Below are 93,540 nucleotides of genomic sequence, written 5' to 3'. Positions count from 1 at the left end.
CTCATCTTCGCTTCCTTTGATAGAGCTACGATGAGCCGAAAATCCTCTCTTCTCAATTAAACCAATTCTGTCTCAAGGGCGCTGATGTCGGACAATTCAGCTTGTTTACGACGTGCTCGCCAATCGTGCGCAGAACGAGCATATTGCCCCGGTCATCAATAAGCTCAAGAGCAAACAGCGGGACATCCGGCGGGTATTCGATCCCGCCGTCCAGGGGTCGCTCTTCCAATCGAATATCGTCGTCATCAATTTGAACGACGTGAATTTGGAAATGAAGAAGACGATTCCTCTGCTTGTGTGTCGGCGCATCTACCAGGAACATAAGACCTCTTTTCAGGGAAAGACGCTCAACATCGTCATCGATGAAGCTCATAACATCCTTTCCACGGAGTCGTCGCGCGAGACCGAGAGCTGGAAAGACTACCGTCTTGAAACTTTTGAAGAGATCATCAAGGAAGGCCGAAAATTCGGCGTCTTCGTAACGATAGCCAGTCAGCGACCAAACGATATCTCTCCGACGATAACTTCACAGGCGCACAACTATTTCATTCATCGGCTGATAAATCAGAAAGACCTTCAATCGATCGCAAGCGCTGTGTCCTACATCGACGAATTGACCGAAGAGTCGATACCAACGTTGCCGACCGGCACCTGCATCTTCAGTGGAATGGCGGGCCAAATGCCGCTCAAGCTCGCGATAAAGCCGCTAGAGAGCCACCTCCAGCCAAAGAGCACGACTCTGCGTTTCTCGTCCGTCATTGAGGCTGGAAACTGAACGCAACTAAAGCCTCTGGTGTTCCAAAATCCTGGGGCGGTTCAACAATAGTCCGTAACTCTAATCCATTCTGGACGAAATCCGCAGTGGCAGCTCAGTGAACCTAAGGAGACGTATTTATTAGGCTGCATCTTCTCCAGAAGCATAGGCGAAAATTCTGAACTCATCGCCTGCGCATCCCAGTTGTTCAGGAGCGATGAGGAACGCCGCATACTGCTATGTGCGATATGCCCAAATCAAATGCCGCGAGTGGACCCAATCGCCCCGCGCAGGGACAAACCAAGCTGGCGAAATCACTGAGCGACGTTGTCGCCCGCAAATTATATCGAAAAAATGGCGACCCCTGCAGGATTCGAACCTGCGACCACATGCTTAGAAGGCAAGTGCTCTATCCAACTGAGCTAAGGGGCCGTAAGGCCTGGCCGCACCTAGCGTGCGGCGGGCAACACATGCCTGAAACCGCCATCAAACTCAATGGCCGGCGTTCAATAAGTGGTGGGCTTCAGTGAGTCCAGGGCTGGATGCGGTTGAAGCGGAAATTGTCAGAATAGGACACCGTCTGCCGGATGGGGTCTTTCGGCGCAATGACACGATAGTCGATGCCTTCGCGCTTGGCGTAATCCTCGGCCTGTTCCTGCGTGTCGAAGGTCAGCTTGAGCTGCTGGCGCGTGTCGGCAGACGAGGTATAGCCCATGATCGGATCGATCTTGCGCGGCGTTTCCTGGTCGAACTCCAAAACCCAGAGATGGGTCTTGGCCTTGCCGGATTGCATGGCGGTCTTCGCGGGACGATAAATCTTGGCAGGCATTGCTGCAGCGCCTCCGAATAAAGCGGGAGCGACCCGCCTTTGTGCTTCACTTATCTTGCCTCAACCCTTGCAGGTCGAGTGCATCTCGGATTTGCTTAGCTGCGAATCCCTTGGTTTTCAAGCAAAAAGGCAGCCGAAAATCGCCGGAGTTCGGCTGAAGGAACAGGCTTCAGACGAATGGTGAAACAGGGAGCCCGATACTCGCAAGATACCGGCATCAGGCAGCATTAAGACGAGAGAATCGCATCATTCTCGGACACTCGGCCCGCAAGGCCGCGGTTGGAGCGGCCTGGTAAACCGTGATTGAGTTGTCACGCCTGGTGTCACGCGACAGCCCGCCTCCATTCCTATAAGCAACATTCCGCGTTTGCAGTAGGATCTATGGGAGCGATATGATGTCGACTTCGGTGCTGATTGTTTTGACGGCGTCTTCCGCTTTGGCGACGCTTGGCCTCATAGCCTTGCAGTTCCTCCACTGATTCTCGAAGACGATGCCAGCCCCGGCATGAGTTTGCCCAACGCCTTTGATGTTTTCCGGAACGCCCCTACACGCTTCGCTTTGAACTGGACCAAGAGAACCAGCAGCTTCTAAGATGGGAGCGATGCGTTCCAGCGGGCACGGCATCGAATAGCCCTCCTGACGCCGTCGCCTGACGTCGCTACGCCCCACCATCGCCGGAGTTCGTTTGTGATCCAGATTTCGCCTGTCAGCGTGTCCCTTGCGGAAGCCCTTATCGATGATCCCTTCTACCGCGCCGTCACGGTCGAATCGGGCGCGGACGAAGGGAAAAGACAAGCAGTTCTCGCACGCTATTTCGATCTGGCGATCATCGAAGCGCAAGGGATAGGCGAAGTGCACTATGCCGACGCCGACGGTGCCGCCATATGGCATACCAATGAAGCGAGCGCCAACGATTCCGCACGATATATTGCCGCCCGCAAGCATGCGTTGGCGGAGTTGCTGGGAAGAGCAGGATTCGATGCCTATCTGCAGATTTCCGAATCCATGGCGACCGAAGTCCCTCCTCATCTTGCCAATGCCTGGTATCTATCGATCCTCGGCGTGCGGCCGGCGGCACGCGGACGGAGACTGGCGCAACGCCTGATCGAATTGACTGTGAACCGGGCGGACCGACAGGGGGCGACCTGCTTTTTGGAGACCTTCAATCCGCTCAGCCTGTCCTTCTATCGACGACTCGGCTTCCACGAAGAGATCCGTTGCCTTGAAAAGGTGACGGGGCGAGATTACTGGATACTCGCAAGGCTGCCGCTTTCGCCGGCTGACAACGATTGACGGATGCAAGCCGCGACCGCGAAAGTCGCCGAACAGTCCACAGCGCGCAATCGCCATTGCTGCCGTTCGAAAGACTGAAATTTCGGGATGATTTCAATTGATGGTCGGAGTGGAGAGATTCGAACTCCCGACCCTCTGGTCCCAAACCAGATGCGCTACCAGACTGCGCTACACTCCGTACCGTCGGCACGATCGCCAAAACGCGATCTCCACCTCAGTTCCGCACCGCCAACACACGACCCTGCGGAACGAGTGGGGAGATACACGGTTCATCTCCCCGCTGCAACAGATAAAATCTTGTCGGGCGGATCTTCCCCGAGGAAAATCTAGTTGCCGAGCTTTGCCTTGATGGTGGCGCTCGTCACCTTGTCGCCAACGGCAAGGCCGAGTTTCTTGACCACTCCGCCGTTCAGCTCGATGACATAGGCGACCGGCCCGTCGGAGCTGATGATCGTCTCGGAATAGGGCACGGCGTTTTCCTGGATGTGGGTAACGACACCCTTCTGATCCAGAAAGAGCATGTCGAGCGACAGCTTGGTGTTCTTCATCCACATCATGACGGGCCGCGGCGTGCCGAAATCAAACAGCATGCCGTGATCGGCCGGCATCTTGTCGCGATACATCAGGCCGTATTCGAGCTGCGGCGCCGTCAGCGCCAGTTCCACGGTGAATTTATGAAGCTTGCCGTCGGGCGATGCGATCGAAAGCGGTTCCGAATCGAAGGTCATCGACTGCTGCTCTGCCGCCTGCGCCGCGAAGAAAGAGGGAGCGATCGCCCCAACGAGAAAAAGCGCCAAGATGGCGCTTTTCAAAACTTTGAGAAACATGTCTCTCTTCATGTCAGTGCGGCCGCGTGACCGGGCTCGGTGCGTCCGGATGGATTTCCGCCGCCATGAGGCCTTTCTCGCCTGGCCCGAAGCGGACAAGAACCACCTGCCCCGGCCGCAGTTCGGCCAGACCGAAGCGACGCAGCGTTTCCATATGCACGAAGATGTCCTCGGTGCCCTCGCCACGCGTCAGGAAGCCGAAGCCCTTGGTGCGGTTGAACCACTTCACCAGCGCGCGCTCCAGACCGCTCGTCGCCGTCACCTGCACATGCGTGCGCACCGGCGGCATCTGCGAGGGGTGCACTGCGGTCGATTGATCCATGGAGAGGATCTTGAAAGCCTGATAGCCACGCTCCCGGCGCTGGATCAGCGCGACGATGCGGGTTCCTTCGAGAATCGTCTGATAGCCGTCTCGGCGCAGGCACGTCACATGCAGCAACACATCCTGCATGCCGTTGTCAGGCACGATGAAACCGAACCCTTTAGCGACATCGAACCACTTGACGACGCCTGAGATTTCGATGAGCTCGACGGTATCGCCGGACATCTCCTCGAAGTCTTCAACTCCCTTCGATGAAATTCTGTCACCCATCCTAGCCAGCCCTCGATTACGCGTCACACTGTTACGGTTAACTGATTCCCTGATAGCAAGATTAACATCTTGGTAACGGAAAAGCGCAAGTCCTAGTTTTCGTTTATTCCCACCCTAAGATTATTGCTCCAAGACTTGCGCGAAGCTGGTGCTTCGATCGAAGATCCGCCCGGCTCAACATTAAGAGAGGAAATAGAATGCGTTATCTCCATACGATGGTTCGCGTCACCGATCTCGACGCCTCGTTGCATTTTTATAGCACCCTATTCGGGCTTGTCGAAACCCGCCGCTACGAAAACGAGAAAGGTCGTTATACGCTCGTTTTCCTTGCAGCCGCCGAGGATGCCGAATCATCCCGCAGCAATGGCGCCCCCAGCCTCGAACTGACCTACAACTGGGACCCCGAAGAATATAGCGGAGGACGCAGCTTCGGCCACCTCGCCTATGAGGTCGACGACATCTACGCGACCTGCCAGAAGTTGATGGACAACGGTATCACCATCAATCGCCCGCCGCGCGACGGCCACATGGCATTCGTGCGCTCTCCGGACGGCATTTCCATCGAGATCCTGCAGAAGGGCGCCAATCTCGCCTCTGCCGAGCCATGGGCTTCCATGTCCAATACCGGCTCCTGGTAAGCGCAAGGCGCAAGCTTTCGCGAGGCTTACGGCACGCGCGGAGCCATCCGTTTCGCGCTTGCCGCCCATGCCCATCCTCCGGCATGCTTGGACGACTCGAAGCATCATGCATCGGATATCGCGCGGCCATCGTTCCCAGTCGGCGCGTGCGGTATCGTCGTCCCTCGCAGGAGGCCGTTCCGATGCAGACCTTTTTGCAGGGAACGTCCTATGTGCGATCAAAAGATTTTATACGGCAGGAACACGCTCGCAAGCACAATCGCCGTCCTCGCCTCATTTGTGATGATTACGGGCTGTGCAACCACAGCAAAAAAGCCGCCCGAGGTATCGCAAGCCGCGCCTGCTGTGCCGATGACCGCAGCCGAACAACTCGCGGCAGACATGAACAGCAAGGCCGACGCCCGTCGGCGCAAGGGCGATGTCGCCTATCGCGACCCGATGGTGCACAGCGTCAACGGCACGCGCCAGCAGATCGTTGCCCAGCAGAACCAGGCATTCTATCAGGCCCCTGGGCCCGTGGCTCCCACGGATGGGCAAACAGGTATTGCCGGCCTCGTCACACAGCCGACCGCCGTCAATGCGAACAGAAGCAGCATCTTTTCCGCACCGCCGCCCATCGCCGTCAATCCGGATGGGACGCTCGCCAGCGCCCAGCCTGACGGCGGCCAGACCATCACGCCGATGATGCGCAGCGTCTACAGCACGCCGCCGGCTGCGATGCAGGCAGCCGCTCCACAAACGACGGCGGCGCCCGTGCCGAGTGTACGCACGTCTGCCGAGATGCTGCCGCCACCCGTCATCCGTCATGCGACCTCGCCCGCAGCGGCTTCGCCGCAGCCGATCGCGCAGGTAACGGCGTCGGGTGTCGCGGCAACGCCGAATCCGAACGTCCACGAATTAAACGGTAGACAGGCGGCCGCCTTGGCGCAGTTCATCGCGTCGAAAAACCAGCCGCAGAACGGCAAGCTGATGGTGCAGCCGGTGCCGGGCGCAAACGGCGAGTAAAAAGCCCGCGTTTCCAGGGATTCTTCAATGTCGCCGGCAAGAGCCTGTTAAGGCTCACTTATTCGGGGCCGGCGGCGGTTTCACTCATCTGTCATTTTTTCCACAAAAAAGCAAAATTGCCGCTTGCAGGAATGAAATCACCCCGCTATAAGCGCGCCACACAACAGCTGCACGCGCCCTTCGTCTATCGGTTAGGACGACAGATTTTCATTCTGTAAAGAGGGGTTCGACTCCCCTAGGGCGTGCCACTGTTGTTCTTCTCTCCAATCAATTCGATTAGGCTACCGCTTGCGGACGCAATAGGTTATTCCTATCTACGCTTCGCAGTATGCGCCCTTCGTCTATCGGTTAGGACGACAGATTCTCATTCTGTAAAGAGGGGTTCGACTCCCCTAGGGCGTGCCAACCGCGTGGCTCAACGTTTTCCACAAGCACCTCGAAAAATCTTCGCCTAGTTATGGATTTTTCTCGATTTTCCGCTTGCGGGAACAAAAGGTGCTGACTATAAGGGCGCCACAGCACGCGCCCTTCGTCTATCGGTTAGGACGACAGATTTTCATTCTGTAAAGAGGGGTTCGACTCCCCTAGGGCGTGCCACTGTCTTTCCCCTTGAAACTATTGATTTGTTTCGCAAAGCGGCATTTCGCTGATGCGGTATCGGCTGTGATTTACTTCACGGAGCTTTGGCGGCGTCCGTAACGCGAAGCTGCACGCGGCGGCTTCCCTGCCAGTGATCCGCGCCGAGCGTGCCGGCGACATGGATCTGCGCGCCGCGGGAGGACATCAGCAGTTCGCCGAGCGGCGTCTCCGCTGCGCGGAAGGCAATACCGTCAACCCGGCCGCCGTCCATCGACTCCAGTGTAATCTTGATATGCGACTGGCCGACGAGGCGGGAATCGCGCAGCCTGTGGCTCGGAAGCGCGAAGACGGGCTGCGGATGGCCTGAGCCATAGGGACCGGCCGTCTCGAGCCTGTCGATCAGCTCCACGGTCGCGCCGCTAGCGCCGAGCGCGCCGTCGATCTTCAGGGTTTCGTTGGCGACGAGCCCGGCCACCTGCTTCTCCGCCTTCTCGGTAAAGAAGGCACGAAGCTTGCCAAGATTGCTTCGCTCCACCGTCAGGCCGGCCGCCATGGCGTGGCCGCCACCCTTGACCAGCAGACCGGCGTCGACAGCCGCGCGAACCATGCGGCCCATGTCGAAGCCATTGATGGAGCGACCGGAGCCGGTGCCCTTTCCCGTCGGATCGAAGGCAATGGCGAAGGCCGGCCGGCGGAACTTGTCCTTGAGGCGCGAGGCGATCAGGCCGACGATTCCCGGATGCCAATTCTCGCGTGCCGTGATGATAACGGAGGCGCCGTCGCCATTGCCATATTCCGCCAGCGCCTCGCCTTCGGCCTCATGCAGCATGGCGGCCTCCATGGCCTGGCGTTCACGATTGAGCTCGTCGAGCTTTGCGGCGATCGTATCCGCTTCGCCGGTATCCTCCAGCGTCAGGAGGCGCGCGCCAAGCGCGGCATCGCCGATACGACCGCCGGCGTTGATGCGCGGACCGATGAGGAAGCCGAAATGATAGGGCGTGACGGGGCCAGCGAGCCCCGCCTTGCGAAAGAGAGCTGCGAGCCCGAGATTGCCCTGATGACGTGCAGCAATCAGTCCCTTGACGACATAGGCGCGGTTGAGACCCTTCAGCGGTACGACATCGCAAACGGTCGCCAGTGCGACGATATCGAGCCAGGCGAGCAGGTCGATCGATCGCACACGAGAATCGCCCGCCTCGCGCAACAGCCGCAGGGCCGCGACCAGAACCATGAAGACGACGCCGGCGGCACAGAGATGCCCCTGCCCCGACAGATCGTCCTCGCGGTTCGGATTGACCAGCGCATGGCATGGCGGCAGTTCGTGCGCCACCTGATGGTGATCGATGACGACAACGTCGATGCCCCGCGCCTTCGCCACCTCTAGCGATTCGAAGCTGGTGGAGCCGCAATCGACCGTCACGATCAGCGTCGCGCCGTTATCGATGAGCTGACCGATGGCAGTGGGATTGGGGCCGTAGCCTTCGAAGATGCGATCAGGAATATAGATGCTGGCGGTAACGCCGAAATGCGTGAGGAAGCGATAGAGCAGCGCCGACGAGGCGGCGCCGTCGACATCGTAGTCGCCGAAGATCGCGACGGTCTCGCCCTTCTTGATCGCATGCAGGAGACGCCTTGCCGCCTTCTCGCAATCGGTCAGCAGATGCGGGTCCGGCATGAGGCCGCGAATGGTCGGATCGAGAAAGGCCATCGCTTCGTCTTGTCCGACGCCGCGTCCAGCAAGCACGCGGGCGATCAGCTCCGGCAGGCCATGCGTCTGCGCAATGGCGAGCGCCCTGTTCTGTCCGGCCTGATCGAGCCGGGATACCCAGCGATTGCCTGATACCGAGCGCTCGACATTGAGAAACGCCCGCTGAACTGGATCGACCGGTTGCTCCACCATCTCTCCCGGAATTTGAGGGCGGCGTCCTTGCGAGACGCGCCGCCGCTGTCAGCCTATTCTTTCGGCCGCTCGATACGGATGACCTGCGGTTCGCCGACGAGATAGCCTTCGTTCTTGATTGTCGCAACCGCCTTGCGCACAGAATCCTCCGTCGTCGCATGGGTGACGAGGACGATCGTCTGATGATCGGAGGGTGCGAGATGCTGCTTCGAGCGCTGCACGATCGATTCGAGCGAAATATGGTTTTCCGCCATGCGGGTGGCGACGCTTGCAAAGACGCCGGTGCGATCAAGCACGGTCAGGCGGATGAAATAGCCGCCTTCATGGCTCTGCATCTGCGCCTTGCGATAGGGTTCCAGCGCCTTGGCCGGATGGCCGAGCACCGGCACGCGCTGCTCGCCCGGACGGCTCTTGGCGATATCGGCGATGTCGCCGAGCACGGACGATGCGGTCGCATTGCCGCCGGCGCCGGGGCCGACCATCAGCAGTTCGCCGAGAATATCGGATTCGATCGCCACGGCATTGGTGACGCCATCGACCTGGGCGATGACCGAATCGAGCGGCACCATCGTCGGATGCACGCGCTGCTCGATGCCGCTTTCGGTGCGCTGGGCGACGCCGAGCAGCTTGATGCGGTAGCCGAGATCGGCAGCGGCACGGATATCCTCGATCGAGACGTTGGTGATGCCTTCGAGATAGATGTCGTCGGCCGCGATGCGGTTGCCGAAGGCGAGCGTCGTCAGGATGGCGAGCTTGTGAGCGGTATCATTGCCTTCGATGTCGAAGGCCGGATCGGCTTCGGCATAGCCGAGACGCTGTGCTTCCTTGAGGCAATCGGCAAAGGACAGGCCTTCCTTCTCCATCCGGGTCAGGATGTAGTTGCAGGTGCCGTTCATGATGCCGTAGATGCGGGAAATCGTATTGCCGGTCAGGGATTCGCGCAGGGCCTTGATGACCGGAATGCCACCGGCGACGGCCGCTTCGAAATTGAGCAGGGCGCCCTTTTCTTCCGCGATCTGCGCCAGCTCCACGCCATGATAGGCAAGCAGCGCCTTGTTGGCGGTGACGACATGCAGGCCGCGGGCAAGAGCCGCGCGCACGGCAGCATTGGCAGCGCCTTCGGAGCCGCCGATCAGCTCGACGAAAACGTCGATATCGGCTTTCTGCGCCAGATCGACCGGGCCGCCGAACCATTCGATGCCTGTCAGGTCGATGCCGCGATCCCGCGTGCGATCGCGCGCGGTGACGGCAACGATCTTGACGGGACGACCGCAGGTAACGGCAAGCTCGTTAGCGCGGCTCTGGATAATGCGGACGAGCGAGGCACCAACTGTGCCCAAGCCCGCAATGCCGATTTTGAGGGCATCTGCCATGGAAATTTCCTGATCAGTATGGGGAACGGCAGCCACCGAAGCGGCTGCCGCGCGATATTACGAACGATGAGCGTTCAGCGAAATGACATTGTGCATCGTCTCATCCGCCGTCGACAGGAAGCGCTTCAGATTGCGCGCCGCCTGGCGGATACGGTGCTCGTTTTCAACGAGCGCGATGCGGACGTAATCGTCGCCTTGCTCGCCGAAGCCAATGCCCGGAGCCACCGCGATATCGGCCTTTTCGACCAGGAGCTTGGAAAACTCCAGCGAGCCGAGATGACGGAACTTCTCCGGGATCTTCGCCCAGGCAAACATGGTCGCGGCCGGCGGCGGCACGTCGAAGCCGGCCTTGCCGAAGCTATCGACCAGAACGTCGCGGCGACGCTTATAGATGCTGCGGACCTCGGCAATGTCGGAACCGTCACCGTTGAGGGCGTGGGTCGCCGCCACCTGGATCGGCGTAAACGCGCCGTAATCGAGATAGGACTTCACGCGCGTCAGCGCCGCGATCAGCCGCTCGTTACCGACGGCGAAGCCCATGCGCCAGCCGGGCATGGAGAAGGTCTTCGACATCGAGGTGAACTCGACCGTCACGTCGATAGCGCCCGGAACTTCCAGAACGGACGGCGGCGGCGCGTCATCGAAGTAGATTTCCGAATAGGCGAGATCCGACAGCACGATGATGTCGTGCTTCTTCGCGAAGGCGACGACTTCCTTGTAGAAATCGAGGGTAGCGACATAGGCCGTCGGGTTCGACGGGTAGTTCAATATCAAGGCCAGCGGCTTCGGGATCGAGTGGCGTACGGCCCGCTCCAGCGGCGGGAAGAAGCTGTCATCCGGCTCGACCGGGATCGAGCGGATCACGCCGCCGGCCATCAGGAAGCCGAAAGCATGGATCGGATAGGTCGGGTTCGGGCAGAGGATGACGTCGCCCGGCGCGGTGATTGCCTGCGCCATGTTGGCGAAGCCTTCCTTCGAGCCGAGGGTGGCGACCACCTGCGTATCCGGATTGAGCTTCACGCCGAAGCGGCGGGCGTAATAGGCGGCTTGCGCGCGGCGAAGGCCGGGAATGCCCTTCGAAGAGGAATAACGATGCGTGCGCGGGTCTTGAACCACCTCGCACAGCTTGTCGACAATCGCCTTGGGGGTCGGAAGATCTGGATTGCCCATGCCGAGGTCGATAATGTCCGCCCCGCCCGCTCGCGCGCTCGCTTTCAAACGATTGACCTGTTCGAAAACGTAGGGCGGCAAACGCCGGACTTTATGAAACTCTTCCATTTCTTTCCCCATGGGACAGCGGCCCTCAAAACCGCGCTGAAGTTCGTTGATCTATCGGCCAGCCGCAATACGAACTTGGAAATCGCGGCGCCGCAATATGCTGATGCGAAAGATAAGGTGAATCTTGGGCGGTTATGCACGCAAAGTGCAATTCGCGGTCAGAAACATCCAATTTCGGCCCATCCGAACGCTTTGCGTCCAAATTGCCTGAAACGCAAGGCTAATTCTGCGTCTGGGCCGGTTGGGTGCTGCCCTCTTTCTGAATTTCCTGCAGCGTATCCTGACCATGTTCGGCGGCAAGCTTGCGCATCTCGGCGACGCGCTTTTGGTACTCGGCCTCGGATATAGTACCGGCCTTGCGCTGCGATCCGAGTGCCGTCAGCTGCTTGACCATGTCGCCCGCCTGCTGATCGTTGATCTGCACATTGGCAGCGGTCGGCGGTGAATTGAAGGAAGGATAGCCGTCCTTGTAGTGCTGCTGTGTGCTGGTCTCTTCGACCTGCGTGCCCCTGGCGGGCTTGACGATGACAGCCTGAGGCGGCTGCTTGCGCTTGGCGAAGGCCGCCTTTTCCTCGGGCGTCGAGCAACTTGCAAGCGTCAATGCGAGAATCCCGCACATTGCACCACAAAGTACGGAATACCGGTTCAGTCTTGCCACCATGCCGCTGCCCATAATTGTCTTCCTGCTCAATTCCTTGCTGTGGGTTGCGACTGTTAAATTTGTCGCAGCAGCAAAGCAAGAGCAGGGTTGCGTTTCATTCGACTTGTATTCCTTTTCCCGCAAGATGTACAAATGGAAAACAAGACACAAGCTGCCGCCGGGAGGATGATGCGTGACCGACAGCAAGCGGGATAATAACGAAGGTAATGGCGGCTTTCCCGGCTTTGATCCAAAGTCAGTCGAGCCTTACATCGTCAGGGACCCCGAGGCGATGGCCGTCAACTTTGCTCGCGCGCTGGAAAACCTCGGCAAAGCGGCCTCCGCCTGGCTCGCGCCCCGTGAGCGCGGCGAGAAGGTCGATACGGTTGCCGATCCCTTCACCGACATGGTCAAGACGCTTTCGAAGGTCGGCGAATACTGGCTTTCCGACCCACGCCGGACCTTGGAGGCGCAGACGCAGCTTCTAGCCGGTTACTTCGGCCTCTGGACGAAAACCATGCAGCGTCTCAGCGGCGATTCGGCCGCAGAGGCCGAGGCCGAGCCGATCAAGGACAGGCGCTTTACCGATGAGGACTGGCAGAAGAACCCCTTCTTCGATTTCCTGAAGCAGACTTATCTTTTGACGTCGAACTGGGCGGAAAAGCTGGTTGGCGAGGCCGAAGGGCTGGACGAGCATACGCGCCACAAGGCGACGTTCTACACCAAGCAGATCACCGCCGCCTTTTCGCCGACCAATTTCGTCGCGACGAACCCGCAGGTCTATCGCGAAACCATCGCGTCCAATGCCGAAAATCTCGTCCGCGGCATGAAGATGCTAGCCGAAGATATCAGCCTTGGTCACGGCGAGCTGCGGCTGCGGCAGACGGATATGACGAAATTCGCCGTCGGCCGCGACATGGCGCTGACCCCAGGCAAGGTGATCGCCCAGAGCGATGTCTGCCAGGTGATCCAGTATGAGCCTGCCACGGACAAGGTGCTGAAGCGGCCGCTGCTGATCTGCCCACCCTGGATCAACAAATTCTATATTCTTGACCTCAACCCGCAGAAATCATTCATCAAATGGTGCGTGGAGCAAGGTCATACCGTCTTCGTCATTTCTTGGGTAAATCCCGATCAGCGCCATGCGGCGAAGGACTGGACCTCCTATGCGCGCGAAGGCATCGACTTCGCGCTGGAGACGATCGAAAAAGCCACGGGAGAACGCGAGGCCAATGCCGTCGGCTATTGTGTCGGCGGTACGCTGCTCGCCGCTACCCTCGCGCTTCACGCCAAGGAAAAGAACAAGCGCATCCGCACGGTGACCTTTCTGACGACGCAGGTCGATTTCACCTTTGCCGGCGACCTCAAGGTTTTCGTGGACGAGGAACAGATCGCAGCGCTGGAAGAGCAGATGAAAGTCCTCGGCTATCTCGAAGGATCGAAGATGGCGACGGCCTTCAACATGCTGCGCGCATCGGAACTGATCTGGCCCTACTTTGTGAACAGCTACTTGAAGGGGCAGGAACCCCTACCCTTCGACCTCCTGTTCTGGAATGCCGATTCCACACGCATGGCAGCGGCCAACCACTCCTTCTATCTGCGCAACTGCTACCTCAACAACGCGCTGAGCCGAGGCGAGATGGTGCTCGACGGCAAGACGCTGTCGCTGAAGGACGTGCGCATCCCAGTCTACAATCTCGCGACTCGCGAGGATCACATCGCGCCGGCCAAGTCCGTCTTCGTCGGTAGCCAGTTTTTCGGCGGTCCTGTGGAATTCGTCGTGACGGGCTCCGGCCACATCGCCGGTGTCGTCAACCCGCCGGACAAGCGCAAATACCAGTTCTGGGCCGGCGGTCCAATGAGTGGCGATTATGAGAAATGGCTGGCCGAAGCGAATGAGACGCCGGGCTCGTGGTGGCCGCATTGGCACGCCTGGATTCTCGCGCAGGACCATCGCATGACAGCAGCGCGCCAGCCCGGCGGCAAGGCCCTCAACGCGCTGGAAGAAGCACCCGGCAGCTTTGTGATGGAACGGGCATAGCGACCACTCGATTATGCAATTTCCTTCGCCTCTTATCCCCGCCCGCCTGATCGCACGTTACAAGCGCTTCCTCTTCGATGCCGAGCTGGAGGACGGGACTTTCATCACCGGCTCCTGCCCGAATACCGGCTCGATGCTTGGCCTGACCACACCTGGCTCTCGTATCTGGCTTTCCGAACATGAGGGCGCGAAGCGAAAATATCGCCATGCATTTGAACTGATCGAAGCCGACGGCACGACGGTCGGCGTCAACACCGGCATGCCGAACCGCATCGCCGCCGAAGCGATCGCGCTGGGACAAGTCTCCGATCTCGGCGACTACACAACGGTCAAGCGCGAGCAGAATTACGGACGCAATTCCCGCATCGACCTGCTCTTGACCGGCCCTTTGCGGACAACCACCTATGTCGAGGTGAAGAACGTCCATTTCATGCGGCAACCGGGCCTTGCGGAATTTCCCGACACGGCGACGGCGCGCGGCGCAAAGCATCTCGAAGAGCTCGGCGACATGGTCGAGGCCGGTTTCCGCGCCGTCATGCTGTTCGTGATCCAGCGCAATGATTGCGACCGCTTCCGCATTTGCGGTGATCTCGATCCGGTCTACGCCAGGGCTTTCGAACGGGCTCTGGCGCGCGGCGTGGAGGTCTATGCGCTGAAATGCAGGGTCTCGCCGACGGAAATCGCGCCTGCCGGGTTGATCCCGATAGACGAACCCGGCATAGCTGCATTAGATACAAGTATAAAGATTTCTGCTGAAGGCTAGTCATGGTGAATTACATCGAAGCGGCAACGGCGCCGGCGAAAAATACGGGCGCTATCCGCATCTACGGAGAGGATGCCTTCGCCGGAATGCGCAAGGCCTGCCAGCTGACCGCCCGCTGCCTCGATGAACTCGCCGCCATCGTCGAGCCCGGCGTGCCGACGGATGTCATCGACCGCTTCGTTTTCGAATTCGGCATGGATCACGGCGCCTATCCGGCGACGCTGAACTATCGCGGCTACATGAAATCCTCCTGCACGTCGATCAACCATGTCGTTTGCCACGGTATTCCCAACGACAAACCGTTGCGTGAAGGCGATATCGTCAATATCGACGTGACCTATGTGCTCGATGGCTGGCACGGCGATTCCAGCCGCATGTACCCGGTCGGCGAGATCAAGCGCTCGGCTGAGCGGCTTTTGGAAGTTACCTACGAATCCCTGATGCGCGGCATTGCCGCCGTGCGCCCTGGCGCGCGGACCGGCGCCATCGGCGAAGCCATCCAGACCTATGCCGAAGGCGAGCGTTGCTCCGTCGTGCGCGACTTCTGCGGCCATGGCGTCGGCAGCCTCTTCCATGACTCGCCGAACATCCTGCATTACGGCCGCGTCAATGATGGTCCCGAGTTGCGCGAGGGCATGATCTTCACCATCGAGCCGATGATCAATCTCGGCAAGCCGCATGTGAAGGTGCTCGGCGACGGCTGGACGGCCGTGACCCGCGACCGCTCGCTCTCGGCGCAGTACGAGCATACGGTCGGCGTCACCGCGACGGGCTGCGAAATCTTCACCCTGTCGCCCGGCGGCCTCGATCGCCCCGGCCTGCCGCCGCTGCAGGGATAATTCATGGCGAAACGTTCCGCTTCTACCAAAGGACATGGCGACATGCCCCTCGATAGAGGCGGGAAGACGGAGGCGTCGGAAGACGCGCCGCTGCTGGACGAGCGGCTATTCTTCGCCACACAGGCCGCCAAGCCTGCCTCGCGGGCCACCAAGTCCGCGCCAACAGCCAAACCCGCGCCAACGAATGTCGAAGCCCATTATCACGGTCATCGCGAGCGGTTGCGCGATCGCTACCGCGACGGCGGCGATGCGGCGCTGGCGGATTATGAAATCCTCGAGCTCCTGCTTTTCCGGCTGATCCCGCGCCGGGACACCAAGCCGATCGCCAAGGCCCTGCTCGCGCGCTTCGGCACGCTCGGCGGCGTTTTCGGCGCGCCGGTCAACCTGCTGACGGAAATCAGCGGCGTCGGAGACGCGGTGGCTCTCGACCTGAAGTTGGTCGCAAGCGTCGCGCAGCGCATGCTGAAGAGCGATCTCACGGGCAAACCGGTGCTTTCTTCCTGGAAAGCGCTGATCGACTATTGTCACGCCGCCATGGCACACGAGGCGCGGGAGCAATTCCGCCTGTTGTTTCTCGACAAGCGCAACGCCCTCATCGCGGACGAGGTGCAAGGGTTCGGCACGATCGATCATACGCCTGTTTACCCGCGTGAAGTGGTCAAGCGCGCGCTCGAACTTTCCGCCTCAGCGGTAATTCTCGTGCACAATCACCCGTCGGGAGATCCGACCCCATCTCGCGCGGATATCGACATGACGAAGACGATCATCGATACCGCCAAGCCCTTGGGCATTACCGTTCACGATCATGTTATCATCGGCAAGAACGGCCATGTCAGCTTCCGCGCGCTGCGCCTGATTTGAAATTGGCGCAGATACGATAATCCGATACATTAAATTCCTATTATATATTATTGATATCACATAATCACTTTCGATCACCAATCCGCCAAGCCATGGCAAAATGGCCTGAAATCGTCATCGCGCACGCCGCCTTGGCTTTCAGCTTGGCGTCAGGATCTTCTGGCAGAAGGATGCCGCATTCCACCCGGCGAGTTCACCGGCGCAGAAGCTGTTGTTTTATTTGGCCTTGCCGCTTGCGAGTTATGGGCCATCCGGAGATCGAATGCCGAAGATGTCGTCAGTGTTTGCTCAACGCCTCCTTCGTGTCGGTCGCGGTGCGCTTGTTGCTGCTGGCGCCTTTCTGGTGGTCGCAGGCGGCTTCTACGCTCACATGCTCTGGACGACGAATTTCCACCCGGTCATTGCCGGCGAGCTTTACCGTTCCTCGCAGCCGTCAGCCACGACGATCGCCGAATTTCAGAAGCAGTACGGCATCAAGACCATTCTCAACCTGCGCGGCGGCAACAGCGGGCACCATTGGTATGACAACGAAGTTGCCGAGGCCAAAGCGCTCAACATCAATCATATCGATTTCCACATGTCTTCGAGCCGCGAGCTGACACAGCAGCAGGCCGCGCAACTCGTCGAGATCATGCGCGATGCGCCGAAGCCGCTTCTCATTCATTGCCAGGCCGGCGCCGACAGAACCGGCCTTGCCTCAGCGCTGTATCTGGCCGCGATTGCCAAGGCGAACGAACAGACCGCGGCAAGCCAGATGTCCATCATCTATGGCCACTTGCCGTTTTCCTTCATGAGCGCCTATGCCATGGACCGGACCTTCCAGAAGCTGGAACCCTGGCTCGGCTTTTCGGCATCCTGAGCGCCAAACTTTCCCGTTAGATAATCTGTAACATTGAGCAGCTACCGGTTGACGGAGCATGTTGCGTTGCGACATTGATTCCCTATTCAGTCATCCGAGGCTTCCCGATGGACCAATTCGATCTCCTAGTCGTGGGTAGCGGCCCTGCTGGCCGCAGAGGCGCTATCCAGGCCGCCAAACTCGGCAAGAGGGTGCTCGTCGTCGAGCAAGGCAAGCGCGTCGGCGGCGTCTCGGTCCACACCGGCACCATTCCTTCCAAGACGCTGCGCGAAACCGCGCTCAATCTCTCCGGCTGGCGCGAGCGTGGCTTTTACGGCCGCGCCTACCGCGTCAAGCAGGAGATCAGCGCCGAGGATCTGCGCCGACGCCTGCTGATCACACTCGACCATGAAGTCGAAGTGCTGGAACACCAGTTTGCACGCAATCGCGTCCAGCATATTCGCGGCAAGGCGAGCTTCGTCGATCCGCAGACCATGCAGGTCGTCAAGGATGATGGCGAAGTCGTCACGGTCACTGCAACCAGCATTCTGCTTGCCGTCGGCACCAAGCCGTTCCGGCCCGACTACATGCCCTTCGACAACAAGACGGTTCTCGACAGCGACGAGCTGCTCGATATCGAGGAATTGCCCCGGTCGATGGTCGTCATCGGCGCCGGCGTCATCGGCATCGAATACGCCACAATCTTCAGCGCGCTCGACACGCAGGTGACGCTGATCGATCCGAAGTCGACGATGCTCGATTTCATCGACAAGGAAATCGTCGAGGATTTCATCTATCAGCTGCGCGACCGCAACATGAAGCTGTTGCTCGGCCAGAAGGCCGAGAAGGTGGAGCGCCTGCCGAATGGCAAGGTGGAACTGACGCTCGACAACGGCCGCCGCATCACCACGGACATGGTTCTTTTTGCCGCCGGCCGGATGGGGGCAACCGATACGCTCAACCTCGCAGCCGCCGGGCTCGAAGCCGACGCCCGCGGCCGCCTGAGCGCCAATCCCGAAACCTTCGCGACCAAGGTTCCGCATATCTTCGCGGCCGGCGACGTCGTCGGCTTTCCAAGCCTTGCCTCCACCTCGATGGAACAGGGTCGCATCGCTGCCCGCGTTGCCGTCGGTGCGATCGCCAAGGAGCCGCCGAAGTATTTCCCCTATGGCATCTACGCCGTGCCGGAGATTTCCACCTGCGGCCTTTCCGAGGAAGAGGTCAAGGAACGCCACATCCCTTACGAATGCGGCATCGCCCGCTTCCGCGAGACATCGCGCGGCCATATCATGGGCCTCGACACGGGTCTCCTGAAGATGATCTTCTCGCTGAAAACGCGCCGCCTGCTCGGCGTCCATATCGTCGGCGAAGGCGCGACCGAGCTCGTCCATATCGGCCAGGCCGTGCTGAACCTGAAGGGCACCGTCGAGTATTTCGTCGAGAACACCTTTAACTATCCGACACTCGCCGAAGCCTACAAGATTGCCGGTCTCGACGCATGGAACCGCATGGGCGACATCAAGTCGGAGCTTTAGGCACGACAAATATTGACCATGCCGGCAGGTCTCACTACTCTGTCGGCATGATGAGCATTCTCAACATCGCTTCGGCCTTCTTCATAAGCCGCTAATCCGGTGGGTCATTCAGCCCAATGAAGACGAGGCCGCCTGTGTGACCGCAAGGTCGCTCGCGGGCCTTTGCCGAAACGATCGTATCCCCAAAATTGAAAGGGCGAGATACGGCGCGACGATTGAGAGAGATTTCATGCAATCCAACGAACACCCGTATTCCCCTGCGCTTTCCGACGCGCAAGTGCACGACTTCATCGAACATGGCTTTGTCCGCATCGACGATGCGTTTCCGCGGGAGCTCGCCGCTGAGGCACGGGCCATCATGTGGCGCGATATCCCCTGCAGCGAGCACGATCCGGCAAGCTGGGCGTATCCGGTCGTCCGGCTGCCAGGCTATGGCGGCGAACCGTTCCGCACCATCGCCAACATGCCCATTTTGCACGCGGCTTTCGATCAACTGGTCGGGCCGGGCCGATGGCTTCCAAGAGATGGGCTTGGCACCTTCCCCGTGCGTTTCCCGCATCCGGACGATCCTGGCGACGCCGGCTGGCATGTCGACGTCAGCTTTCCCGGTGACGACGGCGATCCGAATGAGCAAAGCGACTTCTCCGCCTGGCGGGTGAATGTTACCTCGCGAGGACGGGCGTTGCTCACGCTGTTTCTATTTTCGGACGTCGGCGAGAACGACGCGCCGACGCGCATCCGCGTCGGTTCCCACATGGATATGGCACGCTATCTGGAGCCTGCGGGAGAGCAAGGGCGCTCCCATATGATGCTGGAGACTGTTGCCGATCATCGGCCGCAGGCTATGGCAACGGGAAAAGCGGGAACCGTCTATATCTGCCATCCCTTTCTCATCCATGCTGCTCAAAAGCATTGCGGAACAATACCGCGCTTCATGGCCCAACCGTCGATCGGCCTTGCTGAACCCTATCGATTGGAGCGACCTGACGGCGCCTATAGTCCGGTCGAGATCGCGATCCGCCGCGCGTTGGATAAGGAATAGTCGCGTCCGGCCGATAGGCCCCGGTTCCTCACCTCAGCCCTCTCCCCGCAAGCGGGGAGAAGGAGCTTCCTGCGCTGGCGCAACAAAAAAAGCCCCGCCGCGAACGGCAGGGCTTAATTTCAGTCCGGAAGAAAAGTCGATTATTCGGCGCTGTCTTCAGCAGCCTTCTTCTTCGGTGCGGCCTTCTTCTTCGGAGCAGCGGCTTCTTCGCCTTCGGCGGCAGCTTCCGTTGCTTCGGCCTTGGCAGCCTTCTTCTTCGGAGCAGCCTTCTTTGCAGCCGGCTTGCCTTCTTCTTCCTCGTCGTCGGCGAGCAGCGCTTCCTTGGAAACGGTCTTGTCCGTGACGTCAACTTCGGTCAGCAGGTGGTCGATGACCTTTTCTTCGAAGATCGGAGCGCGCAGGTTGGCGGAAGCGCCGGGCGTGTTGCGGAAGAATTCCAGGATTTCCTTTTCCTGGCCGGGGAACTGCTGGAGCTGCGCGTAGAGCGCGCGCTGCAGCTCGTCTTCGGTCACTTCGACGCCGGCCTTCTCGCCGATTTCGGAGAGAACGAGACCGAGGCGAACGCGACGCTCTGCGAGCTTGCGGTATTCTTCGCGGGCCTTCTCTTCGGTGGTGTCTTCGTCTTCGAAGGTCTTGCCCGATTCGCTGAGATCGGCCTCGATCTGGCGCCAGATGCTGGCGAATTCAGCGTCGACCAGCTTCTGCGGCGTGTCGAACTGGTACATTTCGTCGAGCTGGTCGAGGATCTGACGCTTGACCTTCTGGCGCGTGACCGAGCCGTACTGGCTTTCGATCTGGCCGCGAACGATTTCCTTCAGGCGGTCAGCGGATTCGAGGCCGAGCTTGGAAGCGAGTTCGTCGTTGATTTCGACTTCGCCGGGAGCTGCAACTTCCTTGACCTTGATGTCGAAGGTGGCTTCCTTGCCGGCAAGGTTCTTGGCCGGATAGTCGGCCGGGAAGGTTACGGTGATGACCTTCTCATCGTCAGCCTTGACGCCGACGAGCTGCTCTTCGAAGCCCGGGATGAAACGGTTGGAGCCGAGAACGAGCTGCGAGTCTTCGTCCTTGCCGCCGTCGAAGGCAACGCCGTCGACCTTGCCGAGGTAGTCGATGGTGACGCGGTCGCCGTTGGCAGCCTTGCCCTTCTTAGTTTCGTAGCTGCGAGCGCTTTCGGCGATCTTGAGGATCTGCTCGGTCACTTCGTCTTCGCCGATCTCAGCGACTTCGCGGGTGACCTTGATGCCGCCGACCGGCTTCAGTTCGATTGCCGGGATGACTTCGTAGGACAGCGTGAATTCGAAGTCGGCCTGGGCGGAGAGGATCTTTTCTGCCTCGTCCTGGTCTTCGGTCATGGCGATTTCAGGCTGGGTGGCCGACTTTTCGCCGCGCTCGGTCAGGATTGCCGGCGGCTGGTCGCGAACGATTTCGTTGACGAGATCGGCCATGATCGACTTGCCGTAGACCTTCTTCAGGTGCGAGACCGGAACCTTGCCGGGACGGAAGCCGTTGATGCGGACCTTGTCCTTGACCTCGGCGAGGCGCTCGTTCATGCGCACTTCCATGTCCTTGGCCGGGATGACCACCTTGATTTCGCGCTTCAGCCCTTCAGCGAGCGTTTCGATAACCTGCATTGTCCTACCTTCATTCATGGCGGCCGTGCCCAGACAGCCGTTCGTTACGATGAGCACGACGCCGGAAAATCCCGAGCGTGGCTTGGATGCAATTCTCTTTACACTTTGCAAGAGCGCCGCGCATTCGAATGAACGCGCAAAAGGCAGCCCTATCCCGTCACGAGCCAAAACATCTTGTCCCCTTCCTCATCGAAAGCGGGATGCTTTGGGCAAAATGGCGCGTCCTGCGGCATATCGGAAGACAGGCTTCGTCAGCCTCCCCCCGTCCACAAGACAGTGTTGGTGCGGGTAGAGAGACTTGAACTCCCACGCCTTGCGGCACCAGAACCTAAATCTGGCGTGTCTACCAATTTCACCATACCCGCGTTCCCAAAACCGCATGGCGAATGCCTGCCCATGGGGCCTTCCGGAGCGCGGCGTCTCTATATCACCCGTTTCAAACCACGCAAAGGAAAAATGACGGTTCCGCGACGAGGCTTAAAGCTTATCGGAGTTCGTCGCGCTCATATCGTCAGTAAAGCGGCTCTTCGTAGACGGATTTGCCATCGAGAAGCAGGCTTCTGATATGGGCGACGCCATCGGAAGACACGCGCGCCGCGATGGCGACGCGATTGTCGTTGCGGGCGCTCTCGATATCGTGCCCCTGCCCCTCCGGCACATAATAGCGCTCGATGCCATAGGTGACGCCGACGATCGCCTGGGACGGATCGGTAGCATCGCCATCGAACACATAGTCGACAGGCAGACTCTTGAGCACGACCGTATCGGGTTTCGGCTCAAGCGCTCCGAAGGATGATTCGACGATGCCCCAGTAACCGTCGTCCTGCTTCTTCAGGCGAACGGACAATATTGCGGCACTTTGGCTCATTTTCGGGGGTCCCTTGACCATCGTCGAGAACGGAACCCGCGAAATGTCGTAATTCAAGGTCACGTAGTCGCCGCGCAGAAGATCGCGCGGATCGACCGGTGCCGTCTTCAAGAGAATCTCGACACCGCTGCGCAATCCCCAGGCCCGCTCGCCGACCATATAGCCCAGCACGGCGGTCTGAAGGGCCGCAACGATGAGGGCCGCGATCCAGACCCGGCGGGCATTCCCGCTTGCTACCACGCTCCTGTCAGCCAGATCGGTCATGCCCGCGTCCCCTGCCCGTGTTTGTCTGAAAAGCGCCGTTCCAGCTGGATAACCAGCCAGGCGGCAATCGCCACAAGTACGCCGGCGACGAGGAAGAAGCCCGCCGTCCCGATGATCGAGCCGATCGTCTCGCTGGCGAGGTAGAGAATCTCGCAGGCAAAGACGAAATAGGCGAGATAGCGCACTGCGCCATTGTCACGGCCGCTGAGCGCAATGGCGATCACCGAGCTCGCCAGCGTCGCCGCCGCCACGATGACGAGCGGCAATCTATCTTCGACCCAGACATTATTTTCGAAGGAGCCGTTGCTGATTTCGGCGTGGACCAGAAAGAAGCCGATTGATGCGATGAGGAAGGCGTAGAAGGCCGGCGCGGCGCCGCCTGTGCGTGCAAAGGGCATCAGCGGCGAAGCAGGAATGCTGACGGCAAGAAAAGCCGCCATGCCGAGAGCGGCGAACAGGATCGCCGTATTGAGCCCCTCATGCCGCCCGAACAGCCAAGTCAGCCAGCCGACGAGCATGAGATAGGCCAAATGCCGCGCCGCCGGCGCATCGACATAACGAACGAGGACAATCAGGATCACGGCCATCAGGGGCGGCATCCAGGGCATCAACCCATACCATTCGTCGAAATGCCCCCAGATATAAACGCCGCAAAATGCCCAGGCGAGAAAGCCGGCAAGCCCAACCTGGGCGCTCGAGCGAAACAACGCCGCCACGATGCAGGCCGCGGCGAACCAGACGATCATCATCCTGAGCTCGTCGCCGGACAGATTGTACATCTGGCCGACCAGTGCCATGGCGCCGCCGAAGCTCAGTGTGCCGAGAATCAGCAATCCGGCCGCAACCACGGAACGTCCCTGAGCCAGAAGATATGCGGCCCCTAGATAGAAGGTCCATATCAGCGCCACGAGCCCCAGCAAGCGACCTATCCTCGGAATCGCTTCCCAGTTTGCGGAAATGAAAAGCAATAGGGCAAGACCGAGAAGCACGGCGGCAATGATGGTCAAGACGCGGCCGGCACTGAAACTCGTCTGGCGGCCGTCATACTCGCTCAGAACGGCCTTAGCCGTTGCCGCATCGACCAGACCCTTGTCGGTCCAGATTTTCAGATCCCGCTCCAGCCTACCTCGATACATGCGCGGCTCCCCTCGTCTGCGATTCCATTCACGCCAGATTTAGCACAAATCGGCGCGCAATCGATGCGAGCCGCGCCCCTACTGCCCAACCTTCGGCCCACAGGAATATGCGCCTTGTTAATGCAGGGTTAAGAAATTGAGTGGTATTTTCAGCAGCGGTAAAAAGATACCAATTGAAGATATGCGCACAGCTCATGCCTCCCATGAAAATATTGCGCTGCACAAATTCTAAAAGTCATACTATTAATGGCGCAACAAAGACGATGGTGGCGCATCGAGCCGGTACAAATCGGAACCAGCCTGGGGATGCATATCCCGACACGATATTCGGAGCCGCATACTCCTCCTCCCAATGCGCTCCGATCGATTGACGACACTCCTCCTCCCAAGTCGTCAATCACTATAAATGACGCCCACCGCATCCTCCTCCCGCGGTGGGCGTTATTTTTTGCCCATCTAAATCGTTTTATATCCCTCAGAAGCGCGCCGAGCTCAAAAAATGGCGACGGGCGACAAGATATTTTGGCAGGCCTGCGCGGCGCCCGCCGGAGAGAGCCGGAGCCTGCAATCGACCTCCTTCAAAACAGCAAGGCTGGCGAAAAGGTGGCCGAAAGCCGGCAACCATTGGCAAACGCCCGGAAATGCCGGGCATTCGCTCGAAATCGCCTCAAGTGGCAATCTTCGTTTGGTCGCGGTATGCACACAAAGCAGCCACCATCTTAGGCAAATTGCCCACAAGACTTGCATAGGGTGCATAGGTGACATGAAGCATTCGCTCTTTTAGTTTTCGCGGCGCAGCATATATTTAAATCCATTAGATCGACGACGGAACCAATCCTGGAACTGCTCGATCCACAGATCCTCGAAAGGGACTAAAATGAACCTGACCCGCTCTTTCAACAACTGGCGCAAGTATCGTCAGACCGTTAACGAACTCGGCCGCATGAGCGCTCGTGAACTGCACGACCTCGGCATCGACCGCGCCGACATCCATCGCGTTGCTCGCGAAGCCACCGGCCGCTAATCGCCGGACAGGCTTCGCCTTCAGCGAAAGCCTCTCAACGCCCGTTGCGGACAACCGCGGCGGGCGTTCTTTTTTGTCCAGTTGCTGAGCAAGTGCAACATAAGAAATTTCGCTCCGAGCCATTCCCTATATGCAAAGCATATAAATTTTGAGCATTGGCAGCTTTTTAGGCGCCACATTGCACAAATGCATAGCAGACGCCTTTTCTTTGCACTGCACAATTGGCGCTCTCTCGCCTATATAGAATGCAATCGCTGAGGCGGTAATCACATCGCCCGCACGCAAGCTACCGAGGAAAAGATCATGAACCCGATTCGCATTGCAAAGAACTGGATCAGCTACCGCCGCACTCTGAACGAACTTGGCAACCTCTCCAGCCAGACCCTTTCGGACATCGGCGTCAGCCGTTACGAAATCCGCAACATCGCTGCCCGTTCTTTCCGTTAATAGGAACGAACTGAGCAGACTGCCTCAAGACGGCGCCTTTCGGCGCCGTTTTTGATTCTGACGGCTGAGACGCGGCAAGACAGCAAAACGCGGCCACTTTCACGCGACATGCTTAGCAAAGCATTGGATCGCTGGCCCGCCCGTGATAATGACGCGCGCATGACACAGATCACCTCCCACTCTCCCATTCACGTCATCGGCGGCGGCCTTGCCGGCTCGGAAGCCGCATGGCAGATCGCCAACGCCGGCGTGCCCGTGATCCTGCACGAGATGCGCGGCGTACGCGGTACCGACGCGCACAAGACCGACGATCTTGCCGAACTCGTGTGCTCCAACTCGTTCCGCTCCGACGACGCGATCAGCAATGCCGTCGGCGTCATCCATGCGGAAATGCGCATGGCGGGTTCGCTGATCATGGCCTGCGCGGACAAACACCAGGTGCCGGCCGGGGGCGCGCTCGCCGTCGACCGCGACGGGTTTTCGGCAGCTGTGACGCAGGCCGTCCATGGCCACCCGTTGATCACGGTCGTCCGCGAGGAGATCCAAGGGTTGCCGCCAAAAGAATGGGACCAGGCGATCATTGCGACCGGCCCGTTGACCGCACCTGATCTTGCGAGCGCCATCCAAGCCGAAACGGGCGCTGATGCGCTTGCCTTCTTCGATGCCATCGCGCCGATCGTCTATCGCGAGAGCATCAATATGGATGTCTGCTGGTATCAGTCGCGCTACGACAAGGTCGGCCCCGGCGGCACCGGCAAGGACTATATCAACTGCCCGATGGACGAGGCCCAGTACAATGCCTTCGTCGATGCGCTGATCGCCGGCGATGCTGTCGGCTTCAAGGAATGGGAAGGCACGCCCTATTTCGATGGCTGCTTGCCGATCGAGGTCATGGCCGAGCGCGGGCGCGAGACGCTACGCCACGGACCGATGAAGCCGATGGGCCTCACCAATGCCCACAATCCCACGGTCAAGGCCTATGCCGTCGTGCAGCTGCGCCAGGACAATGCGCTCGGCACGCTCTACAACATGGTCGGCTTCCAGACGAAGCTGAAGTATGGGGCGCAAGCAGAGATCTTCCGCCTCATTCCGGGCCTCGAGAATGCGGAATTCGCCCGCCTCGGCGGCCTGCATCGCAACACCTATATCAGCTCGCCGACCCTGCTCGATCGTTCGCTGGTGCTGAAATCCCGACCGGGCCTGCGTTTTGCCGGTCAGATCACCGGCTGCGAAGGTTACGTCGAAAGCGCCAGCATCGGCCTGCTCGCCGGCCGTTTTGCGGCTGCTGAGCGCAAGGGCGAAGCACCCTTGCTGCCTCCGTCCACCACGGCGCTCGGCTCGCTGCTGAACCACATTACCGGCGGCCACATCGTCTCGGACGAAGAGCCGGGCAAGCGCTCGTTCCAGCCGATGAACATCAATTTCGGGCTTTTCCCGGAGCTGGAGCCGAGCTCGATCATCAAGCCGGAGGGCGTGAAGCGCTTTCGCGGAAAGGACAAGACGATCATGAAGCGCCAGCTCATCGCCAAGCGTGCGCTTGGCGATTGCGCCAAGTGGCTCGGCGTACAGGCGCCCGCACTTGCTGAAAGCGCCTGACTATCGATTTTTGGGATTTCAGGTCGTTGCCGGCGGCGCGTGGTGTTCGAGCCTCGCGTCCTCGCCGGCAACATAATTGCCCAGCAGCCAGAGCGAAACTTCCGCGGCCTCCGCGGGCGTCTTGAACTCGAACGTGCCGTTATGATGCGGCACATCCAGGAAATCGACCGTCAAGCCGCGACCGGTTGCCGAGATCTTGGCACGCGCCCGGCCCGGCTCGATCAGATGGACGCTGAAGTGATTGCGCACATTGCGCATGAAACCGGCCTTGTCGTCATGCAAACGCACGAAGACCGCCTGTCCATCGGCTGTGGTCTGTAGCTGCCGGATCGCCTCGGCCGGAAAGGCGCGGCCGAATTCCAGAATGGCAAGGCCGGTATCGTGCAGGCCGTCTTCCTTGTTCTGCGATGCCATGCGCGTCGCGAAATAGGCAAAGAAGACGACGATTGCAAACAGTATGCACCAGACGACAATACCCACGGCAAATCCCCCTGAAATGCAAATCAAGTGCCCGCCCATCTCCATAGACGCGGAGACTTGTGCGAGCTTGGTGTATTTTAGAGCTTCTTTGTGATCGACGCTATCGCCATCCGCAGCTGACGACGCCATTGCGGCAATGCAAGCGATTGATCGAAGATGCCCGCGCCGAGCTTCTGTGCTTTCTTCAAGACGGGCTCGGCCAGAGTTGCCGGCAGAAAAGCCGGAAAGACAGCTTGGGGTATGGCACCTGCCGCCCGCGCCTTGGCGAGATGCTCGCGGCCGAGGCCGGCAAAGGCTTCGATCGCGGCCGAAATACGTGGCTTGTCTTCTCCGGCAAGGAAACTGTCGCGATCGAGCCCTGTGGCCGACAGGATTTCAAGCGGAAGGTAGAGCTGACCGCGATGGCGATTGAGCGGCATCAACAGGAGCAAGCCGGCAATCGCCTGCGCGACGCCGGCATGACCGGCGGCATCGGCGGAGTGCTTCGCCTCATCGGCGGACAAGACGAGGCTTGCAAGCTGGATGAGGGCAGATGCGGTCTCGCCGGCATAGCCCTCCACGCTGCTGCGGCTCTCCATGGGGTCGTCGTAGAGATCGAAGATGCGTGCATCGGCCATGTCGATCAGCGTCTGACGGGGCAGCCGGTATTCTTCGATTGCGGCGAGCAGCTCCGAAGCCAGCGGATTGGCTTCGCTCGATCCATGAGATTGCCCCTCAAGAAGATCGCGCCAGTATTGCATGCGCACTTCGCCGGGTAGCGGCTCATGCACGAGATCGCGCACGCGGGCCAGCTCGGCATTGAAGGCATAGAGCGCGGCAAGCGCGGGACGCTTCTCCTCCGGTGCCAGCAGGCAGGCGAGGTAACGGTCGCGATCGGTGTCGCGCAGCGTGGCCAGGCAGATCTCCCGATTGCTACGGGGCGCAGCTGTTGTCGTCATGCTCTTGGGTCCAAAGATCAAACGGCGATCAGCGCCGCAGCCACGGCACGCGATTCGGAGAGCATGATGTTGAAGGTGCGCACGGCAGCCCCGGTGCTCATCGGATCGGAGGAAATCTGCTTGGCGCGCAGGGCCGCCTTGAGATCGGCCGGCAGCGGACGCAGCTCGGTGCCCGTACCGACGAGCAGAACTTCTATCTCCGCGGCTTCATCGAGAACCTTCTGGAAGCGATCAGGCGTCAACGCATCGCCTTGCAGCATGTCCCAGCCGTATATGCCCGAAGGCAGGCAGAGCAATGAGCCGCGATGCGACATATCGGCAAAGCGGAAGCCACCGTTGCCGTAAGCGTCGATCGGTGCGCGCCCCGGGAAATGCGCGTTACGGATTTCTATTCCTTTAGCCAATGTCTTACACCGCTGGTTTGCCTGACTGGATATCGCCGGCTGCGGGTCCATTGCTTTCGCCGCCGGTCTGGAACTTGTCCGGACGCAGCTTGAACAGGATCAGCACGGGCGCCGCAATATAAATCGACGAAAAAGTGCCGACAGCGACACCGAAAAGCAGAACGAAGGTGAAAGCACGGATCACCTCGCCGCCGAAAATATAGAGGGCGAGCAGCGCCAGCAGCGTCGTCGCCGATGTCAGGATCGTACGAGATAGTGTCTGATTGATGGAGGCATCGATCAGGATCGGCAGCGGCATCTGCGAATAGCGCTTCAGATTCTCGCGCATGCGGTCATAGACGACAACCGTGTCATTCAGCGAATAGCCGACGATGGTGAGAATCGCGGCAATGCCGGTCATGTTGAATTCCATGCCAGTCAGCACGAAGAGGCCGAGCGTCAGAATGACGTCATGCAGCGTCGCGATGATTGCGCCGGCGGCGAACTGCCATTCGAACCGCAGCCATATATAGACGAGGATTGCCGCCAGCGCCGCCAGGACGGCAAGAGAGGCAGTGGTGGTGATTTCGCCTGATACGGCCGGGCCAACCACTTCGACGCGGGCGAAATTGTAATCCTTGCCCAATTCGTCCTGCACGAGGGAAACGGCCGATTGCTCGGCGTTTTCGCCACCCTCCTGCGCATGGACACGGATCACCGCTCCAAGACGATCGGCCAACCGCTCGACGCGCACGTCGCCTGGGACCGTTGCTTCAAGGCGTGCCTGAATATCCGCAACATCGGCAACGCCCTGCTTGGCGCGGACCTCGATGATCGATCCGCCGGCAAAATCGATGCCGAGATGCATCCCGATCGTCGCAAAGGCAATGAGCGTGATGACGGACAGCGCAGCCGAGACCGTGAACGTGTAGCGGCGGATACCCATGAAGCGGATATTGGCATTGTCGAAAATGCCGCTGCGCACGCCGACCAGCAGGGTGCGCGGCTTGCGGCGGGAAATCCACATATTCACCAGCGACCGCGTGACCAGGCAAGAGGTGAAGAACGTCGAGATGACGCCGACCATCAGGGTGGCGGCAAAGCCGCGCACGGCGCCGCTGCTCGCATAAAAGAGAATGGCGGCAACGATGAGAACAGTCAGATTGGCATCGGCGACTGTTGCTACCGCGCGGTTGAAGCCATGACGCAAGGCGTCGACAAGGAGATGAGTCTTCTTTTCCTCCTCGCGCACGCGCTCGTAGATCAGCACCAGCGCATCAAGACCGATGCCGATGATGAGAACGATGGCGGCGACGCCGGGCAGCGTCAGCGTAATCCCGAGCAGGCCCATCAGCGCTGCCACCATGATCATGTTGATGATGAGCGATATGGTGGCGATGATACCAAGCAGGCGATAGAAGCCGATCATCAGGACGGCGACGAAGACCGCCGCCGCAATGCAGGCGATCAGGCCGTAGCGCGCCGTCTCGCCGCCCAGCCCCGGTTGAATGGTCCGCTCTTCGACCGTCGTCAGCGTCGCGGGAAGCGGGCCGCTCTTCACCATGACGGTCAGATCCTGCGCGCCCTGGGCGGTGAAATCGCCGGGAACGTCGATCTCGCCCGTTGCGATGACCGTCTTCAGAGACGCCGCGGAGATGACCTGATCGTCCAGCACGACGACGACGATCCTGCCAAGATTGCTGGCTGTGGCTTGTGCGAAGCGATGCGTCGCCTCAGGCGTCAGCTTGACGGAAACCGCACCTTCGCCCTTCTGGTTGTCGACGACCGCGACGGCATCGGAAAAATCTATATTCGAAAGCAACGGCTGCCGCTGCACGAGATAGCCAACAGGCGGATCGTCTTCGGAAAACAGCACATCGGACCCGGCCGGCGGATGGCCATCCATGGCATCCTGTACCGACATCGATTGATCGATGAGGCGGAAGCTGAGCTTGGCAGGCTGACCGAGAAGGTTTTTCAGCCGCTGCGCGTCGGCAAGGTCGGGCACCTGCACGACGATACGATCAGATCCCTGCTTGCGGATCAGCGGCTCGCCCACTCCAAGCTGCGCGATACGGGCGCCGATGACCTTGATTGCGCGGGCAATCGCAGACGAAACATGGTCGTTGATGTCGGCATCGGTGATATCGAGCGTCAGCGCGCCGTTGTCGCCCTGAGACAGAACGACTGACGGCTTGTCCTGTCCGGATGTCAGCGGCCGCAACGCCGTCAGGGCGGCCTGGACCTGCGAGGGATCGTTGATGCGAAGCTGGATCTTGCGGCCGGTACCTGTCAGGCCGGAATAGGCGACATTGACGGTGCGCAACCGCGTGGCGATATCGCCGACGATGCTTTCCAGCCGATCCTTTTCGACGTCGCCCCGTTCGATCTTCAGCAGCAGATGCGAGCCGCCGCGAAGGTCGAGACCAAGCTCGATCTTTCGATGCGCCCACCATGCAGGGAGTGATGAAAGCGCGCGCTCACCAAGCAGGTTGGGAGCGGCCAGAAGCACGCTCAAGAGAACGACGAACCAGATTAGGGCGGTCTTCCACCAGGAGACGTGCAGCATCGCTCTCTCGAATTAGGACTTCCTTACTGCGCCCCCACCTTCTACAGGAAATGCAAAGGGCGCAGTAACACCTTGAATTTGTGCACAGTCCTTCAAGAAAGTCGATGCCGAATTTCGAAGATGGGCGGCGACGCCAAGCGCCGCCTTCCGTAAACCGCGTTACGCGGCGTCTGCCTTGACGGGCTCACCCTTGACGCGAACCTCGGAAATGGCGCTGCGGACGACGCGGATACGCACACCTTCTGCGATCTCGACTTCCAGTTCCTTTTCGTCGATGACCTTGGTGACCTTGCCGACGATGCCACTGGTGACGATCTGATCGCCGCGACGAATGTTCTTCAAAATCTCGTCACGCTTCTTCGCCTGCGCGCGCTGCGGACGGATGAGGAGGAAATACCAAACGACCATCAGCGGCACAAACAGGATGATCATTTCAAAGCCGGAACCGCCGAAGGCACTCGCGGCCGAATCTGTTGCGCTCTGCGCATATGCGTTGGTGATAAACATCGAGAACTCCCTTGAACTCCGAGCGGGAACAGGGCCCCGCGTCAGGTGGCCGGAATATAGTTACGCGCTTGGCGAATGCAACAAAAACAGCCGCAAACCGTACCGTTTTCCCGGTCTGTTAGCCTTTCAGCCCCCGAAGGAGCATGATACCCGGCAAGACAGCGCGCGCATTTTACGACTTTCTTGTTCAATATTCAGGAGGAAACGGTGACTGAAGACCAAAACGCCCTGATCCTTGCCGAGGTCCGCCGCCTTGCCGACGCTGTCGAACGTCTTGCCGGCCCGGCCCCGGCCATCAATGATTGGGATGCTGCCGACTGCTTCGTCTGGGCACCTGCCCGGCTCTATCTACAGCCAGTGGCGCGGCCGAACCGCGTGGCGCTGACCCTCATCCGCGGCGTCGATCACGTACGCGACATCCTGCATGAAAATACGCTGCGTTTTGCCGACGGCTTTGCCGCCAATAACGTGCTGCTCTGGGGCGCGCGCGGCATGGGCAAATCCTCGCTCGTCAAGGCGGTGCATGAAGATGTGCGCCGGGCGACCGGCGTGTCGCTGAAGCTGATCGAGGTGCATCGCGAGGATATTTCCTCGCTGCCGGTGTTGCTCGACATCCTGAAATCGGCGCCGCATCGCATCATCATCTTCTGCGACGACCTGTCCTTCGACCACGACGATACCGCCTACAAATCGCTGAAGGCAGCGCTCGATGGCGGTGTCGAGGGCCGGCCGGACAATGTATTGTTCTACGCGACCTCCAACCGACGCCACCTGCTGCCGCGCCACATGATGGAGAACGAGCAATCGACCGCCATCAACCCTTCGGAGGCCGTCGAGGAAAAGGTTTCGCTCTCGGATCGCTTCGGGCTCTGGCTCGGCTTCCACAAGTGCAGCCAGGAAGACTACCTGCAGATGATCGACGCCTATGCCGATTATTTCAAGTTCGAGCTCGAGCGCGCGCAGATGCATCACGAAGCCCTTGAATGGGCAACGACGCGCGGCGCCCGCTCCGGCCGCGTCGCCTGGCAGTATATCCAGGACCTCGCCGGACGGCTGCGCATCAGGCTCGACCGCGACTGATTCTCAAATCGAAGCCATAAACGACAAAAAGCCCGGTGGTAGCCGGGCTTTTTGCAGAGTCCTTGAGACGCACTACCTATTCAAGGAACGTCATTGGGTTGACCGGAGCCGAATTCTTGCGGACTTCGAAGTGCAGCTGCGGCTGGCTGACATTGCCGCTCATGCCCGAAGTCGCCAGCGTCTGGCCGCGCTGGACCTTCTGGCCGCGGCTGACGCTCAGCGCATCAGCGTGGCCGTAGACCGTGACCGTGCCGTCGTCGTGACGGACGAGAACCGTATTGCCGAGTTCCTTTAGGCCGTTGCCGGCGTAGATGACGACGCCGTTTTCAGCAGCCTTGATCGGCGTACCCTCAGGTACGGAGATGTCGATACCGTCGTTGCGGCTGCCATTGACGTTGGCACCGTAGCTGGCGATAACCGCGCCGCGAACCGGCCAGCGGTACTTGCCGATGCCGGTTGCCTCAGGCGCATCGGCCTGCGTGTCCGACTTGGCGGCGTCGTTGATAGACTGGCTTGGCGAAGCGGAGGCAACTTCCTTCGGCTTTGCGGAGGCATCGCTGGCCGCGTCGGCATGGGCGACGACCTTGGGCGCCTTTGCGATCGGCTCGGCGGCAGCCTGCTTGCTTTCAACCGGCAACGCGCCAGGCTTGGCGGAAACCTTCTGCGGCTCGATGGACGCGGTCTTGACCGGATCTGCGGAAGCAATAGCGCCGTGCGGCAATGCGAGCGCCTGGCCGATGCGAATGCTGTCGCCAGCCTGCATATTGTTGGCGCGCTTCAACTCGGCGACGGTAACACCGCTTTCCTTGGCAATTCTCGCGAGAGAGTCACCCGGCTTGACGACATAGGTACCCTTCGGCGTCGGCCCCTTGCCGTTGCCGGCGGCGAGCTTGTTGGGATCGGCAAGGCCAGCCTGGGACTTGCCGCGCATCTGGCTGCCGGAAGGCAATGCAAGCACTTCCTGCTGCGGCGCCTTGGCCGGGCCTGGCATCTTGCCGTCCCGCGAAAGATCGGTCGCCTCGGACGCCATCTTGGCCGGGCTGGAGGCGCCGGCGCCGTTCATCGTCGGGATGATGATCTGCTGACCGGGCTGCGCGCCAGCGCCATTGCGCAGGCCGTTGGCACGCAGGATTTCCTTTTCCGGAACGCCATAGCGACGCGACAGGAGCGCGATGTTCTCACCCTGATGCAGCGTGACGCTCGGAGCATTGACCGTGGTCCAACCGGGAGATAGCTGCTGTGCGGCGGCACTCTTGATCGTACCTGTCGACATCGTATCCGGAGCAAGCGCCGGCGCGGCGCGAGAGCCATTGTTGCGCGATGCGGGGAACGGTTGCGCCATCGCTTCCGATTCGGCCTGCTGCACCCGACGAGGGTTGCCGGCATTGGCAGATGCGCTGGGAGGGGCGAGATCGGTGCGCTGAATTGCGACAGGTGCGGTGGACGCCCGTGCACTGGAATAGGACGGGTTATAGCGGGCCGGCGAGTTCGGGTAGGGTTGCGTTACCGGCGCGCTCTGCTGCGAATAATCCTGCTGACCGTAGCCACCCGCCTGGGCGACATCGGCGCGCGGCACCGGATCGCCGTTCGGGCCATTGAGGCTTCGGCGATTGATCGAGCCGGTTGTTACATTGTCCGTCTTGCTAAACAGCCCGCTGAAGCGGGTCGTGTCAGAACTACAAGCTGTGGCAGTGCTCGCCAGAAGAATGGCCACCAGGACTTTCCCTGCCGATTTGCTGAAGTTTGAAGAAAGACTGAAACCCATGACTCGACCCACTTAAGACGCAACCGATTATGGGTCGATTAAAGCGCGTTAATCTTACCATGCGGTTAAAGCACTGGTGCGGCATGTGTTTTTTTGAGGAATTGCTAACCATAGAAAAATGAAACAGCCTTCGGCCCTGCCGTCGCGGCTGCATCCGCCCGAATTGAGCCTCAAAGATAAGAGGCGAGCATCGGCACGATAGGCTGGTAAGGAACGTCGAAAAGCTCCTCGCGCTCGAAGCGGCTGCCAGTCTTCGTGAGCCGCACCAGGCGGCAAATATCGTCTGAGACTATGAGCGGCGCGATCATCGATCCGCCGGAAACGAGCTGCTCGGCATAGAATCGCGGCATCGTCTGGAATGCGGCAGTCACCAGGATACGGTCGAAGGTGCCCTCGCCCTGCAGCCCGGCGCTGCCATCGGCCTGGCGGATGATGACGTTGCGCAGCCCGAGCGCATCCATGCGCTGCTGCGCCAGTGTCGTCAGTGTCTTGTAACGGTCAACGGTGAGCACGCGCTCGACGATTCGTCCCATGACGGCAGCGGTAAAGCCGCTGCCCGTACCGATTTCAAGAACGCGATGGCCGGGCTTGATCTTCAGACCGTGAAGCATACGAACGACCAGGTCGATACCTTCCATGAAGGCACCGCAATCGATCGGGATTGTCCGGCTGGAATAGGCATCATCGGCAAATTGCGCCGGCACGAAAGGCAGACGCGGCGTCTGCTCGACAGCCGTCATCAGATCGATGTCCAATATGCCTTCAGCCCGCAGCCGCAGAACGACAGCCGCAAAGCCTTCCTTTTCCACCAAACGAGGTGTCAATCCGCTACTCCATACCGAGCGCCCGCGCCACGCGGTCCTGCGCCGAATAATCCGTCAAATCGAGTTTCAAAGGCGTTACCGAAATACGATTTTGTTTCAACGCCTGAATATCAGTCCCCGGACGGAAGATGCCGCTTCGTTCACCGAAGCGCAGCCAATAATAAGGGAAGCCTCGGCCATCGGCCCGCTCCTCGACCTGCACATTGAAGGCAAGATTGCCCTGCGCGGTCACTTCCGCTCCCTCCACTTCGTCGGGACGGCAATTCGGAAAGTTCAGATTGAGGAAGGTGCCATCCGGCAAATCGACATTCATGAGCTTGTTCAGCAAAGCCGGAGCATGGGTCTCGGCCACCTCCCACGGCACGACGCGCGCACCGTTTTCATAGAGATAGGCCTGGCTCAGTGCAAAGGAGCGCACGCCCTGCAGTGTGCCCTCGATGGCCCCGGCGATAGTTCCGGAATAGGTCACGTCGTCAGCGACGTTCGAGCCGGAATTGACGCCGGAGAGAACGAGATCCGGCTTGATATCCAGCACCTTGCGGATCGCCATGATGACGCAATCGGTCGGCGTTCCCCTGAGCGCATAATGCTTGTCGGAGACCTTGCGCATGCGCAAGGGTTCGGAAAGGCTCAGCGAATGGGCTAGGCCACTCTGATCCGTCTCGGGCGCAACGACCCAGACATCGTCCGACAAGCTGTGGGCGATACGCTCCAACGCCGCGAGACCTTCGGCATGAATGCCGTCATCATTGGTCAGAAGAATACGCATCGCCCCACCACCCGATTATGCTGCTTTTTCGATCCTTTTCAGACCACCCATATATGGCAGGAGTGCGTCCGGGACAGTGACCGAACCATCGGCATTGAGATAATTCTCAAGCACCGCGATCAGGCAGCGGCCAACCGCCGTGCCGGAACCGTTCAGCGTATGGACGAACTTCGTATTCTTGTCGTCCTTGCCGCGATAGCGTGCATTCATGCGACGGGCCTGAAAATCACCGCAGACGGAGCAGGACGAGATCTCACGATAGGTATCCTGACCCGGCAGCCAGACTTCGAGGTCATAGGTCTTGCGCGCGCCGAAGCCCATGTCGCCGGTCGACAGCGTCATCACGCGGTAGTGCAGACCAAGGCGCTTCAGCACCTCTTCCGCACAGGCCGTCATGCGCTCGTGCTCGGCAATGGAGCTCTCGGCGTCGGTGATCGACACCAGCTCGCACTTCCAGAACTGGTGCTGGCGCAGCATGCCACGCGTGTCGCGGCCGGCAGAGCCTGCTTCCGAGCGGAAGGATGGCGTCAAGGCCGTGAAGCGCAGAGGAAGCTTTGCTTCCTCCAGAATTTCGCCGGAGACGAGGTTGGTCAAGGTGACCTCGGCCGTCGGGATGAGCCAGCGGCCATCCGTGGTCTTGAACAGATCCTCGGCGAATTTCGGCAGCTGATTGGTGCCGAATAGCGCCTCGTCACGCACCAGCAGCGGCGCACTGACTTCGGTATAGCCATGTTCGCCGGTGTGCAGATCAATCATGAACTGGCCGAGCGCCCGCTCCAGGCGCGCAAGCTGCGCCGTCAGCACCGTGAAGCGCGAGCCGGAAAGCTTGGCAGCACGCTCGAAGTCCATGTAGCCGAGCTCTTCGCCGATATCGAAGTGCTCCTTCGGCTGATGGTTCCAGGTCGGCTTGGCACCCCAGACGTGTTTGACGACATTGTCATGCTCGTCCTTGCCGACGGGCACGTCCTCGAGCGGGATGTTGGGAATACGCGACAGAGCGTCATGAAGCTCGGCCGTCAGCGCACGCTCCTCCTCTTCCGCCGCCGGAAGCAAGACCTTGATGTCCGCCACCTCGCCCTTCAGCTTCTCGGCAAGCTCGCTGTTCTTCTGCGCCATCGCCGCTCCGATCTCCTTGGAGGCGGCGTTTCGGCGGGACTGCATATCCTGGACGGACTGAACGACGGAGCGGCGCTTCTCGTCGAGCGCGATGAGGCTTTGCGACAGAGACTCCATACCGCGCTTTGCAAGCGCTGCATCGAAAGCCTCGGCATTCTCACGAATCCATCTGATATCAAGCATCTTCGTTCCAGGTCGTTTGACATGAGTATAACTCCGACCGAGGTCTCGGTCGGAGGTCGAAACGGCAATAGCTGGGAAACGAGGCTAAGCCTTCCGCGCCTAGACGTCGTCCGCCTTGGTGATCTCGGAAGATCCGCCACTCTCTTCAAGCGTTTGCCGGCTACGCTGGCGTTCCACGAGTCTCGCCGCGTAGATGGAAATCTCGTAGAGAAGGATCGTCGGCAGCGCAAGACCGATCTGGGACATCGGGTCCGGCGGCGTCAGCACAGCGGCGACGATGAAGGCAAAAACGATGGCGAATTTACGCTTTTCCGCGAGCCACGTCGACGTCAGCAGGCCGACACGCGCCAGCAAGGTGGTAATGACGGGCAACTGGAAGACGAGGCCGAAGGAGAAGACCAGCGTCATGATGAGGCTCAGATATTCCGAGACCTTCGGCATCAGCGCGATACCGACCTGACCATCGCCCGGCGCCTGCTGCATCTTCAGGAAGAACCACATCACCATGGGCGTGAAGAAGAAGTAGACGAGTGCTGCGCCCATCAGGAACAAGATGGGAGACGCAATCAGGAACGGAAGGAAAGCATTCCGCTCGTTCTTATAGAGACCCGGCGCCACGAACTTATAGATCTGCGCGGCGATGATCGGGAAGGAAATCACCAGCGCGCCGAACATGGCGACCTTCACCTGGGTGAAGAAGAACTCCTGCGGCGCCGTATAGATCAGCTCGGCCTTCGCAAGGTCGAGATGCGCCCATTCGACGGCCCATTTATAGGGATAGACCAGATAATTGAAGAGATGCTTCGCCACCGCGAAACATCCGATGAAGGCAACGAAGAAAGCCACGATCGACCAGATGAGCCGCGTGCGCAATTCCATGAGATGTTCGATAAGCGGCTGCGGCTTATCGTCGATGTCACCCGTCATGCCTGGTCCTTCTTCTTGGGCGTTTTAGGCGTCGCCTTGCTGGCAGTGGCAGTTGGGCGCTTCCTGGGAGCTGAAGGCGCCTTCTCTACGACGGCAGCGGTTGCGACCTTGCGCGGGGCTCGCTTTGGTTTTTCCGTCACGACCGGCGTCCGGACAACGGCTGCCGCGACATCGTCGGCTTTGGCTGGCGCCTTGGCGCGAGGTTTGCGAACGGCCTTCGGCTTGTCGGCGGCTTCACTCGCGGCGACCACCGGCCTCGGAGCGGGAGCAGCCACCGCTTCGGGAACGGGGGCGACTACCGGCGTCGGACTAACCGATGTGACCGGCGCTGCGGACGTAGCCGCAAGCGCTTCCGGCAGGCCGGACGAGACGCCCGGAACCGGTTCGGACGGCAATGGCGTTGCGGCTGGAGCTGCCTTGTCCGGCGTTGCCGCACGCTGCAGATCTGCCTTTATCTCGTTGCCCATGTCCCGCAGCGGGTTCATGGCTTCCCGCAGCGAATTGACCGGATTGAGCTTCTGCGCGTCGGCGATCGTCTGGCGCACATCGTCCAGGTCGGCTTCACGCATCGCTTCATCGAACTGTGCACGAAATTCGCCTGCGACCTTCCTGGCTCGGGCAGTCATCTTGCCGATCGTCCGCAAAGTCGCCGGCAACTCCTTGGGGCCGATCACCACCAAGGCCACGACAGCGATAATGACGAGCTCGGACCAGCCTATATCGAACATGCAAAGGCTCCTGGGCCAACGGCACGCCTCACGGCACCCGCCTGCCCGACATGATTACTTCGTTTCGTCAGCCTTATGCTCGACCGTACGGGACGTTGTCTGCGTCTGCGTCGACGCCGCCGTATCTTCGTCGTCGTTCATGCCCTTCTTGAAGCTCTTGATGCCCTTGGCGACATCACCCATCAGCTCCGGGATCTTTCCACGGCCGAACAACAACAGCGCGATGGCCAGGACGATCAGCCAGTGCCATATGCTTAGAGAACCCATTGCTTTAACTCCCAATTACAGTGTCTTTTCGATGTAAGACGTTTGCGGGTGTTTTTCAAACACCAAAATGTAGTGCATCCACGCATATCAGGGTGACGAACGCCTATGCAGGCGACCAAACGTCTCCAAGCCGAGAGGATGATTATTATATTCGCACCCGCTGATGGCAAAAGAGAGACTTTGCCGGCCGTTTGACGAAAATCTGCGGAAGGGCTGCAGCCCTTCCACAAGCCGGCCAACCGGTCAATCGCCGGAGCTTTCGCCGCTCGGCGGCAGAATGCCAAGCTCTTCCAGATCCATCTGCGTGATCGGATCTTCGTCTTCGGCCAACTCATCGCTCATCAATGGCGAGGGAATGTTGAAATTGGCCGGAATTCGGCCTGACAGCAGCCCTGCCCCCTTCAACTCTTCGAGACCGGGCAGGTCGCGCAATTCTTCGAGACCGAAGTGATCGAGGAAATCGCGTGTCGTGCCAAGCGTCACGGGCCGCCCCGGCGTGCGGCGGCGGCCTCGGAAGCGCACCCAGCCGGACTCCATCAGGACATCGAGCGTGCCCTTGGATGTCTGCACGCCCCTGATATCCTCGATTTCGGCGCGGGTGACCGGCTGATGATAGGCGATGATGGCCAACACCTCCAACGCCGCGCGGGAAAGCTTGCGCACCTCGTTGTCGTCGCGGCGGATCACGAAGGAGAGGTCCGCAGCGGTGCGGAAAGCCCAGGCTCCGTCGACCTGAATGAGATTGACACCACGCATGGCGTAATCTGCCTTCAACTTCTGCATGACCACCGGAATATCGACGCCCCGCGCCACACGTTCGGCAATGAACGCTTCTGAGACCGGCTGGGCCGAGGCAAAGACCAGCGCTTCGGCAATCCGCTCGGCCTCGCTCAGCCAGCGATCCTCGATATCAGGCGCTTCCGCGCCTTGCTCCATATGCTGCTCGTCGTCCGGCTGATTCACGCTGTTCCCGCCCTATTCCGCTGCTTCCAGCGACGAATGCTTCGGCCCGCGTCGCATATAGAGCGGCTGAAACGCGCCGTCCTGGCGAATTTCCAGCTGCCCTTCCCGCACCAGTTCGAGCGAGGCCGCAAATGCGCTGGCGATCGCCGTTACCCGCTCGCTGGCCGTCGTCATGTAGCTCAGTAGATAATGTTCCAGGGCCGTCCAATCGGTGATCTCGCCGATCATACGGTCCAGGATGACGCGCGCATCGGCAAGCGACCAGACACTGCGTTTTTCTATGGTCACCTGGGTCACGGCCTGACGCTGGCGGAGGCTCGCATAGGCTGTAAGAAGATCATAGAGACTGGCATCGAAGGCCGATTGACGGCGATCCGGAATATGCTCCGGCGCCCCTCGCGCGAAGATATCGCGGCCGAGGCGATTGCGATTGATGAGATCGGTGGCAGCATCACGCATGGCCTCCAGGCGCTTGAGCCGGAAGGCGAGCGTTGCCGCCATCTCCTCGCCCGTCGGGCCATCTTCCTTGCTCTGCTGCGGGATCAGCAGCTTGGATTTCAGATAGGCCAGCCACGCGGCCATGACGAGATAATCGGCCGCGAGCTCGATGCGGATGCGCCGGGCGCTATCGATGAACTGAAGATATTGTTCGGCAAGCGCCAGAACGGAAATGCGGGAGAGATCGACCTTCTGAGTGCGCGCGAGATGCAGCAGAAGGTCCAGCGGACCTTCGAAACCGGCGAGATCGACGACAAGCGCCGGCTCATGCGAGCCGCGCTGCGTCTCGCCTTCCTGCCAGAGCTTGTCCATCGGCGTTGCCGCCTGCTGAAGCTTGTCCGTGCTGCCGCTCACCTTGTCACCCGTCCGTTCCTCGAAATCCGGTTTTACGCCACTGCGAACATCGCGTCGAATTCTGCCCGGACAGCCGCTTCATCCGCACCGTCATTCTTGCCGAATGCGGCTTCGACCGCCTTGGTTCTTGCCAGGGACGCTCCTGCCAACGCAGGAACATTGCGAACCACCTGCTGCATCTCGTCCATGACACCGTTGCAATGCAGCACGATATCACATCCGCCCGCAATGATATTTGCCGCACGCTCGCCGATCGTGCCCTTCAGCGCGTTCATCGAAGTATCGTCCGACAGGAGCAGTCCTTTGAAGCCGATATAGCCGCGGATGATCTCCTCGATGACCTTGCGCGATGTCGTCGCCGGGTTCTCCGGATCGATATCGGTGAAGACGAGATGGCAGGTCATCGCCATAAGCTCGTCCTTGAGCGCCACAAACGGGGCGAAATCATGCACTTCCAGCTCGGCACGCGGAACGGAGACAACGGGCAACTCGTGATGCGAATCGGCGAATCCCCGTCCGTGACCGGGCATATGCTTCATAACAGGCAGCATGCCGCCAGCCTTCAGACCTTCCGCCGCGGCGCGTCCCATCTCCGTCACCGTCACCGGGTCGGAGCCATAGGCGCGATTGCCGATGACATTGCTTGATCCCTCCACAGGCACGTCCAGCACCGGCAGGCAATCGACATTGATCCCGAACTTCAGCAAATCGAAGGCATGAAGCCTCGACATCAACCACGCGGCGCGCAAGCCGCGCTCGCGATCCTGCCGATAAATGTCGCCGAGCGCCTGTCCCGAGGGATAATGCTGCAGGATCGGCGGACGGATGCGCTGCACCCTGCCACCTTCCTGATCGATGAACACGGGAGCATTCCGGCCGACGCTGTCGCGCAGGGACGCAACGAGATCGGCAATCTGCGCCGGCTCCGAAATATTGCGTCCGAACAGGATAAAGCCCCACGGCTGCTCCCCCTGATAGAAGGATCGCTCTTCGGGCGTGATGGTGTGGCCGCTGCAGCCAAGGATCATGGATTTCGATTCGGTCATATCCGAATCATAAGGCTTGCGCCGGGAAATGCGAGTGACGTCAAGCGCAGATACACAGGAACAGCGCCGTGCAAACGAAAACGGCGAGCAAATGCCCGCCGTTTTCTAAGCTTCGTACCCGAATTTACTTGGAGATCAGGCAGGTGCCGCCAGCCGCGCGATAGCGCGTGCAGATGGCCGCAGCCTCGTCCTTCGAGCCGGCGACGACGCGGACACGGTAGTAGGTGCCCTTGCCGGCGATATCGGCTTTGCGGATCTCAAGCGGATGATTGCCGATGATGTTGGCGAACTTGACCTTGAGATTAGCCTGCGACTTCTGCGCGTCGGCTTCCGTCGGCAAGGATGCGATCTGTACGCCGTAGGCGCCGCCCGCTGCAGCGGAGGTCGTGGCTGGGGCAGGAGCCGCCGTCGCCGGAGTTGCTGCTGCAACCTGTTTCGGTTGAGCGTCATGCGCCGGAGCAGCCGTATTCGCTCTCGTGGGTTCAGGACGCGGCGTCGGAACCGGGTTCGTCTTGACGACGCGGATCGGCGTGCTTTCGGCACTCGCAGCATCGCCATTGTCAGGCTGGGCGGCCGCTTGCGTATTAGCAGCAGACGGCGTCGGATTGGCCAGGGCAACCTGATTGTTCGTCGGCTTGGCAACGGCGGTCGCCGTATCGGTGGCCGGCTCATCACGCGGCACCAAAGAGCCATCCGGCTTGACGATCATCGTGCGTACCTTACGTGGAGAAACGGACGGTACCTGATCGTCTCCATTGGCGGCGACATTGGTGTTTCCGCCGTTCTGGTTCGGCAGCAGGCGCGGATCTTCGGTTTCACCGACCGGCGTCGACGTGACCTGATCGCCGCCACCATCACTGTCATCCGGCGATACCGCTTCCGGGATCAGCGTCTTCTGCACGACATCGACCGGCTGTTCGTTGGAGGAGACAAGCTCCTTCTGCTTCGGCGCCGCGGTGCTATCGCCAGCGACGCGGTCGTAGACGGCCTTGTCCTGATTCGGAACGACAGTGCCGCCCGGATTTTCCGGAGCGACCTTTACCGGATCGCTATCGGCGGCAATCACGCGCGGCTCTCCGGAGAAGCTGGAGATCGGCGCGCCGTGACGAATCCAACTGTAAGCGCCATAGCCACCCACGCCCAGCACGGCGATGACGGCCGCAGTCGTCACCATGCCACGTACAGAGCGAACCGGGCGACGGCTGCCTGCAGCCGGGTTCAGCGTCATCCGGGCAACGTTTTCGACCGGATTGGATGCTTCGCGATAGCTGCGGCGGAAATCCTCTTCCAGCGCACGCTCGAATTCGTCGAATTCCTCGATCGGCTGCTTTGCAACGGGCGCAGCCGGCTGTGCAGCCGCGTTCTTGGACCAAGACGCAGCGACGGCAGCACCACCAAGCGCAGCGGCGGCGGCAACGGGCTTGGCGGCTGCCGGAGCGGCTTCCTTGGCCGGGCCGCCCAGCAGGCTCGCCATTTCCGAATCGAGATCGAAATCAAATTCGGGCGGAACCGCAACCGGATCTTCCGGCTCGATCACCTGCAGATGCGGAACATGCGAGCCCTCGAAGGTTTCGACGCGCTCTTCCGTCTCGGATATTTCCGTAGGATCGAAAGGCAGGGGCTGATCGGCTTCGAATACCGGAGCCGCCTTGGCGACTGGGGGTGCGACGCTTGCAACGGGTGCAACCGGCGCCGGCGCCGGCGCAGCTCGCATCGGCTGCGGCGCTGCGGCAGCCATCACCGGAGCGGCGGCAGGCGCGACAGGTGTCGCCCGAGAAAGAATAGGCTCTGGAGCCGGAGCCGGCTGCCGTGCAGCAAGAGATTTGTCGGCTTCGGCGAAATCGAGACCGGCAAGTTCCATCTCGATATCGGCCAGGTCGAATTCGAAGTCCTGACCAGCAAAAGGATCTTCGGCGCCGAAGGTAATCGGCTTCGGCTCTTCGCGCTGAACCACGGCCGCCGGAGCGACCGGTTCTTTCTGTTCGTGGAACGAAACGTCGAAATTCCCGAAATCCGGCTCTTCCTTCGCTGCGGGCGCATTGGTTCTGGACGGAACCGGATAGCGGTTCACATCAGCGAGCAGAGAATCGATCTCGGCGGCAAGGGCGGCGGGATCGGCCTTGACGACCTTTGGCGGCTCGGGCGCCCTGAACACAGCCGGGGCCGGCTGAGATGCGACCGGCACCGCCGCCGGTTCCGGAGCGCGGGGCGGCTCGACAGCCTCAAACGCCTCGAAATCAAGCGCACCGTCAAACATTGCTTCTTCGGGAGCAGCCGTCGGCGCTGGCGGGGCAACGATGGGAGCTGCGACAGGTGCAGGCTGTTCACGCGGGGCAACCGGCGTTGCGAGCGTAAAGTTCGCGATCGGCAACCGCATGGTCGCTGCCGCAGATTGCGGTATCTTGGCGACTGGAGCGGCCGACTGCGCAATGGGGGCGGCCTTCGGTGCCGGCTGCAGAACCGGCGCGATCGACATTTCCAGCTCGTCTATCAGATCGCGAGCGCCGATCGTCGGCTTGACCGGAGCCATGGGCTGCGGCGCAGGCTCTTCGAACTTCGGCTCTTCAAATCTGGGCTCTTCGAGCTTCGGCTCAGGCTGAACCGGCTCGGCCGCATGGACCACCGGCTCATGGCTCGGAACAGCCACCTGCTCCGCTGGAGCGGTGATGTCATTTGCCGGACTCATTCGCGGCGTATCGTATCGCTCGAATTCGCGAAGAAGCTCGTCTTCGAGATTGAAGGCCGGCTCATGCCGCTGAGCCGCGGGAGCTGCCTGAGCAGCAGGGCGGGGCTCGAAACCTACGATACGAGCGAGTTCTGCCAACGGATCATCATCCGCAAAGAACTCGTCGTTTCCGCTTGCGCGATACGCCAACTGTTTTTCCGCCATCACCCGTTCCACTCGAAAACGCTTCAACTAATGCCAGCGCAATGTGGGTAAATGGTGACGTTTATCGCATTTCGTCCGGCGCTGCGGTCCCGGTTATACCAAGACCCGACTTCAAAACCGACGCGACAGCGTACACCAACCCAAGTCTGGCTATGCTCAATTCTCGGTTCTTATCGTTAACAAAACGTAATTCCGGTAAATCTTTACCTTTATTCCAGTGTCCATGGAAGGAACTGGCTAGATCGTAAAGATAAAAAGCGATGCGATGCGGCTCTTGAGACTGTGCTGCAGCCTCGATGATTCGCGGGAATTCGGCAACCTTTGCAACCAGCTGCAGCTCGGCCGGATCGGAGATCGCGCCGAGAACAGCCTTCGACAGATCAAGCGAGGCAATATCGAGATCCGGGAAGGCATCCCTCGCCTGGCGGAAGATCGACATGCAGCGGGCATGCGCGTACTGCACGTAGAAGACCGGATTGTCCTTCGACTGTTCGGTGACCTTGGCGAAATCGAAATCCAGAGGCTCGGAATTCTTCCGGTAAAGCATCATGAAGCGCACCGAATCGCGGCCGACTTCATCGACGACTTCGCGTAGCGTGACGAAATCACCCGAGCGCTTCGACATCTTCACCGGCTCGCCATCTCGATACAGCTTGACGAGCTGGCACAACAGCACCGTTAGCTTCGCCGCGCCATCCGAAACGCCGCGGGCGACCGCTTCCAGCCGCTTGACGTAGCCGCCATGATCGGCGCCGAGAATATAGATCATCTCGTTGAAGCCGCGGTCGAACTTGTTCTTGAAGTAAGCAACGTCGGCAGCAAAGTAAGTATAGGAACCATCAGACTTGATCAGCGGACGGTCGATATCGTCGCCGACTTCCGTCGAGCGAAAGAGCGTCTGCTCGCGGTCTTCCCAATCCTCCGGCAACTGTCCCTTCGGCGGCGGCAGCGCGCCCTTGTAGACATAGCCCTTGAAGGTCAGGTCGTTGATCGCGGTGCGGATCAGCGCCGCGCCGTTGGCATGCAGGGTACGTTCCGAGAAGAACACGTCGTGATGGACGTTCAGCGCTTCCAGATCTTCCTTGATCATCGCCATCATCGCGTCGATGGCGCGATCCTTCACGATGGGAAGCCACTGGTCTTCCGGCATGCCGCGCAGCTTGGTGCCGAATTCCTTGGCAAGCGCTTCACCGACCGGAACGAGATAATCGCCGGGATAAAGGCCCGGCGGGATCTCGCCAACCTGCTCGCCGAGCGCTTCGCGATAGCGAATGAAAACCGAGCGAGCCAGCACGTCGATCTGCGAGCCGGCATCGTTGATGTAATATTCCTTGGTGACGTCATAGCCCGAGAAGGCCAGCAGGTTTGCCAGCGCATCGCCGACGACGGCGCCGCGGCAATGGCCGACATGCATCGGCCCGGTCGGGTTGGCCGAGACATATTCGACATTGACCTTCTGCCCCTCGCCGAGCTTCGAACGGCCGAACTTCTCGCCTTCGGAGATCATCGTTGACAGCAGCCGCTGCCAGTAGCCGACCGACAGTCGAATATTGATGAAGCCCGGACCGGCGACCGAAACCTCGGCGACGTCGGCGTCTTCCTTCAATTTAGCGACGATGATTTCGGCAAGCGCGCGCGGATTGGTACCGAGCGGCTTGGACAGAACCATGGCCGCGTTCGTGGCGACATCGCCATGGCTGGCGTCTCGCGGCGGCTCCACGCCAATACGTCCGAAGTCAAGCTCCGATCGCTTTTCTCGCACAATATCAATTTGTTCGAGAGCGTTCTTAATTCTTACTTCGAAGTCGGTGAAAAGGTTCATGATATCGTCCACGCAATAGCTTCGGCGAGCCGTCATCAGCCCGACGCCGCCGCTGCCTACCGCAAATCAGGAGTCTGGTCAAACAGGCGCTTGTGAGCGCTAATGGCGTATGTGTCCGTCATGCCGGCCAGATAATCACCGACATGCCTCGCCTTGGGGGCGATCGCCAGCCCGGCGATATGATCAACCCAGTAGTGGCTCTGCATCTCCCTGGGATTGTTCATATAAGCGTGGAAGAGGTCGGTGACGATCTGCGCCGCGCCTGCGCGGATGCGCATGATGTCGGGATGGCGGTAGATGCGCTTGAACAGCATCTGCTTGATCAGCTTGTCCGCTTCAGCCATCTCGGGAGAGAAGGTCGCGACGATCCGGCCGGCGGCGTGGATGTCGGCGACATTGCCTGGCTTGATCTCGGCAAGGGCCTGCTGCGAAACGGCGATGACGTCCTCTACCATGCGGGTGATCTGCCGACGCATGATCTCGTGGGTGAAGCGGCTCGGCTCCAGATGCGGATAACGCTCCCTCACCTCAGCCATGAGCTGCGCGAGGAAAGGCACTTCCTCCAGCATCTCGAATGTCAGATAGCCGGAGCGCAGACCGTCGTCGATGTCATGCGTGTTGTAGGCGATATCATCCGCAATCGCGGCGACCTGCGCCTCCAGGCTGGCAAAGGAGGCGATCTCGAGATCATGGATCTCGCAATAATCGAGAATCGGCTGCGGTACGGGTCCGCGAATACCCTTGCCATCGGGCGTCATCAGCGGGCCGTTGTGCTTGACGAGACCCTCGAGCATTTCCCAGGTCAGATTGAGCCCATCGAAATCGGCATAACGACGCTCAAGCTTCGTGACGATGCGCAGGGATTGAGCGTTGTGATCGAAGCCACCATAGGGCAACAGCACCTCATGCAGCGCATCCTCGCCCGTATGGCCGAAGGGCGTGTGCCCGAAATCGTGTACCAGCGCCACGCCCTCGGCCAGATCCTCATCCAGCTTGAGGGCACGCGCCAGGGCGCGAGCGATCTGCGCCACCTCGATCGTATGCGTCAGCCGGGTGCGATAGTGATCACCGTCCTGGGCGATGAAGACCTGCGTCTTGTGCTTCAACCGACGGAAGGCGGTCGCATGGACGATCCGGTCACGATCGCGCTGGAACTCGGAGCGCGTCGGGCTCGACCCCTCCTCATAGAGCCTTCCACGCGATTCCCAGGGATTTGTTGCATAGACTGCCTTTTCCCCATATCCGAAACCCAATGCATGCGTATCAATCGTCATCATCAATCCATTCCGGCATTTGGCTCCCGCGCCGCCATCGGCGCGACAGTCGTTTCCCTGCAATCGGCTCCTGACCCTGCCCGGTGATCCAGGCCGTAGCCTGTTCTTCGTACATGTCAGCCCATTGACGCCGCTTTGCGGCCTTCATACCTATAGACAAGAAAACAGCAAAATGGCGCGTGGCTCAACCACGAAACCATAGCTGTCGCCGGCCTGACTTTCATGATAAAGGCTACGGATATCAGCCGTTTGAAAGTTCGACGGCCTATTGGTTCTCTCCGGATCTTGACCCCGGCAGGAGGAAGACATGACTGAGACAAGTGTTACCCTATCGGACGCCGCAGCCAAGCGAATCGCTGCCATCGTCGGCGCGGAAGCCGGAAAGCGCGCTTTGCGCGTCGCTGTCGAAGGCGGCGGCTGTTCGGGTTTTTCCTATAAATTCGATCTCGTCGAAGGTCCCGAGGACGATGATATCGTTGTCGAGAAGAACAACGCGACCGTCCTGATCGACCAGTTGTCGCTGGTCTACATGGCGGGCTCCGAAATCGATTTCGTTGACAATCTGCTTGGACAGTCCTTTCAGATCAAGAATCCGAATGCGGTCGCAAGTTGCGGCTGCGGCACGAGTTTTGCCATCTGATCCCTCGCGCCTTTTTCCACAGTTTGATGACCGGCCGGGAGCCTTTGCTCCGGGCCGGTTTCCATATGGCCTGTAGTCAAGCTCATCGGCTGCGGATACAACAGGGCGAAGCAAAGGAATGAGCCGCCCATGAAAATCGCGACCTGGAACATCAACGGCGTCAAAGCGCGTATCGAGAACCTCTGCCAGTGGCTGAAGGACTCGAACCCGGACATCGTCTGCCTGCAGGAGATCAAGACGGTCGACGAAGGCTTTCCGCGACTGGAGATCGAAGCACTCGGCTATCACGTCGAAACGCACGGGCAAAAGGGCTTCAACGGTGTTGCGATTCTCTCGAAGACCAAGCCGGATGAAGTGACACGCGGCCTGCCCGGCGACGATAGCGATGAGCAGGCCCGTTTCATCGAAGCGGTGTTTTCTGTCGAAGGGCACGGCGCACTGCGTGTCTGCTGCCTCTATCTGCCGAACGGCAATCCGATCGATACGGAAAAATATCCCTATAAGCTCGCCTGGATGGAGCGGCTGCGCAAATTCGCCAGGGATCGCCTGGTTCTGGAGGAACCTCTGGTGCTCGCCGGCGACTACAATGTCATCCCGGAACCGCATGACTGCTTCGACCCGAAGGTCTGGGAGAACGATGCTCTCTTCCTGCCGCAGACGCGCCAGGCGTTCCGTCAGCTCGAACATCTCGGCTTTACGGATGCCGTGCGAGCGACGACGGACGCCGTCAAACTTTACTCATTCTGGGATTATCAGGCCGGCGCCTGGCCGAAAAACAATGGCATCCGCATCGATCATCTGATGCTGTCGCCGGAAGCGGCCGATAAACTCACCGCGACGGCGATCGAGAAACATGTGCGCGCCTGGGAAAAACCTTCCGACCACGTGCCCGTTATCGCCCACTTCGATTTCGGGGGCTAAAGTGCGCCGCGATCTCTAAGATTCGCTGCTTGCGCTTTAAGCTTTTGATTTTGCGTATGTCGTTGTCGCAAAGCCGCTGCGCACTTTTTAGCGACATGCTTTAGGCCGATCGGCTGCATGCGCATGGCCTGCCCTGAGCGAGCATGGCGCGGTTAGAGCCGGCAATCAGTCGGAGCCGGCGACATCGAGTTGATGGGCCATGGAGACCGCGACGCGGCGGTCGTTCTCGTTGGCGAGCGAGAAAGCCTGCTCCTGCATGTCTTCCATCCAGCTACAGTCCTTCGGCTTGCACTTGTCGAGTGCAGCCGTCATGAACGCCAGGCCACGGATGGATTGACCTTCCTGGAACAGGAGATTGCCGAAAACGGCCATGGCGCCCGGATGGCCGCTCTTGCGCGCCTGATTCAGCCATTTCTTCGCCTGCTGGACATTGATGGCGCCGCCCTCGCCGGACAGCATCATCTGGGCCAGCTGGAACTGCGCCTCGGGAACGCCAAAGGTCGATGCAACCTGGAAATAGAGCTGGCGGGCCTGATTGAGGTCGATCTTGACCGGACTATTGGGAATGCCGGTCTTGTAGTAGCTCGCAAGCGCCAGCAGCGCGTTGATGAAGAAGCCCGTATCTTCCGAACCGGGCTCCACGCCCTGCTGTGCTATCTCGCTATAGATCTTGAAAGCTTCGAAATCGTTTTGCGTGACGCCGTCGCCGTCCGCATACATGTTGGCCAGAGCCCAACGAGAGCCTGTGTGACCCTTCTCCGCGGCGTAGCGATAGGCTTCGACCGCTTCTTCCTTCTGACCGTTCTTGTAGGCCTTGAAGCCGAACTTGAAGAGATCGAACGGACCTGATTCCTTGGTGACGCCGGCATTGATATCGAATGCCCGGGCTTGACCTGCCAGCACCACCGCAGTGGCGAGGGACAGGCTGAGCATCATGACTCTCGCTGATATGAACTCGGACTTAAACATAACAGTCGATTTCTTTCGCTCCATTCGGATCTGCCACGGCGTTTTCGCAAACGCCGCCAGCTTCACGAATGTTTTCCCTGATGGCGCACGAGACTGGACCGCCCTTCGAGTGGACGGTTCCTGCGGCATCCAACCGACGCTGTTTGCCACAATTGCGAGCATAGCTTGCAATTATGTCCAAACCAGCATTTGTGCGGCCGTTATCGCATCCCATCATCGAAGGAGCGCCCTCATTCGCCTTCCGATGACGGAGATCAAAGATCGGCCGGCTGACGACTTCCCTTGACAGACAACGACTTTTCCCACGCACCGGAAGCATCACGGCTCCGATCCCGAATTGTTGCTTATGCCAAAGTGGAAGTTCACCCATCGACCGCTTACGCACTTTCTACGAGGCTTGCCCCTGTGCCCACGTAATCGCTGCTCCCCATTTGTGGCGGGAAATGGACAAATTGTAATCTGATCACGGGCCTGCAATACGTTGAAATAGAGTGTTGCTAATTCGTCACAAAGATTTTACCGGCATTGAAATTTTCTTAACCATGAATCAGGCAAGAAGGTAGGTTTTTTCACCTCATTCTCCCCGATCAGGCAAAGAAACGTCGCGAGCGACAGACGCGCCCGCGACGTTAAAAACAAGGTGAAGGAATAGTTGATAAACCCCTTCAACTCAACGACTTATCGTCAGAAGCTGACTTTCACCGATGTCTGAAGAGCGGCAACCAAGTCGTTGCCGAAGCTGTAGCTCACATCGTTGCCGTAGACGGCACCGCCGCGCGTGATCGATCCGGATTTGCCTGATGTCATGAGACCGAGAGCGCCGCCGAAATTGAACTGGACGTGCTCGGTTGCCTTGTAGGCAACGCCCGCGCCGAGGCTCCATGTGTCGGAATTCATGCCATAGCCGTCGCTCGTGCCGCGATCCCAGGTCAGGCTGACGGCGCCGCTCCATTTGTCATTGAACTTGTGTCCGACACCGCCGGTAATGGTCCAGCCGTCCTTGTACAGCAAGTCGAGCGAGGTCAGCTCAGTCGGTCCGTTCGCCTTGCAGGAGATGCTGCGCGTCGAGGTCGGGCAGAAGGCGATGCTCTGCAGAAGGCTCCAATTCGTCCACTTGACCGAACCGAAAGCGAGCCAATCAGGCGCGATGCCGGTCTGCACCTTCCATTCGAGCGAATCGGGCGCATCGGCCGAACCGAAGACGGACGTGACCTTGCCGGCAAAGCCCGGAAGGACCGGCGGTGGCACCTCGGTCAGGTCGACAGTCCCCTTAAGGTTGTCATATTTGACCCGGCTATTGTAGACGAGGCTCGTGCGTAAGGCATATTCCGGAATTTCATAGGCGATGCCTGCGCGCCAGCCCCAGCCATGACCGTCGATATCAAGCGAGCCCATGCCGTTGTAGACAGCGGAAATCGGAGCCGGAGTATCGAAGACGAGGCGTGACTTGTAACCGCTGACTTCCTGATAGAAGCCGCCGCCGATCAGGCGCAGCTGACCCGGGCCCATGTCGAACTTGTAAGAGCAAGTGGCCGAATAGTTATTCGTGCTCAACTTGACCTTGGTCTCGTCGTTCGCGCCGGCCCAATTCACGCCTTCGTTCAAATGCGCGCCGAAGGGCTGCGAATAGTCGGCCATGCAATCGATGTCATCCCCTATGCCGACCTTGAAGGCGGCATAGGGGATGGCGTAATTCACGGACGCATCGGTTGATTGGCTGCGATTATTGAGATTGCCATTGAGTGGATTGGTGTCCTTGGCGTTCTTCAACTTGCGGTCTGGCATGACATAGGTGACGCCTGACTCGAAAACATACCGACCCTTGTCGAAAAGCAGATCGATGTCATAGCCGCCGCGATCAAGACCGCCCGCAAAGGCGGCACTCGCGAAAGATGAGCTGATGACGAGTGTGACTGCGCCCCTCAGCGCAACAGAAAATGCCATTGTTTCTCCCCCACAGGTGCATTCATTTATTCGATTGTTGCGATGATCGCGTGAATTAGCAATGTGGCGCACGACGGCGCCAGCGGCGCCAGAGAGCATTTGATTTACGTAAGAAAACGAACTCCGCCTCCGAAAATCTATCGGAGTAGGTAATTTTTTCTTATCGAATACCATTTTCGCCCCAGCATAGATTTTCATTCTTCATAGCAACAATTCTGTTACAATATGACAACAGTTTCGCTTTTCGAATATGTCTCACAAGTTTAGGTGTAATCTGTTTCACCTGTGCGAAACTGGCGACGGATCTGGGCGCTAGATCCAGTCAATCCCGGTAGAATCGAGGCAACAAGCAAAAGGGCACGCGACGAGTGCCGCGTGCCCTTTCTGATATCTGATTTTCCCTTTGCCAAAGCGCATCGCGATTTCTCGGCATCGCGTCTTGCGCTTTTCGTCTCTACCCTCGGCCACTTTGGTGTCGCAAACGGCTGAATGGCACCTGCGCGGCACGCTTCAGCCGGCTTCGCTGACCCTGTCCAACGCGACCTTGAGGCTTGTCTGCTGCCCCTCGAGTTCGCCGAGGCGCTCGCGCTCGGCGGCGACCACGTCGGGATTCGCATTGGCAACGAACTTCTCGTTCGAAAGCTTGCCATTGATGCGCGCCATTTCCTGTTCGTTCTTGGCGATCGCCTTTTCAAGACGCGCTTTCTCGGCGGACAGATCGATAAGGCTGCCGAGCGGCAGGCAGACGGTCGCCTCGCCGACGACGATCTGAGCAGCACCCTTCGGCGCGGTATCGGCAAGCGAGATCGCTTCGACACGCGCCAGCCGCTTGATGGCGGCATCGTGGCGGAACAGGCGCTCACGCGTCAAGCTGTTGGCATCGACGACGACAAGCGGAGCGGTCGCTGCCGGCGGCACGTTCATTTCCGAGCGGACCGAGCGGATGCCGGAAACGAGGTCGATCAACCAGTTGATCTCATCGGCCGCGACATTGTCGGCGTAGGACGGAGCCGGCCAATCCGCATGGCAGATCAGGCCGTCGCGTTCCTTGCCCTCGCCCGCCGTATGCGCCCAGAGCTCTTCCGTCATGAACGGCATGAACGGATGCAGCAGCTTGTAGGTCTCTTCAAGGACGTAGGCGGCGCAGGCTTGTGACTCGGCCTTTGCATTCTCGTCTTCGCCGCTGAAGATCGGCTTCAGGAGCTCGAGATACCAGTCGCAGAACTGGTTCCAGATGAAGCGATAGAGCGCGCTTGCCGCATCGTTGAAGCGGAAGCTTTCCAGCGCCTCGGTGACGTCACGCTCGGCACGCGCCAGCTCCGTCAGAATCCAGCGGTTGACGGTAAGCTCGGCCGCTTCCGGCACGAAATGCGGATCGCTCTTGGCGCCGTTCATCTCGGCAAAGCGCGTGGCGTTCCAGAGCTTGGTGCCGAAATTGCGGTAGCCGGCGATGCGCGCCGGATCGAGCTTCACGTCGCGGCCCTGCGCGGCCATGATTGCCAGCGTGAAACGCAGCGAATCGGCGCCGTACTGGTCGATCAGTTCGAGCGGGTCGATGACGTTGCCCTTGGACTTCGACATCTTCTGCCCGTTCTTGTCGCGCACCAGGGCGTGGACATAGACGGTGTTGAACGGCTCGACCGACTCGCCATTCTCGTCCTTCATGAAGTGAAGGCTCATCATCATCATGCGGGCGACCCAGAAGAAGATGATGTCGAAACCGGTGACGAGCACATTGGTCGGATAGTAGCGCGCCAGTTCCGGCGTCTCGTCCGGCCAGCCGAGCGTCGAGAACGGCCAGAGCGCCGACGAGAACCAGGTGTCGAGCACGTCTTCGTCGCGCGTCAGGATTTCGCCCGGCTTGAAGTTTTCCAGCAGGTCCTCGACATAGGCCTTCATCGGGCCTTCGTGCGAAAGATAATGCTGGATCGCGGCCTGCAGCGCCTCCTCCTCGGTCTTTTCGACGAAGACCTGACCATCCGGCCCGTACCAGGCAGGGATCTGATGACCCCACCAGAGCTGGCGGGAAACGCACCACGGCTGAATGTTTTCCATCCAGTCGTAATAGGTCTTGTCCCAGCTCTTCGGAACGAGCTTGGTGCGGCCTTCGCGAACCGAGGCGATCGCCGGCTCGGCGAGCGTCTTGGCGTCGACATACCACTGTTCCGTCAGGCGCGGCTCGATCGGCACGCCGCCACGGTCGCCATGCGGAACCATGTGCTTGTGCGGCTCGATCTTGTCGAGCAGGCCGGCTTCCTCGAAAATGCGGACGATGATCTTGCGGGCTTCGAAGCGGTCCTTGCCTTCCAGCTCGTCCCAGGCTCCATGCAGGGCTGCAGGATTGTCGAGACCTTCGAGGAAATCCTCGTTGTCCTTGATGGTGATGGTCGCTTCCGGCGTCAGGACGTTGACGACACGCAGGCCGCGGCGCTTGCCGACGTCGAAGTCGTTGAAATCATGCGCCGGCGTCATCTTGACCGCGCCCGTTCCAGCCGTCGGGTCCGGATACTCGTCGGCAACGATCGGAATGCGGCGGCCGACGATCGGCAGGATGAGATGCTTGCCGACGAGCGGCTTGTAACGCTCATCTTCCGGGTTAACGGCAACGCCGGTATCACCGAGCATGGTTTCCGGACGGGTGGTGGCAACGACGAGATAGTCGCGCGTTTCCCATTCCGTCGGCTTGCCTTCTTCGTCGAAGGCAAGCGGATGCTGATAGGTGACACCCGGCTCCAGCGGGTAGCGCAGATACCAGAGATTGCCGTTGACCTCGTGCTGCTCGACCTCGATGTCCGAAATCGCCGTCAGCATCTTCGGGTCCCAGTTGACCAGCCGCTTGTCGCGATAGATCAGGCCTTCCTTGTAGAGCGTGACGAAGACTTCGAGAACGGCCTTCGACAGGCCCTCGTCCATGGTGAAGCGCTCGCGCGACCAGTCGCAGGAGGCACCGAGGCGCTTGAGCTGGTTGAAAATCAGCCCGCCCGACTCGTCCTTCCATTCCCAGACCTTCTCGATGAAGGCTTCGCGGCCCATCTTGTGACGGTCCGGCTGCTGGCGCTCGGCGAGACGACGCTCGACGACCATCTGCGTGGCGATACCGGCATGGTCCATGCCCGGCTGCCAGAGAACGTCCTTGCCGCGCATGCGCTCGAACCGCACCATGATGTCCTGCAGCGTGTTGTTCAGCGCATGGCCCATGTGCAGCGAACCGGTCACGTTCGGCGGCGGGATGACGATGGTGAAGGTTTCGGCGCCCGGCTTGGCGTTCACACCGGCGCGAAAAGCGTCGGCCTCATCCCATTTCTGGGCGATCTTCGGTTCGACGGTGGCGGAATCATATGTTTTGTCGAGCATTTTTGGACCGGAACTAGAGGATAGGGTGATGCGAGTTGTAAATAAGGATGGCTGTGGGCAAGTCAATAAAAAAGCCGCCCCGAAGCCCGGAGCGGCGGATCGGCTACCCGAAGCTCAGGCTCTCAGCGACGCGGGCCGCGTGCCACTCGTTCGATCTCTTCGCGCACAAGACGCTCGACCAGCGTCGGCAAGTTGTCGTCGAGCCACTCCTGCAGCATCGGCCGCAGCATCTCCTGTGCCAGCTCATCGAGAGAGCGGCGCGGGCCGCCGTCGACGATGGCTGCAAGTTCTTCAAACGAGCGAGAAACTTGCGCTCCGGCGGCCTCCGACATCAGCGGCGATACCGATACGGCCTGAGTCTGCGACACAGCAGCTTCCATTTCCGTGGCAACGGCCGGCGGTTCCGGCGCCTGGAAAATCGGGGCTTCGACCGGCGCCACCGGCTGCGGCACCTGAGCGGCCGCCATCGGCCTCAACTCTTCCATTTCAGGCTCGATCCGGACCTCGGCGACGGCCTGCATGACGGGCGAGACGGCTGGCGCCGGGATATCGGCAACGGCGTGTCGCAGCGGAACATCGGCAACCGGCTCGACATGAGCCTCCGCGACATGAACTTCGGCAAGGCGCGCAGCCATGGCCGGAGGCAGTTCGCGCGGTTGCGGCGGCTCACGTCCGGCGTTCAGCAAGGCGGCGGTATTGCGTTCGGAAGCGGCACGCACACGCGCGGCGACATCGGCCAGCGACAGGCCGCGACCTTCCGGCTCGGCAACCGGCATCTGCGAATTTGCCGCGACGAAACGTGGGTCCTGTTCGGCAGCGCGTGCCCGATCGGCAGCAGCGAACTCTTCATCCACGGTCAATTGAATGTCGTCGGCACGCATATCGACGCCAGCGAAATGCGTTGCGGGAGTTGGCTTGGCGCCTACCGGTTCGTTGCTTTCGATAATCCTGCGGATCGACGCCAGGATCTCTTCCATGGACGGTTCACGCACTACATTTGGCTGAGCCATATTCATCCCCGTTTTCCCATATTCAACGACCGGAAACGCGCAAGGGCGGCACCCGAATCAGGGCCACCCTAGATGACTGTCCTCGGGAAAAAAATCACCTGAAAAGCACTAAACCCGGTGATGCACAGTTTTGTTACGATCACAACGAATCGCTCTGCGCAGCCCGATTCTGCCACAGGCCGCGACAATAAAAAACAGGCGCTCCAAGGCGCCTGTCGCAAGCTCGATCGTTGGACCGTTCAGGACATCAAAAGACGAATTCCTTGGCCTTGGCAAAGCCCGGAAGCGGCTTGATCGACGCGTTGAAGAAGACATTTTCCGAAAAGGCGCCACGTTCACGCATGAAAACAGTCGCGCGGGCAGCGTGGCCATAGCCGATGACCGTGATCAGGCGTCCGTCTTCGCCGAGCTGGTCCAGCAGGCCCTGCGGCAGCTGCTCGATCGAGCCGTTGAGGAAAATCACGTCATAGGGCGCGTTTGCCGCATGACCTTTTTCAAGATCTCCGCCAACGACGGTCACGTTATCGTAGCCAAGCGCAGCAAGATTGGCCTTCGCCCGAGCAGCAAGCTCCTCATTGGATTCAAGTGCAACGACCTTGCCGGCGATAAGCGATAGAACGGCAGATACGTAACCAGTGCCGCAACCGACATCGAGAACCTTGTCATCCTTGGTGATCGCGCCGAGCTGCAGCAGCTTTGCCAGCGGCGAAGCTTCCATGAGGAAGCGCCCGTGAGCAACCTCGATATCGCAATCGACATAGGCCAGGAGCTTCGACTTCTCCGGCACGAAATTTTCGCGCGGTACGGCGAAAAACGCATTCAACACGGAATGGGAGGTGACATCCGTCGTCCGGATCTGGTTCTCGACCATCTTCACGCGCGCTGCTTCGAAATCCATCTTATCCTCTTGCGCCCTTCGTGCCCGAACGGGCCCGCTCTACTTTCTGTTACGGGTGTCTTAATCGCCTGACGCCGCGCTTTCAAGGCATTGCGGCAACAGCCACCGAGATTCATGCCCAGGCGTCGCCGACGAACAACAATCGGCATCGTCAAATGCGGACTGGAGCCCTTCATATCCCGCATCCGCAATACCAGGCAAATCCTCTGCGCCCCACATCGGGGCATCCGTTAGTAAAATGTTAACCTCGCAAGACCACGCTTCAAGGCATTGGACCCGCCTGGATGTGGTGACCGATCAACCTTCCGGCCCGAAGCCATTCGGGCTAACATTAAATTTAGATAGAAGGTGGCTGGGATGCCTGTTTCTCTCGTTCTTTTCGTCGTAACGTCGCTGCCTCTGGTGGTCTTTCTGGCCGCCAGCCTTTCCTCGATGATGTAGGTTTCCCGCATGAGGCTTTGGCTCTTCGTCGCAGCGCTTCTCCTTCTCTTACCCCAGGTCGCGTTGAGCGAGGAAACGTCAAGCGAGGATGAGCCGAAAGAGACAGCCCTGATCATCGGACACGTCGTCACAGGCAAGCAGCTCGACGAATGGTGTGAAGAGGACCGGACGCTCGCCTCCGTCTATATTCAGGGCATTCTCGACGAAGCTCAGCGGACGAAGAACCTGACGATCCGAGCCACCAAGCAGACGCCGAAAAACTCGTCGCGTTATGAGCGCTATCTGCAGCAGTTCGTCGGCGCTTTCTGTCTGCCGCCCGATCTCAGCAATACAAGGGCGACCACGATCGCCTGCAAATGGATGGCGGAGCATTCCTGGCAGCTGGAGCGGCCCGCCAGCTCGCTGATCGCGCGCGCCTACAAGTTCGCCTTTCCCTGCCTCGAAGAATAGGCCTCCTTCCAGCCATTTCGGCGGTCGAACCGATCCGGGGCAATCAGAGCCCTCTAGAATCATTCGCACAAGCGCGTTTCGCGCCGGGCCATGGCAGAATAGCGCGCCGCCGCCCAGTCCTTGTCTCTTATATTCGGATCACGTCGCGGCAGACTTTGTTGACGGCTCCTATGTTCCATATGGTAACACCCCTGGGAGAATTTCTCAATTTTCTCAACCTGCGATATGATCTACATGCATAGGCGATCGATATTCTCGTAATTCGATCGGCCCTAACATCGGTTCCCTCCTCCCACTCCGCCTCGCCACCCCCGAGGCGGAGTTTTTCCGCGTAGCGGACGGACCAGCCGGACCTTCATTCGCCGATTTAGCAGGGCGAATCCGTAACAAAAACAAATTGTTCAAGGAAAGATCCCAGCGAGCGGAAGGACGGAATGCTCGACGCGCAGGTGCGACATCGCATTCCCATTGACAATTACTAAGCATACCTTATGATTAGGCTGCTGAATTTGATTGACCTCTAGTCCAGCAAAAGGCGGCCCAGTTTTTTCCCTAGACTGGACCGCTTTTGCTTTTATGGACCGCCGAATTCGACGAGGCACCGTCGATCGCTAGCTTCATCATAAGCCGCCGCGACCATCCTCAAACCTCAAACAAGAAATCGTCGCGCCCGATCGTTGCATCGGATGCATCGACCGTTGCCTTCGCGCTATCGCGAAGATGACGGGGCCCTTATCGCCCTCGATCGATAGGTCGGATCAGCCAAAGCATGGCCGCGGTTATTGAGACGGAAAGCTAAAGGGAGAAGAACTGCCGCACCTGGAAAATCCTGCAGCGAAATCAGATGGTTATCAAGAGCTTGGGGAAAGATGGAGGCCTCGCCCGGAATCGAACCGGCGTGCAAGGATTTGCAGGCTTTACCCTGCTATTGTTTTTACAACGAAATTTGGCAACGTGTCGCGCCCGTGTTACATCCGGTTGAGCAAGATGTTCGCCGCATGTCCGGCCACTATGGCCGGGATTAGCGTGTACGAGAGAGTTGTCGCAGAGATTGCCGTGCCTTGGGCGGGCTGGGTTATACGAGATACGATTATCCTGTCTTGTATAGGCGCTCGCTGTGCCGCTTCCAAGAGGTCCAATATACAATCATGTCGTTCTGTTGATGCCAAAAGCAATTTAGCGTGGCATATTATTCTTCTGATTCAAAATTACCAGGATCAGTGTGAGTGAAACTTGGGATGGAACATAACCCTTTGGGGAAGGGATAATTAATGGGAACCGATAACTACGAAGCGCTTGTTGCACGCGAACAGGCCATATACAACGGTGAACGGCCATCGGCCTCAATACCTTCAATTTTTACGTATTGGGCGTCGAGATACCTTTCCCCCAGACTCATAGCAATGTTCGGCACTCCTATAATTGAGCAAGTGTTTGCGAACGAGATTATACGCATCTCGAAAGCTGAGGGATTCAAGGAAATTAGAATTGTCAGTTTGGGGAGCGGGGAATGCAGCCTAGAAATTGACGTTACTGAGCGCCTGAGGACTGCCGGCGTCAAATGTAGAATGATATGCACTGACATTTCCCCTGCCATGCTGGAGCAGGGGAGAAAGCAAGTAAAACAGGCTCAGTTGCTGGAATGTTTCGAGTTTGTCAAATGTGATGTGAATCGCAACATTCCGCTTTCCGGACATCACTTTATTCTCGCAAACCACTGCCTCCATCATTTTGTTGAGCTGGAAGCCATTTTCGCTTGGATGAAAAAATCTCTCCATCCGAGAGGAGCTTTGATCACCTCCGATATGATCGGACGCAATGGTCACATGCGTTGGCCTGAAGCAGAAAAATATGTCCGAAGAATCTGGGATACGCTGCCTTCGGAGAAGAAATTCGACTGCATAAACCGAGTTCGGAACGATCAGTTCGTGAATTTTAATTGTGCCAACGGCACTTTTGAGGGGATTCGAGCACAGGATATAATGCCTATTTTGATCAACACGCTTTTCTTTGAGCGCTTCGTTGGATACGGCAACCTGCCCGACATTTTTGTTGATCGAATGTATGGCCCAAACTTCTCGCCTGATGATAGCAAGGACCTGGCGCTTATTGATTTGCTTGAGGATCTGAATACGGACCTGATAAAAGCAGGCGTCATCAAGCCAACCATCATGTTTGCCACGCTCCGACCGCATGAGGTCGCATGTGAATTTGACCTTATTAGCCCGGATAGAGCCGTCAGATTACCGTCGTTGGTGTAGGCCCTGCTGACAAAGTCGGGGAGTCAGATTTTAGTAGCTACTACCCAAGAGCAACTTGAATTTGGCTTGGCTAATAACCATCGCCTGCCGAAGCTCGGGCATAATCGATTTTGCCCGAGCACCGCTACGAGCATCCCGTTTGCGCGGTTTGGGGCTCGCTCGGCTATCAGTCGATCAAGGGACAGAATAGCTTTCGGTGCTGGGATCACTTTCCGGACGAGAAACAGCTGGCTGCGCGCAACGCGGAGCGATTGTGCCGCGAGGGCATGCCACTAAGCTAAATCTTGAGCCAATGCCGAACGATCCATGAGGCCGTATCGCTTGCCCGGGTGATGACGGCGCCAACCGATACTCCCAAGAGCAACAGCAGACCACCTGCACCAGCACCAAGGATCCTGATGCGCCGCCACTCGGGTAAAGCTGGTTCAACCTTGTCATGGTTCTGCTGACTTGCCACTGAACTTTCATCCAACGGCGATTAGAGCCTCGGCGGTTTCGAATGCGCCAATTGGCGCGGTGGTAGCAACCGGCGGAAACACGAAGCTTTCATCTTGCACAGCGTTGGAGCCGGTTGCGGCGATGATCCCGGCATAGCTTACCGGGGTCTGATAACCGAGCGATGAGTGCGGCCGGAAATGATTATAATCCTCTGCCCATTCAGCGATGGCGCTTCGGGCATGATCGGGGCCGAAGAACAGGCTTTCGTTGAGCAGTTCGTCACGCATTCGTCCGTTGAAGCTCTCGACATAGCCGTTTTGCGTGGGCTTTCCCGGCGCGATGTAACGCCACTCGACCTTGTGATCCTTCGACCAGGCAAGGATGGCATTCGAGGTGAGTTCCGTGCCGTTATCGGAGACAATCATTCCGGGCTTGCCGCGTCGTTCGATCAGCGTCGTCAGCTCCCGTGTGACACGGCGGCCGGAGATTGAGGTGTCCGGGATTGCTGCCAGGCATTCACGCGTCACATCATCGACGATGTTGAGCACGTAAAACCTCCTTCCGCAGGCGAACTGGTCGTGGACGAAATCCAGCGACCACCGGGCATTGGCCTTCGCTTCGACCAGGATCGGCGCACTCATGCCGACGGCATGCCGTCTGGCTTTCCGCTTCCGAACGGAAGTCCTTCCTCCCGATAGAGCCGGTAGATGCGATTGACCCCGGACGGTTCTCCATCTTACCGGAGCAAGATGAACAGTCGCCGATAGCCGAAGCGCCATCGCTCGTTGGCGAGGTCACGCAGCTTCGCCCGCAGTTCTAGCTCCGGCGGTCGACTGCGCCGATAACGGATCGTCTTGCGGTCGGCAGATATGACCAGGCAGGCCCGACGCTCCGAAAACCCATGACGGCCTTCAGATGCGTCACGGCTTCACGCTTGGCGGCAGGTCCTACCATTTTTTGCAAGAAGCTCGCGGAGTACAGCAGCATCGAGCATCTGCTCGGCCAGCAGCTTCTTCAGCTTGGCGTTCTCCTCTTCGAGCGCCTTCAGGCGTTTCGCCTCGGACACCTCCATACCCTCGTATTTGGCTTTCCAGTTATAAAGCGTTGCTTCTGAAATTCCGTGCTTGCAGGAGAGGTCCGACGCCTTCGCGCCAGATTCCTGCTCCTTCAACACCGCAATGATCTGCTCTTCCGTAAATCGCTGCTTCTTCATGCGTCCGTCCTTTAATGGGCCGGACTCTAAGCTATTCCGGAGGAAATTCTCAGTGGCAGTTCACCCCCAAGGCATCGTTTACTTCGTAATGAAGCAAACATCTACGCTACTGAACTTCGCCCGCAGGCGATCGGTTCTTTACGTGATGTAGACAAGATATTTTGCGTGCAACATCACGAAGTTTCCGATGGCTTTGGTATCCTTTCGTCCCACACAGGGCCACCCTTCACATTGAGCTTTCTGCAGCTTCACTGAGCGCTTTGCGCGAAGCAAGGCTTCCCGTATTTGACCCAACCGCAAATCCCTCCCTCGATCACGAGGCAATTCCTTTTCAAGAAAGTCCCATCGTAGCCACAGCTCCGCCGGATCATGCACATGTATTATCTCCTGCGCGACCCGCGCTAGATACGTTCCGCAGCAACGTGATCCGGCAAATGTGGCCAGTCTGACAGGTGCTCTCCCAGGCGAGACCGACAACTAACATTGACCTACGGGAATCTCTTTGCCCCCTCAAATTCTCACCAGAATATATGTCCACTCAGAGAAACATCTCTCCAAATCATAGCTCTGTGACCCACAGCATGTCGCATGGACTCGCCGCAGCCTCTTGGAAATGCCTGAAAATCAAGAAAGGTAGAATACAACGAGATGCAACACGGGATCGGCATTTTTCACCGGCCACTACGCCACATAAGCAATTGATATTCCTTAAGAAAGGATTTGGAGGCCTCGCCCGGAATCGAACCGGGGTGCAAGGATTTGCAGTCCTCTGCGTAACCACTCCGCCACGAGGCCATCCGAAAGCAATTTGCGTTGTGGTGGCGCGGATTTAGAATGATCCAAAGAAAACCGCAAGAGGCTTATTCCGGATTCTCTCCTTTTTTCATTCTGAAGAGAGATTTGCCCACACCGTCGTGTTGGAGACTGCCAAGTAGACGATTGCGCATGCGGCACACGGGGTCTCGCAAACCCTATGAGGGGCTTCCGATGCGATTGCAGAGCGACGGTGCAGATGGGGATATGTCGATCCGCCAGTGTGGCACAGGGCAAAGTTGCGCGGCTCCAACGCCCACAGCCTTTACCCAGCACTCTTGGAGCATTAAACAGCCGAGCTGAAATTCAGAACGGTATATTGTGAGCCAGACATGTTTCAGCTGCGATCAGCAAAGCCCGATGACATCGCGCGCAATTACGAGATCTGGCGGACCTCGGTCGAAGCCACGCATCGTTTTCTTAGTGCCTCGGACCTCAAAGCGATTTCAAGGATGGTCCTCGACGATTATCTGCCGAACGCCGAATTCACTGTCGCGGTTGATGACGACGACCTGCCGCATGGCTTCCTGGGAGCGACCGGCGACCATGTCGATTCGCTCTTCATACATGCCGACAGCAGAGGCATGGGCTTGGGCCGGCTGCTGCTCGACAGTTTTCGCGCGGGGAAGAATGCCGTCACCGTCGATGTTAACGAGCAGAACACCACCGCTGTCGGCTTTTATGAACGGCTCGGCTTTGTCGTGACGGGGCGTTCCGATGTCGACGATCAGGGCCGCCCCTACCCCATCCTTCATCTGACATGGCGAACGGCAGCCACTCCGTGAAGCACAGCGTCGGCAGCGCGCGATATTGGCGCGCCACCATGATCTGCCGACGAACGCTATGGACGTCCGGCTACCGATAAAATCCGAGCAGAGATGCCATTGAAGGCAGAGCAGTCCGGCCTGATCAGGAGCCGCTTTGGCTGCCAGCCCATTCAGGTAGCTTATAGAAAGCTACGGTACACGCTAAAATTAGTACCACCGGTTTGTACGCCACCCACAGACCGGACAGTGCCGCGTCCGACGAGACTACGCCCCCAGTAATGTCGTCGGACGCACCATGACAAGAGATCCTGGGCACAGCATCACGACCCGATATGATCGCGAAATAGCCACCTATCCTCTCCGTCTACAGAGAGATGCACATCCGCTGCCGCTTTCATTGTCGGGGAAACGGTTCGATGCACCCGACTCAGAATCACGGTTCCGGACGCCGCCATCCATATCGCGGCATCGATCCGCCGAATTGTTACGCTGGATAACCATCATCATGCCGCCATCATGCGGCCATCATGGCGCCGCACGCCCTCGCCTCAATTCGCCTAGCGCAGCATCCGACTGCTACCCTTCAACATACGGAAACATCAACGCTTTCTGGGCTCTCAGCACAAAATTTACCCACATAGGATCAAAAAAAGCTGCGATCGATAGCTTCCTGCGAATTGCGTCATTTTTGCAACAACGCCGGTTTTCAAGTAGTGCGCATATAGTTCCATACCCTTAGTATCTTGCCAAATCACTGCAGCAGGTTCAGGAAATAGTTCGCGGAGCTTACTACTTCGCACCTACTGATAGGGAACATGAACGGGATGGGGTTGGGCACGTCGTTTTTCGGCGCGATATCTCATGCCCAATCAAGAAAGATTGGAGTTATTATGAACATCAAGAGCCTTCTTCTCGGCTCCGCTGCTGCGCTTGCAGCAGTTTCCGGTGCTCACGCGGCTGACGCTATTGTAGCAGCTGAGCCGGAGCCGCTGGAATACGTTCGCATCTGCGACGCATACGGCGCTGGCTACTTCTTCATCCCGGGCACCGAAACCTGCCTCAAGATCGGCGGCAAGGTTCGTACGGAAGGTGAGTGGTACAACGCTTACAACCGCGACAGCCATCAGGGTACGCTGTGGCACACTCGTGCTGAGCTGAACGTCGACACCGCGACCGACACTGAATACGGTCCGCTGAAGACCGAAACCATCGTTCGTTGGGACTGGAACGACGGCGGCTCGACCTCGACCAACCTGCTGTGGTCCTACATCAGCCTCGGCGGCTTCACCGTTGGTAAGAAAGACTCGCAGTACAACCTGTACATGGGCTACGCCGGCGACGTCATCAACGACGACGTGATCTATGACGGCCCGTACGAACTCAACCAGTTGACCTACGAATATGACGGCGGCAACGGCTTCTCGGCTGTTATCTCGCTCGAAGATTCCAACTCCGCCACGACCGGCTCGGCATCCTACGGCGCAAGCTGGTGGACGGACGACAAGACCAACCACTACGCTCCTGACGTTGTTGCCGGTGCTGGCTTCAAGTCCGGCGCATGGGGCTTCAAGGTCGTCGGCGGTTACGACTCGATCGTGGAAGAAGGCGCCATCAAGGCTCGCGTTGATGCCGACTTCGGCGCATTCTCGGCCTTCTTGATGGGCGGCTGGAACACCGACGGCGACAAGCTCAACAAGTATGCAGGCACCAACCAGGACGTCTCCGCTTGCACGGCACCGAACGGTACCGTCAATGCAGCGAAGTGCGGCTGGGGTGACTGGGCTCTTTGGGGCGGCGTCGGCGTTCCGGTCAATGACAAGCTGAAGTGGAACCTCCAGCTCGCCTACACCGACTCGAAGATGTTCGAAGCTACGACGAACATCAAGTTCAGACCGGTCAAGAACCTCCTGATCTGGCCGGAACTGACCTACGTTCACTATGACTATGCCCATGACGACACCGTTTCGGGCATCCTGCGCTTCGAACGCAACTTCTAACCTGATCAGATTTGACCTCCGATCAGAGAAGGAAGGGGGCCGGCTTTCCCTGCCGGCCCCCTTTTTTTGGTTATTGCTCCTAAAATTATCAGTTCTGCTGCGATCAGCGCACACGCTACAAGGCTCCCCAATCAACGAAAGGGGGAACCTAGTGGGTGCCGTGGCGTTATCGATGAAAAGGGACGTGACTGATTATAGGAGTTACCACCTTGAAACACTTCGCTTCATTCGCCCTGAGCGCCGCGCTGGCGGTCGGCGCCGTGCTGTGCGCTACCCTGCCCGCAACATCCGCGACGCTTGGCAGTTCGCCATCATCGTCTGTTTCCAATATCATCCTGGTGCAGGAGCACGGAACGCGCCGATATCCGAACGATGACGGCAGGGCCTATTGGCGCGATCGCGACCGCGATCATCGCTACTGGCGTGAACATCGCTGGGAACGGCGCCATTGGGATGACAGATGGCGGGACGACCGTCGCTATCACCATCGGCACCATGGCGGCGTAACGTTCGAGATTCGGCCGTAAGGCCCGTATTATCCCCACCGACGCCCTGCACGTATAAAGGTCGGTCGATCACTGCAGGGCTCCCTGAAATGACACGGCCGCTGCCGAGGATCTCGACAGCGGCCGTGTCATCTTAACGCGGAACTTGCGCCAGTTCCGGAGATGCTGCGATTAGCGGCAGACACGCACCTTTCGAACGACCCAGCGGCCGTGCACTCTGTGCTTAACCCGCTTCATATGGCAGCGATGGTGGTGGTGATGACGATGGTGATGCATCGGAGCGGCCTCGGACGGCGCGCTGACGGCAAAGACTGATGCCAGAGCTACTGCAGAAGCAATAATAAGATTTTTCATGTCGAACCTCTCAAGCATTGGGGGACTATGCTGCGCGGATCGCGCATCTATGTTCATGCGCCGCGTCGTATTAACGACACATGAACATTTGCTCACATTCGTATGAGCAACCATGCCTTGAACTGTTTCTTTTGAAAAAACCACACGGATCTGCGTGAACGCGGCCATCAACGACCCATCGAAAAGCCGTACGAATCCCTCTCCGACGCAATTTGTTAGCCCGCTACGTGTCGCCGTCCACCCGCGGCGGAACCCTGGCCCAAGAGACTGTTGTCACAGAATAAACCGCACCAGGAGCAACGAGCTTTTTGATTCTCACCCGATGGCGCTGCGGACCGGCAGGAGGTTCCTTAACCGCTTGTCGCGAAAATAGAGCCCGCCCCAAGCCATCACTCCCAAAAGCAAACTTATAAGTTGTGGAGGAGACCCGATTTCTCCAAGGCGGAAATGCGTGCAGATCGCACCGCCAAGAAAGCCGGTTATCAGAATCGCGCCCAACATGGCGGTGCGCGGGATCGCATAGAGGATCGCGCACAGAAGGATGATCAGCCCTAATGGAAAAGCCAGGCTGGTCGGAAAGCCGGTTTCCTGCATCTGGGCGCCCACCATCGCCGGCGAAAACAGATTCACCGCCGCATCCGCCGCAAGCACCAGGATGACGATCGACGAAATCGTCCATCCCGCCCATGAGATGCGGCGAACATTCACATTCTCAGCCGTCGCTTCTCCCAACATGCAGAAATCCCCCTGTCCGTAAACCTGCTCCAGCATCGCATCGCGGCGCGAGCGCGGCGATCCTGCCACGACTTCGAAATGCGGGCAATGAGAACTCCGCACCTATCGCAACAGGGAGGGGAAGAATAAGGAGCGCCAAATCGTGGGCCCAAGGCCGATGCAATAAAACTGCAAAACTGCGCTGATAAAGCTTTGCCGCTTATGGGCCGAAGCAAGCCGTCAATGAGACAATCATGCGGAAGCTGCCAGTGGCAAAGCCGCACTTCTTATGTCAATACTTCATTGGCTGAAGAAGAAGAGTGGCTCCCCGGGCCGGATTCGAACCGGCGACCTGTCGATTAACAGTCGAATGCTCTACCGCTGAGCTACCAGGGAATGCGCTTGGCGCGGTGTGAGCGGGGTAATACAAATGCTTTCCCGATTTGCCAAGCGGTTTTTTCAAAAAAAATGAATTCTCTTGCATTATTTCTTCGCCTCACCATTTCCTGTGGATGACCGATCAAAGCGAAACGACAGCAAATGCCGATCGAAATGGCCGGAAAACCCGCCGTTTTGGCATTGATCCCTCAACCCGCGAGCTGGTTTTCGGCTCTGTGAGAATCCCCTTGCCGCGAACGCGTCTGGCTCGAGTCGGCGTCGGTGTGGCCCTCATCTTCGGCGGACTGCTCGGCTTTCTGCCGGTGCTTGGCTTCTGGATGCTGCCATTGGGCTTCATCGTGCTCTCGCACGACATGCCAACGGTCCGGCGCTGGCGCCGTCGGTTCGCCGTATGGTGGACGAGGAAGCGCCGCCCGGCAAACTGAGCTTCGCTTCTACCCCGCGCGGACAGGACGGGCCGGATTGCCGACGACGGTCGTGCCGGCTGCCACGTCTTTGGTTACGACAGCGCCCGCACCAATGATCGCGCCGTCCCCCACCGTCACTCCACCAACCAAAATCGCGCCGCCGCCAATCCACACGCTCCTGCCGATCGTCACCGGTCGCGCGACCTCCATACCGGCGCCGCGCAAATCCGCGTCCTTGTGGTGCTCGGCACAATATATATGCACACCGGGCCCCAGCATGCTGCCGTCGCCAATGCGGACGCTGGCGCTATCGAGAATCGTACAGCCGGCATTCATGTAGACCCGCCGACCGAGCGAGATGTTAATGCCGTAGGAGCAGTGGAACGGCGCCTCTATGAAGACAGCCTCTCCGGCATCGGCAAAGAGCGCTGACAAGGCCGGCGCGAGATTGCCGCGTTGTGAGGGCGGCATCGTATTGTGGGCGTGCACAGCCTCGCGTGCCCGCCAGCGCAAGGCGTCAAGTTCCGGATCGAAGCAGCAGTACCATTCTCCCGCCGCCATCTTCTGCCGATCGCTCAGCCCCATATTCCCATCCCTCCAATGCGTTCCGGATCTGCAAAGAGTGATCTTGCAACACCATTCAGGACGCCCGCAAGGATGACGATTTCACCTTTCCCAACGATCAACACTCAATGCGCGCAATCGCGCGCCATACAGCCCTTGATTAGCTGCATCTCAAATGCACGATCCTGCGAAGAAGGATCGTCCGCAGACCCGCAAGCCTTGTGAAAAAGCCCGTCAATACGGGATTCTTGCCCTCAACAAACTGTCACACAGCTTGTCTATAACGCCGCTACCGCGGACTTGCGCAAGACCATCGGTTCCGAGCTTTCAAATAAGGAAATAGGGATTATGTCTAAACTTAAAAACCTCATTTCGGCTGCAACAGCCGGTGTCATGAGCGTCGCGCTGGCAATGCCGGCTGCTGCCGCTCCGGTCAAGTTCGATTTCTGGTATGGCCTGTCGGGCGACCTTCAGCGCGTCGTTGAGACGCTTTGCAAGAACTTCAACGATTCCCAGAAGGATTATGAAGTCTCGTGCGTTAGCCAGAACAACTACGACGCCGCTCTTCAGAACACCATTGCCGCTTTCCGCGCCGGCAAGCAGCCTGCAATCGTTCAGGTCTATGACGTCGGTACGGCAACGATGATGCTTTCGGGCGCCTACTACCCGGTCGACAAGCTGATGGCCGAGAACGGCTACAAGGTTAAGTGGGACGACTACTTCCCGGGCATCGCACGCTATTACGCCACGTCGAAGGGCGAACTGCTTTCCTTCCCCTTCAACTCCTCGACCGCCCTGCTCTACTGGAACAAGGACGCCTTCGCGAAGATCGGCAAGACTGCCGCTCCGAAGACCTGGGAAGAAGCTGCTGAAGACATGAAGGCGCTGAAGGGCGCCGGCTACGATTGCCCGATGGCAATCAACATCTCCGGCAACGAAAGCTGGCAGCTGATGGAGCAGTTTTCTGCTATCCACGACCAGCCGGTTGCAACGAAGAACAACGGCTACGATGGTCTCGACGCTCGTCTGACCGTCAATAAGACGAAGTTCGTCAAGTACGTAACGGATCTCAAGAGCTGGTACGACCAGGGCCTCATCAAGATCAAGTCCAAGGATCTGGGCCAGGATATGGTTCAGGCCTTCGCCGCTGGCGATTGCCAGATGATCATGACCTCGGTCGGCGACCATGGCACGGTCACCAAGACCCAGAAGGCTGGCATGAACTGGGATGTTGCTGAACTCCCGGTCTACGCTGGCACCGAGCGCAAGAATTCGCTCGTCGGCGGCGCATCGCTCTGGGTTCTCTCCGGCAAGTCCTCTGACGAATACAAGGGCGCTGCCGCGTTCCTGAACTTCATCGCCAAGCCGGAAACCGCTCTCTTCTGGTCGACCAACACCGGCTATATCCCGGTTACGAAGTCCGGCTTCGAATTCATGAAGTCCTCCGGCTTCTATGACAAGGCTCCCTTCAAGGGCCGCGAAGTCGCTATCGCCAGCTTGACCGCTTCCGAGCCGACCCCAATCACTCGCGGTGTCCGCCTCGGCAGCTTCACGCAGATCCGCGCTGAATTCGGCAACCAGATGCAGGCCATCTTCGCCAACAAGGTCAGCGTCCAGGAAGGCATCGACAACCTCGTCAAGAATGGCGACGCCGTCCTCGACCGCTTCGAAGCCACCTACAAGGGCAAGCAGCTGCCCTAATCGGCAACGGCTCACGATACAGCAGCGTCCGCCGGGGTTTCCCGGCGGACGTTCGCTATGAGAGCAAGCGTGGCATCGGGACCCCAAGCCGGAAGAAACAATGGAAAAGCGTATAACTTTCAACAAATGGAGCGTCGGCATCCTGTTCGCAGTGCCGCAACTTCTCCTCATCTTCACCTTTTTCTATTGGCCAGCCGGTCAGGCGGTCTTCTGGTCGCTGACGCTGCAACAGCCCTGGGGCGGCGGCAACATCTGGGTCGGCCTCGACAATTTCAAGTCCATCCTTGCCAACGCGGACTACTGGAACTCGGTCACGATCAGCATCACGTTCGCGGTGATCAGCACCAGCATTTCCATGGTGGGAGGGCTCGTACTCGCGGCGCTGACCGATCGGCAATTGCGCGGCTCTAAAATCTACCGCGTGGTACTGATCTGGCCTTACGGCATCGCCGCGCCGGCGGCGGCAATGGCTTTCCGCTTCATCCTCGCGCCGGAAGCAGGTCTTATCGCCGTCGTCAATCAATGGTGGCCGGGAATCTGGGACCCGGGCCTCGACGGCAACGCCGCGATGGCCTGCATCATCGCCGCCTTCTCCTGGAAATACATCGCCTACAGCTTCATCTTCTTCCTGGCTGCCTTCCAGGGCATTCCGCGGTCGCTGATCGAGGCGGCTGCCATGGACGGCTCCAGCGTGCTCCGCCGCTTCTGGGACGTGCAGTTCCCGTTGATCACGCCAACCATCTTTTTCCTGCTCGTCATCAACATCACCGAGAGCTTCCAGGATTCATTCGGCATTGTCGACATCATGACATCAGGCGGTCCGCACAACTCGACCAACCTCATGGTCTACAAGATCTATTCCGACGGCTTCAAAGGACTCGATTTTTCCGGTGCGGCGGCGCAGAGCATCATTCTAATGCTGCTGATCATCGTGCTGACCATCTTCCAGTTCCGCTTCATCGAGAAGCGTGTGCATTACCGTTGAGGCTGACATGATCGAGCGCACACCCATCCTGAATTTCTTCACCCATCTGATCCTGTTACTCGGCTTCTTGGTGGCAGTAGGACCGATAGTCATCGTTGCCATCGCCGCATCCCACAACATCGCCGACGTCAATAAGGTGCCAATGTCGCTGATGCCGGGCTCGGATTTCTGGGTCAACATGCAGACGGCCTGGACGACCGCCAATCTCGGCCCCAAGCTGCTGAACAGCCTGATCTTTGCCAGCGGCGTGGCGATAGGCAAGGTGCTCATTTCAGCGATCACCGCGTTTTCGCTGGTCTACTTCCGCTATCCCGGCCGTCACTTCATCTTCTGGCTCGTTTTCATAACGCTGATGCTGCCGCTCGAAGTGCGTATCGTGCCGACCTATGCAGTCGCGGCGAACGTCCTGTCACCCTTCCAGGGGATTCTCGACGTTACCGGCATTACCTGGCTTATCGGAAAGCTTACGGGCGTTGAGGTCGCACTGAATTTCGGGCTGCTTAACTCCTCGATCGGTTTGATCCTGCCGCTGATAGCGACGGCGACAGGCACCTTCCTCTATCGCCAGTTCTTCCTGACGATCCCCGACGAGTTGACCGAGGCGGCCCGCATGGACGGCGCCGGATCGCTGCGCTTCTTCATCGACATCCTCCTGCCGCTGTCGCGCACGAACATGGCCGCACTCGGCACCATCATGTTCCTCTGGGCCTGGAATCAGTATCTGTGGCCGCTGCTGGTCACCACCGATCCTGCGCATATGACGGCGGTACACGAGCTCAAAGCGCTCATCCCGAACTTTGGTGGCCTTCCGGAGTGGCATATCGCGATGGCCGGTACGCTGATCGTCATGCTGCCGCCGCTTGTCGTCGTCATCGTGATGCAGCGCTGGTTCGTTCGCGGCTTGATCGCCACTGAGAAGTGATATTGCCACCTGTCGCGCCCCTTCCCGGGCGCGACAGTTTCTAATAGACAACCGCCGGCGAACCCTCTCGGCGTCGGGCTCATAACCCTCCCCTTAATCCTCGAAGCAATGCCGACGGTCAGGTTTGGTTGATTGCCATTCCGATCGCCCACGTCCGGGCGAACCTCACTGGCCACCCGTATTCACTAGCGGCCGAATGCCCCGCCGAATGATCTGACAGCAACATCTCGCGAGTTCTCGCACCCAGCCCATCGATGACGCTTGGGTATCTCCCGATGTTCGATTAGTGCAATTTATTGCTTGAAAAATACATTGTGACGCATCCCCGTTGCCTGCATTTTTTACTGACTCAATCGGGTGGAGAGGCCGATTGGAGGCGTCGTCAAGCTTCAGCCAACCGCATTGTCTTTCGTCAGGATCTCGCTCCTCCTCGCTGAGGCGTGGCCAGTTCCGTGACAAAGCGATGCTGCATGCGCAGATTTTCGGAGCTGACCCAGGAATTCTTCAAGGCGACAGCTCCAACCGTGCGAGCGCGAACGAAATTGCAAGGAGGAGGATGCAATGAAACTGTGGCATTTGATGATGGCGAGTGCAGTGTTCCTGTCGAGCGCGGGTATCAGCGCCGCTCAAGCCATGCCGACGCCGGAAGAAGCGCATTGCATGGCCGTGCGGGGAATGTTGATCCCACCTGATAAGATCGGCGAGCCGGCCCGTCGCGCCGTGGTCTATTCCGCCGACCTCGTCAAGGGCGACGAAGCTGCCGGCGGCGGCTTCTGCAAGGTGCTTGGCAGCGTCGAGCCCATTGATCCCAAGGCGCCCAATATCAATTTCCAAATCAACCTGCCGCTGACGTGGAACGACAAGATCATCCAATATGGCGGCGGAGGCTATGACGGAACCCTGATCGAAGCGGTCAAGAACGTCTCCTTCGGATCGGACGCCGTCAAGACGCCGCTGCAGCGCGGCTATGTGACTTTCGGCAGCGATAGCGGCCATCAGTCTCCATCATCGCTTGACGGCAAATTCCTGTTGAACGACGAGGCTCTGGCCAATTTCGGTGGCCTGCAGATCAAGAAGACCCACGACGTTACAATGGCTGTGGTCGAAAGCTATTATGGCCGGAAGCCACAGAAGAGCTATATTCAGGGCAATTCGCAGGGCGGGCATGAATCCCTAATCGCGATCCAGCGCTGGCCGGCCGATTATGATGGCGCCATCGTCACCCATCCCGCCAATCCCTTCTCCGCCCTGCAGCTTTCCGGTAACTACCTTGCGAAGGCCTTCTACAAAAACGGCGCCTATCTGAGCCCGGCGAAAGTGGAGTTGCTCAACGTGGCCGTCACCAAGGCGTGCGACAAGCTCGACGGTGTCGAAGACGGTCTTATTTCTAACACGGCAGCCTGCGACGCGACCTTCAAGGTCGAGGATCTTCGTTGCGCAAGCGGCAAAGACGAGGGTAACAGCTGCCTTTCGGATGCACAGATCGCGGTGCTGAAAACCATCAACACGCCTTACAAGTCTCCGGTCAGGCTGGAGGACGGCATTGATGGTTTCCCGCGCTGGCCGATTTTTCAGGGCGGCGACCTCTACGGTCTCTGGAGTTTCGGTTCGTCACCCGATCTGACAAATCCGCCAACGCCTTTCGCCAATTTCGGCCTGGCAGTCCTTGCCGACCCGTTGATCCGCTATGCGATCGTACGCGATCCGAAGTTCGACACGATGACCTTCGATCCGACGAAGTATGCCAAGCGAGTTGCGCAGGTCTCCAGGCTGATCGATGCAAACAGCGCCGACCTCTCCGCCTTCGAGAAACGCGGCGGCAAGATGCTGCTGATGCACGGCACCATCGATTTCGCGATCTCGCCCTACAACACGATTTCCTACTATGAGCGAGTCGTCAAAACCATGGGGGCGGAGAATGTACATGGCTTCATGCGCTTCTACCTCGTGCCCGGCTTCGGCCATGGCAGCGGCAAGTTCATTGCCGCCTGGGACCCGCTGACGGCGTTGGAGAACTGGACCGAGAAGGGAAAGGCGCCGGAAAACCTCGTCGTCAGCGATGCCGGCAAGGATGGCGCCGGCCGGACGCGGCCAATGTGCGAATATCCATCCTATCCCAGATACAAGGACGGCGCGACTGACCCGAGCAAGGCGGAAAATTTCGAATGCGCAAAATGATCCGCCGAAGGATCTAAGCCGGAGCTTGCCGCATCCGGTCAAAGCGCCGCACAAAAAAGCCCGGAAGTCGGGAAAACTTCCGGGCACACCTACTGAAAAGTTATGTCTGAAATCAGCTCGCCAGCACCTTGAGCGGCGTGACGGAGGCAACGGCGTCAAGCCGAAGCCCGGTATCCTGGGCAAAGAGATGCGTGTGCTGCTGCGGCAGCTCCAGCGCAACGGACTGGCCAGTCTGGCCGGTGGTGTGATCGGCGACCGCGACGGCGAAGCTCGAACCATTGATGTCGCAATGGATGACGCGGCCGGCGCCGAGTTCTTCGACGAAATCGACCGTTGCCGGGATCGCGCCGGGTGTGCCGGCAGGAACGAGGCGCGCATGTTCCGGGCGAAGGCCGAGGGCAACCGGCTGTCCAGCGTGGCGCTTGCCGATATTGGCATCAATGCCGATCGGAATGCCGTCGAAGATGAACTGCTCGCCATTGGCGGAGAACGTGCCTTCGAGGAAGTTCATGGCCGGAGAGCCGATGAAAGAGCCGACGAAGCGGGTACGCGGCGTGTTGTAGACTTCAAGCGGCGTGCCGACCTGCTCGACATTGCCCTTGTACATGACGACGAGCTTGTCGGCGAGCGTCATGGCCTCGACCTGATCGTGCGTCACGAAGACGGAGGTGGCCGACAGGCGTTTGTGCAGGCGGCGGATTTCGACGCGCATCTGCACGCGCAGCTTGGCATCGAGGTTGGAAAGCGGCTCGTCGAACAGGAAGACCTTCGGTTCGCGGATGATGGCGCGGCCCATGGCGACGCGCTGGCGCTGACCGCCGGAAAGCTCGGCCGGCTTGCGGGCGAGGAAATCTTCAAGGCCGACGATCTTGGCGGTTTCCTTGATACGGCGATCACGCTCCTCGCGCGGCACGCCGGCAACTTTCAGAGCGTAGCCCATGTTGGCGGCAACATCCATGTGCGGATAGAGCGCGTAGTTCTGGAAGACCATGGCGCAGCCGCGCTCGCGCGGCTCGAGCTGGTTGACCACCTTGCCGTCGATGCTGATCTCGCCGGAGGTAATATCTTCAAGGCCGGCGATCATGCGCAGCAGCGTGGACTTGCCGCAGCCCGAGGGACCAAGGATGACGACGAACTCGCCAGAGCGGAAATTCAGATCGACGCCATGGACGACCGGATTGCGTCCATAGGCCTTGCGAACTTGTTCGATCCTGATTTCCGCCATTTTGATCTTCCCCGCGTGTCAGTTCTGAGCCTATCAATTCCAGGCCCGTCAATCGGGTGGACTGCTAGCGAATTTGCATTACAGAACAGTGACAAAGAGCCCTTATATCACAGGCGGCGCCGAGTTTTCCTTGCGAGAGTTGCGTGTAGAGTTCCCTTATAAAACGCGCGGTAGTGGAACCATTTGATGACCGGCACCGTATAAGGGCTTTCGCCGTCACAAGGCACATGAGACGTAACAGAGGATAGGCGATCGGCCGAGACCATGACGATATCGAAAGAAGAGCCGAACCCCATCTTGTTATGGTTCCGTAAGGATCTGCGCCTCGACGACAATCACGCCTTGCAGGCGGCGGCGACGTCAGGCCGCCCGGTGATCCCGGTCTATATTCGCGAGCCGGACGCGAGGGAATGCGGCCCGCTCGGTGGAGCCCAGGAATGGTGGCTGCATCATTCCCTGGCGGCTCTGCAAAAAGCTCTGGGAGCGCTCGACAGCCAACTCATCCTTCGCCCGGGAGATGCACTGACGGTGCTGGAGGAACTCCTCGCAGAGACGGGCGCTGAAGCCGTCGTCTGGAACCGGCGTTACGACCCCGCCGGCATTGCCGTGGATACCGAGGTCAAGAAGGCGCTGCGTGACAGCGGCATAGAGGCCAACAGCTTTGCCGGCCAGCTGCTGCATGAACCGACGCGCCTGCGCACCGGCGCGGGCGGCCATTACAAGACCTACACGCCATTCTGGCGCGCATTCGAACAATCCAGCGAGCCGCCATTTCCGATCGAGGCGCCCGAAAAGCTCCTCGCCCCCAGCCACTGGCCGAAATCGGACACACTCACCTCCTGGTCGCTGCTGCCCACCAAGCCGAACTGGGCAACGGGGTTTCCGGATATGTGGACACCGGGCGAGGCCGCAGCCCTTGAGAAGCTACAAGACTTCATCGACGGTGCGCTCGACGGCTATGCTGATGGTCGCGACTTCCCGAACAGACCGGCAACCTCCCTGCTCTCGCCGCATCTGGCGCTCGGCGAGATTTCACCTAGCCGTATCTGGCACGCGACACGCGGGCTGCCTGATAACATCGCTACGGACAATGTCGTCCGTTTTCGCAAGGAGATCGTCTGGCGGGAGTTCTGCTACCATCAGCTCTTCCATTTTCCTAAGCTCAGGACAGCCAACTGGAACGACCGCTATGACGACTTTCCATGGCGCTCCGATGCCAAACTGCTGAAGAGCTGGCAGCGCGGACAGACAGGCTACCCGATCGTCGATGCCGGCATGCGGCAGCTATGGCGGCATGGCTGGATGCACAATCGTGTCCGCATGATCACCGCGTCCTTCCTGATCAAGGATCTCTTGATCGACTGGCGCGAGGGCGAAGCATGGTTTCGCGACACGCTCGTCGATGCCGATCCGGCCGCCAATACGGCAAACTGGCAATGGGTTGCGGGTTCCGGTGCCGATGCCTCACCCTTCTTCCGCATCTTCAATCCGGTGCTGCAGGGAGAAAAGTTCGATCCGGATGGCGGCTATATCAGGACCTTCGTGCCCGAGCTCGCCGATCTCGACTGCAAATATATTCATCGGCCATTCGAGGCGCCTGACGATGTGCTGAAGCGCGTAGGCATCGAACTCGGCAAGCACTATCCCAGCCCGATCGTCGATCATGCCATCGCGCGACAGCGTGCGCTTGCTGCGCACGCATCGCTTAAACACGAGGAATAGACGCTACTCGGCTGGATGCGCAGTTACGCGCGGTCCGACCGACTGGTGCTTACGGCCGCTTCCAAGAAAGTATCTGAGCACACGGAAATAGAAGCTGTAAGGCAGAAACTTCAGCAGCTTTGCCCGATAGACCAGGCTCTTCGGGAAATTGATGTCGAAAGACGGGGATTTCAGTCCGGCGGCAATCGCATCCGCTGCCTGCTGTGCAGAGACGATATCGGGCATGTCGAACTTGTTCTTGGCCGTCAGCGGCGTATCGACATAGCCCGGCGTGACGAGCTGGATATGAATGCCCATGCGATCCAGCTCGAAATTCAGGCTTTCGGCCATGTTGATCAATGCGGCCTTGCTGGCTCCGTAAGCCGCTCCGCCGGGCAATCCGCCATAACCGGCCACGGACGAGACGAGGGCGACTTGGCCGTATCCCCTCGCCCGCATATGCCGGACCGCCGGGACGAGGCAGTTAACGACGCCGTGAAGATTGACGGCGAAGCTGCGTTCGAACACTTCATGATTGAGGTCTTCACCCCGGGCCGGCAGGTAGATGCCGGCGTTCAGAACCGCCAGGGCGACGGGGCCGTGCTGATATTCGATGGCGGCAACGGTGTGCTCCATATCCTCGGCATCGGTCACATCGCCATCGAGCACGACGATGCTGCCGGCAAGCGCGCTGGCCTCTGCCTGCAACGCCAGAAGCTTGTCATGGCTGCGAGCTGTAACGGCAACCTTGTATCCTTCTTCTGCCAACTTCAGCGCGAGCGCGCGGCCGATACCGGAACTGGCGCCGGTAATCCAGACGACTCCGTGTTCGGGACGTGCGATGAACGGGCTCATGGCTCTTCTCCTTGGCTGGCGGCCGCCTACATCAAACGCTTGAACCGCGACCGTCCGTGGCATTTTAGAAATAACGTATCATTGTGGCCGCTTTCGGCCTGATTGGCGGCTGGATGCGGAAAACAATGTCACCGAATGGAGACCGGCGTGCCATTTCGAAACTTCGGCCAACGCACGTCGCCAAGTCGAATTTTGCGGCGCGAACAGGGAGCAAGGAACAGAATTTCTTGCCTCCGCCGCCTTGTGAAGGGAAAAGACCGTTCTTACAGTAGTTGCGAACAGAAGGCAGATTCCATGACCGTGCATCCGTCCGTCCTCGAAGCAATTGGCAATACGCCGCTGATCAAGCTCAAGGGCGCCTCCGAGGCGACGGGCTCGACCATTCTCGGCAAGGCCGAATTTCTCAATCCGGGCCAGTCGGTCAAGGATCGCGCCGCGCTCTACATCATCCGCGATGCTGAGAAGAAAGGCTTACTGCGGCCGGGCGGCGTCATCGTCGAAGGTACGGCCGGCAATACCGGCATCGGCCTGACGCTGGTTGCCAAGGCGCTCGGCTATCGCACCGTCATCGTCATTCCGGAGACGCAGAGCCAGGAAAAGAAGGATGCGCTGAAGCTGCTCGGCGCCGAGCTGGTGGAAGTTCCGGCAGTCCCCTACAAGAACCCGAACAACTATGTGAAGGTCTCCGGCCGGCTTGCCGAACAGCTGGCGAAGACCGAGCCGAATGGTGCGATCTGGGCCAACCAGTTCGACAATGTCGCCAATCGTCAGGCGCATATCGAGACCACCGCCAAGGAAATCTGGGACGACACCAATGGCAAGGTCGACGGCTTCATCTGCTCGGTCGGCTCCGGCGGCACGCTCGCAGGCGTCGCCATGGGTCTGCACGCCTTCAACAAGGACATCAAGATCGGCATTGCCGATCCCGAAGGCGCCGCCCTCTACGAGTTCTACAAGAACGGCGAGCTGAAATCCTCGGGCTCCTCGATCACCGAGGGCATCGGCCAGGGCCGCATTACGGCAAATCTGGAAGGCTTTACGCCCGATTTCGCCTATCAGATCACCGATGCCGAAGCGCTTCCCTACGTCTTCGACCTCGTCGAATATGAGGGCCTGTGCCTCGGCGGCTCCACGGCCATCAACATCGCCGGCGCGGTTCGTCTCGCCAGGGATCTCGGTCCCGGACATACGATCGTGACCATCCTGTGCGATTACGGCAATCGCTATCAGTCCAAGCTCTTCAATCCGGACTTCCTGAAGTCGAAGGGCCTGCCGCTGCCGGCCTATCTCGCAAAACGGACTGAAATCGCCGTCCCATACGAAACAACAGCGTGATCATATGAGCGTCAGTGCCCTCTATCGTGACGATTTCTATCTCTCGACCGCCGAAGCGGTCGTAACCGCGATCCACGAAGACGGGGGCATCGAACTCGATCAGACCTGCTTCTATGCGACTTCGGGCGGCCAGCCGGGCGATACCGGTTTCCTGGAGCGCGGCGATGGCTCCCGGATCATGCTCGGCCAGACGAAGCACGGGCCGATCAAGGACATCATCATCCATGTGCCGCTTGAAGACCAGCCGCTGCCCATCGTCGGCGAAAAGCTGGTGCTGCATATCGACTGGGCGCGGCGTTACAGGCTGATGCGCATGCATACGGCCTGCCATCTGCTGTCGGTCGTCTGCCCCTACCCGATCACGGGAGCGGCGGTCGGCGAAGAGGAAAGCCGGGTCGATTTCGACATGAGCGAGACGATCGACAAGGATGAGGTGACGGCGAAGATGATGGCGCTCGTCAACGAGAACTATCCGATTTTCGTTCGCTGGATCACCGACGAGGAACTGATCGCCAATCCGGGCATTGTCAAATCCAAGAATGTGCGCCCGCCGATGGGCCTCGGCCGCGTGAGCCTCGTCTGCATCGGCGAGGATTCGGCCGTCGACAGTCAGCCCTGCGGTGGGACGCATGTCTCCGAGACGCAGGAAGTCGGCGCGATCCACATCGCCAAGATCGAAAAGAAGGGCAAGGAAAACCGCCGCTTCCGCATTCGCTTCGGCACACCGGCTGGCGAGAATTGACCGGGCAAGCGTCTACATCCACACCCAGATACCAACACCAAGAGACATAGCAGGGAGATCATCATGGCAGCGGACAAGAGCCGTTTCGTCGTATCCGCCGACTGGCTGCAAGGCGAGCTGGGCGCCAAGGACCTGCGCATCCTCGACACATCCTTCTATCTGCCGGCGCAGAAGCGCGATGCCGATGCCGAATATGCCGGCGGCCATATTCCGGGCGCCATCCGCTTCGATCAGGACAAGATATCCGATCATTCGACCAACCTGCCGCATATGGTCCCCTCGCCCGAATTCTTCGCGGCCGAGGTCGGCAAGCTCGGCATCAGCGAGAGCGATCGCATCGCCGTCTATGATGGTCCCGGCCTGTTTGCCTCGCCGCGCGTCTGGTGGCTGTTTCATATCGTGATGGGTGCGCCGAACGTCTTCGTGCTCGACGGCGGCCTCGATGGCTGGAAGGCCGAGGGACGGCCATTGGAGACGGCGGCACCTGCCTTTGCACCCGCGACCTTCAAGCCCAGCTTCAACGGCGACCGCGTCGTTTCGCTCGACGAAATGCGCGGGATCGTCGACAGCCACGCCCTGCAGATTGCAGATGCGCGCAGCAATGGTCGCTTTGCGGCTATCGAGCCGGAGCCCCGCGAAGGCATGCGCTCCGGCCATATGCCAGGTGCTAAGAGCCTGCCGTCGGGCGTCTTCGCCACCAACGGCAAGTTCAAATCTCTGCCGGAACTGCGCGAAACGATCGAGAAAGCCGGTATCGATCTCGACAAGCCTGTCGTGACGACCTGCGGGTCCGGCATCACCGCCGCCATCATCACGCTGGCGCTTGAATCTCTCGGCCATGGCAACAACAAGCTCTATGACGGCTCCTGGTCGGAATGGGGCAGCCGGGCTGATACGCCCATCGTCACCGGTCAAGATTGAGCGTCCCAGCCGTGAAGACGCCCTCGTCGATCAAGGTCCATATCACCCGCCTGGAAATGACCGCGCCGCCCAAGGCAAGCCTGCCGGTGCCGGTCAATATCCAGACCGCCATCATGCGCGCGCCTGGCATTCCGCTGCCGTTCTATCGCCACCTCTATCGGCAGGTGGGCGCCCGCTGGCATTGGGTGGATCGCCTTCGTCTCTCCGACGAGAACCTGACAACCACTCTCCACGACCAGCGCAACAATATCAGCGTGCTCTACGTCAACGGCGCGCCGGGCGGCTTCTTCGAGTATTTCCGTCAGGATGAAGAAACGATCGAGCTCAGCCATTTCGGCCTCATCGAGCACGCCCTTGGCCTCGGCATCGGCAAGTGGTTCCTGCTGCAGGCGCTCTACGCGATCTGGACGCTGAACCCGCAGCGGATCTTGACGACGACGAACAATCTCGATCATCCGCGGGCATTGCAGCTCTACCAGATGTTCGGCTTCTCGCCGATCTCGACCGGCGAAGGCATCGTCAGGCCGCTCAGCGACAAGGAACTGCTGGAACTCGCCAAGAAGGGCTAGCGACTGCCGCAAAGTTGAGGCGACACCTCGGGCGAGATTGCGTAGCATGGGCACTGCGAAGGCGGCGGGATATGAGAACCCCGCATCCGGTGCTGCGAATGTCGCCTTGGCGAAAACTCGAAGCATTATCTGAGCATTCATTCCGTGCCCGCATTTTCCGCATAGCCGTCAACTCTGCATCTGGCGTCGAACCGGTTCAACCGTTCGACTCCAACTTTGGAAAGCAGGAGCAGTCGATGGAAACGCCATGGTTCCTAGTTGTTGCGACATGCCTCCTGGCGGCGAACCCGAGCATCGGAGGCGAGGCTCTGGCCGCACCGCAAACGGACGCGGGAAATCGTCCCATCCCGCAGATCTGGTTCAACATGGGAGCGATCAGTACCCCGGTCGGGCATCACAGTTGGGACCTGCTCTATTATCAGCCCAGTCCTGAATGGCCCAGCTTCATGGCCGACGTGAAAGTCATGGGAATGATCACGCAGGCGTTGGTGAAAATTCCCGATGCCGATCTCGCCAAAATGGCGGCGCGTCTCAAGCAGGAGCATGTGGCGCTCGGAATCGAAATGCTTGCTCAAGCCTACACGCTGCCCGGCTCCGTCCCCGCTCCCAACTGCGGCGGAGGTATCGAAGGCTATTTGCCGCCGGAGCAAACCGCCGCTCTTGCCGCCAAGCTCAAACGCGCCGGAGCCGACCTGCAATATCTCGCCATGGACGAACCTCTCTGGTTTGGCCATTACTACAGCGGCAAGAATGCGTGCCGCTCGTCGATTGAAGATGTTGCCGAACGCGTCGCCCTAAACATCCATGAGTATCAGAAACTTTTCCCCCACGTCATCCTGGGCGAAATGGAGCCCTTCCCGTCGATCACCGACCAGCCGCACTGGCAGGATGACTATCGGGAATGGCAACATGCGATCCATGTGAAGACAGGTCAGCCTTTGGCCTTTACGTTCGTCGATATCAATTGGGGTATTCAACGGTGGCCGGCCAGCCTGCAGGCGTTTCAAAACTTCTCCCACGCTTTCCAGCAACCCTTTGGCGTCATTTACAACGCCGCCCCGCCGCATGCGACCGATACCAATCAGCAATGGCTTGACGATGCGCAACGCAACTTCATCCACATCGAGAAGACGCTTGGCGTGGAACCCGATTGGGCGATGTTTACGTCGTGGGACAGATTTCCCGGCCACGCCATTACCGATCAATCCGGACCTGGTGAGGACTATCTCGTGAAGGGATATCTGCGGTTCCGGGGGGAGAAGTAGATGAGCCCCCGATCCTGATCGATCGACACTCAACCGCCAACGGCGCAATGGCCTGAAAGGCAACAAGCGCGGGGAAACAAGCTGGCAGGAATCGGGTGGCTTTGCGCCTCGCTCCGTCGCATCACATGACAAATCTCGAAAGGAGTTTTGCCATGCCTTCCATCGCTTTTGCAGCCATGCCGACGTCCGATGCTGAAATCTTATGGAGCGGTGGTGCGGATGCCTATGGCCGCCCACCGGAGACCATGATTTCCGATGGTCCGGGCCATCCCTGCCGCCATTGCCTGCGCAATATCGATGCTGGCCAGAAGCTGTTCGTCTTTGCCTATCGTCCCTTCCCGGAGTTGCAGCCCTATGCGGAGACGGGGCCGATCTTCCTGCACAAGACACCGTGCCAACGCTACGAGGCGGAAGAAATCCTGCCTCCCGTGCTGGCGACCAGCCGGGATTTCATCGTGCGTGGATATGGCAAGAACGACCGGATCGTCTACGGCACCGGCGCCGTGACGCCGACCGACGATATTGCAGTTTATGCGGCCTCGCTGCTCGAACGCCCCGACATCGCCTATGTCCATGTGCGATCGGCGCGCAACAATTGCTATCAATGCCGGATCGACAAAACAGGAGCGCCGGCATACGCGGATGCCGGCGCTTCCATCTGACGTACGCGTGATGGGCTTTACGCGACGTTCAGAATGCTTTCCGGCGCAACGGGCTCATAGCCGAGCGCTTCGGCGACCGGCTTGTTTGTAATGCGCCCCTTGTGGACATTGAGGCCATTGCGGAGGTGCTTGTCTTCCGCGATGGCGCGCAAGCCGCGATCGGCCAGGGCCAGGCCATGATAGATCGTGGCATTGTTGAGCGCATGTGCCGATGTGACGGGAACCGCACCCGGCATGTTGGCGACACAGTAGTGCACGACACCATCGACGACGTAGGTCGGATCGGAATGGGTGGTCGCATGCGAGGTCTCGAAGCAACCGCCTTGATCGATGGCAACGTCGACGATGACGGAACCCTTCTTCATCCCCGATAGCATTTCGCGCGTGACCAGCTTCGGCGCGGCGGCGCCGGGGATCAGCACCGCGCCGATGACGAGATCGGCGGAGAACACCTCGTCTTCAAGCGCCTGGATGCTGGAGTAACGCGTGTGAACGCGGCCGTTGAAGATATCGTCGAGCTGGCGCAGGCGCGGCAGCGAGCGATCGAGGATGCTGACATCGGCACCGAGGCCGGCCGCCATCTTGGCGGCATGCAGGCCGACGACGCCGCCGCCGATGATCGTCACCTTGGCCGGCAGCACGCCCGGCACGCCGCCAAGTAGGATGCCAAGGCCGCCATTGGCCTTCTGCAGCGCCGTTGCGCCGGCCTGGATCGACAGGCGGCCGGCAACCTCGGACATCGGCGCGAGCAGCGGCAGGCCGCCACGCTCGTCGGTGACGGTCTCGTAGGCGACGGCGGTCACGCCGGAGGCGAGCAGGCCCTTTGTCTGTTCCGGATCGGGTGCGAGATGCAGATAGGTGTAGAGAAGCTGGCCTTCACGGAGCTGTGCCCATTCTGAAGGCTGCGGCTCCTTGACCTTCACGATCATGTCGCACCTCTCGAAAATGTCCTTGGCGCTCGCGGCGATCTTGGCGCCGGCGGCGACATAGGCATGGTCATCGGCACCGATGCCGGCGCCGGCCTTCGTTTCCACCCAGACTTCGTGGCCGTGGGCGACATATTCGCGAACGGACGCCGGCGTCAGGCCGACGCGATATTCGTGATTCTTGATTTCCTTGGGACAACCAACGCGCATTTCATTCCTCCTCGAATGCTTTTGCGTCTTTCATTTTCTCCAAGGGAAATCAGACCACCTCCGCCCCGCAATGTCCTTGCAAAGACGATTTGCGCTGCAGTCATTTTTCGTGAATTATTGCGTAGACAGGAGTTTTTTCGAAAGTTCTTCGAATGTCGGACCTAGACGCCATAGATCATTCGATTCTGCGGATGCTGCAGCAGAATGCGAGGATCACCAATGCGGAACTGGCCGAAAAGGTCGGCCTATCCCCTTCGGCCTGTTCCCGCCGGCTCGATATTCTCGAAAAGAGCGGCGTCATCGCCGGATATCACGCGCATCTCTCGCAGAAGGCGCTGGACTACAAGATGATCGCCATCGTGCATATCTCGCTATCCGGCCAGTTTGCCAAGACGCTCTCGGAATTCGAGACGGCGGTGAAACGCTGTCCGAACGTGCTTGCCTGCTACCTCATGTCCGGCGAGTACGATTACATCTTACGCGTCGCCGCACGCGACCTTGAGGACTACGAGCGCATCCACCGCGACTGGCTCTCCGCCCTGCCCCATGTCGTGAAGATCAATTCGAGCTTTGCGCTGCGTGAGATCATCGAACGGCCGAATGTCGGCCTCTGATCTGCGTCAGCGCAGGTCCAGCAACAGGGCGCGGTGATCCGACACTTCCGGTTCGGCCACAGGATCGAAATTGACAACCTCTATGTCAGGCGTCACCAGCATGTAATCGGCAAAGCGCGGCTGTTTCTTGTAGTGGGACGTGCGTGTGTCAACATGTCCCCGCGAGGTGACGAGATCGATCAATCCCAGCTTGCCGAGAATGTCAAAGGTCTCGCTGCCGGGCAGCAGGTTGAAATCGCCGCAGACGACCAGCCGGTCGCCATCCTGCTTCACTTGCCGAATGAGATCGACCAGCGCATTCGCCTGGTGGCGCCGCGCGGGCGTGTCGCCCTTGCCGATGGTATCCCGAAGGCCGTGCATGTGGGCAATGGTAATGGGATAGCCACGCTCATAATCGAAAAGGCGGATGCAATGGGCATTGCGCGAGCGCGGATGCGGTCCCCAGCCATCGGGAGAAAATTCGCCGTGGACGAAACCTGCTGCCTGACCGATGATCGGATATGTCTTGCGCACGAAAGTCGCCAGGCCGAATTCGGAAGCAATCCGCCGATCACCATCGAAAAGATCTCCCCGCGCAAACGGGAGAAAAACCCCATCGTGAGCCGGCAAAGCAGCCTTCAATTCCTCGAAGAGATTGACGCGCTGCTGAAGTTCGACGCCATGGTCGCGATATGTCAACCACCCGGCTCGCGAACCGGCTGTCTGCCCCACTTCCTGCAGGCATAGAACATCGGCGTCGATGTCGACCAGATACCGCATCAGCGGCTCGTGCAGCAGACCGCCCCACGCATTCAGCGAAACGATGCGCATAATCTACACCTTTCCAAATTCAGACCGCGTGCAGCAATCAGGCACCTGCCCCTTGGTGCCGATTCGGGACGCCCACCTACAATTTTAACGATTATCCTAAGCATCTCTCAATGCACACATGCTATCCCGAAAGAGGAAAAGATGTATGGGCTGGGGTAACATCATGCAGTTCTCTTCGAAATCTCTCGTCCAGGGCAATCTCAAAATCAAGACACGAGGTTCCCCGCGCCATTATGCCCGACTGACGGGTCAGGTTCGGTACTTCACCAAACTGGTCGCCGGTCGTGTCGTCAATATTTCCACCAGCGGCATTGCTCTCGACCTGCAGGCCCCGCTCTATGCCGCCGCCGGCAGCAAGGTTCGCGTCGAGTGCGACGATATCGGCCTGCTTGATGGTTTCGTCCGCTGGGCCCATAACGGCCGCATCGGCATCGAGTTCGATCGCTCGTCCAACGCGTCCGCGAAGGTGGCGTCCTATTTCCGCTTTTTCCACAAGGACATAAAGCCGGTTTTGAAACGCTGATCCCATGCCGACGCCTGACGGTAATGATCCACAATAAGCTTGTCACATAACTCGTGCACACCTTCGCAAATCGTCCTAGTCTCCCTCACCCGAGAGATGATCGACGGACCATAGGTTTATCGCTGAAGGAGTGTTTCATGTCTTCCATCCTGGATTTGCCCAGCATGTCGCGCCGTTCCCTGCTGCAAGGTCTCAGCGCCACGGCGGCGCTGATCGTGCTGCATCCTTTCGCCGCGCGTGCAGCCGGCAACCAGGCGCATCTGCGCCTCATGGAAACGACCGACATCCACGTCAACGTCTTTCCGTATGACTACTATGCCGACAAGCCGAACGACACGATGGGCCTGACGCGCACCGCGACGATCATCGACAATATCCGCGCCGAAGCCACCAACTCGCTCCTGATCGACAATGGCGACGTGCTGCAGGGCAACCCGATGGGCGACTACATGGCCTATCAACACGGTATGAAGGACGGCGACGTCCACCCGGTCATCAAGGCGATGAACACGCTCGGTTACTCCGTGGGAACGCTTGGTAACCACGAATTCAACTACGGCCTCGACTTCATGTTCAAGGTGCTAGCCGGCGCGAACTTCCCGTTCGTCTGCGCCAACCTGACCAAGGGCCAGCTTGCTTCCGATCCGACGAAGGACGACTTGTTCTTCAAGCCGTACCTGATCCAGGAAAAGAAGATCAAGGATGGTGCCGGCAATGAAAGCCCGATCAAGATCGGCTTCATCGGCTTCGTGCCGCCGCAGATCATGCTCTGGGACATCAAGAATCTCGAAGGCAAGGCGCAGACACGCGATATCGTCGAAGCCGCCAAGGCCTGGGTGCCGGTCATGAAGGCCGAAGGCGCCGATATCATCATTGCTCTCTCGCATTCCGGCATCGACGGCAGCGGTCCGAGCGACAAGATGGAAAATGCCTCGCTCTATGTCGCCGCGGTCGATGGCATCGATGCCGTGTTCACCGGCCACCAGCACCTCGTCTTCCCCGGCCCGAAGACCTGGGACGGCATCAAGGATGCCGATCCGGTCAAGGGCACGCTGCACGGCAAGCCCGCCGTCATGGCCGGCTTCTGGGGCTCGCATCTCGGCCTCATCGACCTCTTGCTCGAAAAGGACGGCAAGAGCTGGAAGATCGTCGACTTCACCTCCGAAGCGCGGCCGATTTACCATCGCGACGACAAGAAGAAGGTCGTCGCCGATGTCGCCGACAAGAAGGAAGTCGTCGAAGCCGCGAAGACCGAGCATGAGGCGACGCTGGCTTACGTCCGCACGCCCGTCGGCAAGACCTCGGCACCGCTCTACTCCTACTTCGCGCTGGTCGCCGACGATCCATCAGTGCAGATCGTCAGCCAGGCGCAGCTCTGGTACATCAAGGAAATGCTGAAGGAGACGCAGTACAAGGATCTGCCGATCCTTTCGGCTGCTGCCCCGTTCAAGTGCGGCGGCCGCAACGGCGCGGACTATTATACGGACGTTCCGGCCGGCAATATCGCCATCAAGAACGTCGCCGACCTCTATCTCTACCCGAACACAGTGCAGGCCGTCGTCATCAACGGCGCGCAGGTCAAGAACTGGCTGGAAATGTCGGCTGCGATGTTCAACCAGGTCAAGCCCGGCGCCAAGGATGCCGATATCATCAATAACAGCTTCCCGTCCTACAACTTCGACGTCATCGACGGCGTGACGTACCAAATCGACGTCTCTCAGCCGCGCCGCTTCGGCGATGACGGCAAGGTCGCGAATGCCGATTCGAACCGCATCCAGAACCTGCAGTTCAACGGCAAGCCGATCGACCCCGCGCAGAAGTTCGTTGTTGTTACCAATAACTACCGCGCCGGCGGCGGCGGCAACTTCCCGGAAATCGGCGCCGACAAGGTCATTTACCAGGCGCCCGATACCAACCGCGACGTCATCGTGCGCTACGTTCACGATCAGGGCACGATCAACCCGACCGCCGACGGCAACTGGACCTTCAAGCCGCTGCCGGGCACGACCGTCGTCTTCCAAAGCTCTCCAAAGGCCAAGGATTTCCTTGATCAGGTCAAGAGCGTGAAGATCGAAGACGCCGGCGAAGGCACCGACGGCTTCCGCAATTACCGCCTCGTCCTGTAATTGCGATCGTTATCGTCCTCTCTCCGTTTCGGGGAGAGGACTTCCTTACTCAGCGGCCAGACGCTCGTCGTCGGGATGGAACATTTCGACTGCCGCCCTGAAGTCCTCTTGATTCGGGCATCGCGACAGACGTGAGCGGAAAGCTTCGATCATCCAGGTGGCGGCAGGACCAGGCGGGTTGTCGACCTTGCGGACGGCATAGAGCGGATATTCGCTCTGGTCATAGGCATCAAGCGCCAAAGGCACCAGCCGCTCCTTCTGCAGATCTTCCATGATGAACGCGGCAGGCAGGCCGCCCCAGCCGAGACCGCCGCGGATAAGCTGATGCTTGGTGGCGATATCGCTGACGTGCCAGACCTTGTAGGACAGGACGTTGAAATCCCTGCCACTCGTCAGGCTTGAGGCGTCGGTAACGACAAGCTGGACCTCCTCGCGGACATCGGCGAGCGTCAACGGCCGTCCCATCTGAGCGAGCGGATGGTTTGGCGCGGCAACGGGCATCATGAAGGAATGGCCGATGCGCTCGATGACCAGGGCATCATCCTGCTTCACGACGGAGCCGCCAATCCCGATCGTCGATTTTCCGCTGGAAACCAGCTCCATCATCGTCCCGAGTTCACCGGTATCGAGCCGCAGCGAGACATAAGGGAAACGGTCACGGAACTCGCGCAGGACATCGACGGTCGCAAGGATCGGCACCATGACGCTGATGGCGACAGCCACTTCCGCTTCGAGCCCGGTCTTCAGCCCCTTCACCCTGGCACGCATTACCTGGAGATCGGAAAGAATGCGGCGCGCATCTTCCAGCATCACCCTGCCCGCATCCGTCAGCTTCGGCTGGCGCGATCCCGAGCGCTCGAACAGCGGCATTTCGAGCTGAGCCTCCAGATTGGCGATCGTGTAGCTGATGACCGACTGGGCACGGTTGAGTGCGCGCGAAGCAGCCGAAAAGCTGCCTGCTTCGGCGACGGTCAAAAAGACCTGCAATTGGTCGAGGGTGGGATTGGGGAGCATCGGCCATCCATTCTATCGATAATTCCAATCCATATTATCACAGTTTTTCTCGATAGTACTGAGGACTTATCTATTGATCCGAAGGCGATCGGACTCTCCCAGCCGATCTTCACAACTCATTGAAAAGGAAAACGGATATGTCCTCCATTCTGCTTCTGACCTCCAGCCCGCGCCCGGATTCGCTCTCCACCAAGATCGCCACCGAGCTTGCCGACAAGATCAAGGCCGCCAACCCCGGCAAGACGCTCGTCAAGCGCGACCTCGCTGCCGACAACCTGCCTCATATCGACGGCCCCTTCACGGCCGCCATCCGCACGCCAGCCGATGCCCGCACGCCGGAACAGCAGGAACTGGTCAAGGTTTCCGATGCGCTCGTTGACGAGCTGCTCGCAGCCGACACCGTGGTCATCGGCACCGGCCTCATCAATTTCAACATCTATTCGTCGCTGAAGACCTGGATCGACAATATCGCTCGCGCCGGCCGCACCTTCACCTACACGGAAACCGGCCCGAAGGGTCTCGCAACCGGCAAGAAGGCCTACATCGTGCTCGCCTCCGGCGGCGTTTACTCCGAAGGCCCGGCCGCTCCGCTGAACCACGCCGTTCCCTACCTGAAGTCGGTCCTCGCCTTCATCGGCATTACGGAAGTTGAGACGGTCTATGTCGAAGGCATTGCCTTCGGTCCGGAAGCAGTCGAGAAGGCAATCGGAGCCGCCCAGGCCCGCGCCTCCGAGCTGGCTCTCGCTGCTTAATTTGACAGCATTGTTCCGATGATGACAGGCGGCCGGCTCCAACCGGCCGCTTCGCTATTTTGCCTGCGGCAGCGTCTTCACGAACTCCTTGACGGTCTCCAGGATTTCGTTGGAAAGCGCCTCGTCATTGGCCACGCGCGCAAGCCCGAGCGCGCCGGTCATGAGGCAGGAGGCGATAATCGCCTTACGCCTGGCTTCGGCGGTCTCCGGCTCCGGCATACGCGCCGTCATGGTCTCGAAATTCCGTTGCAAGCCCTCGGTCGCCACGGTTCGGACCGCATCGCTGCTGCGCGCCATGTCCGCCGTCAGCGCGGCATAGGCGCAGCCCTCGCCGCATTGGTCGCGGTGACGTTCGCTGAGGTAGCCATCGACATAATCGCTCAGCGGGATGCTTTCAGGCGCAATCCCCTTCTCCTCCAGCTGCCGTCGCGACGAGCCGATCGCCGATTCCACGGCTTCCGCCACCAGCTCGTCGCGCGAGCCGAAATGCTTGTAGAAGCCGCCGACAGTCAGACCCGCCTCCTTCATCAGATCGGCGACGCCGATCCCCTCCAGTCCCTCTTCGCGCAGACGCTTGGCGGCGAGCGTCACGATGCGTTCGTGCGTCTTCTGCTTTTCCAGTTGCGAGCGGCCCATCGAAAATCCCTTCGTGCCCGGCTTGACAAATTAGATTACGACCATAATCCTTATGGATAACGATCATAATCCAGATCGTGATGAAAGCCAACAGGAGCTACGAACATGCGTCTCAAGAACAAGGTCGCCCTCATCACCGGCGGCAACAGCGGCATCGGCTTCGCCACCGCCCGCCTCTTCCTCGCCGAGGGTGCAAAAGTCGTCATCACCGGCCGCAACGCAAAAACGCTGGCCGCGGCGGCCGAAGAGCTCGGCGATGGTGTGCTGGCGCTGCAAGCCGACACGACTGATATCCCGGCGATGGAGAAGGCATTTGCCGAGGCCGCCGAAAAGCTCGGGAAATTCGATATCGTCTTCGCCAATGCCGGAATTGCCGGCGATACCCCGCTCGGCAAGACCACGCTCGAGCAGTTCGAGACCATCGTGCGCATCAATTTCACCGGCGTCTTCTTCACGGTGCACGCAGCCCTGCCACATCTGAATGACGGCAGCTCGGTGATCCTGAACGGCTCGGTGCATGCCGTCCTCGGCATTCCCGGCGCCTCGGCCTATGCCGGCACCAAGGGTGCCGTTCGCGCCATGACCCGCAATCTCGCCTCCGAGCTCGCGCCCCGCGGCATCCGCGTCAATCAGGTCACGCCGGGCGCCACCAGCACGCCGATCTGGGATGCGCGCGCCGCCACGCCCGAGGCCAGAGAAGGACTTAGGGCGCGCTTCGGCAACCTCAGCCCGCTTGGCCGCATGAGCGAGGCGGACGAAATCGCCAAGGCAGCGCTCTATTTCGCCTCCGATGATTCCGCCAACGTGACGGCCATCGAAATCACCGTCGACGGCGGCGCCGTCAATGCCCCGTTCGGCGCCAAGATGTTCCGTACAGCTTAAGCCCCGGCAAGCGCGGAATGACCGTCGATATTGACGGTTCAATTGAGGCCGCCTGATGCTGATGCGTGGGGCGGCCGTTGCGCCAATTCCCGTTGCCGCAACGCACGGCTTTTGCAATGCTCAGTCCTCGAAGCGGATAAGTCTCGTCGCTAGCGCCGTTCTTCGTGCAACAATCCCAGCCAACGGGGCAGCTACGACCCCGGGGTAAAGAGAAAGAGATGCCAATTCCATTGTACACGCCGCGACATTTTGGGCGCTTGGGCACCTGGCACATATCCGGCTGGAGCATCAAGGCCTACGGAATCTCCGTAAGTCCCCCGCAACAGGATCAGCTTCTGCAGCCGGACTTGATCAGTCAAGCACATGCCTTCGTCGAAGCCAATCTTGCCCGCATGGAGGGGACGCCGCATTACTCTGTCGGCTTCGCAATCCTCCACCACGGAAGCAGCGTAAAAACCTTGTTGACTCAATGGTGCACAAACGAGTGCGTCTGCATGCAATACGCGGCTCAGTCGAGCTATTCAGGAAAGCCGCAATTCTCGCTGACGAAGAGTGATCTCATGGCCTGCGCATACGAACTTGTGGCGATCGACTTCGAGCGGCGCGCCTGGATTTCGACAGTCATGTCGGGAAAGCCGATGCAGAAATATCTGGAAAGCTGGCTGCCGGATGGTCTTTACTGACACCATCGACTTCGCGGGTCAGCGCCATTTTTGAAATGGTGCCCCACAGGCAGCGCGATTTCAACCGGGATAAGCCACCAGCCCGAACGGGCTGGCGCTAACGATCAAACCTGGCGAACCTTTTCGCCGTCGCCGAAGAGACCGGCGCCGTTCTGGTCGATGATCTGCTGGCCCTTGCGGAAAGTGGATTCCACTGCATCGTCCGACGAGGTGAAGACATCGGCGCGGATGAAATTGCGCACGAGGATCTCGCCGTTCACATCCTT

82 protein-coding genes, 8 tRNA genes and 1 pseudogene (1 of these 91 only partly in view) are annotated in these 93,540 nt (G+C 59.3%); 43 read left to right on the top strand and 48 right to left on the bottom strand.

The features are described from left to right. The first annotated feature begins 112 nt into the window (after window positions 1-112). Window positions 113-775 carry an ATP-binding protein gene (locus BJ928_RS30525; RefSeq protein ID WP_197070144.1) on the top strand — a complete coding sequence of 221 codons (663 nt, stop codon included), beginning with the start codon at window positions 113-115 and terminating at the stop codon, window positions 773-775. A gap of 334 nt (window positions 776-1,109) precedes the next feature. Here BJ928_RS30525 and BJ928_RS30520 read toward each other — a convergent pair. After that, window positions 1,110-1,186: transfer RNA gene (locus BJ928_RS30520), tRNA-Arg, on the bottom strand. A 91-nt stretch (window positions 1,187-1,277) separates the two neighbouring features. Beyond that, the gene (locus BJ928_RS30515) at window positions 1,278-1,583 is read right to left on the bottom strand and encodes an ETC complex I subunit (RefSeq protein WP_047634619.1); all 306 of its coding nucleotides are present in this window, start codon (window positions 1,581-1,583) and stop codon (window positions 1,278-1,280) included. A gap of 688 nt (window positions 1,584-2,271) precedes the next feature. Between BJ928_RS30515 and BJ928_RS30505 the strand changes: the two genes are divergently transcribed. Then, window positions 2,272-2,877 carry a GNAT family N-acetyltransferase gene (locus tag BJ928_RS30505; protein ID WP_047634622.1) on the top strand — a complete coding sequence of 202 codons (606 nt, stop codon included), beginning with the start codon at window positions 2,272-2,274 and terminating at the stop codon, window positions 2,875-2,877. A 101-nt stretch (window positions 2,878-2,978) separates the two neighbouring features. Here the strand turns inward: BJ928_RS30505 and BJ928_RS30500 are convergent. The 3 genes from BJ928_RS30500 to BJ928_RS30490 all read right to left on the bottom strand — a co-directional run bounded on the left by BJ928_RS30500 (window position 2,979) and on the right by BJ928_RS30490 (window position 4,296). Beyond that, a tRNA-Pro gene (locus tag BJ928_RS30500) sits at window positions 2,979-3,055 on the bottom strand. 148 nt (window positions 3,056-3,203) lie between these two features. After that, complete coding sequence (locus tag BJ928_RS30495; RefSeq protein WP_245432617.1) at window positions 3,204-3,704, bottom strand: DUF192 domain-containing protein; 501 nt, start codon at window positions 3,702-3,704, stop codon at window positions 3,204-3,206. 13 nt (window positions 3,705-3,717) lie between these two features. Beyond that, the gene (locus tag BJ928_RS30490) at window positions 3,718-4,296 is read right to left on the bottom strand and encodes a cold-shock protein (protein WP_047634624.1); all 579 of its coding nucleotides are present in this window, start codon (window positions 4,294-4,296) and stop codon (window positions 3,718-3,720) included. Between the two features lie 197 nt (window positions 4,297-4,493). On the opposite strand from BJ928_RS30490, the gene BJ928_RS30485 reads away from it, so the two are divergent. The 5 genes from BJ928_RS30485 (at window position 4,494) to BJ928_RS30465 (ending at window position 6,536) form a co-directional block, all read left to right on the top strand. Beyond that, window positions 4,494-4,934, top strand: a complete 441-nt coding sequence (locus tag BJ928_RS30485; RefSeq protein WP_047634625.1) for a VOC family protein — start codon at window positions 4,494-4,496, stop codon at window positions 4,932-4,934. A gap of 351 nt (window positions 4,935-5,285) precedes the next feature. Beyond that, window positions 5,286-5,939: a hypothetical protein gene (locus tag BJ928_RS30480; protein WP_245432615.1), complete on the top strand. Its 654-nt coding sequence runs from the start codon at window positions 5,286-5,288 to the stop codon at window positions 5,937-5,939. A gap of 173 nt (window positions 5,940-6,112) precedes the next feature. Continuing rightward, a tRNA-Glu gene (locus tag BJ928_RS30475) sits at window positions 6,113-6,187 on the top strand. Between the two features lie 82 nt (window positions 6,188-6,269). Next, window positions 6,270-6,344, top strand: a tRNA-Glu gene (locus BJ928_RS30470). Window positions 6,345-6,461: 117 nt separating this feature from the next. Next, a tRNA-Glu gene (locus BJ928_RS30465) sits at window positions 6,462-6,536 on the top strand. Between the two features lie 76 nt (window positions 6,537-6,612). Here the strand turns inward: BJ928_RS30465 and recJ are convergent. The 4 genes from recJ to BJ928_RS30445 all read right to left on the bottom strand — a co-directional run bounded on the left by recJ (window position 6,613) and on the right by BJ928_RS30445 (window position 11,742). Continuing rightward, the gene (gene recJ / locus BJ928_RS30460) at window positions 6,613-8,415 is read right to left on the bottom strand and encodes a single-stranded-DNA-specific exonuclease RecJ (RefSeq protein ID WP_120296739.1); all 1,803 of its coding nucleotides are present in this window, start codon (window positions 8,413-8,415) and stop codon (window positions 6,613-6,615) included. Between the two features lie 56 nt (window positions 8,416-8,471). Beyond that, window positions 8,472-9,791 carry a homoserine dehydrogenase gene (locus tag BJ928_RS30455; RefSeq protein WP_047634630.1) on the bottom strand — a complete coding sequence of 440 codons (1,320 nt, stop codon included), beginning with the start codon at window positions 9,789-9,791 and terminating at the stop codon, window positions 8,472-8,474. A 57-nt stretch (window positions 9,792-9,848) separates the two neighbouring features. Continuing rightward, window positions 9,849-11,069 (bottom strand): LL-diaminopimelate aminotransferase, encoded by a 1,221-nt coding sequence (locus BJ928_RS30450; protein ID WP_047634632.1) that lies wholly within the window; start codon window positions 11,067-11,069, stop codon window positions 9,849-9,851. A gap of 220 nt (window positions 11,070-11,289) precedes the next feature. Beyond that, window positions 11,290-11,742, bottom strand: a complete 453-nt coding sequence (locus BJ928_RS30445) for a hypothetical protein (protein WP_047634634.1) — start codon at window positions 11,740-11,742, stop codon at window positions 11,290-11,292. 160 nt (window positions 11,743-11,902) lie between these two features. Here BJ928_RS30445 and phaC point away from each other — a divergent pair, with 160 nt between their 5' ends. The 7 genes from phaC (at window position 11,903) to BJ928_RS30410 (ending at window position 19,628) form a co-directional block, all read left to right on the top strand. After that, window positions 11,903-13,750 (top strand): class I poly(R)-hydroxyalkanoic acid synthase, encoded by a 1,848-nt coding sequence (phaC, locus tag BJ928_RS30440; protein ID WP_047634635.1) that lies wholly within the window; start codon window positions 11,903-11,905, stop codon window positions 13,748-13,750. A 13-nt stretch (window positions 13,751-13,763) separates the two neighbouring features. Beyond that, a complete protein-coding gene (gene sfsA / locus BJ928_RS30435; RefSeq protein ID WP_047634637.1) occupies window positions 13,764-14,513 on the top strand; it encodes a DNA/RNA nuclease SfsA in 750 nt (249 codons plus the stop codon). A gap of 2 nt (window positions 14,514-14,515) precedes the next feature. After that, window positions 14,516-15,352: a type I methionyl aminopeptidase gene (map, locus tag BJ928_RS30430; RefSeq protein WP_047634638.1), complete on the top strand. Its 837-nt coding sequence runs from the start codon at window positions 14,516-14,518 to the stop codon at window positions 15,350-15,352. 42 nt (window positions 15,353-15,394) lie between these two features. Then, a complete protein-coding gene (radC, locus tag BJ928_RS30425; protein ID WP_245432613.1) occupies window positions 15,395-16,213 on the top strand; it encodes a DNA repair protein RadC in 819 nt (272 codons plus the stop codon). Between the two features lie 262 nt (window positions 16,214-16,475). Further along, the gene (locus BJ928_RS30420) at window positions 16,476-17,072 is read left to right on the top strand and encodes a dual specificity protein phosphatase family protein (RefSeq protein WP_047634640.1); all 597 of its coding nucleotides are present in this window, start codon (window positions 16,476-16,478) and stop codon (window positions 17,070-17,072) included. A gap of 107 nt (window positions 17,073-17,179) precedes the next feature. Further along, window positions 17,180-18,586: a Si-specific NAD(P)(+) transhydrogenase gene (gene sthA, locus BJ928_RS30415; RefSeq protein ID WP_047634641.1), complete on the top strand. Its 1,407-nt coding sequence runs from the start codon at window positions 17,180-17,182 to the stop codon at window positions 18,584-18,586. A 229-nt stretch (window positions 18,587-18,815) separates the two neighbouring features. Continuing rightward, complete coding sequence (locus BJ928_RS30410) at window positions 18,816-19,628, top strand: hypothetical protein (RefSeq protein ID WP_047634642.1); 813 nt, start codon at window positions 18,816-18,818, stop codon at window positions 19,626-19,628. Window positions 19,629-19,768: 140 nt separating this feature from the next. Here BJ928_RS30410 and tig read toward each other — a convergent pair whose 3' ends face one another. From tig to BJ928_RS30390, 4 genes are all read right to left on the bottom strand, one after another. Then, window positions 19,769-21,259, bottom strand: a complete 1,491-nt coding sequence (gene tig / locus BJ928_RS30405; protein ID WP_047634645.1) for a trigger factor — start codon at window positions 21,257-21,259, stop codon at window positions 19,769-19,771. 280 nt (window positions 21,260-21,539) lie between these two features. Beyond that, window positions 21,540-21,624, bottom strand: a tRNA-Leu gene (locus BJ928_RS30400). 146 nt (window positions 21,625-21,770) lie between these two features. Then, window positions 21,771-22,391 carry a GDYXXLXY domain-containing protein gene (locus BJ928_RS30395; RefSeq protein ID WP_047634647.1) on the bottom strand — a complete coding sequence of 207 codons (621 nt, stop codon included), beginning with the start codon at window positions 22,389-22,391 and terminating at the stop codon, window positions 21,771-21,773. Continuing rightward, window positions 22,388-23,527: a DUF2157 domain-containing protein gene (locus BJ928_RS30390; protein WP_047634649.1), complete on the bottom strand. Its 1,140-nt coding sequence runs from the start codon at window positions 23,525-23,527 to the stop codon at window positions 22,388-22,390. The genes BJ928_RS30395 and BJ928_RS30390 overlap by 4 nt, the downstream gene beginning before the upstream one ends. Window positions 23,528-24,404: 877 nt before the next feature. On the opposite strand from BJ928_RS30390, the gene BJ928_RS30380 reads away from it, so the two are divergent. The 3 genes from BJ928_RS30380 to trmFO all read left to right on the top strand — a co-directional run bounded on the left by BJ928_RS30380 (window position 24,405) and on the right by trmFO (window position 26,594). Beyond that, window positions 24,405-24,551, top strand: coding sequence for a DUF1127 domain-containing protein (locus BJ928_RS30380; protein WP_081615319.1), 147 nt, complete (start codon window positions 24,405-24,407; stop codon window positions 24,549-24,551). Between the two features lie 303 nt (window positions 24,552-24,854). After that, window positions 24,855-24,998, top strand: a complete 144-nt coding sequence (locus tag BJ928_RS30375; RefSeq protein ID WP_069611985.1) for a DUF1127 domain-containing protein — start codon at window positions 24,855-24,857, stop codon at window positions 24,996-24,998. 159 nt (window positions 24,999-25,157) lie between these two features. Beyond that, complete coding sequence (trmFO, locus tag BJ928_RS30370; protein ID WP_047634804.1) at window positions 25,158-26,594, top strand: methylenetetrahydrofolate--tRNA-(uracil(54)-C(5))-methyltransferase (FADH(2)-oxidizing) TrmFO; 1,437 nt, start codon at window positions 25,158-25,160, stop codon at window positions 26,592-26,594. An 18-nt stretch (window positions 26,595-26,612) separates the two neighbouring features. On the opposite strand, the gene BJ928_RS30365 is transcribed toward trmFO, so the two are convergent. From BJ928_RS30365 to yajC, 5 genes are all read right to left on the bottom strand, one after another. Next, on the bottom strand, window positions 26,613-27,074 hold the full coding sequence (locus BJ928_RS30365) for a hypothetical protein (protein ID WP_047634654.1): 462 nt from the start codon (window positions 27,072-27,074) through the stop codon (window positions 26,613-26,615). A gap of 77 nt (window positions 27,075-27,151) precedes the next feature. Then, window positions 27,152-28,012, bottom strand: a complete 861-nt coding sequence (locus BJ928_RS30360; protein ID WP_047634806.1) for a phytoene/squalene synthase family protein — start codon at window positions 28,010-28,012, stop codon at window positions 27,152-27,154. 17 nt (window positions 28,013-28,029) lie between these two features. Then, window positions 28,030-28,416, bottom strand: coding sequence for an Mth938-like domain-containing protein (locus BJ928_RS30355; RefSeq protein ID WP_047634656.1), 387 nt, complete (start codon window positions 28,414-28,416; stop codon window positions 28,030-28,032). Between the two features lie 4 nt (window positions 28,417-28,420). Further along, window positions 28,421-30,964, bottom strand: a complete 2,544-nt coding sequence (gene secDF, locus BJ928_RS30350; protein WP_047634657.1) for a protein translocase subunit SecDF — start codon at window positions 30,962-30,964, stop codon at window positions 28,421-28,423. Between the two features lie 159 nt (window positions 30,965-31,123). After that, a complete protein-coding gene (gene yajC, locus BJ928_RS30345) occupies window positions 31,124-31,471 on the bottom strand; it encodes a preprotein translocase subunit YajC (RefSeq protein ID WP_047634659.1) in 348 nt (115 codons plus the stop codon). Window positions 31,472-31,678: 207 nt separating this feature from the next. Here yajC and BJ928_RS30340 point away from each other — a divergent pair, with 207 nt between their 5' ends. Beyond that, window positions 31,679-32,551 (top strand): ATP-binding protein, encoded by an 873-nt coding sequence (locus BJ928_RS30340; protein ID WP_047634807.1) that lies wholly within the window; start codon window positions 31,679-31,681, stop codon window positions 32,549-32,551. A gap of 76 nt (window positions 32,552-32,627) precedes the next feature. On the opposite strand, the gene BJ928_RS30335 is transcribed toward BJ928_RS30340, so the two are convergent. From BJ928_RS30335 to BJ928_RS30275, 13 genes are all read right to left on the bottom strand, one after another. Beyond that, window positions 32,628-34,316, bottom strand: a complete 1,689-nt coding sequence (locus BJ928_RS30335; RefSeq protein ID WP_047634661.1) for a peptidoglycan DD-metalloendopeptidase family protein — start codon at window positions 34,314-34,316, stop codon at window positions 32,628-32,630. 170 nt (window positions 34,317-34,486) lie between these two features. Continuing rightward, a complete protein-coding gene (locus tag BJ928_RS30330) occupies window positions 34,487-35,140 on the bottom strand; it encodes a protein-L-isoaspartate(D-aspartate) O-methyltransferase (protein WP_047634663.1) in 654 nt (217 codons plus the stop codon). Window positions 35,141-35,144: 4 nt separating this feature from the next. Continuing rightward, window positions 35,145-35,909, bottom strand: a complete 765-nt coding sequence (gene surE, locus BJ928_RS30325; protein WP_047634664.1) for a 5'/3'-nucleotidase SurE — start codon at window positions 35,907-35,909, stop codon at window positions 35,145-35,147. A gap of 15 nt (window positions 35,910-35,924) precedes the next feature. Further along, on the bottom strand, window positions 35,925-37,208 hold the full coding sequence (gene serS, locus BJ928_RS30320) for a serine--tRNA ligase (protein WP_047634665.1): 1,284 nt from the start codon (window positions 37,206-37,208) through the stop codon (window positions 35,925-35,927). A gap of 99 nt (window positions 37,209-37,307) precedes the next feature. Beyond that, window positions 37,308-38,135 (bottom strand): twin-arginine translocase subunit TatC, encoded by an 828-nt coding sequence (tatC, locus tag BJ928_RS30315; protein ID WP_047634667.1) that lies wholly within the window; start codon window positions 38,133-38,135, stop codon window positions 37,308-37,310. Beyond that, window positions 38,132-38,863: a Sec-independent protein translocase protein TatB gene (gene tatB, locus BJ928_RS30310; RefSeq protein WP_047634668.1), complete on the bottom strand. Its 732-nt coding sequence runs from the start codon at window positions 38,861-38,863 to the stop codon at window positions 38,132-38,134. Before tatB ends, tatC begins: the two co-directional genes overlap by 4 nt. A gap of 54 nt (window positions 38,864-38,917) precedes the next feature. Next, window positions 38,918-39,130: a twin-arginine translocase TatA/TatE family subunit gene (locus BJ928_RS30305; RefSeq protein WP_047634669.1), complete on the bottom strand. Its 213-nt coding sequence runs from the start codon at window positions 39,128-39,130 to the stop codon at window positions 38,918-38,920. Window positions 39,131-39,373: 243 nt separating this feature from the next. Then, window positions 39,374-40,066: an SMC-Scp complex subunit ScpB gene (gene scpB / locus BJ928_RS30300; protein WP_047634808.1), complete on the bottom strand. Its 693-nt coding sequence runs from the start codon at window positions 40,064-40,066 to the stop codon at window positions 39,374-39,376. Window positions 40,067-40,105: 39 nt separating this feature from the next. Further along, complete coding sequence (locus tag BJ928_RS30295; protein ID WP_052227867.1) at window positions 40,106-40,903, bottom strand: ScpA family protein; 798 nt, start codon at window positions 40,901-40,903, stop codon at window positions 40,106-40,108. Window positions 40,904-40,977: 74 nt separating this feature from the next. After that, entirely contained in the window at window positions 40,978-41,991 is a 1,014-nt protein-coding gene (nagZ, locus tag BJ928_RS30290) for a beta-N-acetylhexosaminidase (protein ID WP_047634671.1), read from the bottom strand. A gap of 124 nt (window positions 41,992-42,115) precedes the next feature. After that, on the bottom strand, window positions 42,116-44,881 hold the full coding sequence (locus BJ928_RS30285) for an SPOR domain-containing protein (RefSeq protein ID WP_047634673.1): 2,766 nt from the start codon (window positions 44,879-44,881) through the stop codon (window positions 42,116-42,118). 61 nt (window positions 44,882-44,942) lie between these two features. Then, window positions 44,943-46,703 (bottom strand): arginine--tRNA ligase, encoded by a 1,761-nt coding sequence (argS, locus tag BJ928_RS30280; protein ID WP_047634809.1) that lies wholly within the window; start codon window positions 46,701-46,703, stop codon window positions 44,943-44,945. A gap of 56 nt (window positions 46,704-46,759) precedes the next feature. Next, the gene (locus BJ928_RS30275) at window positions 46,760-47,977 is read right to left on the bottom strand and encodes a deoxyguanosinetriphosphate triphosphohydrolase (RefSeq protein ID WP_047634810.1); all 1,218 of its coding nucleotides are present in this window, start codon (window positions 47,975-47,977) and stop codon (window positions 46,760-46,762) included. Window positions 47,978-48,284: 307 nt separating this feature from the next. Between BJ928_RS30275 and erpA the strand changes: the two genes are divergently transcribed. Together erpA and xth are read left to right on the top strand one after the other, a co-directional pair. Continuing rightward, entirely contained in the window at window positions 48,285-48,617 is a 333-nt protein-coding gene (gene erpA / locus BJ928_RS30270) for an iron-sulfur cluster insertion protein ErpA (protein WP_047634675.1), read from the top strand. 129 nt (window positions 48,618-48,746) lie between these two features. After that, a complete protein-coding gene (xth, locus tag BJ928_RS30265; RefSeq protein WP_047634677.1) occupies window positions 48,747-49,538 on the top strand; it encodes an exodeoxyribonuclease III in 792 nt (263 codons plus the stop codon). 165 nt (window positions 49,539-49,703) lie between these two features. Here xth and exoR read toward each other — a convergent pair whose 3' ends face one another. The 5 genes from exoR to BJ928_RS30240 form a co-directional block, all read right to left on the bottom strand. Next, window positions 49,704-50,507, bottom strand: a complete 804-nt coding sequence (gene exoR, locus BJ928_RS30260; RefSeq protein WP_047634811.1) for an exopolysaccharide production regulator ExoR — start codon at window positions 50,505-50,507, stop codon at window positions 49,704-49,706. Between the two features lie 684 nt (window positions 50,508-51,191). Then, the gene (locus BJ928_RS30255; protein ID WP_047634680.1) at window positions 51,192-52,451 is read right to left on the bottom strand and encodes an OmpP1/FadL family transporter; all 1,260 of its coding nucleotides are present in this window, start codon (window positions 52,449-52,451) and stop codon (window positions 51,192-51,194) included. A 510-nt stretch (window positions 52,452-52,961) separates the two neighbouring features. After that, the gene (locus tag BJ928_RS30250) at window positions 52,962-55,805 is read right to left on the bottom strand and encodes a valine--tRNA ligase (protein WP_047634681.1); all 2,844 of its coding nucleotides are present in this window, start codon (window positions 55,803-55,805) and stop codon (window positions 52,962-52,964) included. A gap of 122 nt (window positions 55,806-55,927) precedes the next feature. Continuing rightward, complete coding sequence (locus BJ928_RS30245; RefSeq protein WP_047634812.1) at window positions 55,928-56,815, bottom strand: DUF2497 domain-containing protein; 888 nt, start codon at window positions 56,813-56,815, stop codon at window positions 55,928-55,930. 247 nt (window positions 56,816-57,062) lie between these two features. Continuing rightward, on the bottom strand, window positions 57,063-57,713 hold the full coding sequence (locus BJ928_RS30240; protein ID WP_047634682.1) for a protein-L-isoaspartate O-methyltransferase: 651 nt from the start codon (window positions 57,711-57,713) through the stop codon (window positions 57,063-57,065). A 450-nt stretch (window positions 57,714-58,163) separates the two neighbouring features. Between BJ928_RS30240 and BJ928_RS30235 the strand changes: the two genes are divergently transcribed. Both BJ928_RS30235 and BJ928_RS30230 read left to right on the top strand, forming a co-directional pair. After that, a complete protein-coding gene (locus BJ928_RS30235) occupies window positions 58,164-58,604 on the top strand; it encodes a Rap1a/Tai family immunity protein (protein ID WP_047634687.1) in 441 nt (146 codons plus the stop codon). Window positions 58,605-59,875: 1,271 nt separating this feature from the next. After that, window positions 59,876-60,865 (top strand): class I SAM-dependent methyltransferase, encoded by a 990-nt coding sequence (locus BJ928_RS30230; protein WP_047634689.1) that lies wholly within the window; start codon window positions 59,876-59,878, stop codon window positions 60,863-60,865. Window positions 60,866-61,329: 464 nt separating this feature from the next. On the opposite strand, the pseudogene BJ928_RS30225 reads toward BJ928_RS30230, so the two are convergent. Further along, a pseudogene (locus BJ928_RS30225) lies at window positions 61,330-62,516 on the bottom strand (IS3 family transposase). Window positions 62,517-63,237: 721 nt separating this feature from the next. Then, window positions 63,238-63,311 (bottom strand) — tRNA-Cys (locus BJ928_RS30220). Window positions 63,312-63,661: 350 nt separating this feature from the next. Here BJ928_RS30220 and BJ928_RS30215 point away from each other — a divergent pair. The 3 genes from BJ928_RS30215 (at window position 63,662) to BJ928_RS30205 (ending at window position 66,620) form a co-directional block, all read left to right on the top strand. Continuing rightward, a complete protein-coding gene (locus tag BJ928_RS30215) occupies window positions 63,662-64,114 on the top strand; it encodes an acetyltransferase (RefSeq protein WP_047634693.1) in 453 nt (150 codons plus the stop codon). Between the two features lie 872 nt (window positions 64,115-64,986). Then, window positions 64,987-66,093 (top strand): porin, encoded by a 1,107-nt coding sequence (locus tag BJ928_RS30210; protein WP_047634696.1) that lies wholly within the window; start codon window positions 64,987-64,989, stop codon window positions 66,091-66,093. A 209-nt stretch (window positions 66,094-66,302) separates the two neighbouring features. Then, window positions 66,303-66,620 (top strand): hypothetical protein, encoded by a 318-nt coding sequence (locus BJ928_RS30205; protein ID WP_047634699.1) that lies wholly within the window; start codon window positions 66,303-66,305, stop codon window positions 66,618-66,620. 648 nt (window positions 66,621-67,268) lie between these two features. Here BJ928_RS30205 and BJ928_RS30195 read toward each other — a convergent pair. Next, a complete protein-coding gene (locus tag BJ928_RS30195; RefSeq protein WP_245432610.1) occupies window positions 67,269-67,724 on the bottom strand; it encodes a DoxX family protein in 456 nt (151 codons plus the stop codon). A gap of 264 nt (window positions 67,725-67,988) precedes the next feature. Continuing rightward, window positions 67,989-68,063, bottom strand: a tRNA-Asn gene (locus tag BJ928_RS30190). Between the two features lie 116 nt (window positions 68,064-68,179). On the opposite strand from BJ928_RS30190, the gene BJ928_RS30185 reads away from it, so the two are divergent. Beyond that, window positions 68,180-68,491, top strand: coding sequence for a membrane protein (locus BJ928_RS30185; RefSeq protein ID WP_047634703.1), 312 nt, complete (start codon window positions 68,180-68,182; stop codon window positions 68,489-68,491). A gap of 9 nt (window positions 68,492-68,500) precedes the next feature. On the opposite strand, the gene BJ928_RS30180 is transcribed toward BJ928_RS30185, so the two are convergent. Continuing rightward, window positions 68,501-69,058, bottom strand: a complete 558-nt coding sequence (locus tag BJ928_RS30180; protein WP_047634705.1) for a sugar O-acetyltransferase — start codon at window positions 69,056-69,058, stop codon at window positions 68,501-68,503. Window positions 69,059-69,385: 327 nt separating this feature from the next. Here BJ928_RS30180 and BJ928_RS30175 point away from each other — a divergent pair, with 327 nt between their 5' ends. From BJ928_RS30175 to BJ928_RS30160, 4 genes are all read left to right on the top strand, one after another. Next, window positions 69,386-70,738, top strand: coding sequence for an extracellular solute-binding protein (locus BJ928_RS30175; protein ID WP_047634707.1), 1,353 nt, complete (start codon window positions 69,386-69,388; stop codon window positions 70,736-70,738). A 100-nt stretch (window positions 70,739-70,838) separates the two neighbouring features. Then, window positions 70,839-71,723 (top strand): sugar ABC transporter permease, encoded by an 885-nt coding sequence (locus tag BJ928_RS30170; RefSeq protein WP_047634708.1) that lies wholly within the window; start codon window positions 70,839-70,841, stop codon window positions 71,721-71,723. A gap of 7 nt (window positions 71,724-71,730) precedes the next feature. After that, entirely contained in the window at window positions 71,731-72,645 is a 915-nt protein-coding gene (locus BJ928_RS30165; protein ID WP_047634709.1) for an ABC transporter permease subunit, read from the top strand. Between the two features lie 561 nt (window positions 72,646-73,206). Next, a complete protein-coding gene (locus tag BJ928_RS30160) occupies window positions 73,207-74,823 on the top strand; it encodes a tannase/feruloyl esterase family alpha/beta hydrolase (RefSeq protein WP_047634711.1) in 1,617 nt (538 codons plus the stop codon). A gap of 112 nt (window positions 74,824-74,935) precedes the next feature. Here BJ928_RS30160 and BJ928_RS30155 read toward each other — a convergent pair whose 3' ends face one another. Next, window positions 74,936-76,048: a sn-glycerol-3-phosphate import ATP-binding protein UgpC gene (locus BJ928_RS30155; RefSeq protein WP_047634714.1), complete on the bottom strand. Its 1,113-nt coding sequence runs from the start codon at window positions 76,046-76,048 to the stop codon at window positions 74,936-74,938. A 264-nt stretch (window positions 76,049-76,312) separates the two neighbouring features. Between BJ928_RS30155 and BJ928_RS30150 the strand changes: the two genes are divergently transcribed. Beyond that, window positions 76,313-77,770, top strand: a complete 1,458-nt coding sequence (locus BJ928_RS30150) for a deoxyribodipyrimidine photo-lyase (RefSeq protein WP_047634716.1) — start codon at window positions 76,313-76,315, stop codon at window positions 77,768-77,770. Window positions 77,771-77,773: 3 nt separating this feature from the next. On the opposite strand, the gene BJ928_RS30145 is transcribed toward BJ928_RS30150, so the two are convergent. Then, on the bottom strand, window positions 77,774-78,604 hold the full coding sequence (locus tag BJ928_RS30145; RefSeq protein WP_047634718.1) for an SDR family NAD(P)-dependent oxidoreductase: 831 nt from the start codon (window positions 78,602-78,604) through the stop codon (window positions 77,774-77,776). Window positions 78,605-78,898: 294 nt separating this feature from the next. Here BJ928_RS30145 and BJ928_RS30140 point away from each other — a divergent pair, with 294 nt between their 5' ends. The 6 genes from BJ928_RS30140 to BJ928_RS30115 all read left to right on the top strand — a co-directional run bounded on the left by BJ928_RS30140 (window position 78,899) and on the right by BJ928_RS30115 (window position 84,098). Further along, entirely contained in the window at window positions 78,899-79,939 is a 1,041-nt protein-coding gene (locus BJ928_RS30140; protein ID WP_047634720.1) for a cysteine synthase A, read from the top strand. Between the two features lie 4 nt (window positions 79,940-79,943). Then, window positions 79,944-80,681 (top strand): alanyl-tRNA editing protein, encoded by a 738-nt coding sequence (locus BJ928_RS30135; protein ID WP_047634722.1) that lies wholly within the window; start codon window positions 79,944-79,946, stop codon window positions 80,679-80,681. Between the two features lie 63 nt (window positions 80,682-80,744). Then, window positions 80,745-81,602 carry a 3-mercaptopyruvate sulfurtransferase gene (gene sseA, locus BJ928_RS30130; RefSeq protein ID WP_047634725.1) on the top strand — a complete coding sequence of 286 codons (858 nt, stop codon included), beginning with the start codon at window positions 80,745-80,747 and terminating at the stop codon, window positions 81,600-81,602. Window positions 81,603-81,658: 56 nt separating this feature from the next. Next, a complete protein-coding gene (locus BJ928_RS30125) occupies window positions 81,659-82,171 on the top strand; it encodes a GNAT family N-acetyltransferase (protein ID WP_052227868.1) in 513 nt (170 codons plus the stop codon). A gap of 71 nt (window positions 82,172-82,242) precedes the next feature. Beyond that, a complete protein-coding gene (locus BJ928_RS30120) occupies window positions 82,243-83,436 on the top strand; it encodes a hypothetical protein (protein WP_147413958.1) in 1,194 nt (397 codons plus the stop codon). A gap of 152 nt (window positions 83,437-83,588) precedes the next feature. Then, window positions 83,589-84,098 carry a DUF1203 domain-containing protein gene (locus BJ928_RS30115; RefSeq protein ID WP_047634815.1) on the top strand — a complete coding sequence of 170 codons (510 nt, stop codon included), beginning with the start codon at window positions 83,589-83,591 and terminating at the stop codon, window positions 84,096-84,098. Window positions 84,099-84,115: 17 nt separating this feature from the next. Here the strand turns inward: BJ928_RS30115 and ald are convergent, their stop codons facing one another. After that, window positions 84,116-85,234 (bottom strand): alanine dehydrogenase, encoded by a 1,119-nt coding sequence (gene ald / locus BJ928_RS30110; RefSeq protein WP_047634731.1) that lies wholly within the window; start codon window positions 85,232-85,234, stop codon window positions 84,116-84,118. Between the two features lie 152 nt (window positions 85,235-85,386). Here ald and BJ928_RS30105 point away from each other — a divergent pair, with 152 nt between their 5' ends. Then, complete coding sequence (locus tag BJ928_RS30105; protein WP_047634733.1) at window positions 85,387-85,848, top strand: Lrp/AsnC family transcriptional regulator; 462 nt, start codon at window positions 85,387-85,389, stop codon at window positions 85,846-85,848. Between the two features lie 6 nt (window positions 85,849-85,854). Here BJ928_RS30105 and BJ928_RS30100 read toward each other — a convergent pair whose 3' ends face one another. Continuing rightward, window positions 85,855-86,658, bottom strand: a complete 804-nt coding sequence (locus BJ928_RS30100; RefSeq protein ID WP_047634735.1) for an endonuclease/exonuclease/phosphatase family protein — start codon at window positions 86,656-86,658, stop codon at window positions 85,855-85,857. 145 nt (window positions 86,659-86,803) lie between these two features. Here BJ928_RS30100 and BJ928_RS30095 point away from each other — a divergent pair, with 145 nt between their 5' ends. Continuing rightward, on the top strand, window positions 86,804-87,181 hold the full coding sequence (locus tag BJ928_RS30095; protein WP_245432608.1) for a PilZ domain-containing protein: 378 nt from the start codon (window positions 86,804-86,806) through the stop codon (window positions 87,179-87,181). 137 nt (window positions 87,182-87,318) lie between these two features. After that, a complete protein-coding gene (locus tag BJ928_RS30090; RefSeq protein ID WP_047634737.1) occupies window positions 87,319-89,307 on the top strand; it encodes a bifunctional 2',3'-cyclic-nucleotide 2'-phosphodiesterase/3'-nucleotidase in 1,989 nt (662 codons plus the stop codon). 45 nt (window positions 89,308-89,352) lie between these two features. On the opposite strand, the gene BJ928_RS30085 is transcribed toward BJ928_RS30090, so the two are convergent. Then, entirely contained in the window at window positions 89,353-90,321 is a 969-nt protein-coding gene (locus BJ928_RS30085; RefSeq protein ID WP_047634739.1) for a LysR family transcriptional regulator, read from the bottom strand. 137 nt (window positions 90,322-90,458) lie between these two features. On the opposite strand from BJ928_RS30085, the gene BJ928_RS30080 reads away from it, so the two are divergent. After that, window positions 90,459-91,073, top strand: coding sequence for an FMN-dependent NADH-azoreductase (locus BJ928_RS30080; protein ID WP_047634740.1), 615 nt, complete (start codon window positions 90,459-90,461; stop codon window positions 91,071-91,073). A 54-nt stretch (window positions 91,074-91,127) separates the two neighbouring features. Here the strand turns inward: BJ928_RS30080 and BJ928_RS30075 are convergent, their stop codons facing one another. After that, complete coding sequence (locus BJ928_RS30075; protein WP_047634741.1) at window positions 91,128-91,709, bottom strand: TetR/AcrR family transcriptional regulator; 582 nt, start codon at window positions 91,707-91,709, stop codon at window positions 91,128-91,130. A gap of 105 nt (window positions 91,710-91,814) precedes the next feature. On the opposite strand from BJ928_RS30075, the gene BJ928_RS30070 reads away from it, so the two are divergent. Continuing rightward, a complete protein-coding gene (locus BJ928_RS30070) occupies window positions 91,815-92,591 on the top strand; it encodes an SDR family oxidoreductase (protein WP_047634743.1) in 777 nt (258 codons plus the stop codon). A gap of 494 nt (window positions 92,592-93,085) precedes the next feature. Continuing rightward, a complete protein-coding gene (locus tag BJ928_RS38630) occupies window positions 93,086-93,274 on the top strand; it encodes a hypothetical protein (protein WP_147413957.1) in 189 nt (62 codons plus the stop codon). Between the two features lie 104 nt (window positions 93,275-93,378). Here the strand turns inward: BJ928_RS38630 and BJ928_RS30060 are convergent, their stop codons facing one another. Next, window positions 93,379-93,540, bottom strand: the end of a protein-coding gene (locus BJ928_RS30060) for an HlyU family transcriptional regulator (RefSeq protein WP_047634746.1). The gene runs 177 nt beyond the window's last position; 162 of the gene's 339 nt are visible here — the last part of the coding sequence; its start codon lies beyond the right edge, outside the window; the stop codon is at window positions 93,379-93,381.

Origin of the sequence: Rhizobium sp. WW_1 (assembly GCF_003610155.1) — a bacterium.
GTDB classification, from domain to species: domain Bacteria; phylum Pseudomonadota; class Alphaproteobacteria; order Rhizobiales; family Rhizobiaceae; genus Rhizobium; species Rhizobium tropici_A.
Note: the sequence above shows the minus strand (reverse complement) of the source record. Positions and strands in the feature narration are given on the sequence as shown.

Coding starts and splice junctions, on each gene's coding strand:
- BJ928_RS30155 (WP_047634714.1), bottom strand. CDS start 76,048: ATGGCGGAAATCAGGATCGAACAAGTTCGCAAGGCCTATGGACGCAAT.
- BJ928_RS30150 (WP_047634716.1), top strand. CDS start 76,313: ATGACGATATCGAAAGAAGAGCCGAACCCCATCTTGTTATGGTTCCGT.
- sthA (WP_047634641.1), top strand. CDS start 17,180: ATGGACCAATTCGATCTCCTAGTCGTGGGTAGCGGCCCTGCTGGCCGC.
- exoR (WP_047634811.1), bottom strand. CDS start 50,507: ATGTTTAAGTCCGAGTTCATATCAGCGAGAGTCATGATGCTCAGCCTG.
- BJ928_RS30275 (WP_047634810.1), bottom strand. CDS start 47,977: ATGACGATTGATACGCATGCATTGGGTTTCGGATATGGGGAAAAGGCA.
- BJ928_RS30080 (WP_047634740.1), top strand. CDS start 90,459: ATGTCCTCCATTCTGCTTCTGACCTCCAGCCCGCGCCCGGATTCGCTC.
- tig (WP_047634645.1), bottom strand. CDS start 21,259: ATGCAGGTTATCGAAACGCTCGCTGAAGGGCTGAAGCGCGAAATCAAG.
- BJ928_RS30445 (WP_047634634.1), bottom strand. CDS start 11,742: ATGGGCAGCGGCATGGTGGCAAGACTGAACCGGTATTCCGTACTTTGT.
- BJ928_RS30420 (WP_047634640.1), top strand. CDS start 16,476: ATGCCGAAGATGTCGTCAGTGTTTGCTCAACGCCTCCTTCGTGTCGGT.
- BJ928_RS30480 (WP_245432615.1), top strand. CDS start 5,286: ATGACCGCAGCCGAACAACTCGCGGCAGACATGAACAGCAAGGCCGAC.
- ald (WP_047634731.1), bottom strand. CDS start 85,234: ATGCGCGTTGGTTGTCCCAAGGAAATCAAGAATCACGAATATCGCGTC.
- BJ928_RS30170 (WP_047634708.1), top strand. CDS start 70,839: ATGGAAAAGCGTATAACTTTCAACAAATGGAGCGTCGGCATCCTGTTC.
- argS (WP_047634809.1), bottom strand. CDS start 46,703: ATGAACCTTTTCACCGACTTCGAAGTAAGAATTAAGAACGCTCTCGAA.
- BJ928_RS30125 (WP_052227868.1), top strand. CDS start 81,659: ATGACCGCGCCGCCCAAGGCAAGCCTGCCGGTGCCGGTCAATATCCAG.
- BJ928_RS30450 (WP_047634632.1), bottom strand. CDS start 11,069: ATGGAAGAGTTTCATAAAGTCCGGCGTTTGCCGCCCTACGTTTTCGAA.
- BJ928_RS30485 (WP_047634625.1), top strand. CDS start 4,494: ATGCGTTATCTCCATACGATGGTTCGCGTCACCGATCTCGACGCCTCG.
- BJ928_RS30490 (WP_047634624.1), bottom strand. CDS start 4,296: ATGGGTGACAGAATTTCATCGAAGGGAGTTGAAGACTTCGAGGAGATG.
- BJ928_RS30180 (WP_047634705.1), bottom strand. CDS start 69,058: ATGGGGCTGAGCGATCGGCAGAAGATGGCGGCGGGAGAATGGTACTGC.
- BJ928_RS30305 (WP_047634669.1), bottom strand. CDS start 39,130: ATGGGTTCTCTAAGCATATGGCACTGGCTGATCGTCCTGGCCATCGCG.
- BJ928_RS30250 (WP_047634681.1), bottom strand. CDS start 55,805: ATGCTCGACAAAACATATGATTCCGCCACCGTCGAACCGAAGATCGCC.
- BJ928_RS30145 (WP_047634718.1), bottom strand. CDS start 78,604: ATGAGCCCGTTCATCGCACGTCCCGAACACGGAGTCGTCTGGATTACC.
- BJ928_RS30185 (WP_047634703.1), top strand. CDS start 68,180: ATGACCGATCAAAGCGAAACGACAGCAAATGCCGATCGAAATGGCCGG.
- tatB (WP_047634668.1), bottom strand. CDS start 38,863: ATGTTCGATATAGGCTGGTCCGAGCTCGTCATTATCGCTGTCGTGGCC.
- BJ928_RS30175 (WP_047634707.1), top strand. CDS start 69,386: ATGTCTAAACTTAAAAACCTCATTTCGGCTGCAACAGCCGGTGTCATG.
- BJ928_RS30230 (WP_047634689.1), top strand. CDS start 59,876: ATGGGAACCGATAACTACGAAGCGCTTGTTGCACGCGAACAGGCCATA.
- sseA (WP_047634725.1), top strand. CDS start 80,745: ATGGCAGCGGACAAGAGCCGTTTCGTCGTATCCGCCGACTGGCTGCAA.
- BJ928_RS30085 (WP_047634739.1), bottom strand. CDS start 90,321: ATGCTCCCCAATCCCACCCTCGACCAATTGCAGGTCTTTTTGACCGTC.
- BJ928_RS30100 (WP_047634735.1), bottom strand. CDS start 86,658: ATGCGCATCGTTTCGCTGAATGCGTGGGGCGGTCTGCTGCACGAGCCG.
- BJ928_RS30380 (WP_081615319.1), top strand. CDS start 24,405: ATGAACCTGACCCGCTCTTTCAACAACTGGCGCAAGTATCGTCAGACC.
- BJ928_RS30070 (WP_047634743.1), top strand. CDS start 91,815: ATGCGTCTCAAGAACAAGGTCGCCCTCATCACCGGCGGCAACAGCGGC.
- BJ928_RS30135 (WP_047634722.1), top strand. CDS start 79,944: ATGAGCGTCAGTGCCCTCTATCGTGACGATTTCTATCTCTCGACCGCC.
- BJ928_RS30095 (WP_245432608.1), top strand. CDS start 86,804: ATGGGCTGGGGTAACATCATGCAGTTCTCTTCGAAATCTCTCGTCCAG.
- BJ928_RS30215 (WP_047634693.1), top strand. CDS start 63,662: ATGTTTCAGCTGCGATCAGCAAAGCCCGATGACATCGCGCGCAATTAC.
- surE (WP_047634664.1), bottom strand. CDS start 35,909: ATGCGTATTCTTCTGACCAATGATGACGGCATTCATGCCGAAGGTCTC.
- BJ928_RS30115 (WP_047634815.1), top strand. CDS start 83,589: ATGCCTTCCATCGCTTTTGCAGCCATGCCGACGTCCGATGCTGAAATC.
- BJ928_RS30195 (WP_245432610.1), bottom strand. CDS start 67,724: ATGCTGGAGCAGGTTTACGGACAGGGGGATTTCTGCATGTTGGGAGAA.
- BJ928_RS30375 (WP_069611985.1), top strand. CDS start 24,855: ATGAACCCGATTCGCATTGCAAAGAACTGGATCAGCTACCGCCGCACT.
- xth (WP_047634677.1), top strand. CDS start 48,747: ATGAAAATCGCGACCTGGAACATCAACGGCGTCAAAGCGCGTATCGAG.
- BJ928_RS30455 (WP_047634630.1), bottom strand. CDS start 9,791: ATGGCAGATGCCCTCAAAATCGGCATTGCGGGCTTGGGCACAGTTGGT.
- BJ928_RS30515 (WP_047634619.1), bottom strand. CDS start 1,583: ATGCCTGCCAAGATTTATCGTCCCGCGAAGACCGCCATGCAATCCGGC.
- BJ928_RS30360 (WP_047634806.1), bottom strand. CDS start 28,012: ATGACGACAACAGCTGCGCCCCGTAGCAATCGGGAGATCTGCCTGGCC.
- scpB (WP_047634808.1), bottom strand. CDS start 40,066: ATGGAGCAAGGCGCGGAAGCGCCTGATATCGAGGATCGCTGGCTGAGC.
- BJ928_RS30075 (WP_047634741.1), bottom strand. CDS start 91,709: ATGGGCCGCTCGCAACTGGAAAAGCAGAAGACGCACGAACGCATCGTG.
- BJ928_RS30105 (WP_047634733.1), top strand. CDS start 85,387: ATGTCGGACCTAGACGCCATAGATCATTCGATTCTGCGGATGCTGCAG.
- BJ928_RS30235 (WP_047634687.1), top strand. CDS start 58,164: ATGAGGCTTTGGCTCTTCGTCGCAGCGCTTCTCCTTCTCTTACCCCAG.
- BJ928_RS30295 (WP_052227867.1), bottom strand. CDS start 40,903: ATGGACAAGCTCTGGCAGGAAGGCGAGACGCAGCGCGGCTCGCATGAG.
- BJ928_RS30390 (WP_047634649.1), bottom strand. CDS start 23,527: ATGTATCGAGGTAGGCTGGAGCGGGATCTGAAAATCTGGACCGACAAG.
- serS (WP_047634665.1), bottom strand. CDS start 37,208: ATGCTTGATATCAGATGGATTCGTGAGAATGCCGAGGCTTTCGATGCA.
- tatC (WP_047634667.1), bottom strand. CDS start 38,135: ATGACGGGTGACATCGACGATAAGCCGCAGCCGCTTATCGAACATCTC.
- BJ928_RS30160 (WP_047634711.1), top strand. CDS start 73,207: ATGAAACTGTGGCATTTGATGATGGCGAGTGCAGTGTTCCTGTCGAGC.
- BJ928_RS30410 (WP_047634642.1), top strand. CDS start 18,816: ATGCAATCCAACGAACACCCGTATTCCCCTGCGCTTTCCGACGCGCAA.
- BJ928_RS30240 (WP_047634682.1), bottom strand. CDS start 57,713: ATGGATTTCGAAGCAGCGCGCGTGAAGATGGTCGAGAACCAGATCCGG.
- BJ928_RS38630 (WP_147413957.1), top strand. CDS start 93,086: ATGCAATACGCGGCTCAGTCGAGCTATTCAGGAAAGCCGCAATTCTCG.
- BJ928_RS30120 (WP_147413958.1), top strand. CDS start 82,243: ATGAGAACCCCGCATCCGGTGCTGCGAATGTCGCCTTGGCGAAAACTC.
- trmFO (WP_047634804.1), top strand. CDS start 25,158: ATGACACAGATCACCTCCCACTCTCCCATTCACGTCATCGGCGGCGGC.
- BJ928_RS30090 (WP_047634737.1), top strand. CDS start 87,319: ATGTCTTCCATCCTGGATTTGCCCAGCATGTCGCGCCGTTCCCTGCTG.
- BJ928_RS30255 (WP_047634680.1), bottom strand. CDS start 52,451: ATGGCATTTTCTGTTGCGCTGAGGGGCGCAGTCACACTCGTCATCAGC.
- sfsA (WP_047634637.1), top strand. CDS start 13,764: ATGCAATTTCCTTCGCCTCTTATCCCCGCCCGCCTGATCGCACGTTAC.
- nagZ (WP_047634671.1), bottom strand. CDS start 41,991: ATGACCGAATCGAAATCCATGATCCTTGGCTGCAGCGGCCACACCATC.
- yajC (WP_047634659.1), bottom strand. CDS start 31,471: ATGTTTATCACCAACGCATATGCGCAGAGCGCAACAGATTCGGCCGCG.
- BJ928_RS30495 (WP_245432617.1), bottom strand. CDS start 3,704: ATGTTTCTCAAAGTTTTGAAAAGCGCCATCTTGGCGCTTTTTCTCGTT.
- BJ928_RS30335 (WP_047634661.1), bottom strand. CDS start 34,316: ATGGGTTTCAGTCTTTCTTCAAACTTCAGCAAATCGGCAGGGAAAGTC.
- BJ928_RS30140 (WP_047634720.1), top strand. CDS start 78,899: ATGACCGTGCATCCGTCCGTCCTCGAAGCAATTGGCAATACGCCGCTG.
- BJ928_RS30245 (WP_047634812.1), bottom strand. CDS start 56,815: ATGGCTCAGCCAAATGTAGTGCGTGAACCGTCCATGGAAGAGATCCTG.
- radC (WP_245432613.1), top strand. CDS start 15,395: ATGCCCCTCGATAGAGGCGGGAAGACGGAGGCGTCGGAAGACGCGCCG.
- secDF (WP_047634657.1), bottom strand. CDS start 30,964: ATGCTGCACGTCTCCTGGTGGAAGACCGCCCTAATCTGGTTCGTCGTT.
- BJ928_RS30210 (WP_047634696.1), top strand. CDS start 64,987: ATGAACATCAAGAGCCTTCTTCTCGGCTCCGCTGCTGCGCTTGCAGCA.
- erpA (WP_047634675.1), top strand. CDS start 48,285: ATGACTGAGACAAGTGTTACCCTATCGGACGCCGCAGCCAAGCGAATC.
- BJ928_RS30165 (WP_047634709.1), top strand. CDS start 71,731: ATGATCGAGCGCACACCCATCCTGAATTTCTTCACCCATCTGATCCTG.
- map (WP_047634638.1), top strand. CDS start 14,516: ATGGTGAATTACATCGAAGCGGCAACGGCGCCGGCGAAAAATACGGGC.
- BJ928_RS30285 (WP_047634673.1), bottom strand. CDS start 44,881: ATGGCGGAAAAACAGTTGGCGTATCGCGCAAGCGGAAACGACGAGTTC.
- BJ928_RS30395 (WP_047634647.1), bottom strand. CDS start 22,391: ATGACCGATCTGGCTGACAGGAGCGTGGTAGCAAGCGGGAATGCCCGC.